This window comes from Nocardia sp. NPDC056541 (assembly GCF_042794235.1).
In the GTDB taxonomy this organism is placed as follows: domain Bacteria; phylum Actinomycetota; class Actinomycetes; order Mycobacteriales; family Mycobacteriaceae; genus Nocardia.
In genome coordinates, this window is the sequence record NZ_JBHTUD010000005.1 from 1 (window position 1) to 115,343 (window position 115,343).

At 67.3% G+C, this 115,343-nt stretch carries 101 protein-coding genes (1 of these 101 running past the window's edge); 44 read left to right on the forward strand and 57 right to left on the reverse strand.

The window, feature by feature from the left end; genetic code table 11:
- The 7 genes from ACFQ9R_RS09935 to ACFQ9R_RS09965 all read right to left on the reverse strand — a co-directional run.
- A partial coding sequence (locus tag ACFQ9R_RS09935) for an MFS transporter (RefSeq protein ID WP_378990028.1) occupies window positions 1-984 on the reverse strand: 984 nt, incomplete at its 3' end.
- 94 nt (window positions 985-1,078) lie between these two features.
- Entirely contained in the window at window positions 1,079-1,366 is a 288-nt protein-coding gene (locus tag ACFQ9R_RS09940; protein WP_378990031.1) for a hypothetical protein, read from the reverse strand.
- Between the two features lie 24 nt (window positions 1,367-1,390).
- Window positions 1,391-1,693, reverse strand: a complete 303-nt coding sequence (locus ACFQ9R_RS09945) for a hypothetical protein (protein ID WP_378990032.1) — start codon at window positions 1,691-1,693, stop codon at window positions 1,391-1,393.
- Between the two features lie 52 nt (window positions 1,694-1,745).
- Entirely contained in the window at window positions 1,746-2,306 is a 561-nt protein-coding gene (locus tag ACFQ9R_RS09950; RefSeq protein ID WP_378990033.1) for a DUF4334 domain-containing protein, read from the reverse strand.
- Between the two features lie 15 nt (window positions 2,307-2,321).
- Window positions 2,322-3,986 (reverse strand): GMC oxidoreductase, encoded by a 1,665-nt coding sequence (locus tag ACFQ9R_RS09955; RefSeq protein ID WP_378990034.1) that lies wholly within the window; start codon window positions 3,984-3,986, stop codon window positions 2,322-2,324.
- Window positions 3,983-5,431 carry a flavin-containing monooxygenase gene (locus ACFQ9R_RS09960; RefSeq protein WP_378990035.1) on the reverse strand — a complete coding sequence of 483 codons (1,449 nt, stop codon included), beginning with the start codon at window positions 5,429-5,431 and terminating at the stop codon, window positions 3,983-3,985. The genes ACFQ9R_RS09955 and ACFQ9R_RS09960 overlap by 4 nt, the downstream gene beginning before the upstream one ends.
- Window positions 5,428-6,222 (reverse strand): alpha/beta fold hydrolase, encoded by a 795-nt coding sequence (locus tag ACFQ9R_RS09965; RefSeq protein ID WP_378990036.1) that lies wholly within the window; start codon window positions 6,220-6,222, stop codon window positions 5,428-5,430. The genes ACFQ9R_RS09960 and ACFQ9R_RS09965 overlap by 4 nt, the downstream gene beginning before the upstream one ends.
- 138 nt (window positions 6,223-6,360) lie before the next feature.
- Between ACFQ9R_RS09965 and ACFQ9R_RS09970 the strand changes: the two genes are divergently transcribed.
- Window positions 6,361-7,020: a TetR/AcrR family transcriptional regulator gene (locus tag ACFQ9R_RS09970; protein ID WP_378990037.1), complete on the forward strand. Its 660-nt coding sequence runs from the start codon at window positions 6,361-6,363 to the stop codon at window positions 7,018-7,020.
- Between the two features lie 40 nt (window positions 7,021-7,060).
- Here the strand turns inward: ACFQ9R_RS09970 and ACFQ9R_RS09975 are convergent, their stop codons facing one another.
- Genes ACFQ9R_RS09975 through ACFQ9R_RS09985 form a run of 3 tightly spaced genes read right to left on the reverse strand, consistent with a single transcriptional unit; the run spans window position 7,061 to window position 9,271 of the window.
- Complete coding sequence (locus ACFQ9R_RS09975; protein ID WP_378990039.1) at window positions 7,061-7,687, reverse strand: TetR/AcrR family transcriptional regulator; 627 nt, start codon at window positions 7,685-7,687, stop codon at window positions 7,061-7,063.
- A 25-nt stretch (window positions 7,688-7,712) separates the two neighbouring features.
- A complete protein-coding gene (locus ACFQ9R_RS09980; RefSeq protein WP_378990040.1) occupies window positions 7,713-8,801 on the reverse strand; it encodes an NAD(P)-dependent alcohol dehydrogenase in 1,089 nt (362 codons plus the stop codon).
- Window positions 8,801-9,271 (reverse strand): DUF4334 domain-containing protein, encoded by a 471-nt coding sequence (locus tag ACFQ9R_RS09985; RefSeq protein ID WP_378990041.1) that lies wholly within the window; start codon window positions 9,269-9,271, stop codon window positions 8,801-8,803. The genes ACFQ9R_RS09980 and ACFQ9R_RS09985 overlap by 1 nt, the downstream gene beginning before the upstream one ends.
- 92 nt (window positions 9,272-9,363) lie before the next feature.
- Here ACFQ9R_RS09985 and ACFQ9R_RS09990 point away from each other — a divergent pair, with 92 nt between their 5' ends.
- Both ACFQ9R_RS09990 and ACFQ9R_RS09995 read left to right on the forward strand, forming a co-directional pair.
- A complete protein-coding gene (locus ACFQ9R_RS09990; RefSeq protein ID WP_378990043.1) occupies window positions 9,364-9,921 on the forward strand; it encodes a TetR family transcriptional regulator in 558 nt (185 codons plus the stop codon).
- Between the two features lie 306 nt (window positions 9,922-10,227).
- Window positions 10,228-10,902 carry a GDSL-type esterase/lipase family protein gene (locus tag ACFQ9R_RS09995; RefSeq protein ID WP_378990044.1) on the forward strand — a complete coding sequence of 225 codons (675 nt, stop codon included), beginning with the start codon at window positions 10,228-10,230 and terminating at the stop codon, window positions 10,900-10,902.
- On the opposite strand, the gene car is transcribed toward ACFQ9R_RS09995, so the two are convergent.
- Together car and ACFQ9R_RS10005 are read right to left on the reverse strand one after the other, a co-directional pair.
- Window positions 10,840-14,295, reverse strand: coding sequence for a carboxylic acid reductase (gene car, locus ACFQ9R_RS10000; protein WP_378990045.1), 3,456 nt, complete (start codon window positions 14,293-14,295; stop codon window positions 10,840-10,842). The genes ACFQ9R_RS09995 and car overlap by 63 nt on opposite strands.
- Window positions 14,292-15,791: a carboxylesterase/lipase family protein gene (locus ACFQ9R_RS10005; RefSeq protein WP_378990046.1), complete on the reverse strand. Its 1,500-nt coding sequence runs from the start codon at window positions 15,789-15,791 to the stop codon at window positions 14,292-14,294. The genes car and ACFQ9R_RS10005 overlap by 4 nt, the downstream gene beginning before the upstream one ends.
- A gap of 95 nt (window positions 15,792-15,886) precedes the next feature.
- Here ACFQ9R_RS10005 and ACFQ9R_RS10010 point away from each other — a divergent pair, with 95 nt between their 5' ends.
- From ACFQ9R_RS10010 to cydB, 3 genes are all read left to right on the forward strand, one after another.
- Complete coding sequence (locus ACFQ9R_RS10010; RefSeq protein ID WP_378990047.1) at window positions 15,887-16,630, forward strand: uracil-DNA glycosylase; 744 nt, start codon at window positions 15,887-15,889, stop codon at window positions 16,628-16,630.
- Window positions 16,631-16,801: 171 nt separating this feature from the next.
- Window positions 16,802-18,295: a cytochrome ubiquinol oxidase subunit I gene (locus ACFQ9R_RS10015; protein WP_378990420.1), complete on the forward strand. Its 1,494-nt coding sequence runs from the start codon at window positions 16,802-16,804 to the stop codon at window positions 18,293-18,295.
- A gap of 9 nt (window positions 18,296-18,304) precedes the next feature.
- Complete coding sequence (cydB, locus tag ACFQ9R_RS10020; RefSeq protein ID WP_378990048.1) at window positions 18,305-19,327, forward strand: cytochrome d ubiquinol oxidase subunit II; 1,023 nt, start codon at window positions 18,305-18,307, stop codon at window positions 19,325-19,327.
- A 122-nt stretch (window positions 19,328-19,449) separates the two neighbouring features.
- Here the strand turns inward: cydB and ACFQ9R_RS10025 are convergent, their stop codons facing one another.
- From ACFQ9R_RS10025 to ACFQ9R_RS10060, 8 genes are all read right to left on the reverse strand, one after another.
- Window positions 19,450-20,175, reverse strand: a complete 726-nt coding sequence (locus ACFQ9R_RS10025; protein ID WP_378990049.1) for a GNAT family N-acetyltransferase — start codon at window positions 20,173-20,175, stop codon at window positions 19,450-19,452.
- A 69-nt stretch (window positions 20,176-20,244) separates the two neighbouring features.
- Entirely contained in the window at window positions 20,245-21,216 is a 972-nt protein-coding gene (locus ACFQ9R_RS10030; protein ID WP_378990050.1) for a glycine betaine ABC transporter substrate-binding protein, read from the reverse strand.
- Window positions 21,213-21,950 (reverse strand): ABC transporter permease, encoded by a 738-nt coding sequence (locus ACFQ9R_RS10035; protein ID WP_378990051.1) that lies wholly within the window; start codon window positions 21,948-21,950, stop codon window positions 21,213-21,215. The genes ACFQ9R_RS10030 and ACFQ9R_RS10035 overlap by 4 nt, the downstream gene beginning before the upstream one ends.
- Complete coding sequence (locus tag ACFQ9R_RS10040; protein WP_378990053.1) at window positions 21,947-23,227, reverse strand: ATP-binding cassette domain-containing protein; 1,281 nt, start codon at window positions 23,225-23,227, stop codon at window positions 21,947-21,949. Before ACFQ9R_RS10040 ends, ACFQ9R_RS10035 begins: the two co-directional genes overlap by 4 nt.
- Window positions 23,227-23,868: an ABC transporter permease gene (locus ACFQ9R_RS10045; protein ID WP_378628901.1), complete on the reverse strand. Its 642-nt coding sequence runs from the start codon at window positions 23,866-23,868 to the stop codon at window positions 23,227-23,229. The genes ACFQ9R_RS10040 and ACFQ9R_RS10045 overlap by 1 nt, the downstream gene beginning before the upstream one ends.
- 133 nt (window positions 23,869-24,001) lie before the next feature.
- On the reverse strand, window positions 24,002-24,934 hold the full coding sequence (locus ACFQ9R_RS10050; RefSeq protein WP_378990054.1) for a TauD/TfdA dioxygenase family protein: 933 nt from the start codon (window positions 24,932-24,934) through the stop codon (window positions 24,002-24,004).
- A 109-nt stretch (window positions 24,935-25,043) separates the two neighbouring features.
- Window positions 25,044-25,589, reverse strand: coding sequence for a hypothetical protein (locus tag ACFQ9R_RS10055; RefSeq protein WP_378990055.1), 546 nt, complete (start codon window positions 25,587-25,589; stop codon window positions 25,044-25,046).
- Between the two features lie 152 nt (window positions 25,590-25,741).
- Window positions 25,742-26,500 carry a spermidine synthase gene (locus ACFQ9R_RS10060; protein ID WP_378990056.1) on the reverse strand — a complete coding sequence of 253 codons (759 nt, stop codon included), beginning with the start codon at window positions 26,498-26,500 and terminating at the stop codon, window positions 25,742-25,744.
- A 97-nt stretch (window positions 26,501-26,597) separates the two neighbouring features.
- Between ACFQ9R_RS10060 and ACFQ9R_RS10065 the strand changes: the two genes are divergently transcribed.
- Window positions 26,598-27,203, forward strand: a complete 606-nt coding sequence (locus ACFQ9R_RS10065; protein ID WP_378990057.1) for a TerD family protein — start codon at window positions 26,598-26,600, stop codon at window positions 27,201-27,203.
- A gap of 21 nt (window positions 27,204-27,224) precedes the next feature.
- On the opposite strand, the gene ACFQ9R_RS10070 is transcribed toward ACFQ9R_RS10065, so the two are convergent.
- A complete protein-coding gene (locus tag ACFQ9R_RS10070; protein WP_378990059.1) occupies window positions 27,225-28,730 on the reverse strand; it encodes a hypothetical protein in 1,506 nt (501 codons plus the stop codon).
- A gap of 242 nt (window positions 28,731-28,972) precedes the next feature.
- Between ACFQ9R_RS10070 and ACFQ9R_RS10075 the strand changes: the two genes are divergently transcribed.
- The 6 genes from ACFQ9R_RS10075 (at window position 28,973) to ACFQ9R_RS10100 (ending at window position 35,243) form a co-directional block, all read left to right on the forward strand.
- Window positions 28,973-29,242: a hypothetical protein gene (locus tag ACFQ9R_RS10075; protein WP_378990060.1), complete on the forward strand. Its 270-nt coding sequence runs from the start codon at window positions 28,973-28,975 to the stop codon at window positions 29,240-29,242.
- A 15-nt stretch (window positions 29,243-29,257) separates the two neighbouring features.
- Window positions 29,258-31,090 (forward strand): glutamine--fructose-6-phosphate transaminase (isomerizing), encoded by a 1,833-nt coding sequence (gene glmS, locus ACFQ9R_RS10080; RefSeq protein WP_378990062.1) that lies wholly within the window; start codon window positions 29,258-29,260, stop codon window positions 31,088-31,090.
- Window positions 31,091-31,142: 52 nt separating this feature from the next.
- Complete coding sequence (pepN, locus tag ACFQ9R_RS10085; RefSeq protein ID WP_378990063.1) at window positions 31,143-33,611, forward strand: aminopeptidase N; 2,469 nt, start codon at window positions 31,143-31,145, stop codon at window positions 33,609-33,611.
- A gap of 110 nt (window positions 33,612-33,721) precedes the next feature.
- Window positions 33,722-33,922, forward strand: coding sequence for a hypothetical protein (locus tag ACFQ9R_RS10090; protein WP_378628880.1), 201 nt, complete (start codon window positions 33,722-33,724; stop codon window positions 33,920-33,922).
- 50 nt (window positions 33,923-33,972) lie between these two features.
- The gene (locus tag ACFQ9R_RS10095) at window positions 33,973-34,767 is read left to right on the forward strand and encodes a SigB/SigF/SigG family RNA polymerase sigma factor (protein WP_378990064.1); all 795 of its coding nucleotides are present in this window, start codon (window positions 33,973-33,975) and stop codon (window positions 34,765-34,767) included.
- A gap of 236 nt (window positions 34,768-35,003) precedes the next feature.
- The gene (locus ACFQ9R_RS10100) at window positions 35,004-35,243 is read left to right on the forward strand and encodes a hypothetical protein (RefSeq protein ID WP_378990065.1); all 240 of its coding nucleotides are present in this window, start codon (window positions 35,004-35,006) and stop codon (window positions 35,241-35,243) included.
- 36 nt (window positions 35,244-35,279) lie between these two features.
- Here ACFQ9R_RS10100 and ACFQ9R_RS10105 read toward each other — a convergent pair whose 3' ends face one another.
- The 3 genes from ACFQ9R_RS10105 to ACFQ9R_RS10115 all read right to left on the reverse strand — a co-directional run bounded on the left by ACFQ9R_RS10105 (window position 35,280) and on the right by ACFQ9R_RS10115 (window position 40,860).
- Window positions 35,280-37,862 carry a LuxR C-terminal-related transcriptional regulator gene (locus ACFQ9R_RS10105; RefSeq protein ID WP_378990067.1) on the reverse strand — a complete coding sequence of 861 codons (2,583 nt, stop codon included), beginning with the start codon at window positions 37,860-37,862 and terminating at the stop codon, window positions 35,280-35,282.
- 119 nt (window positions 37,863-37,981) lie between these two features.
- Entirely contained in the window at window positions 37,982-39,076 is a 1,095-nt protein-coding gene (locus tag ACFQ9R_RS10110; RefSeq protein ID WP_378990068.1) for a catalase family protein, read from the reverse strand.
- Window positions 39,073-40,860 (reverse strand): peroxidase family protein, encoded by a 1,788-nt coding sequence (locus ACFQ9R_RS10115; RefSeq protein WP_378990069.1) that lies wholly within the window; start codon window positions 40,858-40,860, stop codon window positions 39,073-39,075. Before ACFQ9R_RS10115 ends, ACFQ9R_RS10110 begins: the two co-directional genes overlap by 4 nt.
- A gap of 293 nt (window positions 40,861-41,153) precedes the next feature.
- Here ACFQ9R_RS10115 and ACFQ9R_RS10120 point away from each other — a divergent pair, with 293 nt between their 5' ends.
- Window positions 41,154-41,906, forward strand: a complete 753-nt coding sequence (locus ACFQ9R_RS10120) for a hypothetical protein (RefSeq protein ID WP_378990070.1) — start codon at window positions 41,154-41,156, stop codon at window positions 41,904-41,906.
- 153 nt (window positions 41,907-42,059) lie between these two features.
- Here the strand turns inward: ACFQ9R_RS10120 and ACFQ9R_RS10125 are convergent, their stop codons facing one another.
- The 3 genes from ACFQ9R_RS10125 to legP form a co-directional block, all read right to left on the reverse strand.
- The gene (locus ACFQ9R_RS10125) at window positions 42,060-42,458 is read right to left on the reverse strand and encodes a hypothetical protein (protein ID WP_378990071.1); all 399 of its coding nucleotides are present in this window, start codon (window positions 42,456-42,458) and stop codon (window positions 42,060-42,062) included.
- A gap of 336 nt (window positions 42,459-42,794) precedes the next feature.
- Entirely contained in the window at window positions 42,795-44,771 is a 1,977-nt protein-coding gene (locus tag ACFQ9R_RS10130) for a trypsin-like serine peptidase (RefSeq protein ID WP_378990072.1), read from the reverse strand.
- A gap of 111 nt (window positions 44,772-44,882) precedes the next feature.
- Window positions 44,883-45,668: a Dot/Icm T4SS effector Zinc-dependent metalloprotease LegP gene (legP, locus tag ACFQ9R_RS10135; protein ID WP_378990073.1), complete on the reverse strand. Its 786-nt coding sequence runs from the start codon at window positions 45,666-45,668 to the stop codon at window positions 44,883-44,885.
- Window positions 45,669-45,996: 328 nt separating this feature from the next.
- Here legP and ACFQ9R_RS10140 point away from each other — a divergent pair, with 328 nt between their 5' ends.
- Window positions 45,997-46,470, forward strand: a complete 474-nt coding sequence (locus tag ACFQ9R_RS10140) for a hypothetical protein (RefSeq protein ID WP_378990074.1) — start codon at window positions 45,997-45,999, stop codon at window positions 46,468-46,470.
- 193 nt (window positions 46,471-46,663) lie between these two features.
- On the opposite strand, the gene ACFQ9R_RS10145 is transcribed toward ACFQ9R_RS10140, so the two are convergent.
- From ACFQ9R_RS10145 to ACFQ9R_RS10160, 4 genes are all read right to left on the reverse strand, one after another.
- The gene (locus tag ACFQ9R_RS10145; protein ID WP_378990075.1) at window positions 46,664-47,869 is read right to left on the reverse strand and encodes a glycoside hydrolase family 76 protein; all 1,206 of its coding nucleotides are present in this window, start codon (window positions 47,867-47,869) and stop codon (window positions 46,664-46,666) included.
- A gap of 114 nt (window positions 47,870-47,983) precedes the next feature.
- Window positions 47,984-48,652 carry a TetR family transcriptional regulator gene (locus ACFQ9R_RS10150; RefSeq protein ID WP_378990076.1) on the reverse strand — a complete coding sequence of 223 codons (669 nt, stop codon included), beginning with the start codon at window positions 48,650-48,652 and terminating at the stop codon, window positions 47,984-47,986.
- 49 nt (window positions 48,653-48,701) lie between these two features.
- Window positions 48,702-50,297, reverse strand: coding sequence for a GMC oxidoreductase (locus tag ACFQ9R_RS10155; protein WP_378990077.1), 1,596 nt, complete (start codon window positions 50,295-50,297; stop codon window positions 48,702-48,704).
- Window positions 50,298-50,311: 14 nt separating this feature from the next.
- Window positions 50,312-51,637 (reverse strand): lipase family protein, encoded by a 1,326-nt coding sequence (locus tag ACFQ9R_RS10160; protein WP_378990079.1) that lies wholly within the window; start codon window positions 51,635-51,637, stop codon window positions 50,312-50,314.
- 261 nt (window positions 51,638-51,898) lie between these two features.
- Between ACFQ9R_RS10160 and ACFQ9R_RS10165 the strand changes: the two genes are divergently transcribed.
- Together ACFQ9R_RS10165 and ACFQ9R_RS10170 are read left to right on the forward strand one after the other, a co-directional pair.
- Entirely contained in the window at window positions 51,899-52,930 is a 1,032-nt protein-coding gene (locus ACFQ9R_RS10165) for a peroxiredoxin family protein (protein WP_378990081.1), read from the forward strand.
- Between the two features lie 174 nt (window positions 52,931-53,104).
- Window positions 53,105-53,455 (forward strand): calmodulin, encoded by a 351-nt coding sequence (locus ACFQ9R_RS10170; protein ID WP_378990083.1) that lies wholly within the window; start codon window positions 53,105-53,107, stop codon window positions 53,453-53,455.
- Between the two features lie 62 nt (window positions 53,456-53,517).
- On the opposite strand, the gene ACFQ9R_RS10175 is transcribed toward ACFQ9R_RS10170, so the two are convergent.
- Window positions 53,518-54,993: an MFS transporter gene (locus tag ACFQ9R_RS10175; RefSeq protein WP_378990084.1), complete on the reverse strand. Its 1,476-nt coding sequence runs from the start codon at window positions 54,991-54,993 to the stop codon at window positions 53,518-53,520.
- A gap of 344 nt (window positions 54,994-55,337) precedes the next feature.
- On the opposite strand from ACFQ9R_RS10175, the gene ACFQ9R_RS10180 reads away from it, so the two are divergent.
- The gene (locus ACFQ9R_RS10180) at window positions 55,338-56,117 is read left to right on the forward strand and encodes an oxidoreductase (RefSeq protein ID WP_378990085.1); all 780 of its coding nucleotides are present in this window, start codon (window positions 55,338-55,340) and stop codon (window positions 56,115-56,117) included.
- Window positions 56,118-56,123: 6 nt separating this feature from the next.
- Here ACFQ9R_RS10180 and ACFQ9R_RS10185 read toward each other — a convergent pair whose 3' ends face one another.
- A complete protein-coding gene (locus ACFQ9R_RS10185; protein ID WP_378990086.1) occupies window positions 56,124-57,020 on the reverse strand; it encodes a LysR family transcriptional regulator in 897 nt (298 codons plus the stop codon).
- Window positions 57,021-57,161: 141 nt separating this feature from the next.
- Between ACFQ9R_RS10185 and ACFQ9R_RS10190 the strand changes: the two genes are divergently transcribed.
- A complete protein-coding gene (locus ACFQ9R_RS10190) occupies window positions 57,162-58,172 on the forward strand; it encodes a glutathione S-transferase family protein (RefSeq protein ID WP_378990087.1) in 1,011 nt (336 codons plus the stop codon).
- A gap of 99 nt (window positions 58,173-58,271) precedes the next feature.
- Window positions 58,272-59,543: a hypothetical protein gene (locus tag ACFQ9R_RS10195; protein ID WP_378990088.1), complete on the forward strand. Its 1,272-nt coding sequence runs from the start codon at window positions 58,272-58,274 to the stop codon at window positions 59,541-59,543.
- 120 nt (window positions 59,544-59,663) lie between these two features.
- Here ACFQ9R_RS10195 and ACFQ9R_RS10200 read toward each other — a convergent pair whose 3' ends face one another.
- The 3 genes from ACFQ9R_RS10200 to fdxA form a co-directional block, all read right to left on the reverse strand.
- Window positions 59,664-60,245 carry a hypothetical protein gene (locus ACFQ9R_RS10200; RefSeq protein ID WP_378990089.1) on the reverse strand — a complete coding sequence of 194 codons (582 nt, stop codon included), beginning with the start codon at window positions 60,243-60,245 and terminating at the stop codon, window positions 59,664-59,666.
- Window positions 60,246-60,357: 112 nt separating this feature from the next.
- Window positions 60,358-61,278: a D-alanyl-D-alanine carboxypeptidase family protein gene (locus ACFQ9R_RS10205; protein ID WP_378652961.1), complete on the reverse strand. Its 921-nt coding sequence runs from the start codon at window positions 61,276-61,278 to the stop codon at window positions 60,358-60,360.
- A gap of 93 nt (window positions 61,279-61,371) precedes the next feature.
- Window positions 61,372-61,707, reverse strand: a complete 336-nt coding sequence (fdxA, locus tag ACFQ9R_RS10210; protein WP_378990091.1) for a ferredoxin — start codon at window positions 61,705-61,707, stop codon at window positions 61,372-61,374.
- A 108-nt stretch (window positions 61,708-61,815) separates the two neighbouring features.
- On the opposite strand from fdxA, the gene ACFQ9R_RS10215 reads away from it, so the two are divergent.
- Window positions 61,816-62,760, forward strand: a complete 945-nt coding sequence (locus ACFQ9R_RS10215) for a LysR family transcriptional regulator (protein ID WP_378990092.1) — start codon at window positions 61,816-61,818, stop codon at window positions 62,758-62,760.
- A gap of 55 nt (window positions 62,761-62,815) precedes the next feature.
- Here ACFQ9R_RS10215 and rph read toward each other — a convergent pair whose 3' ends face one another.
- Window positions 62,816-65,422 (reverse strand): rifamycin-inactivating phosphotransferase, encoded by a 2,607-nt coding sequence (gene rph / locus ACFQ9R_RS10220; RefSeq protein ID WP_378990093.1) that lies wholly within the window; start codon window positions 65,420-65,422, stop codon window positions 62,816-62,818.
- 398 nt (window positions 65,423-65,820) lie between these two features.
- Here rph and ACFQ9R_RS10225 point away from each other — a divergent pair, with 398 nt between their 5' ends.
- From ACFQ9R_RS10225 to ACFQ9R_RS10235, 3 genes are all read left to right on the forward strand, one after another.
- Window positions 65,821-66,102: a hypothetical protein gene (locus ACFQ9R_RS10225; RefSeq protein WP_378990094.1), complete on the forward strand. Its 282-nt coding sequence runs from the start codon at window positions 65,821-65,823 to the stop codon at window positions 66,100-66,102.
- A gap of 147 nt (window positions 66,103-66,249) precedes the next feature.
- Window positions 66,250-67,182, forward strand: a complete 933-nt coding sequence (locus ACFQ9R_RS10230; RefSeq protein ID WP_378990095.1) for a fatty acid desaturase family protein — start codon at window positions 66,250-66,252, stop codon at window positions 67,180-67,182.
- A gap of 42 nt (window positions 67,183-67,224) precedes the next feature.
- A complete protein-coding gene (locus ACFQ9R_RS10235; RefSeq protein WP_378990096.1) occupies window positions 67,225-67,995 on the forward strand; it encodes a hypothetical protein in 771 nt (256 codons plus the stop codon).
- On the opposite strand, the gene ACFQ9R_RS10240 is transcribed toward ACFQ9R_RS10235, so the two are convergent.
- Window positions 67,973-69,235 (reverse strand): hypothetical protein, encoded by a 1,263-nt coding sequence (locus ACFQ9R_RS10240; RefSeq protein ID WP_378990097.1) that lies wholly within the window; start codon window positions 69,233-69,235, stop codon window positions 67,973-67,975. The two genes, ACFQ9R_RS10235 and ACFQ9R_RS10240, sit on opposite strands and share 23 nt — an antisense overlap.
- A gap of 164 nt (window positions 69,236-69,399) precedes the next feature.
- Here ACFQ9R_RS10240 and ACFQ9R_RS10245 point away from each other — a divergent pair, with 164 nt between their 5' ends.
- Both ACFQ9R_RS10245 and ilvD read left to right on the forward strand, forming a co-directional pair.
- Window positions 69,400-70,248 carry an acyl-CoA thioesterase domain-containing protein gene (locus ACFQ9R_RS10245; protein ID WP_378990099.1) on the forward strand — a complete coding sequence of 283 codons (849 nt, stop codon included), beginning with the start codon at window positions 69,400-69,402 and terminating at the stop codon, window positions 70,246-70,248.
- Between the two features lie 63 nt (window positions 70,249-70,311).
- A complete protein-coding gene (gene ilvD / locus ACFQ9R_RS10250) occupies window positions 70,312-72,003 on the forward strand; it encodes a dihydroxy-acid dehydratase (protein ID WP_378990100.1) in 1,692 nt (563 codons plus the stop codon).
- Window positions 72,004-72,027: 24 nt separating this feature from the next.
- Here the strand turns inward: ilvD and ACFQ9R_RS10255 are convergent, their stop codons facing one another.
- Window positions 72,028-73,155: an NADH:flavin oxidoreductase gene (locus ACFQ9R_RS10255; RefSeq protein ID WP_378990101.1), complete on the reverse strand. Its 1,128-nt coding sequence runs from the start codon at window positions 73,153-73,155 to the stop codon at window positions 72,028-72,030.
- A gap of 114 nt (window positions 73,156-73,269) precedes the next feature.
- Here ACFQ9R_RS10255 and ACFQ9R_RS10260 point away from each other — a divergent pair, with 114 nt between their 5' ends.
- Complete coding sequence (locus tag ACFQ9R_RS10260; RefSeq protein WP_378990102.1) at window positions 73,270-73,701, forward strand: MarR family winged helix-turn-helix transcriptional regulator; 432 nt, start codon at window positions 73,270-73,272, stop codon at window positions 73,699-73,701.
- Window positions 73,702-73,722: 21 nt separating this feature from the next.
- On the opposite strand, the gene ACFQ9R_RS10265 is transcribed toward ACFQ9R_RS10260, so the two are convergent.
- Complete coding sequence (locus ACFQ9R_RS10265) at window positions 73,723-74,457, reverse strand: ATP-binding cassette domain-containing protein (protein ID WP_378990103.1); 735 nt, start codon at window positions 74,455-74,457, stop codon at window positions 73,723-73,725.
- Window positions 74,458-74,715: 258 nt separating this feature from the next.
- On the opposite strand from ACFQ9R_RS10265, the gene ACFQ9R_RS10270 reads away from it, so the two are divergent.
- Window positions 74,716-75,717 carry an AraC family transcriptional regulator ligand-binding domain-containing protein gene (locus tag ACFQ9R_RS10270; protein ID WP_378990104.1) on the forward strand — a complete coding sequence of 334 codons (1,002 nt, stop codon included), beginning with the start codon at window positions 74,716-74,718 and terminating at the stop codon, window positions 75,715-75,717.
- Here the strand turns inward: ACFQ9R_RS10270 and ACFQ9R_RS10275 are convergent.
- Window positions 75,707-75,892 (reverse strand): hypothetical protein, encoded by a 186-nt coding sequence (locus ACFQ9R_RS10275; RefSeq protein WP_378652994.1) that lies wholly within the window; start codon window positions 75,890-75,892, stop codon window positions 75,707-75,709. The genes ACFQ9R_RS10270 and ACFQ9R_RS10275 overlap by 11 nt on opposite strands.
- Window positions 75,893-76,110: 218 nt before the next feature.
- Here ACFQ9R_RS10275 and ACFQ9R_RS10280 point away from each other — a divergent pair, with 218 nt between their 5' ends.
- Window positions 76,111-77,946, forward strand: a complete 1,836-nt coding sequence (locus ACFQ9R_RS10280) for a glycoside hydrolase family 15 protein (protein WP_378990106.1) — start codon at window positions 76,111-76,113, stop codon at window positions 77,944-77,946.
- Window positions 77,947-78,023: 77 nt separating this feature from the next.
- Here the strand turns inward: ACFQ9R_RS10280 and ACFQ9R_RS10285 are convergent, their stop codons facing one another.
- Entirely contained in the window at window positions 78,024-78,392 is a 369-nt protein-coding gene (locus tag ACFQ9R_RS10285) for a VOC family protein (protein WP_378990107.1), read from the reverse strand.
- A 68-nt stretch (window positions 78,393-78,460) separates the two neighbouring features.
- Here ACFQ9R_RS10285 and ACFQ9R_RS10290 point away from each other — a divergent pair, with 68 nt between their 5' ends.
- Entirely contained in the window at window positions 78,461-79,681 is a 1,221-nt protein-coding gene (locus ACFQ9R_RS10290) for an AI-2E family transporter (RefSeq protein WP_378990110.1), read from the forward strand.
- A 17-nt stretch (window positions 79,682-79,698) separates the two neighbouring features.
- Here the strand turns inward: ACFQ9R_RS10290 and ACFQ9R_RS10295 are convergent, their stop codons facing one another.
- Window positions 79,699-80,958 (reverse strand): MFS transporter, encoded by a 1,260-nt coding sequence (locus ACFQ9R_RS10295; protein ID WP_378990111.1) that lies wholly within the window; start codon window positions 80,956-80,958, stop codon window positions 79,699-79,701.
- A 60-nt stretch (window positions 80,959-81,018) separates the two neighbouring features.
- Window positions 81,019-82,011: a helix-turn-helix transcriptional regulator gene (locus ACFQ9R_RS10300; protein WP_378990113.1), complete on the reverse strand. Its 993-nt coding sequence runs from the start codon at window positions 82,009-82,011 to the stop codon at window positions 81,019-81,021.
- Window positions 82,012-82,074: 63 nt separating this feature from the next.
- On the opposite strand from ACFQ9R_RS10300, the gene ACFQ9R_RS10305 reads away from it, so the two are divergent.
- Window positions 82,075-83,217 carry an epoxide hydrolase family protein gene (locus tag ACFQ9R_RS10305; protein ID WP_378990115.1) on the forward strand — a complete coding sequence of 381 codons (1,143 nt, stop codon included), beginning with the start codon at window positions 82,075-82,077 and terminating at the stop codon, window positions 83,215-83,217.
- Between the two features lie 41 nt (window positions 83,218-83,258).
- Complete coding sequence (locus ACFQ9R_RS10310) at window positions 83,259-83,666, forward strand: SRPBCC family protein (RefSeq protein ID WP_378990117.1); 408 nt, start codon at window positions 83,259-83,261, stop codon at window positions 83,664-83,666.
- 108 nt (window positions 83,667-83,774) lie between these two features.
- Here ACFQ9R_RS10310 and ACFQ9R_RS10315 read toward each other — a convergent pair whose 3' ends face one another.
- Both ACFQ9R_RS10315 and ACFQ9R_RS10320 read right to left on the reverse strand, forming a co-directional pair.
- The gene (locus ACFQ9R_RS10315) at window positions 83,775-84,662 is read right to left on the reverse strand and encodes a helix-turn-helix domain-containing protein (RefSeq protein ID WP_378990118.1); all 888 of its coding nucleotides are present in this window, start codon (window positions 84,660-84,662) and stop codon (window positions 83,775-83,777) included.
- A gap of 51 nt (window positions 84,663-84,713) precedes the next feature.
- Window positions 84,714-86,147, reverse strand: coding sequence for an MFS transporter (locus tag ACFQ9R_RS10320; protein WP_378990120.1), 1,434 nt, complete (start codon window positions 86,145-86,147; stop codon window positions 84,714-84,716).
- Between the two features lie 119 nt (window positions 86,148-86,266).
- Between ACFQ9R_RS10320 and ACFQ9R_RS10325 the strand changes: the two genes are divergently transcribed.
- Window positions 86,267-86,989, forward strand: coding sequence for a helix-turn-helix domain-containing protein (locus ACFQ9R_RS10325; RefSeq protein ID WP_378990122.1), 723 nt, complete (start codon window positions 86,267-86,269; stop codon window positions 86,987-86,989).
- A 58-nt stretch (window positions 86,990-87,047) separates the two neighbouring features.
- On the opposite strand, the gene ACFQ9R_RS10330 is transcribed toward ACFQ9R_RS10325, so the two are convergent.
- From ACFQ9R_RS10330 to ACFQ9R_RS10340, 3 genes are all read right to left on the reverse strand, one after another.
- A complete protein-coding gene (locus tag ACFQ9R_RS10330; RefSeq protein WP_378990123.1) occupies window positions 87,048-87,380 on the reverse strand; it encodes a hypothetical protein in 333 nt (110 codons plus the stop codon).
- A gap of 130 nt (window positions 87,381-87,510) precedes the next feature.
- A complete protein-coding gene (locus ACFQ9R_RS10335) occupies window positions 87,511-89,103 on the reverse strand; it encodes an MDR family MFS transporter (protein ID WP_378990125.1) in 1,593 nt (530 codons plus the stop codon).
- A complete protein-coding gene (locus tag ACFQ9R_RS10340; protein ID WP_378990126.1) occupies window positions 89,100-89,738 on the reverse strand; it encodes a helix-turn-helix domain-containing protein in 639 nt (212 codons plus the stop codon). The genes ACFQ9R_RS10335 and ACFQ9R_RS10340 overlap by 4 nt, the downstream gene beginning before the upstream one ends.
- A 133-nt stretch (window positions 89,739-89,871) precedes the next feature.
- Here ACFQ9R_RS10340 and ACFQ9R_RS10345 point away from each other — a divergent pair, with 133 nt between their 5' ends.
- Window positions 89,872-91,071 carry an AI-2E family transporter gene (locus ACFQ9R_RS10345; RefSeq protein WP_378990127.1) on the forward strand — a complete coding sequence of 400 codons (1,200 nt, stop codon included), beginning with the start codon at window positions 89,872-89,874 and terminating at the stop codon, window positions 91,069-91,071.
- Here ACFQ9R_RS10345 and ACFQ9R_RS10350 read toward each other — a convergent pair.
- On the reverse strand, window positions 91,068-91,706 hold the full coding sequence (locus ACFQ9R_RS10350; RefSeq protein ID WP_378990129.1) for a TetR/AcrR family transcriptional regulator: 639 nt from the start codon (window positions 91,704-91,706) through the stop codon (window positions 91,068-91,070). The two genes, ACFQ9R_RS10345 and ACFQ9R_RS10350, sit on opposite strands and share 4 nt — an antisense overlap.
- 204 nt (window positions 91,707-91,910) lie before the next feature.
- Between ACFQ9R_RS10350 and ACFQ9R_RS10355 the strand changes: the two genes are divergently transcribed.
- The 4 genes from ACFQ9R_RS10355 to ACFQ9R_RS10370 all read left to right on the forward strand — a co-directional run bounded on the left by ACFQ9R_RS10355 (window position 91,911) and on the right by ACFQ9R_RS10370 (window position 98,069).
- On the forward strand, window positions 91,911-93,332 hold the full coding sequence (locus ACFQ9R_RS10355) for an NAD(P)/FAD-dependent oxidoreductase (protein WP_378990130.1): 1,422 nt from the start codon (window positions 91,911-91,913) through the stop codon (window positions 93,330-93,332).
- Window positions 93,325-95,115: an FAD-dependent oxidoreductase gene (locus ACFQ9R_RS10360; RefSeq protein WP_378990131.1), complete on the forward strand. Its 1,791-nt coding sequence runs from the start codon at window positions 93,325-93,327 to the stop codon at window positions 95,113-95,115. Before ACFQ9R_RS10355 ends, ACFQ9R_RS10360 begins: the two co-directional genes overlap by 8 nt.
- Window positions 95,116-95,476: 361 nt before the next feature.
- Window positions 95,477-96,277, forward strand: a complete 801-nt coding sequence (locus ACFQ9R_RS10365; protein ID WP_378990132.1) for an oxygenase MpaB family protein — start codon at window positions 95,477-95,479, stop codon at window positions 96,275-96,277.
- A gap of 262 nt (window positions 96,278-96,539) precedes the next feature.
- Window positions 96,540-98,069: an aldehyde dehydrogenase family protein gene (locus ACFQ9R_RS10370; RefSeq protein WP_378990133.1), complete on the forward strand. Its 1,530-nt coding sequence runs from the start codon at window positions 96,540-96,542 to the stop codon at window positions 98,067-98,069.
- Window positions 98,070-98,153: 84 nt separating this feature from the next.
- Here ACFQ9R_RS10370 and ACFQ9R_RS10375 read toward each other — a convergent pair whose 3' ends face one another.
- The 5 genes from ACFQ9R_RS10375 to ACFQ9R_RS10395 all read right to left on the reverse strand — a co-directional run bounded on the left by ACFQ9R_RS10375 (window position 98,154) and on the right by ACFQ9R_RS10395 (window position 104,794).
- Window positions 98,154-98,828 (reverse strand): TetR/AcrR family transcriptional regulator, encoded by a 675-nt coding sequence (locus ACFQ9R_RS10375; RefSeq protein WP_378990134.1) that lies wholly within the window; start codon window positions 98,826-98,828, stop codon window positions 98,154-98,156.
- A gap of 71 nt (window positions 98,829-98,899) precedes the next feature.
- Window positions 98,900-99,766 (reverse strand): oxygenase MpaB family protein, encoded by an 867-nt coding sequence (locus ACFQ9R_RS10380; protein ID WP_378990135.1) that lies wholly within the window; start codon window positions 99,764-99,766, stop codon window positions 98,900-98,902.
- 180 nt (window positions 99,767-99,946) lie between these two features.
- On the reverse strand, window positions 99,947-101,617 hold the full coding sequence (locus tag ACFQ9R_RS10385; protein WP_378990138.1) for a GMC oxidoreductase: 1,671 nt from the start codon (window positions 101,615-101,617) through the stop codon (window positions 99,947-99,949).
- Between the two features lie 5 nt (window positions 101,618-101,622).
- Window positions 101,623-103,275, reverse strand: coding sequence for an acyl-CoA synthetase (locus ACFQ9R_RS10390; RefSeq protein ID WP_378990139.1), 1,653 nt, complete (start codon window positions 103,273-103,275; stop codon window positions 101,623-101,625).
- A gap of 34 nt (window positions 103,276-103,309) precedes the next feature.
- Complete coding sequence (locus ACFQ9R_RS10395; protein WP_378990141.1) at window positions 103,310-104,794, reverse strand: flavin-containing monooxygenase; 1,485 nt, start codon at window positions 104,792-104,794, stop codon at window positions 103,310-103,312.
- A 111-nt stretch (window positions 104,795-104,905) separates the two neighbouring features.
- On the opposite strand from ACFQ9R_RS10395, the gene ACFQ9R_RS10400 reads away from it, so the two are divergent.
- Complete coding sequence (locus ACFQ9R_RS10400; RefSeq protein ID WP_378990143.1) at window positions 104,906-105,964, forward strand: AraC family transcriptional regulator; 1,059 nt, start codon at window positions 104,906-104,908, stop codon at window positions 105,962-105,964.
- A gap of 104 nt (window positions 105,965-106,068) precedes the next feature.
- A complete protein-coding gene (locus ACFQ9R_RS10405; RefSeq protein WP_378990145.1) occupies window positions 106,069-107,217 on the forward strand; it encodes an acyl-CoA dehydrogenase family protein in 1,149 nt (382 codons plus the stop codon).
- 71 nt (window positions 107,218-107,288) lie between these two features.
- Here ACFQ9R_RS10405 and ACFQ9R_RS10410 read toward each other — a convergent pair whose 3' ends face one another.
- Together ACFQ9R_RS10410 and ACFQ9R_RS10415 are read right to left on the reverse strand one after the other, a co-directional pair.
- Window positions 107,289-109,454 (reverse strand): 3-hydroxyacyl-CoA dehydrogenase NAD-binding domain-containing protein, encoded by a 2,166-nt coding sequence (locus ACFQ9R_RS10410; RefSeq protein WP_378990146.1) that lies wholly within the window; start codon window positions 109,452-109,454, stop codon window positions 107,289-107,291.
- A 37-nt stretch (window positions 109,455-109,491) separates the two neighbouring features.
- A complete protein-coding gene (locus ACFQ9R_RS10415; protein ID WP_378990421.1) occupies window positions 109,492-110,706 on the reverse strand; it encodes an acetyl-CoA C-acetyltransferase in 1,215 nt (404 codons plus the stop codon).
- A gap of 78 nt (window positions 110,707-110,784) precedes the next feature.
- On the opposite strand from ACFQ9R_RS10415, the gene ACFQ9R_RS10420 reads away from it, so the two are divergent.
- From ACFQ9R_RS10420 to ACFQ9R_RS10435, 4 genes are all read left to right on the forward strand, one after another.
- Complete coding sequence (locus tag ACFQ9R_RS10420) at window positions 110,785-111,441, forward strand: TetR/AcrR family transcriptional regulator (RefSeq protein ID WP_378990433.1); 657 nt, start codon at window positions 110,785-110,787, stop codon at window positions 111,439-111,441.
- Between the two features lie 219 nt (window positions 111,442-111,660).
- Window positions 111,661-113,070 carry a hydroxysqualene dehydroxylase HpnE gene (gene hpnE / locus ACFQ9R_RS10425; protein WP_378990148.1) on the forward strand — a complete coding sequence of 470 codons (1,410 nt, stop codon included), beginning with the start codon at window positions 111,661-111,663 and terminating at the stop codon, window positions 113,068-113,070.
- Window positions 113,071-113,194: 124 nt separating this feature from the next.
- Window positions 113,195-114,424 (forward strand): acyl-CoA dehydrogenase family protein, encoded by a 1,230-nt coding sequence (locus ACFQ9R_RS10430; protein WP_378990149.1) that lies wholly within the window; start codon window positions 113,195-113,197, stop codon window positions 114,422-114,424.
- Window positions 114,424-115,343: the 5' portion of an acyl-CoA dehydrogenase family protein gene (locus tag ACFQ9R_RS10435; protein ID WP_378990150.1), read on the forward strand. 229 nt of this gene lie beyond the right edge of the window; only the first 920 of its 1,149 coding nucleotides appear in the window; its start codon is at window positions 114,424-114,426; its stop codon lies off the right edge, out of view. Before ACFQ9R_RS10430 ends, ACFQ9R_RS10435 begins: the two co-directional genes overlap by 1 nt.

Sequence of the window (115,343 nt, forward strand, 5' to 3'; positions counted from 1 at the left end):
TCCCTTTTTACCGCCCCCCCCGAGATGTCCGCGCGCCCCGGCCCGCGCCGCGACCCAACTGGGGGGTGGGAGCGCTGCCGCGGGGGGGGCCGCGCCCTGGGGGGCGGGGGCCGCCACGGCGACCAGCCCCGGCCCGAACCGATCCACGAGCATCCCCGACAGCAACGACGGCAGATACATCCCCGCGACGTGCACCGCGATCACGAATCCGGCCGCGCCCACCCCGTGCCCGTGATGCTGCATATGGACCGGCGTCATCGTCATGACCGCGGCCATCACCAACTGCGTCACCACCATCACCGTCGTCCCGGCCACGATCGGCGCCGACCACCGTGTCGGAGCTTGCGTCACGACCACCTCGCCGGGCGGTTCGGCAATCGCGCGGGCAAGCACAAGCGGGTCCGGCCGCAACATCACCCACAGCACAACGGCCGCCAGCACATACGCCACCCCGGACAGCACGAACGGGCCGGACAGCGCCGGAATGCCCCAGTTCACAGCCATATTCGACATCGGCGTCGTCAGATTCGGCCCCACCACCGCACCGACCGTCGTCGCCACCAGCACCGTACTGATCGCGCGCGCCCGATGCGCGGGCTGCGCCAGATCAGCACCGGCGTATCGCGCTTGCAGACTCGTCGCGGTCCCCGCCCCGTACACGATCAGCGACACGAACAGCAGCGCCAAGCTCCCGGTCACCGCGGCCGCCACCACCCCGATACTCCCCAGCGCACCGGTCAGATAGCCCAGGGTGAGGCCTGCCCGTCGACCCGCCCGCTGCGAAATCCGACCCACTCCGACCGCCGCCGCGGCCGACCCGACCGTGAACATCGCCGCGGGCAACCCCGCCAGTCCGGTCGATCCGAGCATGTCCTGCGCCAGCAACGCGCCGACGGTGATGCCGGCGGCAAGCCCCGCGCCACTGAAAATCTGCGCCGCGACCAACACGGCCAGCGTGCGCCGTTGCGCGGGATGCTCGCTCATGGCGTCATCATCGCGGCAGAGATGGACGCTGGTCCAGTCGTTCGGCGCAGAAAGGTCCAGTGACGACGAACCGGCCTCGTCGAGCAGCGTGAAGCTAGCGCAAGTACGGGCCCAGCTTGATATTCACCTCGGACCCGGCATCCTCGATCGAGGTGATCGGCCACACCCGACCGGGCTGCACCGTGCCCGCGGCCGTGGCATAACCGACCACGTCGAGTGCCGCGACCCCGTCATCGTCCTGCAGAATGCCGGCCTCGGTGCGCACCCCATCGGAGAACACCACATCGAACTCGTCGGCCATACGATCGGCGCGCACCACCACACCGGGGAACAGATGCGAATAGTCGACGATGATCCGTCCCGGCTCAGCGCGTTCGTTCATCGACGTCCTTTCCGAGTTCTGACCTCAGTGACCACACGGATCGGTGAGGTGCAACCCCTCGCTGACCTTGATCCGGCGATGCTCGGCGAGCACGATCCCGACCCCGAACAGCAGACACACACCGCTGAGGATTCCGGCGATCACCGCCCATCCGACGAACCCGGAACCGGCGGCCGTCAAGGTGGCCGCGAGCATCACGATGCCGACTCCGACGAGGAACAGCCCCGGCCAATTGAGCGAGTCCTGAATCGACTCACCCGCGTGTGAGCGCGTCGTGCGCTCGGTGTCGGGAAACTTGTGTTGATGGGGATCGATGTAGTCAGTCATGGCACGGCCTCCTTCCGACGAGAGCTCTCCGTTTTCGGCGCGTACCCCCGATTCAATCGGGCAAACGGGCAGAATCACTCGAGTTTTCCCGGACGAGCACGAAGAAGTACGGCTCGGGGAAATTGCGGTAGTCCATCAGGCCCAGCACGGTGTCGTCGTCGATCCGGCGGAACACATCGATGATCGGCAGATGGTCGTAGACCATCGCCGTGGTGACCACCCCGCGGTGCTCGACCGCCCGCAACCGAGCCCGATAACCACGGGCGCGCAACGCAGGTTTCAGCACCCCGAGCAGCCCCCGACCCCGGTCCACGACCTTGCTCGGCACCTTCCCGACCAGGCCCAATGGCACCCGTTGCGGATCGACGGCGAAAATATCGCCCGCCGGACCGCGAAACAGCAGCGGATGCACACTCTCGAGACCGTCGAACTGCTTGCCATACCACCCCGACGCGACGAGCAAGCCGTCCATCGGGTGCCCGGTGCCCAGCTCGCGACCACTCCATCGGCCGCTGAGCTGGGTCGCCGGCACCGGCGCGAGACTGTCGAACAGGTCCAGCGCGTCCTGTCGGGAACAGGCGGGTTCGAGCGCGGTAAGTCGGTCGATCGTCATGAAGATCCTCTCGCCTCAGGCGGGCAGTCGCAGCGCACCGGGCGCGGAAGCGGGCACAGCGGGCTGTTCGGGTGCTACCGGACTGATCCGCTGGTAGGCGGCCCCGAGATCCGGACGCGGATCCGGCTCGCCCTTGTTCGGCCAGAACGCCATCGCACGCTCGGCCTGGGCGGTGATGGTCAGCGACGGGTTGACCCCGAGATTGGCGGTGATCGCGCTGCCGTCGGCGATGTGCAGACCGGGATAGCCATAGACCCGCTGATACGGGTCGATCACGCCGGTCTCACGGGAGTCACCGATGGTGCAGCCACCGATATAGTGCGCGGTCGCGGGGATATTGAAGATATCGGTGGCGATATTGCCGGTGATGCCGTCGGACTCGGCGGCGTATCGGCGGGCGATGTCGTGCGCCATCGGAATCCACTCCGGGTTCGGCTCTCCGCTGCCCTGCTTGGTCACCAACCGCTTGCCCTTCAGGTAGGAGGTCAGCGAATTGTCCAGCGACTGCATCACCAGCAGGATCACCGACCGCTCCGAAGCACCGTGCGCATTCTGCGAACGCAGGAACTGCACCGGATGCAACACCATCGACAGCAACAACCGCAGGAACCGGAACGCACCACCGTCGATCATCGGCACGGTCTGCAAGAACAGCGCGTTCTGTCCCTTGCCGTAGGTGCACACCTCCACATGCGTCTGCGGTTCCGGGTGAATGGAGGACGTGATCGCCACGCCCTGGGCGAAATCACGCCGGGACTTACTGGTGACCCCGATGATCGCCTCGGAATTACTGCGGGTCAGCTCGCCGACCCGCGAGGACAACTCCGGCAACGTGCCGTCGCTGCGCAACGTGTGCAGCAACTTCTGGGTGCCCAGCGCCGCCGCCGCGAACACCACCTGCTGGGCGGTGAACGTGCGACGCTGCTTGCGCACCCAACCGTTGGACTGCACCGTCTCGACGCGATAACCACCCGCACCGTCGGGCGCCACCGACGTCACCGTGGTCAACGGATGCACCTGCGCGCCGTTGCTCTCGGCCAGGTGCAGGTAATTGAGCGTGGTGGTGTTCTTGGCATTGTGCTTGCAACCGGTGAAGCACTCAGAGCAGTGGATACAGCCCGCCCGGCGCGGACCCGCACCACCGAAGTACGGATCATCGACCTCGACACCTTCAGAACCCTCGTTGAAGAACACACCCACATGGGTGCGATGGAAGGTATCGGCGACCTTCAGATCCCGCGCGACCTGCAACAGCACGTCGTCCTTCGGCCCGACCCGCGGATTCTCGACCACGCCCAGCATCCGCGAGGCCTGGTCGTAGTACGGCGCGAGCTCGGACTTCCAGTCGGTGATGTGCGCCCACGCACGATCGCGATAGAACTCCGGCAGCGGTTCGTAGAGCGTATTGCCGTAGATCAGCGACCCGCCGCCCACGCCCGAACCGCTGAAGACCAAGCATTTGCCCAGCGCGCTGATCCGCTGCGGCCCCGTCAGGCCGAGGCGCGGCGCCCAGATGGCCTTGGGAATGTTCCAGTTCGTCTTCGGGAAGTCCTCGGCATCCCAGCGCCTGCCGGATTCCAGAACTCCCACCCGGTAACCCTTTTCGGTCAGCCGCAGCGCTGTGACGCTGCCACCGAAGCCGGAACCGACGACGATCACGTCGTAGTCGTAGTCACTCATCGCGACACCACCTCATAGTCGGCGGGATCGAACCGCGCCTGTTTCTTGTATTGGATTCCCAGTAGTGGCCAGTTGGTCGTGATCCGACCGTCGGCCTGGCGGTACCACGACGAGCAGCGACTCCACACGCTGCCGCCGAGCTGCGCCTGGATCCGCTCGTCATAAGCCTGCTCCACCTCCGGACGCACCGTCAGCGCGCGACCGGACGCCGCGAGATGGGCGACATAGTCGCCGAGGTACTTCGCCTGCGCCTCGAGGAAGTAGATGATCGAGCCGCCACCGGTATTGGTGTTGGGCCCGTACATGATGAACAGGTTCGGAAACCGCGGCACGGTCATGCCGTAGTAGGCGTGCGCGCCGCTGTCCCACTCCTGCGTCAGCTCCCGGCCCTGCGCGCCCGTGATCGTCATCGGCGCCAGGAACTCGGTGCTGGTGAAGCCCGTCCCCCAGATGATCACATCCACCTCGTGATCCCGCCCGTCCACGGTGCGCACACCCGAGGGTGTGATCTCGGCGATCCGCTCGGTGGTCACCTCCACATTCGGTTCGGTGAGCGCCGGAAGATAATTGTCGGAGAACAGAATTCGCTTACATCCGACCGGATAGTCCGGCCACACCTTCTCGAACAGGCCCGGCTCGGACTTGGTCTGCCTGCGCATGTGCCACTTCGACACAGCCTTGATCGCGGCGGACAACGCTTTGGAGTACACCCAGGCGACGCTGAGCCCTTCGACGACGCCGTACCAGGTGCCACGTTCGGCGAGCTCGGTCACCGGCAACTTCTCGAACACCCGGTGATGGCGAGTCGAGAACTCGCGATCGGGGCGCGGGATGATGTAGGGCGCGGTTCGCTGGAACAGCGTCAGCTTCTCGACCTGCCGCTGGACCTCGGGAACGAACTGGATCGCACTCGCCCCGGTACCGATCACGGCGACGCGCTTACCCGTCAGATCCACGTCGTGATCCCACTCGGCGGAATGGAAACTGGTGCCACCGAAGCTGTCACGGCCCTCGATGGCAGGTACCGAAGGCCGGGAGAGCTGGCCCACGGCCGACACCAGCACATCGACTACCACGGTCTCTCCGCCGCCGAGCCGGACCGTCCACTTCCCGGTCGCGTCGTCGAACGCCGCACCGAGCACTTCGGTGCCGAACCGGATATGGCGGCGCACATCGTATTTCTCGGCGACGTGCCGGATGTAGTCGAGGATCGCCGGTTGTCGCGAGAATCGGTGCGGCCACCGTGGATTCGGCTCGAAGGAGTACGAGTAGAACGGGGAGGGCACATCGCAGGCCGCACCGGGGTAGGTGTTCTCCCGCCAGACGCCGCCGACATCGTCGGCCTTCTCGAACACGACGATGTCGTCGAAGCCGCGCTTCTTCAGTGCGATGACAGCTGCCAGGCCACCGAACCCGCTACCGATCACTGCGATGGACGGGGTCATGAGGTCCCTTCGAGAACGAGGCGAGCACAGGTTTCGGGGTCGTCGCTGAACGGGAGGTGCCCGCAGCCGGGAAGGTCGACGTGCTGCGCGAACGGCAACACCACCCGCGCGCGGGCGCTCTGGGTGCGGTGTACGAGCACGATGTCGCGGGTGCCCCACGCGATCGTCACCGGGATCTCGCTCAGCGAGCCACGGTCGTCGCCGGGGTCGAGCACATAGTTGCCGAAGTCGTCGCGAGCAGCGGCGAAGGACGTGGCCCCCGCCAGCCCGGCCAAATCGGTGCGAGCGGCATCGGGATCGACGCGAACCGGGCGGCCGAACATGGACGAGAGCAGGACTACGCGGCCTGCGGGATGCTCGACCAGCCGGTCCAGTGCCGGTCCGGCGACCCGAGCGGCGCCACGCATGCTGGTGAGCAGGCCCTGCGTCCACCGCCGTCCCACCGGCCCGTAGAAGCCGACCGGGGAGAACGCGGTGACCCCGGACGCGACCCCGGCCCGGCCCAGTTCGAGGGCGATGCCACCGCCCATCGAACTTCCGACCACATGGGGGCGCCGAATGTCGTTGTCCGCCAACCACTGTGTGAGCCAGGTGGCGTAGCCACGCGGACCCGGTCGCACAGTGTCCAGCGCGGGTGAGTCACCGAAGCCCGGTAGATCGATCGCGATGACCTCGTGCTGCTCGGCGAGCAGATCGATGATCGGTGCGAAAACCTGCCAGCGGCTGCCGAGACCGTGCACCAGCACGATCGGCGTACCACTGCCCCGGCGGAGGTGAGAGATCTGCGTCATCGCAGCCCTTCGTCAATAAACAGTTACTGCGTACGGTTTCTTGATTGCACCAGCTCCATCGGCCGTCGTCAAGAGGTGACGGCCGACACTTTTCACTGAATCTACCGAATCTTGTCGGCAGCACGTACGATTTCTCAGGTGACCGTGCAACCTCCACGCCGCACCCAGGCCGAACGTCGGACATCCACCCGCGCCAGAATCCTGGCCTGCACCGCCGAATGCCTGCTCGAACGCGGCTACGCCGCAACCACCGTGAGCGCGGTCCAGGAACGCGCCGGACTCGCCCGCGGCACCGTCCAGCACCACTTCCCCACCAGAGCCGAACTGCTCATCGCCGCCACCACCCAGGTCGTCGACACCCGGCTCGAGAAATTCCGGCGCGAAGCCGAACTCCTCGCGCCCGGCCGCGACCGCCTGCAATCGGTCGTCGACCTCGCCTGGCGCGACCTCAACAGCCCCGCCTTCTTCACCGCACTCGACCTGTGGGTCGCCGCACGCACCGACACCGAACTCCGCGACCAGCTCGTCATCGAAGAACGTCGCGTATTCACCGAAATGCGCAGGCTCTACCTGGAAGTGCTCGGCGAACCGTACGCCTCGGATCCGCGAGCCGAAGTCCTCGTCGAATTCACCATCGACCTGCTCACCGGGCTCTCGATGACCGCCATGCTCACCGGCACACTCGGCGAACGCGAGGCGGTACTGCGCCGATGGAAGCGCGCGCTCGCCGTACTCATCGGACAGCTACCCAGCGAGGAACTGCTCGACGGAAGTCCACTGCCGGCCGCGTTGCACTGACCGCGCTCGACGTCGCTCCCCAACCAGGGCGCGACAGGCCCTAGTCCCCCGTCGTCTCGACCCCGGACAACCCGTTCCAGCACAGCGAGACAACGGTATCGACCGCATCGCCCTTCGGAATCGGACGACCCGTGTCCAGCCACTGCCGCGCCGCGAGATGGCTGGCACCGACCACGCCGAACGCACACGCGTAGGCACGGACATCGTCCATCCCCGCCGCGCGCAGCTCAGCGCTCACCAGCACTGCGCACTCGCCCATGGCGTTGCGCACCCGCCACCGCACACACGGCTCACTCGGCACCGGCGACTCGAAGACCAACGTGTGCCCGCCTGCGTCCTCGTCGACGAAGTCGAAATAGGCCAGCACCGCGCGACGCACCTTGTCCTCCTGACCGTTCGCGTCGGCCAGCGCATCGCGAATGCCGTCGACCATCCGGTCCAGATACCCCTGCAACACCGACAGATACAGATCGAGCTTGCTCGCGTAGTGCGTGTACAGCACCGGCTTGCTCATCCCGGCCCGAACGCCGATGTCGTCCATGCTCGCACCGTGATACCCGTGGGCCACGAAGACCGCACGCGCGGCGTTGAGCACCGTGAGCCGACGCTGGGTGCGGGCCGTTTCGGCGCTCTCGTCGGTCTGGATGTCATGGAAGAGAAGTGTCATGGCGCGTCCGGGGATTCGAGGGTGTTCACCATGTGAGCACCGGCTTGACCACAGTGCCCGCACGCTGATCGGCCAGCGCGGCGCCGACCTCGGCATGCGGATACCGGGCGATGAGTCGATCGGCCGGGAAACGACCGGCCGCGTACAGATCGAGCAGATGGGGAATGAAGGTGGCGGGCACGCTGTCGCCTTCGAGGCAGCCGCGAATCACCTTGCCGTGCAGCACGAGATCACCGACATCGATCGGCGGCGTACCGCGACCAAGACCCACCGCCACCACCGTCGCCCCCACCGCGAGCGCGGCGACGGCATCGGCGAGCACGGTGGCGATGCCGGTCGTGTCGAGCGCATGCGTCGCACCACCATCGGTGAGTTCCCGGATGCGCGCTGCCGTCGGCCCGTCGGCAGGATCCAGTGCGGCGTCAGCTCCCAGCTCGACGGCCAGTTCCCGCCGCGCAGCCGATGTTTCGACGACGACCACGCGCACGTCCGGAACTGTCCGGGCTGCGAGTAGACCCGCCATCCCGACCGCGCCCGCCCCGTACACGGCAACCCACGCACCCGGCTCCGGCCGCAAAGCGTTGAGCACCGCACCCGCACCGGTCTGGAAACCGCAGCCGAACGGCGCCGCCACCGTGAGGTCGATCGCGGGGTCGACCACGATCGTGTTGTCCTCGGTGCTCAGCGCGTAACCGGCGAAACTCGACTGACCGAAGAACCCGTCGAGAATCGGGGACCCGTCGACGAGTGCCCGGGGCGTGGCGTGCGCGCGTCGGCCGAACTGGTTGAGCGCGGTTGCCCGGTGGCAGTACGCAGGCCGGCCGGCCACACAGTTGCGGCAGGCACCGCAGTGCCGAAAGGTCAGCACGACATGATCGCCGGGCCGCACTGTGCGCACATCGGAGCCGACCGCCGCGACGACACCCGCGCCCTCGTGGCCCAGCAGGATCGGCCGATCCGCGGCGCCCGCGCGACGGCTCACCAGGTCGGTGTGGCAGATACCGGCCGCGACGATCCGCACCAGGATCTCGCCCGCGCGCGGCTCGTCGACCTCGATCGGTTCGATCGAGAACTCCGCGCCCGGATCGCGCGACAGCACCGCCGTCGTGCGCATCAAGAGACCCGTTCGAGCAGGAAGTAGAAGTATTCGCCGTGCGCGAGAACCAGTTCGGGTCGCCCGTTCATGATGCCCATCAGGGTGGTGTCGTCGAGCCACTTGAAGTGGTCGAACACCGCGCGACCGTCGTAGACCATGGTCGCGGTGACCTCACCGCGGAACTCGATGTTCCACAGCGTCGCTTCGCCCTGTCCCAGTTCGACATTGGAGAACAGGGTCCCGTCCTCGGCCCGGCAGATCAGCGGCTTCGCGTCGTCGAGAGCGTGGAAGTTCTTTCCATACCAGCGGCTCGCGGGCAGTGCGCGGCACAGGGGGTGACCGGTCTGAAAGGCGTCACCGCGCCACTCGCCGAGGATGTCCTCGGCCCGCGCCGGGCGTAGCCGGGTCCACAGCTGATCCAGCTCGGCGGTCGTCACACCGTCCGACTGCTCCTTGAGCTGCTGCCACCGTGGTTTGTCCGCGCTCATCAAGCCCTCGTCTCACAGAGTTCAGAACCATTCGGTTCACAGTGGACCATAGTTCCGAACCAGATGGTTCGGCAAGAGGTAGGATTCGGCGCATGCGTGCGGCAGGTCAGGCAACCAGGGAGCGAATACTCACCGCGGCGAAAGCGGAGTTCGCCGAATTCGGCATCGCCGGCGCTCGGATCAACCGCATCGCGGACGTCGCACACGCCAGCAAAGACCGGCTCTACGCCTACTTTCCCGGCAAAAACGAGCTCTACGCGGCCGTCACCGAACGCTGGACCACCGAAACCAGCAGCGAAGCGGCCATGTCCGCCGACGACCTACCCGCCTACGCCGGCCGACTGTTCGACCACTTCGTCGCCCACCCCGACAACGCCCGCCTACAAGCCTGGGCCGAACTCGAACCATCCGGCGACATGCCGCAAGCTCTGCGTCGCACCATCGACGCGAAGATCACCGAGCTCCGCCGCGGTCAGCACGAAGGCCTCGTCACCACCGATATCCCCGCCCCGATCATGCTTCGCATGCTCACCGATCTGACCCGCACCTCAGCCACCCATGCGAGAACGGGATCCACCGACGACGGTCGCCTGGCGGCGCAGCGCGCGGCGGTGGTGGCGGCCGTGGCGCGAATGGTCGCCCCGCCGTAGCAACCGGCACGCTCCCCCACTACGGCAGCCCCTGCCCCCTCCCCTCCTTGTGTTTTTGAAGGGTATTCAGGTGCATGGAGTCGACCATGATGGGTGACGAAATAACATGTTTAGATGCGCATATCGCAATATCGCGATTAATTATCTAGCCGGGAGACCCCTCGCAGAAGGTCGCCGGTAGCTCCACCTACGGCTGCCGTGATCGTCACCCGTTTCAAATACCCTCTGCCCCTTTGCTTGTGCGCTCCCCCGCTGCCGATCAGGCCATCCTCGAAGCCCACTCCCCCACCTCGTACAGTTGCCCGAATGAATGAGGATCTGCGCATCTGCTTCATCGGCGACTCCTTCGTCCAGGGAATCGGCGACCCGGAGTACCGCGGCTGGGTCGGCCGCGTACTCGCCGCGAGCGGGCCCGGTATCACCGCGTTCAACCTCGGCATCCGGCGCAATACCTCCGCTGATGTCCTGCGCCGCTGCTGGGGAGAGGTCGAGCCGCGCGTCCTGCCCGGGGCCGACAATCGTCTGGTGATCTCGTTCGGCAGCAACGACGCGGTCGTGGAGGACGGCAACGTCCGGGTGGGCAGGGCACAATGCCTCGACAACCTCGCGACCCTGCTGACCGAAAGCAGGGAGCGTGCGATCCATCCGCTGGTAATCGGCCCACCACCTGTCATCGACGGCGGCGCGGAGCACCTGCGGCGCACCGCAGAGCTCGCCGACGACATGGCGGAGCTGTGCGAATCACGCAAGGTGCCGTTCGTCGCCACCACACAACACTTGGCCGACGACCCCGTCTGGACTCGCGAAGCCAGGGCGGGCGACGGTGCCCACCCCGGCAGCGGCGGCTACCAGCGCCTGGCCGAGCTCGTCCTCGACAGCCGCTGGCAGTCCTGGATCGCCCGGCCCACCCCGTACGGTCTACTCCAGCAGGCCGAGACCGGTCAGGTCGCGGACATATTTGGCGATGAGATCCGCCGGTAGGTGCGGAATGTCGTTGTCGGAACCGAGCTGCGCGGCGCGGACGGCGGCGCGGAATCCCTCGGCGGGAAGAGCCGAGCCGGGCAGTGGACGACCGGGCCGGCGATAGGCGTCGAGCAGCGGGAGCAGGGTGTGTTTGCGCTGAGGTTCAGGGAGGGCCCGCAAGGCTGTTTCGAAGCGGGCGAACCACTCGTCGTAGCTGTCGATGCGATCGATGTGGCAGTCCGCGTCGATCAGCCAGTCGACGAAGACGTCGAGGGAGATGCCGTCGTCGTGCGGGTTCAGGACGTCGTAGGTGCGGTAACCGCTCGTAGCGGCGGCGCCGAGTTCGGTGACGGCCGTGGCGACGAAGTCGGCCGGTAGTCCGTCGTAGTGGGCGCGCTGTCGTTGCCCGGCAGAATCGAAGCGGTAGAACGACGTCGGCGCGAGACCGGTCACGAGCACGCTCAGCAAGAGCCGGGTGAAGACGTCGGGCACATTGAGCTGGCCACGGAAGTGACTGTGCGCCAGGATCATGTCCGAGCGGAACACCGCGACGGGCAGTCCGAACCGCTCAGCCGCCTCCCGCAGCAGCACCTCACCCGCCCACTTGCTGTTGCCGTAGCCGTTGGCATAGGAATCGTCCAGCCGGCGGACCGGGCTCATGGTTCGCACGTCACCGTCTTCGGCGAAGGACTCCCCCTGCGCCGCGACGGCCACCGTCGACAGGTAGCTCACCGGCTTGCGCGTCGTTGTCAGCGCCAGCCGGATGATCTCGGCGGTGCCCACCACGTTCGGGCCGAACAGCTGTGCATACGGGAGCATATGGTTCACCAGTGCCGCGGAGTGCACGATCAGATCGACCTCGGCGGCCAACCGGTCCCATGTCAGCTGTGGCAGACCGAGATTCGGTTCGCCGATGTCGCCGGGCAACACTTCCAGCGTGTCCTTCGCGAGGAGCTGGAAATGGGTGTCGAGCTCGCTGTCACTGGTGAACGCCGCGTCGAGGCGCTCGCGAGCGGCGATCACATCGCCGCCGCGGACCACGCAGATCACCTTGCCGCCCCGAGGGGCGAGCCGTTCCAGCCAGGTCAGGAGGAGGAACCGGCCGAGATAGCCGTTGGCGCCGGTGATCAGCACCGTCCGCGCGGGTGCCGCGGCAGGCACCTGTGCCGTCGCGGTGACATCCAAGAACTTCTCGAGTGTCAGATCCGCAGCGCGAATCTCGGCCGCATCGATACCGTGTACCGCATCGGAATCGGTTCTGTGCGTGCCTGGTTCGCGTTCACGGCGCACGTAGTCGGCGATGCGCGCCAGGTCGCTGTCCGGCCCGAGCAGCACATTCACCGGCACATCCACCGCTAGCAATTCCCGCAGCAGAGACGAATACGACAGTGCTGCCAGCGAATCGCCGCCGAGATCACCGAATCGCGCATCGGGTCGCAGATCTGCCGAATCGCCGCCGAGCACCGCGCCGGCGGCGCGAACGACGGTCTCGTACACCGGTAGGCCGGGCGCATCGCGACGCAACCGCTGCAGTTCGTCTTCCTGACCCCGTGCCAGGTCCGCGTAGAGCTTCTCGAGACGCTCGCCGTACCGCTGTTTCAGCTTCGGGCGCAACAGTTTCCCGACTCCGGACAAGGTCCCGTCGGTCGATGAGAACGGCTCGGTCTCGATGATGAAGTCGCGCGGAATCTCGTACGGCTCGAGCCCAGCCGACACGGCGGCGCGGTGCAGCGACGAACTCACCGCGGCGCGCAACCCGTCGGCAGGTCCCGCGAACGCGGCGTCGGTGGGCACCACGACCGCCAGCAGATAGGACCGTTCGCTGCTGCCGTACACATAGATCTGGCGCACCAGATCGGCGCCCGCGAACACCGCTTCCAGCCGCGATACCGTCACGAACTCGCCCTGGGACAGCTTGAGGACATTGTTGCGGCGGTCGACGTAGGCCAGCCGGTCCGGCGCCAGCTCCGCGACCACGTCGCCGGTGCGGCAGAAGCCGTCGGCGTCGAAGACCTCGGCGGTCACCTCCGGGCGGCGGTAGTACCCGGCGATCATCGTGGTGGTCTTGAGCAGCAATTCCCCACGCGGATACGGCTTGTCGGTAGCGAAATAGCCGAGTTCGGGCACGTCGACGAGTTTGTAGTCCAGCACCGGCGGGCGCATCACCTTCGTATCGAAGATCACCCCACCGCCGGTCTCGGTGGAGCCGTACCCGTCGTGCAGGCGCAATTGCAGCACCGATTCGACGAAGGTGCGCAGCTCGGGGGCGATCGGCGCGCTGCCGCACAGCGCCGACATCAACCTGCCACCCAGGAACTGTTCACGCAGTTCGGTTCTCACCGTCTCGGTCGCCGCCTCGCCGCGTTCGGCGACCTCATGGCGGAAGCGCTGCATGATCATGTCGCACACCCGCGGCACCAGGAAGATCTCGGTAGGCCGCACGAGCGTGATGTCGGTGAACAACGTGGACAGGTCCGGCGCCGCCGCGAAGAACGCGGTGCCGCCACGGGCGAGCACGCTGTTGAGGGTGAGGCGGGCCGCGATATGGCTCATCGGCAGGAAGTTGACATTGATCGCGGCCAACGGCCGCGCGGGCTGCCAGCCGACCGCGACCAAGCGCTGGGTGTACATCGCGCCCTTGGGCGTACCGGTGCTGCCCGAGGTGTAGATCAGCAGGGCGAGGGGGTCTTCGCCGTCGGCGGGCACGCTCAGCGCAGCCGCATCGGCGAGCCGACCCTGTGCGACGATGTCGGCGAGCGTGCTCGGCACCAGGGCCGATCCCCCCGCACGCAGACGGGCACGGGCCGCGTCGAGCGCATCGCGGTGATCGTCGTCGTCGGCGTGATGGTCGAACACGATCAGCGAACGTGGTGTTGCGCCGGCGAGTATCGCGTCGACGGCGATGGCCAGGTGGGCAGTGTCGACCGCGAACACCGTCGGCTCGGTCTCGTCGAGGATCGAATACAACTGTTCGAGGCCCGCGCCCGCCTGCAACGGCACCGCGACCCCGCCGACATGGATCGTGGCCAGATCGAGCACGGTGTAGTCGGCGCTGGTGAACCCGAGCACCGCGATGAAATCCCCCGCGACGACACCGTCACTGTGCCAGGCGGCGGCGAGCGCGCGGGTGCGCTCCCACACCTGCCCGTAGGTCAGTACATCGAACTCCGGCAACAGCTTTCGAGTCCGCCGTCCGCCCGACTCGACCAATTCGGTCCGGCGCGAGCCGAGCGCCGGGCGCTCGGCGTAGGCGGTCATGACGGTCTCGACGATGCGCGCCGTCGCGAGCCCGGGGGTCGTCACGATGGCGTGTACGTCCTCGGCGGGACGCGCCGCACGGATCTGCCCGTCTTCGGCGTAGAGCGCCTTGATGCGATCGGCCGGCTGCCCCGCGGCGAGCTCGACGGTCATGCTTCGCACTTCCGGATGCCTTGCCACGCTTCGCGTCGCGCGGACTCGGGGTCGACCAGCACGCGCGGTGGATGGTCGATGATGGAGGTCGTCCGGCGTTCGGCGGTGTAGGGGCTCCAGGGCGGCAGCGGCCGGCCGGTGCGGGCGAAGCTGAGCCAGTTGTCCTGGATATGGTCCTGGACCGCCAGGAACGCCCGCCTGCCGCCCGCCGCTGTCATCGCGCGGCCGACCGGTCCGTCGACCCAGCCGAAAACAGGGACGAGTTCGAGCGCGTGGGTGGCGCCGAAACCCGCCAGATGCAGTGCGCGCGGGGCGTAGTCGTACCGGTAGGCGTAGGTGGGGGCATAGCGGCTGTGGCCTTCGAGGACGGCCAGCGTCGGACGCAGGAACAGGTGGTCCCCGCCGACGCGCACCGCGGTCCGCGCGGCCGGGTAGCCGGGGTATCGGCTGGTCACCGCTTGTTCGGCGCCCGGTTCGTAGCGTCCGAAGATGGTCGTCAGCTGCTCGGGGGTGTGCGGCACCGCCTTGGCGAAGCGCTGGAACAGCGTCGCCTCGTCGCGGTTGGTGCCGATGATCAACGGCACCGGATGCGCCCGGCCCGCCGCGATCGCGTCCACGGGCATTTCCGGCAGGAAGTCGCCGTCCGCGACCGGGGCGTAGGGAAAGCTGCCCGGATTCTCGTGCAGCGCCCGGCCCAGCGCGCGGTCACCCGCCCGGCCCAGTTCCTTCGCTGACACGGTGCTCAGGACGGTCGCGGCGTCGGCCGGTGCGGCGCCGAGCCGGTCCAGGCAACGGCGGGCGAAGGCGCGCGCCTCGTCCGGAGTCGAGGTCCAGTCTGCCGGGGCGCTCTGCGCGATCGCCCGATGGAACAGGCCGCGGGCGGCGGGGGTCGCCAGCAGGCTGACCACCGCGTGTGCACCCGCCGATTCACCGAAGATGGTGACGTTGTCCGGGTCACCGCCGAACGCGGCGATATTGCGGCGCACCCATTCGAGTGCCGCGACCTGATCGCGCAATCCGAGGTTCGACTCGAAAGGTCTCTCCGATGTGGAGAATTCGCTGAAATCGACATACCCGAGCGCACCGAGCCGGTAGTTCACCGACACCACGATCACGTCTCCCCGCGCGGCCAACCGTGCGCCGGAGTACATGCTCGATGTGCCGATCAGGTAGCCGCCACCGTGGAAGAACACCATGACCGGGCGCGGTGTCGACGAGGGCGTCACCGGAGCGGTCACATTGAGCGTCAGGCAATCCTCCCCGGTGGGTTGCCAGGTTCGCGGCCCCACGCGGGCACCGTTGGGGTTCTGCACCGCGGCGAAGCCGAACTCGGTCGCCGATCGCACCCCCGTCCACGGTCGAACGGGCTGGGGAGCACGCAACCGCAACGCTCCGATGGGTGGGGCCGCGTAGGGCAGGGCACGCCAGCGGGCGATTCGACGACCCGCACGACCGCGCACGACTCCGTCGGCGCTCACGATCTCGGTGGACAACATCCCCCGAATGTACCTGGTACCGACGGTACCGCGCAGATGGTTCCGTCGGCGAACTGTCTCGAAACCGCATCGGGGCCGCCGACTAGACTGGGCCGATGACCGGCGTGGATCCGGAAGCAGCCCCGGCAGCGGCGGCCCACACCCCCGATATCGCCGCGCTCGACCGCCTGGTTTCCACCTGTCGCGCCTGTCCCAGGCTCGTCGCCTGGCGCGAGGAGGTCGCCGTCGTCAAACGCGCGGCCTTCCGCCACGAACAGTATTGGGGTCGACCGGTACCGGGCTTCGGGCCCGCCGACGCGCGAATTCTCGTAGTCGGCCTCGCTCCCGCCGCCCACGGCGGCAACCGGACCGGGCGCATGTTCACCGGCGACCCGAGCGGCAACGTCCTGTTCGGCGCACTGCACGCGGTCGGTCTGGCCACCGGCGCGCACCCGGTCAGCCGCGACGACGGGATCGAACTGCTCGATACCCGGCTCACCGCACCGGTGCACTGCGCCCCGCCGGAGAACAAACCGACACCCGCAGAGCGGCAGCGCTGCGCGCCTTTCCTCAGCCGGGAACTGGAGCTGCTGCGCGCGACGCTGCGGGTGATCGTCGTTCTCGGCGCCTTCGGCTGGCAGGCCCTCTTTACCGTCCTGCTGGCAGGGGGCTGGAACGTGCCACGCCCACGTCCCCGTTTCACCCACGGCGCACAAGTCGTCATCACCCATCCCGACGGCCGATCGGTCACCGTGCTCGGCAGTTACCACGTGAGTCAGCGCAATACCGCTACCGGTCGGGTGACTCCCGCGATGATCGAGGACGTCCTGCTGCACGCGAAGACGATCGCCGAGTCCTGACCGGAATTCGCGACCCGGTCACCTAGGATCGAACAGTGCTGACTGTGTACACGATCGGCCATTCCACGCGGACCCACGGACGAATTCATTGATATTCATCCATTTCCCCTCGACACCGTTCGGCACCAGTTCACTGCGATGGCAGGAGATCCGACGATGAGTTCGCTGGCAATGAGCACACTGGATGTCTCCAGATGGCAGTTCGGTATCACCACGGTCTACCATTTCATCTTCGTCCCGCTCACCATCGGACTCGCACCGCTCGTCGCGGGAATGCAGACGGCGTGGGTGATCACCGGAAAAGAACACTGGTACCGACTCACCAAGTTCTTCGGAAAACTGTTTCTGATCAACTTCGCCATCGGTGTCGCCACCGGCATCGTGCAGGAGTTCCAGTTCGGGATGAACTGGAGTGAGTACTCCCGGTTCGTCGGCGACGTCTTCGGAGCGCCACTGGCTTTCGAAGCGCTGGTCGCCTTCTTCCTGGAGTCGACTTTCCTCGGATTGTGGATCTTCGGCTGGACTCGCCTGCCCAAACTCGTTCACCTCGCCACGATCTGGATCGTCGCGATCGGTGTCAACGCGTCGGCCTACTTCATCGTCGCCGCCAACTCGTTCATGCAGCACCCGGTCGGCGCGAAATACAATCCCGAGACCGGACGCGCCGAGCTGGACAGCATCTGGGCGCTGCTCACCAACAACACCACCCTCGCGGCGTTTCCCCATGTGGTCGCCGGCGCGTTCTTGACCGCGGCGACCTTCGTGGTCGGCATCGCGGGCTGGTTCATGGTGCGCAACGTACGCAGTGGTGATGCCACGAAACTCGACGAAGCCAAGACCATGTGGCGCCCGGCGGCGCGTGCGGGCATGTGGGTGATCGCCGCGTCGATCGTCGTGGTGGGTCTGACCGGCGATATCCAGGGCAAGATCATGTTCGAACAGCAGCCGATGAAGATGGCGTCGGCGGAATCGCTGTGCCACACCGAGACCGATCCGAAGTTCTCGATCCTCACCGTCGGCACGCACAACAACTGCGACAGCGTCACGCATCTGCTGGAGGTTCCCTATGTCCTGCCGTTCCTGGCCGAGGGCAAGTTCACCGGCGTCACGTTGCAGGGTGTGGAGGATCTGCAGAAGTCCTACGTCGAGGACTACGGGCCCGGCAACTACCGGCCCAACCTCTTCGTCACCTACTGGGGCTTCCGCGGCATGATCGGCCTGCTGGCCGGACCGGCACTCTTGCTGCTGGCCGGACTCTGGATGACCCGCGGCGGCCGAGTTCCCGACACACGCTGGTTCTCCTGGCTGTGCCTGATCGCCATCCCGACCCCGTTCCTGGCCAACAGCGCGGGCTGGGTCTTCACCGAGATGGGACGTCAGCCGTGGGTGGTGGTGCCGAACCTGACCGGCGACAAGACCATTCGCATGACGGTGGCGCAAGGCGTCTCCGATCACGCACCGGCAACGGTCATCTTCTCCCTCGCTGTCTTCACGCTGCTCTACGGCGCGCTGGCGGTGGTCTGGTACTACCTGATGCATCGCTACACCGTGGTCGGGCCCGAACCAGGGCCGACGGCGTCCGATGACGAGTTCGGTCCCGATGACGACGGCGGTGGCGGCAGGCACCGCGCCGAACCCGTCGAGCCGCTGTCCTTCGCGTACTAGGAGACGACGATGAGTCTGCAGCAATTCTGGTTCGTGTTGGTCGCCGTGCTGTTCACCGGCTACTTCATCCTCGAGGGCTTCGACTTCGGCGTCGGCATGCTGATGCCGATCCTCGGTAAGGGTTCCGATGTGCGCAGGCGCGTCGTGCTCAACACCATCGGCCCGGTGTGGGACGGCAACGAAGTCTGGCTGATCACCGCGGGCGGTGCGATGTTCGCGGCGTTTCCCGAGTGGTACGCGAGCTTGTTCTCCGGGTTCTATCTGGCCCTGCTGTTGTTGCTGGTCGCGTTGATCCTGCGAATCTGCGCGATCGAGTGGCGATCGAAGATCAACTCGCCGAAGTGGCGGGCCTGGTGCGACATCGGTATCGGCATCGGCTCGTGGATTCCGGCACTGGCGTGGGGCTGGGTGTTCGCCAACCTCGTGCGCGGGGTACCGCTGAACGAGAAGCGACAGGTCGTCGGCTCGGTGTGGGATCTGCTCAGCCCCTACGCGCTGCTCGGCGCGGCGACCACGGCCATCCTGTTCGCCCTGCACGGCGCGATCTTCCTCGCGCTCAAAACCGGTGGTGAAGTCCGCGACGATGCCCGCGTATGCGTGCGGATCCTGTTCGTGCCCACGGTGGCGATCGTCGGCGGGTTCGGGCTCTGGACTCAGCTCGCCTACGGCTCCGGCTGGACCTGGGCCGCGCTCGGCGCGGCCGTGCTCGGCCTGGTCGTCGCCGGTGGGGCCACCGGCGCGGCCCGTGACGGCTGGGCGTTCATCGGCACCACCGTCACGATCGCCGCGGCCACCATCCTGCTGGTCGGCTCGCTCTACCCGAACGTGATGCCCTCGACGATCGACCCCGCGTTCGATTTGAACATCCACAACGCCTCCTCCAGCCACTACACCCTCCAGGTGATGAGCTGGGCAGCGGTCCTGTGCACCCCGGTGGTCCTGATCTACCAGGGCTGGACCTACTGGGTCTTCCGCAAACGACTCACCGTCGAACAGATTCCCGAACCGACCGGGCTGCCGCTCTCGAAATAGGCTGTCGGCAACTGCGCAGTGTGAGGGCCTGCCGAGTAGGCGGATCGCCGGCAGGACAGGCTACGCAAACGCGAAACCCTCGCGGCGCCTACGTGTATCAGCGCATCGGTAGCCGGCCGCGTTCAGCGTAGGGGTGCCGCGGACGAGTTCACGGAACGCCCGAGATCGCGAAGCCGGCCGGCAAGACGCGCTCTGACGTCCGGCCAGTCTTCCACCGTGATCGAGAACAGCACAGAGTCGCGAATGGTGCCGTCGGCCCGCCGGGAATAGCGGCGCAGTGTGCCTTCGTACCGGGCGCCGAGGCGCGCGATGGCCTGTTGCGAACGGTGATTGCGAACATCGGTTTTGAGCTCGACGCGACCGGCACCCAGCGTGTCGAACGCATAGCCCAGGAGCAGCCACTTGGCCTCCGGGTTCACCCCGCTCGCCCACACGCCCGGGGCGAAGAGGGTGGCGCCGATCTCCAACCGGGCGTCCCGCGCTCGGGTTTCGAGATAGGAGGTCATCCCGACGATCGCACCGACCGGGTGGCCGGCGATGGCCCGGCGCGTTCGGACAATCCACAGATGGTTCTCCGGCGTCGCGTGCCACGACCGCAGGAACACCTCGAGTTCCTGTCGATCGCGCGGACGAAACGGAATGTGGGCCCACACGACATCGTGCTCGAGCACCGCGAACAACTCGGCCGCGTCCGCTGCCGGATCGACCGGGCTCAACCGCACTGTCTCACCGACGAGTTCGGCATCCGGGGCAACCGGCCACTTCAGCTCCGGCCACACCTCATCGGTCGGCCGCGGGTCCGGCACCGGATCGAAACGCTGCACGTCGGCAAGACCATCCTGAGGCACAGCGCGATCATAGACCGGCGTCGATCACGTTCCCCGGCGCTGGATCGCCCGCGGCAGCGTGCCGCTGCGCTAGGCGATCAGTTTCGCGCTTTTCAGCCAGTCGTAGGCGACGTCGGCGGGGTCTTCTCCGTCGATGTCTACGCGGCCGTTGAGTTCTCGCATCAGGTCGTCGGTGAGCAGTTCGGAGATCGTGCCGAGAAGTTCGCGCAGTACGGGGTTGGCGTCGAGGACGGGGCCCCGGACGACCGCGGTGCCGCTGTAGGGCAGGAAGAACTTCTTGTCGTCGTCCAGGACCACCAGGTTCAGGTTCTTGACGCGGCCGTCGGTGGTGTAGACCATGCCGAAGTGGCAGGGAGAGTCTTTGGCGGTCGCGGTGTAGACGACGCCGGCGTCCATGCGGGTGACGTTGCCCGCGGGCACACCGTTGGGATCGTTGTAGGGGATGCCGTATTTCTGCAGCATCGGAATGAAACCATCCGAGCGACTGAAGAATTCGTCGTCGACACAGAACGTTCGTTCGGCAACCGGCAGCGCGGCCACGTCCGAGAGTGACTTCACGCCGAGTCGCTGCGCGGTCGGTGTCGACGCACCGAACGCGTAGGTGTCGTTGAAGTTGGACGGGGGCAGCCATTCCAGGTCGTAGTCACGCTTTTCGACATCGTGGACGCGCTGCCACAGCTCCTGCGGGTCCACGATCGTCTCGGTCTCGTTGTGGTAGTTGACCCAGCCGGTGCCGGTGTATTCCCACAGCACGTCGGCGTCGCCGTTGAGCTGGGCCTGCCGTGACGAGGCCGATCCCGGCGCGCCGGTCAGATCGGTGACCGAGGCCCCCGCCGCGGCCAGGTAGGTCGCGGTGATCTTGCCGAGCAACACCCCCTCGGTGAAGCTCTTCGAGGTGACGACCAATTTCGCGCCGTCGAGGGGACGTTCGCCGCCGGGCAGGCTCGCGTCGTGGAAGGTGCCCGACGAGCTCACCAGGCCACACCCGGCGAGCAACGACAGCGTCGCGACCAGCGCGGTAATCAACGGGACTCGCCTCATGAGACACCTCGTGGGGTCGCGGCCAGTTCGACGAGTCGGCCGAGCCAATCGATGATCAACGCCAGCAACCCGACGAGCACGGCGCCGGAGATGAGCAGCTTGGGCAGGAACAGGGTGACACCGGTCGTGATCAGCGTGCCCAGGCTGGTCGCACCGATGAAGGTACTCAGCGTCGCGGTGCCGACCAAGATGACCAGCGCGGTGCGCACGCCGTTGAGGATCACTGGCACGGCCAGCGGCAATTCGACCTGAACCAGCGTCCGCCCGGCCGAGAAGCCGATGCCGCGAGCGGCCTCGATGGTGCGGTGATCGACCTGCCGTAGCCCGACGATCGTGTTCTGCAGGATCGGCAGGATCGCGTAGACGACGAGACCGACGACCGCCGTGCGGAATCCGGTGCCGAGCCAGAAGGTGAACAGCACGAGCAGTCCGACGGCGGGCGCGGCCTGACCGATATTGGCGATGTTGACGGCGATCGGCTCGAACCGCTGCAACGCGGGCCTGGTCAAGGCGATGCCGAGCGGAATCGCGACCACCACCACGATCAGCGTGGCGACCACCGTGAGCCGGATGTGCTCGAGGATCGTGGTCTGCAGATTGGCCCAGCCGAGCGAGGCCTGTTCGGTCGCGGTGAACGTCGACGACTGATACCAGAGCACGTATCCGATGCCGATCACGACGATGATGAGCGGTTCGAACCACACATCGATCGGGACCCGGCGCAGTCGGTTCATGCCGGTCCGGCCGATCCGTGTTCGTCGTCGGCGGCGACGACCGGGGTGGGTGTGGGATCGGAACCGTCGACGTAGGTTTCGTAGGACAGGTCCTCGGCGGCGGCGTGCCCTTCGGCGAGCTTGGTCTGGATCACGTCGGTCACCGAGCCGATGTTCAGCGAGCCGACTACGGCGCCGCGACCGTCGGTGACCAGGGTCGCCCCCTGACTGGCGGCGAGCATGGCGTCGAGCGCGTCGTTGAGGGTCGAGGACTGCGCGACGACGGGCAGCCGGCGATCGAGGTAGTCCGAAACCTCCGGCTTGCTCGCCACTTCCGGCAGCGAGGGCCACGACCGCGGCCGCCCCGCGTCGTCGACGACCACCACCCAGGTGTGTCCCGCGGCTTTCGCCCGCCCGATCACGACCTGCGAGGATTCGCCGATCTTGGCGGTGGTCACCGGGTCGACCTCCACATCGCGGACCCGAGACACCGTGAGATAGGCCAGTTTCGCGCCCGATCCGACGAACTCCTCGACGAACGGCGTCGCCGGGTCGGTGAGGATCTCCTCCGGTGTCGCGTACTGCTCGACGTGTCCGCCCTCGGACAGGATGAGCACCTTGTCACCGAGTTTGGTGGCTTCCTCGAAGTCGTGGGTGACGATCACGATGGTCTTGCCGAGTTCGTGCTGGATCGCGATCAGACTGTCCTGCAGGCGAACCCGGGTGATCGGGTCCACCGCGCCGAACGGTTCGTCCATCAGCAGCACCGGCGGGTCGGCCGCGAGCGCGCGGGCGACGCCGACACGCTGCTGCTGGCCGCCGGACATGTCCTTGGGCAGACGGTCGGCGAAGGTCGCGGGGTCGAGACCGACCAGATCCAAAAGATATTCGGTGCGTTCGGCGATTCGCTTCTTGTCCCAGCCGAGTACCCGCGGGATCGCGCCGATGTTCTTGGCGACCGACCAGTGCGGGAACAGCCCACCGGACTGGATGACATAGCCGATCGACTGCCGCAGCTTGTCGGGATCTTCGCGGGTCACGTCACGTCCGCCGATGAATATCCGGCCCTCGGTCGGCTCGATCAGCCGGTTGATCATCTTGAGCGTGGTCGTCTTACCGCAGCCCGAAGGTCCGACGAACGCGACGATATTACCGGCCTCGATCTCGAGGTCCAGACGTTCGACGGCGGGGGTGTCCTGGCCCTTGTACCGCTTGACGACCCCGTCCAAGGTGATGGAATCGCCGGTCACGTTGCGCTGGGGCGCGGTCGGCGCGGGCTGGCTGGTCACATCGGTCATCACAGTCCCTTGGCAATCGTGAGGCGTCCGAGCAGGACGAGGAGCGCGTCGAAGACCAACGCGATGGCAACGATGAGAATGGTTCCGGTGAGCGCCATTTCGAGCGCGTTGGCCCCGCCGAGACGCGACAGGCCGTTGAAGATCAGCGAGCCGAGGCCGGGCCCGAGGACGTAGGCCACGATCGCGGCGACACCGACGATCATCTGGGTCGAGACCCTGATGCCAGTGAGGATCACCGGCCAGGCGATCGGCAGCTCGACGGTGAGCAGGATCCGCCAGCGCGAAAGTCCGATGCCGCGCGCGGATTCGACGACCGTGGCAGGCACCGATCGCAGCCCGACGATCGCGTTACCGATCACCGGCAGGGCCGCGAAGAACGCCAGCATGATGAACGACGGCACCACACCGAGGCCGAACGGGACCAACAGCAATGCCAGCAGTGCCAGCGAGGGGATCGTCAACGCGACCCGGCTCGAGGTGAGGGTCAACGCCGATGCCAGCGGCAACCGATACACCGCCACCGCGATGAGGATCGCGACGACGGTGCCGACCAGCACGGTCTGAAAGGCCAGCGACGCATGCTGGTAGGTGAGGAAGGTCAACACCTCGCCTCGGTCCTGGACATAGCTCCACAAATTCACGGCATTCCCATCGTCGGACTGGGCCAGTGGGTACCTGTTCGCGCGTGATCAACGGTCGAATGTGCCGTCGAAGGATAGTCGATACCGGGTGTTGGCCCGGGGACGCGCGCGAGCTGGTGGCGGTCGATGATGGTTATGCCGCACGCTCGAGCGGTGCGGTGTACGGCTCGGCGTCGCCGGCGATCACCGTGCTCGCGGTGCCGTCGATCCCGACGGGGACCGGACCGCCCAGCGTGATGCGGGTGAGCCTGCGGTGCTCGCTGCCGTCGTAGTCGTCGATGGCGTAGTGCTGAGTGGCCCGGTTGTCCCAGATCGCGACGTCGCCCAGCGACCAGTTCCAGCGGGCGGTGTGCTCGAGGCGGGTGATCCGGTCCTGGAACAGCCGGAACAGTGCCCGCGACTCGTTGCTCGACAGCCCGACGATCTCCTTGACGAAGCAGCCGAGCAGCAGGGCGCGCTCACCGGTCTCGGGGTGCACCTCCACCACGGGGTGCTCGGTCTCGAAATAGGTGGACTCGAACTCGCGACGGTAGTCGCGGTCGGTATCGGCGGGTCGGTCCTGGATCTCGGCGGCGTAGTCATAGCGGTTCGAATGCCGCGCGCGCAGGCTCTCGGCGAGTCGCTGGAGTGGCTCCGGCAGCGAGTTGTAGGCGGCCACGGTCGAAGCCCAGGTGGTCGAACCGCCGTAGCTGGGCAGGGCGACCGCACGCAGGATGGAGGCCTGCGGGACACGATCGACGAAGGTGACATCGGTGTGCCAGACGTTGGACCGCGTCTGGTGCGAGTCGATGGCCAGGCTCTTCGCACCGGCGGAGGTGACCGTCGGGTGCGGGGTGGTCGGGTTGCCGAGCAGCTGCGCGAACTCGTACTGCCCGTCCTCGGTCAGGTGGTGCTGGCCCCGGAAGAAGATCACCTTGTGCTCGCTGAGCGCGGCGCGGATGGTGGCCACCGTTCGCGCGTCCAGGTCACCACCGAGCCGAACCCCGTCGACCTGAGCGCCGATGTGGGCGCCGAGCTTGACCACCCGCACCGCGCTCCCGGATACAGCTGCGTCATGGACGGACATACGGAGGCCTCTCACTCGAACCTGGACGATCTCGTCACACGAAACCAGCAGGAACGCGCCGCGACCATCATTGAATTCAGGCTGAGCGGAATGGCCGAATCGGCGGGGATTACGGTATGCGCAATTCCGCCGCGCTGTGCCCCTGGGATGTCCAACTACTGAATCGCGATTCGGCCGCTTCCGCCGACGGCGCGCTGATCACCCGGGCGACCGCTTCCCACGACGCTCCCGACGCGCGCACGAAGCGGACGGCTTCGACGAGGCGCCGCTGTGCCGACGCCGTGTCCTCGAACGCCAGGCGCACCGGAATCAGCGCCTGCATCTCGAGCTGGTGATAGTCCCATTCGGCCAGGACCAGGCGGGCGAGGTCGGCGTCGAGCCGTCCGGTGGAGCAATGCAGCACCCGCGCGGAGGGGGCGTGGTCGGCGGACAGATCGGTGCGTAGCCAGGTTCGTCCGTGCCAGCCGTCGCAGGAGCACAGTGCGCGCCACCCGATCACCTCCTCCGGTCGGCGCGGGTGGCTGTCTGCGGGGGCCAGCGGCCGGGCATCGTTGGCGACCGTCGCGCGGGGGCTCGGGGCGTCACTGCGTCCGTACAACCCATCCGTGAAGATGTCGGCTACCCATCCGCGATGGTTTTCGAGCAAGCTGTTCATCCTGACTCCGATGTCGAATCCGAAAAGCTCGATCCCGAACCGGCCCGTCATGACGCGATCGCCGTAGGTTCGGTGTGTGGGACAACTACTCCCAGACACTTACGATCAACCTCAGCGACGCCGACGGCAATCACTTCGCCGCATTGTTGTTCCTAGTCACATAATGCCTGGTCGCGGTCTGTGCTCCGAGCGCGGTGGGACCTGGTCGCGAGGTAGATCGTCGCGCCGGATCGCCCGCGGGTCAGCGGGTTGTCGAACAGGATCGGCCGCGCCTCCACATCGACGAAGGCGGATTCCAGAACTTCGCGGAACTCGTCATCCGGTGCGTCGTCGGACCACATCGCAAAGGTGCCGCCGTCGACCAGGTGTCGCGCGACCGCGCGCAGGCCCTCGCGGGTGTAGAACTCGGCATTCGAACCGTGCAGGACATGGCGTGGTGAATGGTCGATGTCGAGCAGCAGCGCGTCGTACACGCGTCCCGGGCGTGCCGGATCGAAGCCCACCGGCCCCGCCGCCGCGGCGAAGAAGTCCGCGCAGACGAGCTCGACCCGGGAGTCGGCAGCCAACCCGGCGGTGTCGGGCAGCAGCTCACGGCGATGCCACTCGATGACGGCGTCGGAGTACTCGATCACCGTGAGCGCGTGAATTCGTGGGTCCAGCAACGCTTCTCGCGCGGTGTATCCCAAGCCGAGCCCACCGACGAGCACCTCCAGCCGGTCGCCGGGCGTGCGCCCCAATCCCAGCCGCGACAGCGCACGTTCGGCGACGGTGAACAAGCTCGACATCAGGTACTCGTCACCGAGCTTCACCTCGTAGACATCGGCCCGCACCGTCGGATCGAAGCGGCGACGCAGACTGATCTCGCCGATCGGGGTCTGCCGCCAGCCGAGTTCTTCGAAGCGTGCGCTCATCGCCGTCACGGTAGTCCCGTGGCGAGCACAACCCGGCCGGACGACGCGCACAGCACGCCGCCAGATTTGTGCTGGGCCTGATCTTTACGCCATGTTTATGGGTCGACGAGTCGGGAAGTCTGGTCGGCAACCCTGCTCGTGCTCGGTCGGGCGGGTTCCTATCGGCCAGGAGTACCGCATGACGCACGCAATCACCCACCTCAGCATGGGCCTGGGCTGGGACCCGGCCCACGCCAACGGAATGCATCCCCGCCGCAAGGACATCGATCTCAACGCGGCGGCGCTGTCGTTCGCCGGCGAGAACTTCGTCGATGTCGCCTTCCACGAGCAGCTCACCTCGCGCGACGGCGCGCTGCGCCATCTCGGGGACAGCGTCACCGGCGACGGGGACGGCGACAACGAAGTGATCGTGGTCGACCTGGCCCTCCTCGATCCCGCCGTCACGACGATCGTGTTCCTGGTGACCTGCTACACCGGCCAGCGGTTCGACCAGATCGCCAACGGCTTCTGCCGCGTCGTCGACAATGTCACCGGTATCGAATTGATCCGCATCGATCTCGACAGCGTCGGCGCCCACACCGGCATCGTCGTCGGCAAACTGCACCGCCCCCACCAGGATTGGGCCCTCACCCTGATCGGCCAACCGATCATCGCCCAGCACGTGGTCAACGCGGTCCCTCAGCTCACCGCCTATCTTCACTGAGAGTGACGACCCATCCCGTCGTCACTCCGCTAGACGGTCGCGGGCTCGCAGGCGCGTCTCGAGTGCGTCGAGTACGTGCGTCACGTCCGCGTCGAACTCCTCGGCGAGCATTTCGAGTAGCGCCGCGCCGATCAGCAACAGCGTGGAGAAGACCACAGGGGCGATGGGTTCGGTCGCCTCGAGCAGGGGGCGGGTGCGTGGCGCACCGCCATGATGCCAGGACTCGAGCAGGGCCAGTGCGCCCTGGAGATAGATCGGCGGTTCCGGGCGGGCGCTCAGCGCGGGGATCGCCCGATCGGCCGCGCGGCGCAGGATATCGGAGATGGACTCGACGCCCGGGGCCATGGCCTCCATCGCGCAACAGGCCAAACGCAGGGCACCGTCCAGATGACGCGGACTGTAGCGGGCCGACTCCGGGATCTGGTCCCAGGGCAGGCGCAGGACGCGAAGCAGATCGGCGGTGATCGCGGTCGCCGCCGGCGCCTGCGCCGGCGCCGGGGCCGAACCGGACGTGTGATCGACGCCGAGCATGATCTCGAGCCCGATCGCCGATGCCATGAGATCGCCTCGGCTGCTGCGGGTTTCACGTCGATGGCGGCGGTCCTCGACCAGCAGCCAGCCGACCGTCTGCGCGTCGGCGGTCCGCAGCAGTTTCGCGTCGGCCTGCCAGCCGTTCGCGGTATCGCAGCGCGACAGCGCGCAGACCAGATCGGCCATGACGTGGTTGGCGGTGACCAGCGTCGGCTGATGCCGTGGACGGCGTGACACCACCGGAAGATCACCCAGCCTGGCCGAGGATGACACGAACGACATCGCGGTGAGTGCCGCCGCGGCGGTACGCGCGGCGGCCACGGCGTCGGCGGCGTTGGTGCGCAGCAGCGCGCGATGGATCGAGTCCGCCAGCGGCGCGACGCCGAACTCCGCGTAGTGCAGCAACAACCAAGCCAGCGGCATGTCGCCGAGGACCGGCGCGAGCCGTTCGTTCAGCTCGTACAGCAACGCGGCCGACTGCTCCGGCTGACGTGATCGCGGCGCCTCCCCGGTGAGGTCACGCCATTCGAGCAGTGCCAGATAATTGGGTAGCAGCAAGCTATCGACCAGCTCACTCACCTGAGCGATGACGAATTCGAAATCCAGTTCCGTCATCACCCCCGGCCCGACCGAATTCACCACCGGGTTACCGTCGAACGGATCGAAACCCGATTCGTCCAGAGCCAGATCGAACAACAACTCCGCGTGCCCGAGCCTGCCGACGACTCTGCCGACAAAGGGCACCACCCCTCCGTCTTCCACCGCAGTTGCCGCACCGAGAAGGCAATTCACCATCGCGCCTTCGGCTTTCGCGTGCGCACAGAACCTGCGCAGCCGCTGGTGCACGATATCCTCGGTATCGAAACCCGTGCGCACGATCTCTTCCGCGATCGTCACGATTGCCGCGTCGACGACGTATTCTGGCCTGCCGCCTGCTTCATCCGATGCCGACGCGGGGCCCGCGAAATAGAGCCGGTCACTGAATGCGTCGCCCATTCGTCGCCTCACCACAACCTCCACTCGGATGCGCAGTATTCCGTGTACTCGACACCCTTCCAGCAAATTGTTCGCAAGTCGCGGCTCACACCTCACAAGGCGATAACGGCATGAACTCCGCGCGCATCGGCCGGACCGACTGCATGCATGACGCGTCCCATCGAGGCGCAGTCGCGACACAATCTGCCCGAATTCGGGCAGGGATGTTGGCGAACCCGGTCGGGGCAGGCATGATCGTGCGAGTGAATGACGGGGTACCCACCGAGTTGGTCCGCTATGTCGTGGCGTCCACCGGCCTACCCGAACGCGTGGCGGCCCGGGTCGTCGCCGACATCGTCGGCTACTTCGACGAGACGGCCGAGCAGTTCGTCCGGCGCAGGCATGCCGAGCTGCAAGCTCGGGAGATGCGCAATGCCGAGATCTGGCGACGCCTCGAGATCGAACTCGGCGAGCGCCCGGTCGCGGCACCGTCATTCACCGAACGGCAACTTCGTCGCATCGTCTACGGGTAAGGGGTTCATCACGCCATGTGTGGAATCGTCGGATACATCGGTCACCGGCAAGCTGTTCCCGTGCTGCTGGAGGGTCTGCATCGGCTCGAATATCGCGGCTACGATTCGGCCGGCTTGGCACTGCCGCATCGCGGCAAGGCGCGCGTGTGCAAAACCCGGGGCAGGGTGCAGGACCTGCGCGACAAGGCCGACACCACCGCTCTGCGCGGCACCGTCGGCATCGCGCACACCCGCTGGGCCACCCACGGCGAGCCCAGTGACGCCAACGCCCACCCGCATACCGATGTCAGCGGCCGTATCGCCGTGGTGCACAACGGTATCGTCGAGAACGCCGAACAACTGCGGGCCGAGCTGACCGCGCTCGGCATCGATCTCGTCTCCGACACCGACACCGAGGTGATCGCCCACCTGGTCGCGCGCGAACTCGAGGAATCCGAATCTCTCGAAGACGCCGTTCGCGCCGCGCTGCACCGGGTCCGCGGCACCTACGGTCTGCTGGTCCTCGACGCGCGCCGCCCGGCCGAGCTGGTGGTCGCCCGCAACGGCAGCCCCATCGTGCTCGGCGTCGGCGACGGCGAGATGTTCGTGGCCTCCGATGTCGCCGCCCTCGTCCACCACACCCAGCGGGTGGTGTTCCTCGACGACGGCGAGCTCGCGACCATCCGCGACAGCGAATTCCGCACCAGCACACTGGGAGTCGAGTCCGAACAGACCGACAAGACCCCGACCACCATCGACATGGTGGCCGAGGACTACGCGCTCGGCGGCTTCCCCGACTTCATGCGCAAGGAGATCGCCGAACAGAGCGAGGCGGTGCGCCGAGCGCTGCGTGGGCGCCTCGACGACCGCTTCGCCACCGCCCACCTCGGCGGGTTGAACATGGACGCCCGCGAACTGCGCAGTATCAGCAAGGTCGTCTTCCTCGGTTGCGGTTCGGCCTACTACGCGGGCCAGCTCGGTGCCCAGCTGATCGAGGAACTCGCCCGTATTCCGGCCACCGCGGAACCGGCCTCGGAGTTCCGCTACCGCAATCCGGTCGTCGATCCCGACGCGCTCTACGTCGCGATCAGTCAGTCCGGCGAAACCCTCGATACCCTCGCCGCGGTGCAGGAGCTACAGCGCAAGGGCGGCCGGGTCATCGGCGCCGTCAACGCGGTGGGCAGCGCGATCGCTCGCCAGTGCGGGGCAGGGGTGTTCCTGCACGCGGGCCCGGAGATCTCGGTTGCCTCGACCAAGGCATTGACCAATATGACCGTGTCGTTCACGATGCTGGCCCTGCTGCTGGGCCGGGTTCGCGACCTGTCGGCCGCCGACGGCCATCGCATCGTCGACGGCCTGCGCGCCCTGCCGGCCGCCATCGACCAGGTCCTCACCGACGAAGACGCGATCGCCGAGATCGCGCACCGCTACGCCAAGGCCCGCAGCATGTTCTTCATCGGCCGGGTGCGGGCGTGGCCGGTCGCCCGCGAAGGCGCGCAGAAGCTCAAGGAGGTCTCCTACGTGCACGCCGAGGCCTATCAGGCCTCCGAGCTCAAACACGGCCCGCTCGCGCTGATCGACCAGGAGATGCCGAGCGTGGTGATCGTGCCCGACGACGAACTGCTGGCCAAGAACCTCAGCACCATCGAACAGATCAAGGCACGCGGCGGACCCGTGATCGCCGTCACGAACGCGGACCTGCCGCCGGACGTGGCCGACGAAGTGATCCGGGTCCCGCGCGTCGCACCGGAATTGGACCCGATGCTGCTCACGATTCCGCTGCAGCTGCTCGCCTATCACACGGCCATCGCGCTCGGGCGCGATGTCGACAAGCCGCGCAACCTCGCGAAAAGCGTCACCGTGGAGTAGTTGTCGCGTGGAGTGCGACGCACGGCGCCGGGGCGGCTGGCAGGATCGAGGCGTGAACACCGCGAACCTGAGCCGCTCCGAGACCGCCGCGCGATCGGCCGCGATCACCGTCCGCGCCTACCGCGTCGAACTCGATCTGTCGGCGGCCCCGGATCAGTCCCAGGATGGTTTCGCGACGACGACCACCGTCGAGTTCGGTGCCTCCGTCGAACAGACGTGGCTCGACTTCATCGGTCCGTCGGTGGAATCGGTGACCGTCAACGGCACCGATGTCGCCGTCGAGTACGACGGAGCCCGGCTCGCGCTCGTCGGCTTGTCGGAGACGAACGTCGTTGTCGTGCGGGGCACCGGTGCCTACAGCCGCTCCGGTGAGGGGCTGCATCGGTTCGTCGATCCGGTCGACAACCAGACCTATCTCTACACCCAGTACGAGCCCGCGGATGCGCGACGGGTCTTCGCCTGCTTCGAACAGCCGGATATGAAGGCGCCGTTCACGTTCGCGGTGACCGCACCGGCCGGGTGGCAGGTGATCTCGAATCGGCCGTTCGCGGCAATCCAGGACAACGGCGTGCTCCAGAACGTCGAGTTCTCCCCCACCTTGCCGATCTCGACGTACATCACCGCGGTCGCAGCCGGCCCGTACCATCGCGTCGAATCGTCGTGGACGCGAGGGGAACTCACGATCCCGCTCGGGATCTATTGCCGCGCTTCGCTGGCCCGCTACCTGGACGCCGACACGATCTTCGAGGTGACGAAGCAGGGTCTGGGCTTCTTCGCCGAGAACTTCGACTACCCGTACCCGTGGGGCAAGTACGACCAGGTGTTCGTTCCCGAATACAACCTGGGTGCGATGGAGAACCCCGGACTGGTCACGTTCACCGAGGCCTACGTGTTCCGTGGCGCGGCCACCGCCGCCCAGTACGAGGGCAGGGCCAACACGATCCTGCACGAGATGGCCCACATGTGGTTCGGCGATCTGGTCACGATGGTGTGGTGGGACGACCTGTGGCTCAAGGAATCCTTCGCCGACTACATGGGCGCACTCGCGAGCTCGGAGGCCACCGAGTGGACCGACGCCTGGGTAGCGTTCGCGAACCGCCGCAAGGCCTGGGCATATCTGCAGGATCAGCTGCCGACCACGCACCCGATCGTCGCCGATATCACCGACCTCGAGGCCGCCAAACTCAATTTCGACGGCATCACCTATGCCAAGGGCGCGAGCGTACTCAAACAGTTGGTCGCCTATGTCGGCCGGGAGGAGTTCTTCTCGGGTGTACGCCGGTATTTCCGCACGCACGCATTCGGCAACACGACTCTCGACGACCTGCTGGCCGAATTGTCGGCGGATTCCGGCCGTGATCTGGCGGGCTGGGCGCGGGCCTGGTTGCAAACGACCGGGGTGTCCACGCTGACCCTCGACAGCGGTGCGATCGTGCAAACCGATCCGCGTCCGCACCGGCTCGCTGTCGGGCTCTACGACTTCGATGCCGAGGGTGACTTGGTGATTCGCGAGCGCGTGGAACTCGACATCGTCGACGCTCACACACCGGTGACTCTCGCACCCGCTGCGCTGCGGCTGCTCAACGACGGTGATCTCACCTACGCGAAGGTCCGTCTCGACGTGGATTCGCTCGCCACCGTGGAGAGTTCACTGAATCGGGTCACCGACCCCCTGGCGCGCGGACTGATCTGGTCGGCGCTGTGGAACGCCACCCGTGACGGCGAACTCCACGCCGAACGCTACCTGTCGATGGCTCGTGATTTTGCGCCCGTCGAAACGAACATGGCGCTGCTCACCGCGGTCCTGGCGAACGCGTCTTTCACCATCGGGCATTATCTGCCCGATCCGGCGCGGGATCGGTGGCGCGGTGAATGGCTCGAATCCTGCTGGGCCACACTGCATTCGTCGGCACCGGGTTCCGGCGCGCAGCTGGCGTGGGCGCGGGCGGTGGCGGCCGCCGCCACCGTCGACGGCCACCGTGCCACCGACATCCGGGCGATCCTGCTCGACCGGGCGCCGGAGGGTCTGGCCCTGGATCCCGATCTGCGCTGGGCGCTGTGGACGGCGCTGGCCGCCACCGGTGAGGCCAAGCTCGCCGACCTGGACGCCGAGGGGGAACGAGACGGCACCGCATCGGGGCGAACCGCTCACCTGCGCGCACTCGCGGCCCGCCCGCGAGCAGATGTCAAAGCCGCGGCATGGGATTCAGCGCTGGGCGACCCCACCCTGACCAACGACCACCTCGACGCCACCATCGACGGGTTCCGCGCAGGCCGCCACCGCGACCTGATCGCACGCTACGACGACGACTATTTCGCGGCACTGCGCACGGTATGGGATCAGCGGAGCATCGAGATCGCTCGACGCATCGTGGTCGGGCTCTTTCCCGCCGCCGATTCGCTCGACGGGGTCGATCGATGGCTCGCCGCGAATGCCGACGCACCGAGTTCGTTGCGTCGCTTGGTCGTCGAACAGCGTGACCACCTCGCCCGCGATCTGCGCGTGCGCGATGCAAACTGATCTTTCCCATTGCACGTCGGGTCAAACATCTAAATCCGAAAAGGCACCTCTGTCAACCCCAGTCGACCAATAACGGTTTAATAACCGACGCGTTGGTGAACCCTTGATCTATGACCAACTCACGTAATCGGACAACGAGTACGCCGAGCATGGATCTGACCAGCACCACCATCATGTTGGCCACCTGCGTGTTCTTCCTCTTCGGCCTGGCTGCGCTCACCGGATCGCTGCCCGCCGCGATCTTCGGCGCCGTCGGCCTCGGCGCGGGAATGATGATGACGTTCAGAATGCTGGACCTGCACGCACTGTAGGTTCACCTCCGCAGATCCGGAGAGCATTCGAAGGCCAGGAGCTGATCCGCATGTCCGAGACCACCGACCGCACCTACGAAAACGCCGAACCCCTGTTCGCACACTGGGCGCTGACCGATCCCCGCAGCCTTGAACACGACGCTCTGCGGGACCGGATCATCGAGGTCTGTCTACCGCTCGCCGAGCACATCGCTCGCAAGTACGCAGGCCGTGGCGAGATCTTCGACGACCTGCTCCAGACCGCGCGGCTCGGCATGGTCATGGCGGTCGACCGCTACGACGTGACCACCGGTTCACCGTTCCTCGGCTTCGCGGTGCCGACCATCATGGGTGAGGTGCGCAGGCATTTCCGCGATCACATCTGGCCACTGCACGTTCCCCGTCGCGAGAAAGAACTCCAGGGCAAGGTCAGGGAAGCGACCGAAGAGATGAGCCGTCGGCTCCAGCGCTCCCCCACCGCCCACGAACTCGCCGCCGAGCTCGACGTGCCGGTCACCGACATCGCCCGAACCCTCGTGGCGGCCAATGCTTTCCAGACCCGCAGCCTCGACACTCCCGCCCGCGACAACGACGGCGATCCCGGCATGACCGTCGCCGAGACGTTCGGCGACCTGGATCCGAGCTACCGTCTCACCGAAGACACGATCACCGTCGCGCCGCTGCTGGCGCAGCTGTCGCCGCAGGACCGGCAATTGCTCATCTGGCGGTTCTACGACACGCTCTCCCAAGGCGAAATCGCCGAACGCCTCGGCGTGTCCCAGATGAGTGTCTCCCGCAAGCTCACCAGGCTGCTGGGTGATCTGCGTGCCAAGGCCACCGACGACCAGACGGTACCCGTGGCCTGATCTTCGGCCCGCCCGCACCCTGTCGAGACGATGCGGTGCGGGCTTCGACCGATACCGTCCATTGACTCTGCGGCTACCGGGCTGCACAGTTGATAAAGCAGAATCTCGCGCGTGTCGTGGCGGCGTCCACCGGGTCGGCGCTGTTCACATGGTGTGTCAGTGTGGTGCTCGCCGGCGGGAAGGGTGCGATGACGATGCGCGGTCGACGGAATCGACGGGACCGAGAGATTCGCGAAGTGCGGGAGATCCGGGCCAGTCCGGCCCATCAAACCGCGAAATTCTTGCTGTCGGTGCTGATGCTGGTCTGGTTCGGGGCCGGGCTGGCGGCGGCGATGCAGCGGGACTACTTCACCAATACCCCGGCCAATTGCGGTGATCTGGGCACGATCGGACTCACGGTGCTCGCGGGCCCGCTCAACTACCTCGGCATGAACCCGAAGGTCTCCGAATGCCAGTTGCCGGAGCCGAGCCGATGAGCGCACGCGCGATCGGATACCGGTAGCCCGCGTACCTCAGATGAGTTCGGCGAGCTGGTCGCGGTCGGTGGCGTCGAGCTTGATGCAGGCCCGGTAGATGTGGCCTTCGACGGTGCGGACCGAGACACAGAGTCGTTCGGCGATCGCGCGGTTGGACAGGCCACGGCCGATCAGAGCGGCGATCTCGCGTTCGCGTTCGGTGATCGGCAGGGGGCGCGCCGCCGCGGTGACAGCGGGAGTGCCCGCGCCGTCGCAGCGGGCGGCCAGGGCCATCGCGCGGGCGGCCGCCTGGGCGCTGGGCCTGCGCTGTCCGGCGTGGTCGTAGATCGGCACTGTCTGCGCCGCGGCGTCGGCTGCCGACAGCAGGAGCCCCGCGGACTCGAACTCGCGGCTGACCGCGGCGAGCGCGCGGGGGTCGGCAGCGGCGAGGGCAGCGGCGTGGCGGGCGTAGATCGCCGCCACCGGGCCCTGGACACGACCGGCGACGGTCGTGAGCCGGGTGGCGAGGGTGCGATCGCCGAACCGGGTGGCATGGTGCAGAGCTTCGGCTTCCATGGCGTACTGACCGGCGCTGTGCGCCAGGTCGGCGGCCTTGCGTGCCAGGTCCACCGCCGAGTGCGCGCTGTGTTCGGCAGCGGCCAGCCAGGCGCGCGCGATGATGCGCTGCGGTTCGTGCAGGGCCATGTGTGGCCCGCTGTGCTCGTCGGCGTCACCGAGCACCCGCGCGGCCTGTTCGACCTCGCCCAGCGCCGCGTAGGCCCGGGCGAGCAGCAGCCGCGCCGGCAGCTTCCACGGCAGCGAATTCTCGGCGTTGAGCGCCGCCAGCGCCTGTTCGAAGGCGGTGATCGCTTCGCGGAACCGTCCCCGATAGGTGGCGACGACCCCGTCGGCGATGCGCGCGATCGCCCAGCCGACGAACTGCCCTGCCGAGGAGAACTCGCGGTATTCGGTCGCGCGCTGCTCGGCGAGGTCGAGGTCGCCGATGGTGGTCAGGGCGAGAACGTCGCCGTAGCGGACCATCACCCGGATGATCCCGTCGGTGGACTTCTGCTGCGCGCGGCCGCAGGCCGCGATCGGCGCGAAGTCGGCGCCGCGACCGGCCACCGGCATTGCCAGGCCCAGGGCGAACGCGGCGAAATCGACGGCCTGGCGGGGTGAGTTCGGATCGGCGATCACCCGCTCGGCAGCCTCGATTCCCTCGTCGAGGTGGTTTTCATGGACCGCCATCGCCGCCGCGGCGGCATCGACCGTCAGGCGAAGAGCGGGATACTCGACGCGGGTGCGCAGCATCTCGACCAGGTCGCGGGCGTGGTCGACATCGCCGAGCGACCAGAACTGCAAGCTGGCGCGCACCACACCCCACTGCACCAGTTGCAGCGGATCGAGGCGGTCGGGATCGAACCGGGCCAGGATCTCGTCGGCATGCTGGGGCCTGCCCTGCCAGAGCAGTGCGCGGGAGAGCAGTTCGGCCGCGCGCAGCCCACCGCCACGCTCGCACGCGGCGCGCGCGAGCCGTTCGCCCAGCGGCAGATTGGCCAGCGACACCGCGTCCTTGGCCGCGTCGATCAGCAAGACGATGTCGATCGGCCGATCGCTTTCCACGCACAGTCGCGCCAGCCGGATCCGGTGGGCCGGTGTGCTCAGGTCACGGTCCTGCAGCGTCTCGACGAGACGTCCGCGCCGGGTGCGCGCGGCGGCTGTGCCGAGACGGCAGCGCACCACCTCACCGAGCAGCGGATGACTGAACCGGACATCGACGACCCCGTTGTGGCTCGTGACCCGGATGAGGCCGGTGACCTCGGCAGTGTCCACGGCGTCGGCGCCGACGAGCTCGCTGAGGATGTCGACGTCGAGCGGCTCGTGCACAGCCAGCGTCTCCAGCACGTCGAGCACAGGCGCGCCCGCCCTGCTCAACCGCTCGCCGAGCAACTCGACCAGACCCGAGGGCACCGCGGTGGGCCCGCGCAACTGCCAGACGCCGTTGACGTCGGTCAGAGTGCTCGCCTCGACGCCCCCCTCGACCATGTTGCGCAGGAACAGTGGGTTGCCGCCCGAGGACTCCCACATCACATCGGCGCTCAGCCCCTCCAGCGTCCCGCCGAGCACGGTCTCGACGAGTTCGGTGCACTGGGTTTTGGTGAACGGCGCCAACTCGATTCGCTCGAGGTACCCGTCCTTCCACAGTGAGGTGACCGCGTCGGGCAGCGATTCCCCGGTGCGCACGGTGGCGATGATGCGGGCCCCACGGTCGACGGCGATCTGGTGCACCAGCGTGGCCGAGAGGATGTCGAGCAGGTGCGCGTCGTCGACGCCGATCACCGTATCGGGCTGGGCGAGCACGTTCTCCCGGGCCGAATGCAGCAGCGCGAGCGGATCGCGCGACACCGACGCGGCGATCCAGGGCGCGAACGCACCGAGTGGAATGGCTTGTGACGACGCGGTACAGGCCACCCAGCGCACCGGCTCGGACAGCACAGCGGTGACCATTCGGGCCAGGGTGGTCTTGCCGACGCCCGCGGCACCGACGAGGATCACGCCACCGGTGTCGCGGTTCGTCAAAGCCTTACGGACGGCGTCATATTCGGCGGGACGATCGAGCAGCTGCCAGAGTCCGCCCATACATGAAAAGTGTAGTTCCCGTCCGGCCCTGTCACAACGACTCGGCCCGGCGACACGGCCGACGCGCGGGTGGACCGGCGCGGCGGGCGCGCGCGGCGCATGGGCGGGTGCCGCGATGGTCACGGCGGGAGCTCGGTGGCGTCACGGGGCTCGAGCCGCGGCGCGTTGTTGACGTCGTGGCGGTAGTTGCTCGAGGCCTCGTACACGCGCTTCTTGAGCCGGTTGATCGAGCCGAGCGGCCGGTGCGCGTCCAGGCCACGCCAGGAGTTGAACGAGAGCACGTCGTCACCGTAGGCACGCCGCTGCGGGGTGTACGGATCCTGCACGTCGAAGCGGATGGTCGCCACGGTGCGGTGCGGTGAGTCGTCTTCGGGCCATGGCGCAGTCGCGTCCTCGATCGGCATGGTGGCGGTATCGGTGCACAGTTGCGCGCGCAGTTCGTAGGTGGCGCTGTGCGCGGCGAAGAAGTCGACGATCAGGTCCTGATGGGCATTGACTCCCGCGTCGGGGTCGACCGGTTGCCCTTGCAGTGCAACGACTTCCGGCGACACCGGCACGTAGAGCAGCTTGGCCACATAGTCGCCGTAGCGCAGCGGCGCCGAGGAGTAGAAGGTCTCGCCGAGGATGTGGGTGTTGGGTGCGACGAAGACACCGAGATTCGGTGGCACGCTGCGCCCGATCCGGCGCAGCACGTGTGTGTTCAGCGCGGCGACGAGGTCGCTGCCCGCGCGCAGGGCGGCGTCGGGCAGCCGGGCCAGCACCCACGCGGTCGGCATGCCCTTGGTGAGGTAGGCGTGCGCGTCGGCGAAGAGGAACTCACGATGGGTCACCATGATGAAGTCCTGCGTGCTCGCCTCGTCGTCGGGCAGCGCGCGCGGCCCGTGTACCCCGAGCACCTTGATCCCGAGTCCGCGGACGCCGCGTAGCTGGTCGCTGCGGATCACCCCGGAGGTACTCGACAACCGCGCGATCACCGGATAGGTGGCCGGGGTGGCGAACATGCCCTGGGCCAGTTCTGGCGGCAGGCCCGCGGGCACCGTCAGTTCGCCGCGCAGGATGCCGTGACTCTTGGCATGGGCGTCGCGCAAACCTCGCTTGTACTTGCGGTAGGCGCGTTCATTGTTGTCGCGCAGAACCGCGATGATCTTGTCGATGATCTGTTCTTCGTCGGGCCGCGGTTGTTCCAGGTCCTCGCGGTAGCTCACATAGCTCATCGCGGGCTCCTCCACGGGGCGAACGGATTCGCGACGCCCTCCAGCGCGGGCGCGAGGGTCGGGAAATGGCGCAGCAGCACGCTGCGCATCGTGTTGTCACGCACCCAGGCCAAGCCCGCCTCGGTGTAGATCTCGGGCCGGAAGTCGGTGGTGAAGAACCGGTCCGCCGACAGCCGCCGCGACGCCATCAGCACGAACACGCGAAAGGCGGTGTCGCTGAAGCCGAAACCGGGCGGCTTGGGCTCGGCGTAGAGGCCGATCATCAGGTCGACATCGTCCACGTCGCCGTAGACCTCTTCGAGTTCGCGCGCCCACCGCGGGTCATCGGTGAGTTCGTCGAACGAGGTGACCGGCGGTAGGCGCAGGTGCCGCCGGAACTCGTTGTAGCGCGGCACACCTCGCTCGCGAACCCGCAGGATGTCGACGGTCGCGAGGTCGAGCAGCGGTTGGCCCGGACGCTCCAGCTGTTGGAGGTGAACGGGGTAGTTGTGCAGCGTCAACGCGCCAGGGTTGGCTCGGCCGAAGGAGTAGAGCAGCGTGTCCATCGCCGTCTCGGCGAGCCGTTCGCGGATGTGGGCGACGCCGAGGTCGGGCAGCGGGTGCTCGGCCAGCACGGTGTCGTCGGCCAGGCTGCGGACGACGAGCGCGTCGGGGATCAGCGGATGCATGCGGTAGACCGAGACGAACTCCTCGGTGAGCGAGTACGGCACTCCGCTGTCGTCGCGCGCGGAACCCGGTATGCCGCACAGCACTTCGTTGCCGATGAAGTGGCCGAAGCGCCGCGAAACCCGCTCTCCCAGCACGCCGAACCAGTTCGCGCGCATGGCCGCCACGGTGGTGGGATGGGCGATCACGGCCGGTGTCCAGTCGACAGTGTGGATCTTCGCGATCAACGCGGAGTTGACCAGCCGGGCGGTGTCGTAGAGCTGCTGGTCGTTCATGTCGGGGTAGCGCCGGGTCAGGCGGGCACAGATCGCGTTGTGTTCGCGCAGGAACAGCGAGTGCAGCAGGGCCAGGCCCACCCAGGCGTTGGCCGCCGAGGGATCGAGTGCCACCAGCCGCTCGGCGTCCAGCGGCGGGAGTCCGAGTTCGTCGATCACGAGCTGGCCGTGCTTTCCCGAGCGCAGGGAAGCGGCGAATTCCGCTGTCTTGCCATAGATCTGAGAGGCATCCCACCAGTGGGTCTCGCCGGTGACGTAGGTCGGCGCGGCGCCCGGGTCAGGGGCGGGCACCGTCACCGTGCGCGGGATCGCCATCGGGGGGTGCGGCCACGGATCATCGTCGTCCAGGGTGACGACGAAGGGGTCCTGTTCGGCGGGGTCGTGCACGAACCAGTCGTGCACCTCGAACTGGATCCAGGCCGCAGCCAGCAGATTCAGGGTGGTGGCCGGCTGGAATCGGTCGCGCGTGAGCAGCTGCCTGCTGATCGTGCGCGGGTTGGGTTCCATGATCCGCGCGGGATCCTCGGGGTAGGTGCGATCGAGTGGGACGTTGCGGCCGAATCGGCAGCCGATCGAGCCCGCGCGCGGGTCGTCGGGGCTGTTGTAGGTGCCCTCGACGGTGCGTGCGTTGCGGTGTTCGCCGGCGTCGTCCGGGGGCAACGGTCCGGCCGGGTGCGGGCCGGTGTCGAAGAGGTTGCGCGCCCGCAGTCTGCTGCGCAGGCCGACCAGCACGGCCAACCCCAACGGGGTCGGTAGCCGGAACCAGCCGACACGCCGGTCGAGCGCCTCCGCGGCGGTGACCAATGCGCGAGTGACCAGTGTTTGCTGCTGTGCGTCGACCATCGAGAACCTCCACGGAATGGCGCGTGCTCGCCGCCTACCGGACCGATCGAATCCAGTCTCCGGCGCCTGGTCAGGCCTGTCACGAGTAGTCCACTACGCGCGGGCACGCGCACGCGGGCACCGGGGCGCCGATCCGGCGCAGCTGTCGTCGATGGTCCTCGCTCGACCCGGACGCACGACCTGATCGGGTAGCGCACTACGCGCGCGCCGCGGCCCGTCGATGGGCGAATCTGGCTTCCAGGGAGCCCGCGCACCGCGGGCAATACCCGTCACAGCGACAGAAAGGGGGCCCGGTGATCACGCCGATCGAGATCAAAGTGAACCTCGACGGGGATGTCGCGGGCGCACTGCGCCGGCTCCGATGTTCCGACACCGCCGCGGTCCACCGCGACATCTGGTTCGCCGAGCCGCTGCACCCGGGTACCGCGGGGGCGCCCACGCTGCTGTCGAGCCGCATCGTCATCCGGTTGCGCAGCGGCGCGGAGGAAGACGATCTCACCGTCAAACTGCGACCGTGCGTGCCCTCCCAGCTGGCGGGCCGCTGGGGGGCGCCCTTCACCGAGCCGGGTGTGCGGTACCGCATCGAAAGCGACTGGTCGGCCGATCGGCGGATGCTGTCGGCCTCGGCGATCAGCTCCCGGCCTGCCGGTTCGCTGCGCGCGGCCGTGGCCCGGGGTGTCGATGTCACCGGCGCGCTCCACTCGGCTCAGCGCCAGTTCCTGGTCAGCTGCACGCCGCCCGGCGTCGCGGTCGACCACCTGCGCGCGATGGGACCGGTCGCTTCGGCACGGTGGACGGGGGTGCCGGTGGGGACATTGCGCGCCGATGTCGAACGGTGGAGCACCACCGGACTCGATCTGGTCGAGCTGTCGCTGAAAGTCACACCGCAACAAGCCGATTCGCCCGTCGATCTGCACCTACGCGCGCTCGACGCCCGGCGCGAACTCGAAGCCGCCCTACGTACGCTCGGCCTGACGATCGCGTCGGGTGATACCAAAACCGAGCAGGTGCTCACCGCACTGGCGGCGGCGCACCGGCTCGGGTAACGCTCGGCAGGGGGTCGATGACCGGTCCTGATCGACATCGTCGGCGACGCGGACCTGCCCTGCGACTGCCACGGTGCCGGATGGCCTCGATCGACCACGCTGTCGATCGGAGCCCGGCGTCCGGCGGACCCGTGACACTGCCATCGCGGCGGCTCAATTGGCGATGATGAAGTTGAACAGCACCCTGATATTGCGGTTCCACCCCACGTGATATCGCACTGTCATCGTGCCGTCGGCGTGCGGAACCACATTCAGGACCTGGGTGGTGGCAGGTCCGAGGAACGGGATGTTGTTGGTGTCGATCTCGGTCAGACTCACCGAGACCTGACTATCTGCCCGCACGTCGGCGTTCGGGAATCCGAATACCCAGGCACCTGTTCCATGGGTGCGCAGGATCTTCTGTGCCCAGAAGATCGATGTGATGTTGGTCTGGTCGATCGCCCGAACGTCGGCTTCTTCGGCGCCGTAGCCGGTTTTCGCCGACTCGAACACCTCTTCTTCGGTATCCGCGCTCGCTGCCACGACCGCGTCTTCCGTATCCGTCTCCAACATTTCGGCGCCCTTTCTCGGCGGAAAAACTGTCTGGAGCTATCGTCGCGCGCGGGCGCGCGGGCGCGAATGCGTAATCCACTACCCGAATATGCGCGGATGTGGCGACGGTTGTGTCGCACATTCGAGTAGTCCGCCACGCAATCGAGTTCGACACGGCCGAAGGAGGATCGAGAAGGGTCAATTTCTCGGAGGAACGGCAGTGAGCGGATATTCCTTATCTGTTCGCGATCAACGCGGGCGCCGATCTTCTCGATCAGCGCCCGTTCACGCCGTAGCGCCGAGGGTGCGGGCCCGCCTACCTGTGTCGAGTGATTGTCGTGCGAATCGTGGTGTGGCTCAGGCGGACAGCGTGTGTCCGATCGTGGCCGCCACCGCGGCGTGGGCGAGGTATTCGGCGATGTCGTGCGCCCGCTCCTTGGGGTTCTCGACCGGGAGGTCGCGCAGATCCGGCCCCCAGGCCTGACGCAGTGGGCAGCCGATGGCGATCGGATCGCCGGCGTACCAGGTGTTGAGCCATTCACCGACCCGCTCGGGCCTGCTCGGCCCGCCCGTCAGCAGCTTGCGGTACACCCCGTCCATCCCGAGCGGGCTGCCCGCCGTCACCAGCAGGCGCACGTTCAGTTCGCGGGGCAGCTGGGTGAGCAGATCCATCGCGACCACCGTGCCGAGACTGTGGCTGACCAGGATCAGGTCGCCCTCGGTGGGTGCATCGATGAGCACCGTGTCCAGCACACTCTTGCGGACCCGCTCGTCGTCGAGATAGGCGGCGACGTCTTTGAAGATGGCGCCGATGAGCGCGGAATCGAGGCCGCTGCGGGCGGCGATCCAGCTGAGCTGGTCGTGCAACCGCCCCAGCACCACCGCACCGAACCCACCGAAGAGTTCGCGCGCTTGCGGGTCGGTGGGCAGGTCACCGGCGTCCGGCATCCCGGCCCGGCGCGCGGCCTCGGCGACCAGGCTCTCGTAGAGTGCCGGACCGGAGTCGACGGCCTCGCGGGTGTCCATGCTCTCCACGAGCTGGTCACCGTAGAAGGGGAAGTACACATCGGCGGGGTCGATGGGGCTCAGGCCGGCGAGGGTGAGTCCCTTGTTCAAACCCGCTGTCCAGTTGCGGCGCAATTCGACCGGGTCGCGGCCCTGTTGTCCGCGTCCGTGCAGGAACAGCACGCTGCGTCGACCACCGAACGCGCTCGACCGACCACGCAGGCCGCGCACCAGGCTTTCGGCGGCCGACCCCCGTGGCGGCACCGGCAGTCCGGCAGCCGCCTCGCTCGGTGCGACCGCCGCGAGCCCGAGTTCGTCGAGCAGGGCGCGCTGGGCCGGATCGAACTGCCGCGATCCGAGATCGTGCAACAGCACGCTCACCCGAACGCCCTCGTTGGCGATCCAGTCGATCGCGTCGTCGCCGTCCCCGGACTGCCACAGTTTGCCGTCCTTGCGCAGTACCCGGCCTTTGTCGTCCTTCTTCGGGACTCCGGCGTGATGCAGCGCCACGATCTCCCACTGATCGTTGAAGACCGGCGAGCCCGAATTCCCCGGTTCGGTGTCGGAGGCGTAGTGCAGGAAGTCGTCGAGTTGCAGGTCGAGGCGGTTGTGCCGGATCGAGATCTCCTTGAGCCGGCCCGAGGGGTGCCCGACGACGTTCATCGCCTCACCGATCACGATCTTGCCGGGCTTGGCGATCAGCGGATTCCAGCCGAATGTGGCGCCGGGCGCCACACCGTCGGGCCCCGGCGCCACACGCACCACGGTGTAGTCGAGGTGTTTGTCGGTCACGAAGAAGTCGTCGGGCGCCAGGCGATAGCGCACGGTGGGGTTCGGGACGTTGTCGATGTCGACCTCGGCCCGGAACTCGATCACCACCGACTCGGCCGCCCCCCGCGTCGGCAGCACATGATTGTTGGTGAGCAGCAGTTGCGGCGACACCATCGAACCGGTACCCATCGGCACCTCACGGCCGTTGTCGGCCAACGAGATACGCGCCACCGCCGCGGCGGCGCGAGCACCGCGGGTCAGGAAGTTCGCGGCCTGCAACTCGTTGGCGAAGCCGATGACCCGCTCGAGCGAGCGGATGCTGTCGACCGGGTCCTGCCTGCCGAGTTCGATCACCGCCTGCGCGGGGACTTCGCCGGTGACGAGCAGCCGGTCGGCGCGGGCGAGAATCTGTTCCTTGGTGTCGACGACATCGGACTCGGTCACCGCCCGCAGGCGCGTCACCTCATCGCGTTGCGCCTCGGTGTCGTCGAATCGCTGCGATGCGGCATCCATCTGTTCGTGCCACGCGGTGGTACGAGCTTCGCTCTCGGTATCCATGGGTCACCTCGCCCGGAGAATGTGTGCTGGGGTATTCAGCGTGGGCGCGTGCGCGGTGCCGATCACGAGTAGTGGACCACTCGACTTCACCGCGCGGGCACCTGCGCGATGTCACGGATAGATCGTGTGGGCGGCGTTCACATCGCCGGCCGACAACGCGGAGCGCTGGCCCATCGTCACGCCGGGCGGCACGGGCACACGCGCGAGGATCGTCGCCTGCCCAGTGGTGCTGAACGCCGTCGCGGGGTAGTGCATGATCGAGCCGAAGTCGTAGCCGCCGACGTCGTCGCCGTCGGTGATGTGCTGATCGAAGTTGTGCCGGTGCGCCGGGTCGACCCGGTCGAGCCGCACCGCGATGAAGTTGCCCCGGTCCTCCCTGCTCTGCTCGTGCCAGAGTCCGAGCGCGTGCCCCATCTCGTGGACCACGGTGCCCACGGGCGCGGAAGCGGCGAGTTCGATCGTCTGCCGTCCACCCCGCCGCCCGACCGGCGACCGGCTCGACGTGCTGGGCACGAACCGTACGAAGTCGCCGTGGGCGCCGGTGCGCGGGACGAACCGGATCCTGGTGCGTGCGTTCCAGTGTGCGACCGCGTCGAAGACCCGCTGCGGTGCGGGCAGGGCCGGGTCGACCTCGAAGGGGACCACGGCATTCGGCCAGCGGAACACCGCACCGGAGACCACCACGCCTTCCTGTCGACGGCGGGCATCGATCTCCTCGACGGTGCCGAGCACGATGTCGCCCTCGAAGATCGCGAGGTCGTCGACCGCGGCGTAGCGCAGTTCGCGCACCCCGTGCGCGACACTGCCGATCAGCGCGGAGCCCGCCTCCGGGCCGGAATGGAATTCGCCGGTGTCGTCGGTGTCGACGGCCGATCGAAGGGTGTCGTCGATGATCATGGCGGTCGTGCTTCCTGTGTCGGAGTCGACAACGGCGGGATCCGTCGCCTCTGCTGGAAAGCGTGGCCCGCCGGCCCGCCGGCGCGCGTGAGTAGCGCGCTACCCGATCACGCGCGGGCGCGATCGGGTCACCTCCCCGCAACCGATCAGCCAGGCAACGAGCTCATCGGCCTCGGGTCCCACACGGTCACGGGGTCGGACCCGGCCGGTGGAGTGGTCGAACCTGCTGACACGCGTGCGGCCCGCGGCCCGGCACTGACTACGCTGACAACAGCCCGCATACGCAGGTAGGCGAGGCACGTGTACCGACCCGCGAGGAGAACTACCCATGTGGCCGTCCGACTGGCCTTCGTCAGCCCGCGCGATCGCGACCGCCGTCGAGGCCGCCGTCAGCGCGGCGAGGGCAGCCGACGAACCCCGATTCAGCGCGACCACCGCGGATCTGTCCGAACTCCCCGCCGACCAGGTCACCTCGGTGCTGGCGGGGATCGTTCGCGACCTGCTCGAGATCGCGCATCCGGACGGTCTCACCGGCGACGATGTGCGCGCCGTGCTGGAATCGGTGGTCCGCCGATCGGCGACGTGGCTGCCCCGACTCGACGCCGCCGCGGTCTTCAGCGCGCTCGCCGGGGCGCTCGGGATCGACGAGTCGGCCGAAACCGACCGGGAGTGGACGAACCCCCAACCCGCGGCGGTACTCCTGATCGAGTACCTCGCCGATTTCGCCCGGACACCGCCGGATCACGCTGTTCAGCGCGCGATCAACGAGATCGCCAGGGCCGAAACCGTCGAAATGCCCTGAGCCGCTTAACACCTCGTCGAGCAGCCGCCGGATCTCGGCGCGCAGGGCGGCTGCCACACGATCGGCGGGCAGGGGCGGCAGACCTGCTTCGAGCAGAGCGTCCGTGGCATTGAGCCCGACGGCCGGCTCGGCGACGGCGGTGCGCGAATACTGTTCCAGCAGTTGCCCCTTCTCACCGGGTGAATGAGGCTGGTCAGTGGCCCGCCGCAGTGAGCCGGTAGTCCGCTTCGAGCAGCATCCACGCGCTCAGCTGCACCGAGAGGTCCCGGCTCAGGTTCGCCGACGATGCGGCGGACGCGTCCGCGAGCTGGAGAAAGGTCCCCGGATGCTCGGGCACCGCGACCGGGCGGGTCCAGTCCGCGCCGAACAGCGGCAACCCGTTCACCTCGGCACGGTTTTCCCAAGCCGCCCGGGCGGAGGCGTGCACGATATTCGCCGCGGTCGTGTTGTTCAGCGACAGTGCGGCTTCGGCGAGAAAGCGCGCGAGGATTCCCATGAAGAGCCCGGAATCGTTTCCGGCGGCGGCGACGATCACCCCCGTGGCGGTGAGCCGCTGCTCGACCGCGGCGATCACGGCGGCAGCACGTTGACGATGAACCGATTCGCCTGTGCGCAGCGCCAATTCGGCCTCCAGCCCGATGGTCACACCCTGGCAGTAGGTGTGGACGGTGCGGTCCACCTGCCCGCCGGGCTCGTGGACCCCATCGTGGATCAGGCCGCTGGCGGTGTCACGCAATCGCGTGTGCAGGAAATCGGCCAGTTGGCCGGCGCGGTCGAGTTCACCGAGGCGCGCCAGCGCGATGCCGGTCGGGCCGATCGCGGGCGTGTTGTAGAAGTCGTCGCCGTTGCGCCATGGCACCGCACCCACATCCGGGTTCCATCCTTCGAGCAGGGCGCCCCGCAGATTCCCGATCGCGTCGCCGAAACGGACGTCGAGCAGTCGCTCGGCGCGCTCGAGGGCGATTGCCAACCACCCCATGTCGTCGTAGTAGCGGTTGGTCCAACCGGTGATGTTGCGGGCGCGGATACCGCGTGCGAGGGCGACGACCCGATCAACGCGGTCGGGAGTGCTGGTTCGGTGCGCGGCGTCGATCGCGCAGTCGAGCAGGTGTGCTTGCCACCAGTAACACCATCGCCCGAGCAAGGACCTTTCGGTCAGGTCCGCAGGCCACGCGAGCACTCCCAGCCGATAGTCGGGCAAACCGAGCAGCGAGTGCACATGCCGCTGCACGATCGCCTGTTCGGCCAGGTCGGCGCGCTCTCCCGGACCGCTGTCGACCGAGCACTTCCGCGTGATCGTGCCCGCCTGTGTCGGCTGTGCCACCGCGGTCAGCGCGATCGCCGCCCCCGCAGCGCACAGCACGCTGCGCCGACTGAACTCGTGGTTCAGGCGATCCATTCGCTCGGACTCCTCCTACTGGGCATCGGCGTCGGTGCCGAACCCTCAGAGTCCCGTGTCGCGATTGCCAAAGCTTGAACTGCTCCGGTGCGGCGTGAAAACGTTTCACACCGGTTACGGCTCGTCGGCCTCGGTGCCCGGGGAGTAGGGCGAGCTGAAACCGGGCACCCACTCGAACGGAGTCGCCCCCGGACCGGCGGTCCGCTCGGCGGCCGCGGCGAACGGAGCGTTGTTCTGAGTCAGCCGGCCGATGGCGCGTTCGAGTGCGGGCAGGATCTCGGTGATCGCCAGATCACCGTGCGCGAAACGTCCCAGCAGCGCATAGACCATGTTGGTCAGCACGAGGGCGAGATCGGCCGCGTAGTCCTCGTCGAGGCTGGCGAACATCGTGCTCACCGCGGGCAACACCGCGGCGAAACCCTGCGCGTCGAGTCGCTGCCCACCCGGACCGGAGCGTGCGTGGTAGTAGGCGGCGAGCATCCGTGGGTGACGCTCCCACGGCTCGAACACGTAGCGGGTCACCCGCTTCAACACATCGGCGAGCGATTCGTCGGCTCGCGGCGGGTCGAGTTCGGTGTAGGTGTTCGTGGCCATCCACTGCGCGACCGCGGCGAGCACGAGTTCGTCGCGGGTGGGGTACAGCTTGTAGACCGTGGTCAGCGACACCTGGGCGACGCGGGCCACCCGGCGCAGCTGAACCGCGTCATACCCCTCCGATTCGAGCAACGACAAGGTGGTTTCGGTGATCTTGCGCGCGGGATCACCTTCGCCCTTTCTAGCCACCACGTCACAGTAGTCCATCGTCTCGTCGCGCCACCGAGGCGATTCGATCTCAGATGCGCGTTCCCACATCCGCGGCGACGAGGTTGTCCAAGGCCCGCTCCGCGACCGCCGCGATCGTCATCGACGGATTGCACGCGGCGGCGTTACCCGGCAACAGCGCACCGTCGAGCACGTAGAGCCCCGGCTGGTCATGGACGCGGCCGTCCAGGTCGCACACCGAGCCCATGCTCGCCCCGCCCAGCGGATGCCAGGTCGAGGGAAACAGCGAGTTGGTGTCCAGCAACATCCCGGTCGAACCCGCGATGCGGCGCACGGCGGGGTCGATGTGGTTGTTCTGGATGGTCCGGTCGCCGTCGTGGGGCCAGTGCAGAATCGCGTCGTCGCGGGCGGCGTCGTAGGTGAACGACCCGCGACTGTCACTGACGCCGTAGCCGACGAGCATCGTGCTGCCCGGATCCACCGACATCGGCGGGATGGAGGCCTGGATCACGGTGTGCGCAGCCTGCGGATCGTCCCAGTTCTTACTGCCGTAGACCACCGGACCACCTTGTGCCGCACCGAAGTTCGCGGCGGGTTCCGACCAGACATAGATGCGATCGGCGTTGGTGCCCCAGTTCTGGCCGAGCCCGTCGGGCAGGTCGGGAATCAGGCCCTTGGCACCGGCTCGCACGAGCAACCGGGTGGTGTTGAGACTGCCCGCCGCCAGGATCACCGATCCCGCGGTGAGTACCTTGTTCTCGACCACGACACCCGCGGTGTCGAGACGCTGCACGTGCACGGTCCAGCGACCGTCGCGGGCGCGTTCGAGATCGGTCACCTCGTGCAGGGTCTGCACCTGGCACCGGCCGGTCGCTTCGGCGGCGGCGATGTAGGTGACGTCGACAGAGTGCTTGCCGCCGTTGTTGACCCCCATCGCACCGTCACCGTTGGTGTAGGAGGGTTTCATCTCCCCGCGCAGCTCGGCCAGCGCGAAGTTCCAGTCGATGGGCATCGGGATCTTCGACAGCGGCATCCCGGCCCCGCGTACTCGATCCGCGAAGACCCTTGCGGCCCGGTAGTTGTCGGCGGCGATCAGCTCGTCGGGAGCTTCGGCCAGCCCGAGCATCCGTGCCACTCGCGGATAGTGCACCCGATCCATCGTCGCCCAGTCCAGCTCTTCGGGAAAGTGCGCGTTGAACACCGCCTCGGCGGGCTGCAGTGACATGCCCTGGTAGACCAGCGATCCGCCACCGACACCGGCGGCGCACAGCGCGGTCATGTTCACCCCGGGCACCGCCTCCACCAACCCGGCGTACGGGTCGAACACGAGCGGTCGCCCGAACAGGTTCGGGCTCGATCGGTACCACAGCAATCGCTTGTCCGGGGCGGACGCGCGCGGGAAGGTTTCGGCGTTCGGACCGCTGGGCCACCGCTGACCTCGCTCCAGAACCGTCACCGTGACACCGGCTTGCGCCAACCGCAGCGCGCTGACGCCGCCACCGAACCCCGACCCGATCACCACCACCCGATGGTCCTCGTAGGTCAGCGGAACATTGTTGGACCGCAACGCGATCGGAGTCGGCGTGCCCGTGGGGCGGGCACCGAGAAGTAGCCCACTCGCCGTTGCCGCGGCAACCAGCATCGAGCGGCGCGAAATGGCTTTCACACACAGATCCTTGTTCAGTCGATGCTGCAGCCGGAGACCGGCTTGTCCGCAAGACGATCGAGTAGATAGGTGAACGCGTTGTCGGGCCCGAAGCCGTCGATGATCTCCGGCCCGAAGTGATTCGGGATGGTGGTTCCGGGCAGGATCGGCGGGAGCTCGTTCGTGCGGAAGGTGACCGTGGCGCCCTTGCCGCACCAGTCTTCGGCGAGTCGGCGGGCCTGTCCGTACGGGACGGTGTCGTCGTTGCGGCCACTGGTGATCAGGACCGGTGTGGCCGGAGTGGAGTTACCGATGCGCAGCTCCGCCAATACCGGCGTGGCTTCGGGCAATTCGGCGAGATGGGCGGACAGCGGTCGGCCGTCGTTGGTCAGCGACTCGGTTTTGAGGAAGGGGTGGTACGTGATCACGTCGGCGATGCAGGAGTCGCTCAGCGTCTCGAGCATCGCGCGCCCGGCCGGGCTGGTGACCCGGTCCACCGCACGCTGCAGCTCGGGATAGCGCGCGAGCATGCCGTTGACGGCGAACCCGATCGCTCCGCCGATCAGCGCACCGTCGATCTTCTCCAGGATCGCGGTGAGGTCGGCGACCGGTCCCCCTGCCCAGGTGCCTTTGAGATTCAGTTCCGGTGCGTAGCTCGGCTGCATCTCCGCGGCGGCCGCGGTGGCGCCACCGCCCTGGGAATAGCCCCAGAGCACGACCGGCGTCTCCGGTCCGACACCGCCCAGATTGTTGGCCGCGCGCACACCGTCGAGAATCGCGTGCCCGCTCTCGAACCGGTTGGCGTAGGTGTGGATGCCGGGTGTGCCGAGGCCGACGTAGTCGGTCACCAGCACCCGCGCGCCCAGGCCGCTCCACACCACCGACGACGGTAGCTCCTGGTTCGCCGAGATCCCCAACGGCTGGGTGGACACCGCCATCCCAGTCGAGAACGCCACCGACATCGCGCAACGGTCCGCCTGACCCGACGTGCCGGGGCCGATGACCACCGTCGGACGCGGTCCCGGACCCTGCCACGGACCGGTCGGCTCGAGGTAGGTCCCGCTCACTGCTACCGGGGACCCGTCCTGCAATCGCGACGTGTACATCACGTGCTGCGCCTTGCCCGGCCATCCCTGCTCGGTGGGCGGGGTCACGAACAAGGTCATCGGCGCGGTCTTGATGATCGCGCCCGGTTCCTGCGGAATCCGGTCCGGCGGTGTGTAGAACGCGCTGACGGGCTCGGCCGAGACCCGCCCCGCCTGGGTCACCACACCCGTCGCCGCCATCGCGCCGGCCAAGACCATGACCGCGACGACGCGCCCGGCGTGCGGCCACATCCGTCGAAGATCCTGTCGCTTCATCGAGAACCTCTCAGTCGTCATCACCGGCCGGCGTCGTCGCCGCAGTGATCCAAGTCGCCGGAACAGCAGATCATGATGCCTGTCACACCAGCGCCGACAGAGAGTAACACGGTTACTGGTCGGTACGAACACCCGCCCCGACCCGGCACCCCGTCGCGGCGACAACCACGCGAATCGCCGTGGTAACCGAAGCACTCGCGTGGTGAAAGCTGTTCCCGCGAATCATCTTTCAGACCGCTTCGGCTGTGGGATGGTGCCGGAATGCTGATCGAATACGGAGTGTGGGGTTCGCGATTGGTACTGGCCGGGGTTTTCGGGCTGTCGACATGGGGGAAGTTGGCGGACGGGCCCGCGACACGGAAGGCGGTGGTCGATTTCGGGACAGACATCAGGTGGGCTCCCGCGGTGGCGATCGGGTTACCGGTAGCCGAGGGTTCGGTGGCCGCGGGATTGCTGCTGCCGTGGACGGCGGGGATCGCGGCCGCGGTGGCCGCACTGCTGCTCGCCGGGTTCACCGCGGCGATCGTGCGATTGCTGCTGCGCGGCGAGCACCCGAGCTGCTCCTGTTTCGGCGCGGCGAGTTCGGCGCCCATCGGGCCCGCGACGCTGGTGCGTAACGGGCTACTGCTGGCGCTGGCCGCACTGGTCACGGTCGGCGCGATCCGGTATCCGCAGGTCCCTGCCGGATTGCCCGTCGAGGCCTGCGTGGGGCTCGCGCTGATCGTAGTGCTGGCGGTCGTGCTGACCTGGACGCTCGGGGAGTTGCGCGCCCTTCGTCGCCGGGTCGACGAACAGACCCTGTCGACCCTCGGTGCCGAGGGTCTTCCGGTCGGCGCGGTAGCACCGGAGTTCGAGCTACTGACTGCCGAGGGCGGGCGGATCGATCTGGCGTCGTTGCTCGCGCCGGGAAAGGCAGTCCTGCTCGTGTTCGTCCATCCGGGGTGCGAAATGTGCGCGGCGCTGGCCCGCGAGTTGCCGCGCTGGCAGTCGCGCGTGCGGGATACGTTGACAGTCGTGCTGGTCGGCCACGGCGATCTTGCCGAACATGCCGCCTGGGGGCGCGCGCAGGAGGTGGGTGATATCCCGGTCCTGGTGCAACAGGGCAATGAGACCGCTCTCCGCTATCGGGTCCGGGGAACGCCGTCGGCGGTACTGATCGGCGCGGACGGGCGGGTCGCGGGTGCGGTCGCCCGGGGTGCCATCGCGGTGCGCGAGTTGATCACCACGGCGAAGACGGAGGCGGGGCGGCGATCACCCCGTCGAGACGAGCTCGCCTCAGGGACGCGCCGATAGGCGCTCCCCTATTTCCCCGTTTCACACACAGAAACCGACCGATTCCCTAAACCTGTTGTTTCCCAACAGTTTTCATTCGCAATGCGCTCATGTTGCCGCGACTCCGCCGATACACTCGACCTCGCAACACGCTCGACTCCCGCTAGCCGAACACATCGACCAAGGGGAAATGTCATGGCGCTCTTTGCATTCACCGACTACAGCGGAAAAGAATTCATTTTCCAGCTGAACAACGAACAACGGATCGCGGAGGCGCGCCGGATCCTGTCCGGCGACGAGACGATGTCCATCCATGTCATGGGCCGGATCCGCAAGACCGCGCAGAGCTACAACCCCGGGTGGAGTTTCCACCTCGATCCCGACACCATCACGTTCTTCACCATGGCCATCGAGGTGTGCGACTCCAGCATTGTCTACACCGAGGATCACCTCGACGAAGCGTGTGGGGCATTCCTGCCTGGCTGCTTCTGGTGTCCGTGGTCGTCGCGACTGACTCGTGAAGTGACCGCTTCGGTCAGCGCCTGACACCGATTCCGGCCGGCGCGGTGCGCGTCGGCCGGAATCCTTCGGACCCGAACCGCAATTCGCTAGGTGACATCCGCACGGTGCCGAGCCGCGTCGACCGCGGTGAATGCCGCCGCGGCGAGGATCATCACCGCCGAAACGAGCAGAGCCACGTCGAGTCCGTGATGGAATGCCGCCTTGCCGGCATTGAGCACCTCGGAAACCTTCGACAGGTATTTCAGATACGGGCCGATATCGACGCCCTCGGGAATCTTCCCGAGTTCCACGGCTTGAATGGCGTCGGGCTGTAGCGAGGTCGGCAGACCCAGCTCGTTCATGCGCGCCTTCAGGTCCGAGGACAGGAACCCGCTCACCAGCGCACCGAGCACGGCCACACCGAACGCCGAACCGACCTGGCGCATCGTATTGGTCACCGCGGCAGCCATTCCCGAGTGCTCGGCCGGAACTCCCGACATCACCGCGGACGTCAACGGCACCACCGCGATCCCGAAGCCGAAGCCCGCCACCGCCATCGCGGCCGACAGCGAAGGATCGTGGATCTCACCGGACAGCATATGGCGGGTCAGCAAGATCCCGCCCGCGCCGACCACACAGCCGAGAATCATCGGTGTGCGCGCACCTCGCCGCGCCACCCAGAACCCCGCGACCAGCGAGCCGATCACGATCATGGCGGCCATCGGCGCGAACACCGTGGCCGTACGCGCACCCGAGTACGACTGCATCACTTGCAGATACAGCGCGGTGAAGAAGAAGATCGAGAAGATGCCGAAGTAGACGGCGAAGGCGACGATCAGTGCACTACGCACTGCCGGAAAGCGCAGGTAGTGCAAGTTGAGCATCGGTGCGCGCGCCCGTGTTTCGACGGCGATGAACCCGGCGAACGCGAGCCCGCCGAGCACGAAGAACGCGAGCACCGACGGCGAGGTGTAGCCGCGATCCTGACCGGAGATCGCGGCATAGATCACCGATCCGAAAGCCGTCGCGCCGAGCAGAGCGCCTGCCCAGTCGATCGGCTCGGGGCTCGGGTCTGCGCTCTCCGGGACCGACCACAGTGCGACGACGAGCGCCACCGCCGCGATCACCAGGTTGAACCAGAAGATCGAGCGCCACCCGTACGCATGGACCAGCACGCCGCCCAACACCGGTCCCGCGGCCAACGCCAGCCCCGACACCGCCGCCCACACCCCGATCGCCTTCGCGCGCGTGCGGTCGTCCGGGAAGACGTGCCGAAGCACCGACAGTGTGCCCGGCTCCGACGCCGCCGCACCGAGTCCCATGATCGCGCGACCGGCGACGAGCACCGCGACACTGCTCGCGAGTGCCGATACCACCGACCCGGCGCAGAAGATCACCAGGCCGACGATCATCACCCGCTTGCGGCCCCAGCGGTCCCCGAGCGACCCACCGGCGAGCATCAGCCCGGCGAACACGACGGTGTAGGCGTTGACCACCCACTGCAGCGCGGTCACGTCCGCGCTCAGATCATGGCGAATATCCCCCAGCGCCACGCTGACGACGGTGGTGTCGAGAAAGGTCACAAATACCACTACAGCGACTGCGGTCAGAGCGACACGCGGTCGCGCCGTCCCGCCCGGCGCATTGCCCATCGGTCTCACGGGCACAGGGTACTGGCGGGTTCAGCCAGACGCCAGACGGCCACCGGCCGACGACATCCGCGGGACGCGCACCGGCGGAAGAGCCGGGCCGGCATAGGAATTCCCTATGCCACCTGCTGACATTTCGTCTTTGCCGCGCACTGTTTTCCGGGCATACCGTGAAACAGCTCGACGCGGAACGCACCGCGATTTCATCGAGGTTTCGCGCGCCGCACATGTCGATTCCCTGCCCGTCGGGCGAATACGCAATCGAAAGGACCGCTGGCATGACCACGATCGAGAATGTTTCGCACACGCGAGAACTCGCCGGAAAACGAGCTCTGGTCACGGGCGGTTCCCGCGGAATCGGGGCGGCCGTCGTGCGCCAGCTGCTGGACGCGGGCGCCGAGGTGCTCACCACCGCCAGATCGGCGGCGAACACCATCCCGGACGGGTCCACCTTCGTGACCGCCGACGTGCGCACGCAGGCTGGGGTACAGGCGCTCGCCGCCGCCGCGCACGACGTGCTCGGCGGGGTGGACATCCTCGTACACAACGCCGGTGGCGCGCGCCCGCACGCGAGCGCTTCGGCGATCCCCGACGCGGAATGGCAGGACGCGCTCGACTTGAACTTGCTCGCCTCGGTGCGGCTGGACTCGCTGCTGGTGCCAGGGATGCGGGAACGGCGGTCTGGCGCGATCGTGCACGTCTCCTCGGCCGCGGTTCCCACCGCGGCACCGCAGTTCCTGCACTACGTGGCCGCGAAGGCCGCACTGCAGACCTACAGCCGGGGACTCGCCTTGGACCTGGCCTCCTCCGGAATCCGGGTCAACACAGTGTCGCCGGGCAAAACCGCCACCCCCGGCGGTGAGGAGACCCGGGAGTTGTGGGCACGGATGGACGCGACACTGGGCGACACGGTCACCGCGACCAGCACGACGCCGCTGGGGCGCGACGGTCGCCCCGGCGACATCGCCGACGCGGTGCTGTTCCTCGTCTCCGACCGGGCGAGCTGGCTCACCGGAACCAATCTGTTCGTCGACGGAGGCGAATTCCCCCGGGGCTGAAGCCGGTCAGCGCACCGGCGGGAGTGACGCGGCCTCGGTCCAGGTCTGGCGGCGAAGGAGTTCGAGCAGCGCTGACTCCGCCGGGCCCGGATCGGTCCGGACGACAGCGATGACGGGCTGGGAAACGACCGGATTCACCGGACGAACAAGGTGCTCGTGACCGTACGGCACGGCCGAGGCCGGGACGAGCGTCACCCCCAGCCCTTGGGCCGCCCACCGCACCGCCGTCGACGTCTGGGACACGCGGGCGGCCGTGGTCGGGGTCAGCTCGTTGCTGCCCAGCACGTCCAGGAGCACCGCGTCGAGCGCGCTGTCCCGGTCGAACCGGACCCACGGCTCCCCCGCCAGCGCACGCAGTTCGACCCGCTCCGTGGCGAGTTGGGGGTGCCCGGCGCCGAGCACGACGACGAACTCCTCGTCGCCGAGGTGGTGCGCGTCGTCGGGAGACTGCTCGCACGCCGCCATCAGGGCCAGGTCGAGGACGCCCTGGCGCCCCAGGCGTTCCAGTTCGGCGGAACTCGGCTCCTCGAAGACGGTGACCTCCACCCGGGGAAACCGGCGGCGCAGCGCACCCAGCGCACGCGGCAGTTGACGAGTGCCGAAGCCCATCTGCGCCGCGACTACCAGCTCACCCACCAGCTCGTCGGCGCCCGCCCGCGCCGTCGCCCGTGCCCGTCGCGCCGCGCTCACCGCGACCTCCGCTTCGCGCAGGAAGGCGCGACCGACCACGGTGGGTACCAGGCCCGTCGGCGTGCGAGCGAACAGCTTCACGCCGAGTTCCCGCTCGAGGCCGCGAATCTGTTGCGACACCGACGGTTGAGCAACGTGCAACACCTCTGCCGCCGCCGTCACCGACCCCTCTTCGGCCACCGCCAAGGCGTACTCGAACTGACGAAGGCTCATCGGCGGGTTCCTCCCTGAGGGTGTCGAGCTGCCCCCGCGATGCTAGGCCGGTAGCTCCGGGCCGGCCACGATCGGTGCGTCGGCGACCAGCGGTGCACGGCGTCGAGCTGTCCGGCGCGCGGGGTGTGCGAGACTGGGGCGGTGAGCGATGCCGATGCGGGCACCTACGTCGAGGCGGGCGAGTTCCGCCGCGATACCAACTACATCACCACGCGGATCACCGCCGACGGACGTGAGGGCTATCCCGTCGAACCGGGGCGGTACCGGCTCGTCGCGGCCAGGGCGTGTCCGTGGGCCAATCGCACGCTGATCGTGCGCAGGCTGCTCGGGCTCGAACCGGTGCTGTCGCTCGGGCTGTGCGGGCCCACCCACGACAAGCTCAGCTGGACTTTCGATCTGGATCCGGGCGAGGTCGATCCGGTACTCGGTATCCACCGTCTGCGCGATGCCTATCTGGCCCGGTTTCCGGACTATCCGCGCGGCATCACCGTGCCCGCGATGGTCGACATCGTCACGGGGCAGGTCGTCACCAACGACTACGCGCAGATGACCCTCGACTTCTCGACCGAATGGGCGGCCTACCACCGGCCCGGCGCACCGCAGCTGTACCCCGAACCGCTGCGCGAGCAGATCGACGAGGTCAACCGAGACGTGTTCCGCGACATCAACAACGGCGTCTACCGTTGCGGGTTCGCCGGCGATCAGGACGCCTACGACGCCGCCTACGTCCGGCTCTTCGCCGCCCTCGACCGGATCACCGAGCGGCTGAGCACTCAGCGCTACCTGGTCGGTGACACCATCACCGAGGCCGACGTGCGGCTGTTCACCACGCTTGCCCGTTTCGACCCCGTCTATCACGGCCATTTCAAGTGCAACCGCACCAAACTCAGTGAGATGCCGGTGCTGTGGGCCTACGCCCGCGACCTGTTCCAGACTCCCGGCTTCGGCGACACCATCGACTTCGGGCAGATCAAGGAGCACTACTACGTCGTGCACCGCGATATCAATCCCACCGGGATCGTCCCCGCGGGGCCGGACCTGTCGAACTGGCTGACCCCGCACCACCGTGCGGAACTGGGTGGGCGCCCCTTCGGCGACGGCACCCCGCCGTCCGCGCCGATCCCCGCCGAGCAGGTCCCCGCGATCGGCTGAGGCTCGCTTATGGTCGGTCCCGATAGCCAAGCGGGGCAACGGTTTCGGTGATTCGTCGAAACGGCTTCGTGTCGGTGCTCAGCGCTAGCGTGCTCGGGTATGGACACCGTGCCCGATGCCTGGTTCGCCGACTTGCTGACACAGCTGCGCGCGAGCGACTTCCGCACCTTCAGCCGGCTCGACGTCGAGCAGGTGTGCGGTACCGCGGGGTGGCTACTCCAGGGTGACGGCGTGGTGGTCATCCCGGGAACACCGTCCGGTGGCCGCATCGTCGACGACCGCTGTGCCGACGGCGAGCAGCGCACACACCTGTCCCTCACCGTCACGACCATCGAGCCCGAACAGTTCCGTCACTACCTGGACCTGACGGTGACGACGTGGGGTGCACCGACCTGGTTTTGCGGCCTGTCGGCTCTCGGCGTCGGCTGGGTCGACGGCGACGCCCTGCGCACCCTCGAGCTCTCCGATCACGGCACGGTGTCCTTGCGAATCGAAGCCCTCGATGCGGATGCCCAGCGCAGGTGGCGGAATTGGAAAACCCAGTACCACTACCCGCATCTCATCGACGAAGCCGACCGGGTCCCCAACGATGAGCACGATGTCTCGGACACGAGCGCCGACGATTACGAGGTCAGCTTCACCTGGTCGGCCGGTTCGGCCGGGCGCGGCAACGAGATCTGGAGCGTCTACACCCTCGGTCACCTGCGTGGCCTGCTGACCGACCTGCTGGGCAGCGTGCACCTCGCCATGCGAGCGCTCGGCCCCGGCCCCGAGCCGCTCGTCCTGCACTTCTTCGACCGCGACAAGACACCGGATCGCTACGCCCAACTCGAACTGTCGCCGACCGAGATCCGCCTGCGCGCCTTCACCACCGAGGCCACCCGCCCACACCTGGACCGGCTCGGCTTCGTCGACTGCGGCGACGGCAGCGCCACCCGGATGTGGCCGACCGACCAGGCACGAGCCGCCGCCACCGTCACCGTGGTCTTCCTGCACCGAGTCGGGCTCGGTTCGGAGAATCTGACGATGACCGAGTCGGGGAATCCCCTACCGATCGACCACTTCTCGGTGGATCTCCAGGTCGACCTGGAAGCTGACGGCGGCCTTCCGGCGTCAGCTGTCTTGCCACCGTTCGACCTGCCCATCGGATCGCTCGGCCCGCTGTCCGATACGGCCGATCAGGGCGGCGAGGACGAACAGGGCGATCAGGATCAGCAGATGGGTGACGAAGAGCGCCAGCACGGGGAGGGCGAAGCCCTCGTCGGTGAGAATCCCGCGGTCGCTGACGCAATACAGGGTGAAATTGGTCGACGTTCCTTCGGAGTCGTGGAAGGTGTCCGAGACGACGACCGGCTCGGTGGCCGGCGGTGAGCAGAACAGGGGTGCGGTGAGTTTCGCTTCGCCCGGCCAGATGGCAACAGCGAGGAGAATGGTGAGAAAGGCGGCGGCGCAGGCAAGCGACACCGCGGAAATCAGGACTCGTCGCATTCGCTATACCTGCCGCACTCGAAGGAAGGTGCCGGTCCGGTCGAATTCGGCGACCATCTCCGAGCGCGGCGACAAGACATTGGCGACGATGCGGATCTCGCGGCCGAAACGGCTCACCACGATGACGGTCACCTGCCCGTCGGGCAACGCGCTTCGGGCGAGGGCGGTGTCGACGATGTCTTCGATACGCGACAGACCGGGTACCTCGCTGACGGCGAAATCCTCGCCGTCGAGGTCGTCGGCGGCGGAGACCCGAACCGGACGTGGCGCGCTGAGGGCGCCGAGAGCGAAGGAGTAGTCGTCGAGCTGCCGGGATCGATCAGGTGGCCGAACACGCAGGCGCACGGTGGGTTCCCGAGCGGCCAGTACCTCGTCGCCGGCCAGATACCGGGTTATCTGGGCGGGTTGGTCGTTCAAGGTGAGGCGGAACCGGGTCGAGTTCGGCGGGGTTAGGATGATGACGTTCGCTTCGAGGTCGGTGGCACCGGTTCGCCGGCTCAGCGCCGTGACGGCCTCCTGCGGCAACGAACTCACCAACCCGCCGCCGCGCGCTCGCAGCTGATCCTCGAAATCCGCCCGGTCCACCGCGCCAACGCACCCGCTGGTGCCCAGTACGACCAGGCAAACGAGGACCCGAAACCATCTGCCACCGCGCACATCCCGAATGCTAAGCGTTGTGCCGGGATCGCGCCGGTCGTCAGCCCCCGACTGGTTGCAGAACGCGCAGAATCGGGTCGTAGGCCCAGTTCAGCATGCGCTCGGCGTCCTGCCGCGCGGCGGCGCTGCTGTGGTCGGAGCTGTGCAGGACGACACCGATCAGCGGGATGCCTGCGCGCACCGTCTCGAACATCAGGCAGTGTCCGGCGGCGTCGGTGTTGCCGGTCTTGATGCCGATGGTGCCGGGATATTCGTCGAGCATGCGGTTCGTCGTTTCCCAGTGGTGCTCGCGGTTGGCGGGTCCCGCGGGAACGTGGAAGTCCCGCGCACCGACGATCTCGCGGAACAGCGGCAGGTTCATCGCCCGCACACCCAGTGCCACGAGGTCCGCCGGCGTGGAATAGGTGGAGTGATCGGTGGGATACGGCATACCGGCCGGGTCACTGAAATGTGTTCCGGCCAAACCCATCACCCGCGCGGTGTCGTTCATCCTGGCCAGGAAACCGCCCTGACCGGGACCGAACGACTCGGCGACGGTGTAGGCGGCGTCGCAGCCCGACGGCAGCAGTAGCGCGTAGAGCAGCTGGCGCGCGGTGAGCACCTCGCCGGGAACCAGTCCCGCGGTGCTGCCGTTCTCCCTGGCACAGTAGGCGCCCGCTTCCTGCGGCACCGTCACCGGCCGTTCGAGGTCACCGCTGACGATCACGACCACCGCCGTCATCACCTTCGCGATACTGGCGATCGGGACCGGGGTGTTCGCCTCCCGCGACCACACCACCGTCCCGGTGAGCCCCTCCGCCAACGCCGCGCCCGAGGCCTGGACACCGTCGGGCCCGGCAGCCGGCCACGGCAGCAGACCGTCAGCACTCCCGGAGGGTGCGGCAGCCGCAACGCCGTGACCTGCGGCGACGATCAGAACCCCGACAGTGACGGCGTGCAACACCTTGGCGAATGTCCGCATGGCGACATTCTGGCGTACAACTACGCCGACCTGCGGGATTTACCCCCTCGATTCACCGAACTCGTTGCCCTTCCGGTCGACGATCCGCCGGAACTATGCCGGGAACTCCCGCACATAGACCGTGTCGACGCCGAGTACACCGACCGAGGTCGCGCCGCCCGGCTGACCGAGTGGCTCCGCCCGTCCGGGTAGCGGTTCGTGGAAGAAGCGGACGTTCTCGGTGACGAACTGTTCTTGACCGGGTGGCAGGTCGTCTTCGTAATAGATCGCCTCGACCGGGCAGGCCGGTTCGCACGCGCCGCAGTCGATGCACTCGTCGGGCTGGATGTAGGCCATCCGATCGCCGATGAAGATGCAGTCGATCGGGCACTCCTCGATGCAGGCCCGATCCAGGATGTCCACGCAGGCGGCGCCGACCACGAACGTCATGTTGTACTCCTCAGCTGTACTGGCCCGCACATTGCGGTAGTGCTGATCCTGGTGCGCGCGCCTGCGGGCGGGTAGCCCCCGATATCCACCACCTCGTAAGGTTTCCTTATGAGCTTGCTGCCCGGAACGCCTGATCTGGAGGTGCTCGATCTCCTGGTATCGGTGGCTGAGCTGGGCAGCCTCGGTGCCGCGGCGCGCAGACACGGCATCAGCCAGCCCGCGGTCGGCATGCGCATCAGCGCGTTGGAACGGCGACTACGGCTGCGGCTGATCGATCGCGGACCCACCGGTTCGGCCTTGACCGATGCCGGTGCGGCCGTGGTCGAGCTGGGTCGGCCGGTACTGGCCGCGGGGCTGGCTCTGATGGACGGTGTCGCTGACCTGCACCGCGAACTGTCACCACAACTGCATGTCATCGCCTCGAAAACCATTGCCGACCACCGTATTCCGCAGTGGCTGGCGGCGTTGCGCAAGCTCCGGCCCGAGCTCGCCGTCGAACTCGACGTCGCGAACTCACAGCAGGTGACCACGGCGGTGCGCGATCGCGAGGTGGTGCTCGGATTCGTCGAGGGGCCGCAGGCACCCGCGGGGCTGGGAAGCCGGGTGCTCGTGGCCGACGAGCTGGTCGTGGTCGTGGCACCGACCCATCCGTGGGCCACCCGCGCACGCCCGGTGCGCCCGCGCGAACTCGCCGATACGCCGCTGGTGTGGCGCGAGAAGGGATCCGGGACACGGGACACCGTCTGGGCGGCGCTACAGATCCACGGCACCCCCGCGCGGCCCGCGGCCGAACTCGGTTCCGCCGCAGCCATTCTCGCGACCACCCGGAGCGGACTCGCCCCCGCGGTGGTCAGCCGCCTGATCGTCGCCCACGAACTCCGTGCGGGCACCTTGCACGAGGTCGACCTGGCCGATTCGCTGGTGCTGACCCGAAAGTTTCGCGCCATCTGGCACCGCAGCACCCCACCATCCGGCCCCGCGGGCGACCTGGTCGACGTCGCCGCCCGCATCGAAGCGGCCCGACCGACAGTACGACGACCGCCGCGAGACTGATCCGTCGACACCGACCAGCGACACCGCGACGGCGCGGGCATCGCGGCCGTCCTGGTTACGGCTCCGAGAGGATCTCGAGATATCCGTCGGTGCCGTTCACGCGGACGCGCTGCCCGTCACGGATCAGCTCGGTGGCGTGTTCCACGCCGACGACGGCGGGGAGGCCGTATTCGCGGGCGATCACCGCGCCGTGGGTCATCAGGCCGCCCACTTCGGTCACCAGTCCCGCGATCCCGACGAACAACGGGGTCCAGCTCGGATCGGTGTAGGCGGTGACCAGGATGTCACCGGATTCCAGGTCGGCCTGCGCGATGTCGGCGATGACGCGGGCGCGACCTTCGATCGTCCCGCCCGAGACCGCCAAGCCGGGCAGTGCCCCGGCGGGCAGGTCCTCACGCCGATACGCCCCGGCGAGCGCCTCACCGTCGGAGGTGAGCACTCGCGGCGCGGTGAGCGACCGATACGAACGGAACGCGTCCTGTCGTTCACCGACGAGGGCCCGGTCGGCCCGATGGGTGCGAACGACCTCCTGCAGCTCGTCGAATCTCAGGAAGAAGATGTCGCCGGACTCGTCCAGTACACCGGCCTGCACCAGCCGTTCGGCTTCGCGCAGCAGCGCCTGCTTGTAGACGAAGTAGTGGCTCACCATGCCGTATTTCGGGTACTCCCGATATCCGGAGAAGGTGCGCACACGCTCGATCATTCGCGCGGTCTCGGCGGCCTTGTGCTCCCCTTCGGGGAGAGCGCGCAGGCGTCGCAGAATCTGTCGTTCCGATTGTTCGGCCTCGCGCAGGCCGTCCTCGAAGCGACGTCTGCCCTCACCCGGCCCGAAGTTCTTGATATTGCCGAGGATCGTCGGCACCAGCGTGGCGGGACTCTCGCTCCAGCGCGGCCGGGTGATGTCGATTTCGCCGGTGCAGCGCATGCCGTACTTGCCGAGGAACCCCTCGATCGCGGCTCGTGCGTCATCACCGCCCAGGTGATCGGCCAGACCGTCCAGGAAATCGTCGCCCTCGATCCGCTCCAGGTATGCCACCACCTCCGGATGCGGGCGGATCGCATCGGCGATGTCCAGCAACGCCAGGCCCATCTCCGATGTCACGTTGCCGGGGACCGACTGGGTGAGTGCGTCGGCGGCGTTCTTGTCGCCCAGCCATTCCCGCAACCGATCGTTGAGCCACTCCGTGGCCTCCATCGCGGCCATGATCACCTGCAAACCCTGGGGAGCGAACAGGACCCGCCGCAGCTCCTGCTGGATATCGGTCAGGATGAACTCGAGCAGCGGCGGTCCGGACAGGTCCTCGATGTCGCGCTTCATGGCCGCCAGCGATGCCTCGCTCTGCGTGATGAGCTCGGTGACGATGTCGGGATCGGTGTCGATCGGCGCGGGGGCGGTACCGAACGGCGTCGCTGGTGCGCCGGAATCCTCTTCTGGCACTTCACGAACGAAGTCACCGCGCTCGAGCACCGTGCGCAGCGCGTCCCCCATCAGCGGGTCGGACTTGCCGAGTCCCGCCGCCAAGGCGGCGCCTTTCGCGGGCACGGACACCATCGCGGTGACGTCGACGAACAACCGGCCGCCCGCGTCGCGCATCGGCGCGTTGCTCGTGAGCTGCCACACCGAGAGCCCCAACGGCTTCATCGCGTCGGTCATCATCTGCTGATGGCCCACCGACACATAGACGTGGTTCTCCCCGTCGTCGGCGTCGGGGATCGGGAACAGGCTGGTGATCGGCCTACTCTGCACGATGCGGAAAACATCTCCGTCCGAACACCATTCGATGTCCTGAGGGCTGCCGAAATGCGCTTCGATGCGGCGGCCGAGCCGCGCGAGCCGCAGCACCTGCTCATCGGAGAGGACCGGCTCGTTTCGGTGTTCGCCCGCGAGCTCGCGCACCTGGGTGCCGCCGGTCGGGACCGGCTCCACCCGAATCTTCTTGGTGGCGATCGCCTTGTCGGTGACGTGGTCGTCGCGAACCCGGTAGACGTCGGCATCGACCAGACCCGACACGAGCGCTTCGCCGAGACCGAAACCGGCGTCGATGGACACGACGGTCCGGTCGGACGTGAGGGGGTCGGCCGTCATCAGGATGCCGGCGGCGCGCGCGAACACCATCCGCTGCACGACCACGCCCATCTGGACCTTCTTCTGGTCGAAGCCGTTTCGCAGTCGATAGGTGACCGCTCGCTCGGTGAACAGCGAACCCCAGCACCGGCGGACATGCTCGACGATCGCCGCCGCTCCCACGACATTCAGGAAGGTGTCCTGCTGGCCGGCGAACGAGGCGCCCGGCAGATCCTCGGCCGTCGCACTGGATCGCACGGCACAGGCGTCCTCTGCTCCGAGCCGAGCATGCGCGGCGAGGATCGCCTCCACGACCGCGTCCGGCACGACCAGCTCCTCGATCATGCGCCGCAACTGCGCGCTCAGCCGGGAGATCGCGGCCCGATCACCTGGCTCGAGGCGCGACACCTCGTCGAGCCGAGCATCGAGCGTCGGCTCCCCCGCCACCGTCCGAGCGAAAGCATCGGTCGTCACGCAGAACCCGTCCGGCACCTCGACACCGTCGATCCGCGACAATTCGCCGAGGTTGGCACCCTTACCGCCGACGATCGCGACCATTGTTCGATCGATCTCGTCGAACCCGAGCACATAGGCCATTCCGCTACTCCTCACCTGGTGGTTTCGGTCTGACGCGAGCGATTATGGACCAGGATTCAGCGCCTCATGAGAGCCCGGAATCGTGTATACAGTAGAAGGGGGAAGCAACGGGAAGCGCTCGTGCGCCCGACACCGGCGGCAAATCCGTGACCACACCGGATTCCAGTCCACGACAGCCCCGATCTGCAGTGATTCGATTCGGGTTGCCACACCGCGGGGCAACCTGCCCCCGAGAGTCGACCGCTGCCGCGTGACAGGCGCTTGCGCCATGTTGCCCATCGATTGCGGATGCCGAGATTTTCACCTCGCGCGCCGATCCGGGCAGCCTGCGACCCCGAATATGTGACAGATCAGCTAGCACGCAGCGTCCAGCCCCCGGCTTTGCCTGTGAGGACACCATGGCCACCGAAAACCCCGTCGACTTCCCGCCCACAACCGATGCGGCCGCCGAACCGGCCGCGCCGTCCTGGGCCGCGCCTGCTCTGCTCCTGTCGCTACTGATGCTCGGCCTCGACCTGGTAGCCCTGATTCCCCTCGGTGCGTGGATGCGCGACTACGGCATCGGCCTGGTCTGCACGATCTACCTGCTCCACGTCCTGGCGTCGACCGCGGTGGCCGCATGGACCGTGAGCCAGTTCCCCCTCCAGTTCGATATCGAACCGGAGCAGCAGAACACCTAGCCGTTCCGCCTCGGCCGTGCGGGTGCATCTCTGCTGAATTGTCGGCGAACACCCGGTTCGCGGTACCGTCGGGCCTGCCACGCCTGGGTGCACGGGTGGCAGGATAGGGGCGGAGTTTGCCTGATCTATCCGGAGCACCGCTGCACCATGACTCGAACTCGCACCCCGCGCCCCTCCGATGTGCCGCGCACTGCCGGCGGCGACCTGGTGAATGTGCGACTCATCGTGCTCGCGTTGACAATCGGCGGCACCCAGCTGTTCGTGATCCCGCTGGTGCTGCTCCCCGTGGATGCCGCGTGGGGTTGGGCCCTGGTGCCGCTGACGCTGACCATCACGCCGTTCTGGTCACTGATCCACGAGGCCGTACACGGGTCGCTGCTACGGAATCGGACCCGCAACGACCGGATGGGACGCATGCTGGCGGTGGTGTACGGATCGCCCTTCGCGATGCTGAAAGTGGGCCACCTGCTCCACCATCGATACAGCCGGGTTCGCGAGCGCAGCGAGATCTACGACCCGGCGACGACCACTCGGCGGTCCGCCGCTCCCCCGTTCTATCTGAAACTGTTCGGCGGTTTGTACCTGCTCGAAGTGCTCGCGCTCCTGCTCGCGCCGATGCCCGAGCGAACCATTCGCGCACTGGGACGTCGAGTGGACGCACCCGATTCGGTCGGTGGTCTCGTACTCGAACGAGTCGCCCAGCCGGTGGTTCTGGGAAAGTTCCGCACCGACGCCGCCGCGATCGTCGTCATCCACACCGTCGCGTTCCTCTGCTACGGCGCGCACGGCTGGATGCTGCTCGCCGCGCTCGGCGGCCGCGCCCTCATCATCTCCCTCTCCGACAACGCCTACCACTACGGCACAGACCTCGAATCACCGAGAGCGGCAATGAATCTGCGCCTGCCCCGCACCCTCGAGCGCTTCGCCCTCAGCTTCAATCTGCACGACGTACACCACCGCCACCCCGGCCTGCGCTGGTACGAGCTACGTTCCCGATTCGACTCCGAAGGCGCTCACTACCACCTCGGCTGGTTCCGCGCGGTTGCCCGTCAACTCCGCGGCCCGATCGAACTGACCTGATTTCGCTCGATTTCGCGGCGCCGGGTGAGGCATCGTAGATCCATGCCGCTGACGATTTCGGTTCTCGCGGACCGCCCCGACCTGTACGACGCCTTCACCGCAATGGCCGACTCCTGGCCCGAATTCATGCGCCACGACCCCGTCGGCAGCCTGTACTACTCGATGCTGGATCGGTTCGCCGACTACATCCTGGTCTGCCAGGACGAGGCGGGCGAGGTGGTGGGTCGAGCCTATTCCGTCCCGTTCCGGCTCGGTGCGGCCGACCTCCCCGACGACGGCTGGGACGGTGCGATTCGCCGCGGCATCCATATCTCGGCGACGGGCGCACAGCCCGACACGGTGTCCGCGATCGAGATCGTCGTCGAACCGAGCAGGCTGGGCACCGGGCTGAGCGCGGAAATCCTTGCCGCTCTGCGGGACAACGCCGCTCGGCTCGGATTCGCCGAGCTCGTGGCACCGGTGCGCCCCACCGGAAAAACCGACATCGAACAACCGATGAGTGTCTACGCCGGGCTGACGAGGGCGGATGGGCTGCCGGTCGACCCATGGCTGCGTGTACACGTCCGAGCCGGCGGCACGATCGACAAGATCGCACCGCGATCCATGGTTATTCCTGGGACGCTGGCGGAATGGCGTACGTGGACCGGCCTGCCGTTCGACACCAGCGGGCAGGTGCTCGTACCCACAGCACTGGCCCCGGTGTCCTGTTCGGTCGAGCACGGTGTCGCGGTCTATGTGGAGCCCAATGTGTGGATCCGGCATCCGACAGCAGCGACGGGTTCGCAGCGGGTCAATGCAGGTCGAGGTTGGTGACGGTCTCGGGGCCGAGTGCGATGCGGGCGTGCCAGGTCGGTGGCTCCCACGGATCGGGAGCCACGCCCTGGTAGCGGGCCGACAGGTCCAGGTAGCGGAAGCCGCCCGCCTCGGCTGCCACGAATTCGTAGTCGTACCAGGTGAGATCCGAGCCGGTCGGCACGTGGAGTTCGGTGCTGTCGCTGGTGCCGTCCGTGTCCTCGATCGCTTCTCTGGCCTCGAGCTCGCGGACCAGAATCGGCACCGCCGCATAGAGTTCCAGGCTGGTCGCGGTGGTGAACCGGTCGGCCGGATAGCGGCCCTGCCAGCCCGACGGATCGGCGAGTACCACGTCCTGGAGCGGCTCGACGACAACACGATTCGACGACGCCGGGTCCGACGCCACTGCGCTGCACCCGGATCGACCGCGCAGGAGCGCGTTCGCCGTCACCAGGACCGAGGTGGGTTGCCCGGACCCCGGTGCCGCCCCGGTGGTCCAATGCGGTGGGGTGTCCTCGTCGTGTCCGGCCATGAGCTCGACGATCGTGGCAGCCTCGGCACCGTCGACAGTGGCGCACAGCGCTCTGCCGTAGCCGCCGACGCCCAAGGGGCGCTGCGTGAGCGGGAGGGCGAACGGCCATCTGGTCGGCTCGGGCAACGGCTCGTCGTCCGGTGAGACCGCGGGCTGGAACGCGATATCGAGGGCGGTCGGCGTGTACGGCGCACGACGCTGCACCGTGAGCTGCTCGTCATCGGGCAGTGCTCGCAAACGATCGATCACATTCCCCAACCTGCGCATCTCGCGATTGCCGGAATGCGTGCGGGAGTCGGTGTCCAGGCCGTAGACCGAGACACCCACCGGCCCATCGAAGTTCGCGTACACCACCGTCGTCGGCTGGTCCGTCGGCGGCGAGAACTCGCGGTAGTGGGCATCGTTGAAGGAGAGTTCGTCGAACCACGCGCGAACCTGCTCGATGCCGTCCTCGGTGAGCCGGGCCCAGTACACGCCGAACACACTCTCCTCGGCCCCGTCGTCCACGTAGGTGAAAACCGTACCGTCGCGCCGCAATTCGAAGAAGGGAACACGTCGGCTCCCGACACGGCCGGTCTCCAGGAACCCCGCCGACTCAGCGATCGACACCAGCACATCCGCGTCACGCACGGCGGGCGGATCACTTTCGCCGCGGCCGAACACAGTGCACGCGCAGAGCAACGACACCGCGGTCAGCATCGCACCGAGAACAACCGATCGGTGAGCCATATCCGAGCCTAACGCACGCTGTGATCTTCCACGCCTGAGTAGCCGCCCCCTCCCGATGGCCGCATCATGGACAAATCGCCGACTCTCAGATCCGGGCATCTGTCAGTCGCGCGCCACCGGTGCCGCGCGTTCGGCGAGACTGCCCATGCCTGAGGAGTCCGCCGGTGAGCCATGCATTCTTTCGCGCACAATCCGATCCGATCGGTGGCGCCGAGGTACTCCATCCCGAACCCGAGGCGAGCAGCGGATGGATCGGTGGACAGCTACGCGGGATGGCTGTCGGCGCGGTCCTGGCGCGTGCGGTGGAGCGCGAGCTCATCGTTCGCGAACGGAGCGACTTGCGGCCGGTGCGGTGGACGCTCGACCTGTTCCGCCCGGTGTTCATGCGGCCCTGCACAACTCGTGTCGAAGTGATCCGCGACGGCCGCCGATTGTCGTTGTTCGATGCGACGCTGATCCAAGACGGCCGAGCCGTGGCTCGGGCCGGCGCGCTGTATCTGCGCCCCGGCCCGACACCGCACGGCATCTGCTGGTCGCCGGAGACGGCCGCGGATCCGCCGCCTGCCGACCGCGAACCCTCGCCCGATCAGGATCGCGTGTACTTCAGCGAGGAACAAGGATGGAGTCCCGATGTCCGCACCCACCACAACGCGGCCCGCACGGGGATCTGGCACCGCCCGATCGCGGTCGTGGTCGGTGAGCAACCGACGCCGTTCCAGTTCGTCGCGGGACTCGCCGATGTGACGAATGTGGTCACCAACCTCGGCAGCCACGGCCTGGAATACATCAACGCCGATGCCACGCTGACGTTGACCAGGCTTCCGGAAGGGGACGAAGCCGGGCTGGTCGGCTTGGACCGGCTGGCACAGGACGGCATCGCGCTGGGCACCGCGGCGATCTATGACCGCAAAGGCGTATTCGGTACCGCGACAGTCAGTTCCCTCGCCAACGCCCGGGGCCCAGCGGACCTGAGCGCTATCGGGGCTTCGTCATCGGCCATGGCCGCGGAGTAGTTCGCACCGCCCATAGCTGCGCCGTCGTGGCGATTTCATTGCCCGGCCTCGTAGGCTTGCGCTATGGCACACGACACCGATCAGCCCGTCGACATCAAGCCACGCTCCCGCGATGTCACCGATGGACTCGAGAAGACCGCCGCTCGTGGCATGCTCCGCGCGGTCGGCATGGGTGACGAAGACTGGGTCAAACCGCAGATCGGTGTGGCCTCGAGCTGGAACGAGATCACACCGTGCAATCTGTCGCTCGACCGGCTGGCCAAGGCGGTCAAACGCGGTGTTCACGCCGGGGGCGGTTTCCCGCTCGAGTTCGGCACGATATCGGTCTCCGACGGCATCTCGATGGGCCACGAGGGGATGCATTTCTCACTCGTCAGCCGCGAGATCATCGCCGATTCCGTCGAAACCGTGATGATGGCCGAGCGCCTCGACGGTTCGGTGCTGCTCGCCGGCTGCGACAAGAGCTTGCCGGGCATGCTGATGGCCGCCGCGCGACTGGACCTGGCGAGCGTATTCCTCTACGCGGGTTCGACCCTGCCCGGCAATATCGACGGCAAGGACGTCACGATCATCGACGCGTTCGAAGCTGTCGGCGCCTGCATCAAAGGTCTGATCACCCCCGCCGAGGTCGACCGCATCGAGCGGGCGATCTGTCCTGGCGAAGGCGCGTGTGGCGGCATGTACACGGCCAACACCATGGCCTCGGCGGCCGAGGCACTCGGAATGAGCCTGCCCGGATCGGCCGCACCGCCTGCCCCGGACCGTCGCCGTGACGACTTCGCCGAGAAGTCCGGCGAGGCCGTCGTCGGATTGCTGCGCAAGGGGATCACGGCCCGCGACATCATGACGATGGAGGCGTTCGAGAACGCCATCACCGTCGTCATGGCGCTCGGCGGGTCGACCAACGCCGTGCTGCACCTGCTGGCCATCGCCCGCGAGGCCGGTGTCGGCCTCACCCTCGCCGACTTCAACCGGGTCGGTGACAAGGTGCCCCACCTGGGCGATCTCAAGCCGTTCGGCCGCTATGTCATGAACGACGTCGACAGGGTCGGCGGCATCCCCGTCGTGATGAAGGCCCTGTTGGATGCCGGTCTCATGCACGGCGACGTCATGACCGTCACGGGCGCGACCATGGCCGAGAATCTCGCCCACATCGAGCTCGGCCTCGACGGCGACGTGATCCGCCGCCTCGACCGGCCGATCCACCGCACCGGCGGGCTCACCATCCTGCACGGCTCGCTCGCACCCGAGGGCGCCGTCGTGAAGAGCGCCGGTTTCGACTCCGATGTCTTCCGCGGCACGGCCCGGGTGTTCGACGGAGAACGCGGCGCGATGAACGCACTCGAGGACGGCACGATCGTGGCCGGTGATGTCGTCGTCATCCGCAACGAGGGGCCCAAGGGTGGACCCGGCATGCGCGAGATGCTCGCCATCACCGGCGCGATCAAGGGCGCCGGCCTCGGCAAGGACGTTCTGCTGCTCACCGACGGCCGGTTCTCCGGCGGCACCACCGGATTGTGCGTGGGGCATGTCGCCCCCGAAGCGGTGGACGGCGGCCCGATCGCCTTCGTCCGCGACGGCGACCCGATCGTGCTCGATGTCGCCAACCGCATCCTCGACGTCGAGATCGACGAGAACGAACTCGCCGCCCGTAAGGTCGGCTGGGAACCGCTGCCGCCCAGATACACCTCGGGGGTGCTGTCGAAGTACCGCAAGCTCGTCAGCTCGGCCGCACACGGCGCCGTCACCGGCTGACGGCGCCGCCTCGGCGAGAATCGCTCAGCTCAGCGTCTTCAGCGCTGTCCCGTCGTAGGGCTTCACCTCGTCGATCCGCCCCGCCAGGACCTTGGCGGCCCATTCCGGGTCCTGGAGAAGGGCTCGACCGACGGCGACCATGTCGAATTCGTCGCGCTCCATGCGATCGAGGAGGTTGTCGAGACTGCCGAGCTCGGCACCCTGGCCCGAGAACGCACGGAGAAAATCACCGTCGAGGCCGACCGATCCGACGGTGATGGTGGGCTTGCCGGTGAGCTTCTTGGTCCAACCCGCCAGGTTCAGCTCCGAGTCGTCGAACTCCGGGAGCCAGTAGCGGCGGGTGGAGGCGTGGAAAGCGTCTACACCGGCCGCGGCGAGCGGAGCCAGGATCGCCTCCAGCTCCTGCGGCGTCTCGGCCAGGCGGGCGTCGTAGGCCTCCTGCTTCCACTGTGAGTAACGGAAGATCACCGGGAACTCGGGCGAGACGACCGCGCGGACGGCGGCCACCAGCTCGGCCGCGAACCGCGTGCGGGCCACCGCGTCACCGCCGTACACATCGTCGCGGCGGTTCGTGCGCTCCCAGAGGAACTGATCGAGCAGATAGCCGTGCGCACCGTGCAGTTCGACGCCGTCGAAACCGATGCGCTCGGCCGCCGCGGCGGCCTCGGCGAAGGCGCCGATGACGTCGTCCAGGTCACGCTGGGTCATCGCCTTGCCGGTGCCCTCGGTGCCGTCGACGCGAATGCCGGAGGGACCGACGGCGGGCGCGTCGACATAGGGCTGCTCGCCCTGATTGCGCACCATGCCGATATGCCACAGCTGCGGAACGATCGTGCCGCCCGCCGCGTGGACGTCCTCGGCGACCTTCGCCCACCCCGCCAACTGCTCCTCACCGTGGAACCGCGGCACACTGTCGCTCTGCCCGGCCGACTGATGGCCGACGTAGGTTCCCTCGGTGACGATCAGACCGACACCCGCGGCGGCGCGGCGGGCGTAATAGGACCGAACATCGTCACCGGGAACGCCGCCGGGCGAGAACATCCGCGTCATCGGCGCCATCACGATGCGGTTCGGGACAGTCAGGCCGTTCAGTGTGACGGGCCGCGACAGGATCTCCGCCGTGCGGGAGGCCTCGGACTGGGTGACGATCACTGGATACTCCTCAGAGGTACTTGACAAAGTCGAAGGTTGAGAACTTCAAGCAATGCCCCCACGCTAGAGGCAGATATTTGAGATAGTCAAGTTTCTGCGGATAAGCTGACCCTCATGGAAGAAGCTGCGCGCGTCGATACGGCCCAGCTCATGGAGCTGCTCTCGGTGGCGCTCGGCGTCTATTACGGGGACTTCACCGCGGCGGCGGCGAGCGAGAACCTCACGGCGAGTCAGGGCAAAACGCTGACGGTGCTGCGCCGAGGGCCTGTTGCGATGCGCGCCCTGGCCGAGACCCTGTCCTGCGACGCGTCCAATGTCACCGGGATCATCAACCGGCTGGAGAAGCGCGACCTCGTGCGCCGCGAGGCCAGCGCGTCCGACCGGCGCGTCACCCACCTCGTCATCACGCCCGAGGGCGAGCGCGTCACCGATACGATCCGTGCGAAGATGCAGTCGACGCAAGACGGCCTGAAGAAGCTCAGTGACCGAGATCGAGATTGCCTGTTCGCCCTGCTGGAGCGTGTTTTCGTGACCGGCGCCGACTGAGCTGCCGATCGCGGCGCCGCGTCAGAAGGACGACCCGAGCAGGGTCCGCACGAAAGTGTCGGTCGACTTTCCGAGCTCTGCGGTCGTTCCCGCGGCGAGGACCCGGCCCGCGTGCAGGATCACCATTCGGTCGGCGACGCGGCCGTGAGTCAGCATCTGCACCTCGTTGCTGACCACGAGTACCGCCGCACCGGAGTCGGCGTAATCGCGCAATGATCGCCACACCCCGTACGCCGTCGCCCGGTCGAGAGAATTGGTCGGTCCGTCTGCGATGAGGACGCGCGGAGCCGGCAGCAACGCGGCGGCGAGCGCGGCGCGCTGGATCTGACCTCCCGAATGCTGATGTGGGAGAAGGTCCGAGGCCTCGGCCGGATACTGTGCGGCGGCGCACGCTCGCTCGACACTCCACGCTCGATGGCGCCGCTCCAACGCCCGCAATTGGGCGCCTACCGTCTTGCCCGAGTCGAATGCCGTCACACCTTCTTGCGGCACATAGCCCACGACGCCCTCACGCAAGGCCGCCCATTGCTGACCGTCGACAGCCACACCGTCGACCAAGACCTGGCCCAAAGACTGCGCGGCGGCGGGCAATCGTCCCGCGAGAGCCGAAGCGGCCATGGACTTTCCGGCGCCGGGCCCACCGAGCACAGCGGTGATCTGACCGGCAGGCACCACCAGATCGACCTCCGTGAGCACGGTTTCGCTCCACCGCGCGGTGTCGACACGGACGGTCAGGCAGCACAGTTCCACGGTCACAACTCACCATGGCACGCTCGAGTACCGAGCATCCACCGTTCGCCGGATGCCATCGGAGCCCATCGCATCACCGCTGCCATGATTGCCGACCAGAATCGCGATTGCTTTCGCGACCTGCGCGGAACTGGTAGAACCGGATCAAACACGAGGTGCCGATCGCGAAGCGCCGAGACGTTCGCCGACAGACTCTCCCTATCGGTCGACGCCCGCGGCTGACGTAAACGTTCGCAGATCGGCGCGCTGCCACGAGGAGACGTCATGGCTACCGACCAGAGCTTGCTGCACCGTTTCGTCATTTCCCAGCTCGGCGCAGCCGGGCTCGATCGTGCGCAGCTGATCCGGGACACCGGGGTCCCGGATTGGACGATGACCGGCCACGACGTGCATCTACCCAGTGCGACGTTCTCCCGGCTGTGGGAGGTCGGCGAACATCGTCTCGGCCCGGACGTCGCGCTGCAGGTGGCCCAGCGCTACGAGCTGTCCAGCCTCGGGCTGTACGACTATCTGTTCGCGTCCGCGCCGACGCTGGGAGCCGGGCTGGCCACCTGCGGTCCCTACATCACCGCGGTCACCACCAATCACCGCTTCGACCTGGTCACCGAGACCGAGGACGAGTCCACCCTGTACCTCGAGATGCTCGACGGCGAAGGCCGTGGCAGGGACCACACCCAGCTGTGGGGCCTGTCGGCCGTCCTGAGCCGCGCGCGCCGGGTCGTCGACGATCCGCTGAACCCGGTGCGTGTCTCACTGCGTCAGGCCGCTCCCGCGCACGTGGACCGCTTTCGTGCCGTCTTCGGCTCCGCCACACTGGAATTCGACGCACCGGCCGACTCGATGACTTTCCGCTCCGCGGACCTGAATCTTCCCCTGACCACCGCTGATCCCGTCCTGGCAGCGGTTCTGGAACCGCTGGCCGCCGCCCTGGCGCCACCGCCGACCCTTGCCTCGGCCTGGCCCGCACGAGTGGCCGACGCGGTGGACGAGGCCATCGACGGCGGGGCGGTCTCGCTCGACAGTGTCGCCCAGATCCTCAACATCAGCCCTCGCACGTTGCAGCGGCGGCTGGCCGAATCCGGCACCACCTGGCGGGTCGAACTGGACCGGGCCCGCAGCGCGAGGTTGTCGCGAGCGGCGTCCGGAGGCTCGCTCAGCGGCACCAAGCAGGCGGAACTGCTCGGCTACTCCGACGCGGGCTCGCTGCGCCGGGCTGCCCGGCGCTGGGAAACGGGTTCGCCTCCGGTTCGCAACGTCACGTCCTGAGGTAGGTCGAGGCGATCTGCCAGAACGTTTCCCGCTCCAGCAAGCGGAAGTCCCACCCGTCGATGAGATCGCGGAACGTGGCGACGATACCGGCTACGTCGAAGTCGTCGCGGGTCGCGGTTCCTTTCGACTCCAGCGCGGAAATCACGTAGACAGTGGCACTCTCCCTTGTCACCGCACACTCCCATCGTTCACTCACCGACCATCCGAACGTAAGTGTCGAATTACCTCGCGGCCACGACAAGAACAGAACGCGCCAATCTCGTGCCGAACACGCCAACCTCAGCTCCGAGGCGCGGGATTCACCCGTTCCGGATGAGGCCGACGCCGCCGTTCGCTGGTTGGCTGAAGCTCGCCGACCGCGCGAACGGCGGTCCGAGGCGAGGAGTGTTCGTGAACTCGTACCCGCCGATCGACGAGCACGGCATCGTCGGTGATCTGCAGACAGCGGCGCTGGTATCGGCCGCCGGAACGATCGACTGGTGGTGCGCGCCACGGTTCGATTCACCGAGTGTGTTCGCGTCGCTGCTCGACAGCGAGAAGGGCGGACATTGCTCGCTCGCCGTCGACACCACCAACCCGGTGACCGTCCGGCAGCTGTACCTGCCCGACACCGCCATTCTGTTGACGCGGTTCTCCGGACCCGACGGCGTGGGCGAGGTCGCCGACTTCATGGAGCCGATTCGCGGCACCGAACCCGCCGACCGGCACAGATTGGTGCGATTCGCGCGGGTGGTGCGGGGAAGCTTCACGTTCACTCTCGCCTGCCGCCCCCGGTTCGACTATGCCCGCGCCACCCACACCCTCGACCGAGTCGATGAACGAACCGCCGTCTTCCGTTCCGGCATCGCCGATCTGCACCTGCAATCCACCGACCCGATCGCGTTGCACCCCGACGGCGCCGACATCACCGCGCGATTCACCTTGTCCGCCGGTGAGCGAGCCGCGGTCGTGCTGACCACCGCTCCCGCGGGCGCGGACTTCTCGTCGGCACCGATGTGGGCAACGATCGCCCACGAGTTCGACCAGTGCCGTCGCTTCTGGCAGACCTGGTTGCGCTCGTCCACCTACCGCGGGCGCTGGCGGGACATGGTCAATCGGTCCGCGATCACCCTCAAACTGCTCACCTACGCCCCGACCGGCGCGCCGATCGCCGCGGCCACCATGGGATTGCCCGAACAAATCGGCGGCGAACGCAATTGGGACTACCGCTACACCTGGATCCGCGACGCCTCGCTGTCGGTGCGGGCGCTGAGCGACCTCGGCTTCACCGAGGAGCCCTATGCGTTCCGTCGCTGGCTGCGCGACCGGGTCGACGCGGGCGGCACCGCCTCCGGCGAACCCTTGCAGATCATGTACCGCGTCGACGGCGACCCACGCCTGGACGAAATAACGCTGCCCCACCTGGAGGGATACCAGGGTTCGGCGCCGGTCCGGGTCGGCAACGGCGCAGCTGACCAGATCCAGCTCGACATCTACGGCGAGGCAGCGGACGCGCTGGCGCAGGGGACCGATATGGCCGCCATCGCCGGTTGGCGGACATTCAGCCGCCTTGTCGACTGGCTCGCGAACAACTGGGATCGCCCCGACGAGGGCATCTGGGAAACCCGCGGCGGCCGCCAGGAATTCACCTACAGCCGCCTGATGACCTGGGTGGCCTTCGACCGCAGCATCCGCATGGCGAACGCGCAAGCCAGGCCCGCCGACGTGGTCCGCTGGACCGCCGAACGCGACGCGGTCTTCCGGCAGATCATCGACCGCGGCTGGAGCGAGAAACGCCAAGCGTTCGTCCAGCACTTCGCCACCGACGTCCTGGACGCCTCGCTGCTGCTCATGCCCCGGATGAGATTCCTGTCCCCCACCGACCCGATGTGGCTGAGCACCCTCGACGCCATGGACAAGGAACTCGTCAGCGACAGCCTGGTCTACCGATACGACCCCGAGGCGTCACCGGATGGCCTGCTCGGCACCGAAGGCACCTTCAACCTGTGCAGCTTTCTCTATGTCGAGGCCCTCGCCCGAACCGGCCGCTTGCAACAGGCCCGCTACGCGTTCGAGAAGATGCTCACCTACGCCAACCACGTCGGGTTGTTCGCCGAGGAGATCGGTCCCTCGGGTGAGCAGCTGGGCAACTTCCCGCAGGCCTTCACCCACCTGGCCCTGATCGCCGCTGCCATCGCGCTCGACGAAGAACTCGATCGCGCCGAGGCCGAGCCCGCGCCGGACTGATCAGCTCACCCACGATGCGAACACGTCAGACAGCGCAGGATGCACTTCATGCCATTGTGCACAGCATGCCACTTCGCTCAGCTCTCGGCGGCGACGACGCAGAACTCGTTGCCGTGCGGGTCCTGCAGCACGGTCCAGGCGAAACCGGGCAGCGAGTGTTCGCCGTGGACCGTGGCTCCCAGCGCCGTCAGCCGGGCGACCTCGGCCGCGCGAGCCGTGGTCTGGAAATCGATGTGCACCCGGTTCTTGGTCACCTTGGTTTCAGGAACCAGCTGGAACGCGAGATAACGCCCCTCCCCGAAACCGACGCCGGGCGGGGTGATCATGATGTAGTCCCCGGAGTCGACGAGGACCGTGTAACCGAGGGCGGAGCTCCAGAACTCGGCCAGTTCGGCGGGATCGTTGCTGTCGATGGTGATGCCGCCGACAGTGATGGTTTCCGACATGGACGAAACGCTAGGCCGTGGCACCGACAAGTTCCGATGGACGCGGCGCGCGTGCCAGACTGGGCGACGTGAGCGGGCCGGTGAAGAAAACCAGTGGGGCGCAACCGAACGACAAGCCTTCGCGTGAACGCGGGGACGTGATCGGTGGCGGGATCCTGTGGCTGGCCAAATGGGCGCTGTGCATCGTGGCGATCGCGGCGGGCGCATGGGTACTCGGCACGATCACCGCCCGGCTCTGGGTGGTGATCCTGCCCGTGGCGCTGGCGGTCGTGGTGACCACGATCCTGTGGCCCCTGACCCGCTGGCTGATCCGGCGCAAACTGCCACCCGCGCTCGCCGCGTCGATCACGCTACTCGGGTTCGTCGCCCTGCTGGCCGGGGTCGTCGCCTCGATCGTGCCCTCGGTGGCCGATCAAGCACCGCAGCTCGCCGACAAGGCCACCGACGGGGTCAACCAGGTACGCGGCTGGATCCAGGGACCACCGCTGCGCATCCGCGACGAGCAACTCGATTCCGCGGTCGAGGCGATCATCGGACGACTCCAGTCCAGCGGCGCACAGATCGCCAACGGTGTGTTCACCGGCGTGTCCACCGCGACATCGCTACTGATCACCCTGTTCCTGGTCCTGGTGCTGGTGTTCTTCTTCCTGAAGGACGGGCCGCGTTTTCTGCCCTGGATGCATCAGGTGTTCGGCAACCGCAGCGGCCGCCACGTCGAAGCCGTTTTGGAGCGGGTGTGGGCGACTCTGGGTGGCTTCATCCGGACCCAGGCGATCGTCAGCATGGTCGACGCCGTCCTCATCGGCGCGTCGCTGTTCATCCTCGATGTGCCACTGGCGTTGGTGCTGTCGGTGATCACCTTCATCGGCGGATTCATCCCGATGGTCGGCGCGTTCGTCGCCGGTGCGCTCGCCGTCCTCGTCGCGCTGGTCGGCAACGGGCTCACCACGGCATTGATCGTGCTCGGCATCGTCATCGCGGTGCAGCAGCTGGAAGGCAATGTGCTGCAACCGGTCCTGCAAAGCCGCAGCATGGAACTCCACGCCGTCATCGTGCTGCTCGCGGTCACCGCGGGCGGCTCGCTCTACGGCATCACCGGGGCCTTCCTCGCCGTGCCCGTCGTGGCGATGATCGCGGTGATCATCCGCTACATCGGCGAGCAGATCGACATAGCCACCGGAGCACAACCAGCAGTCGACGAGCCCGATGCCGACGAAGCCGAGACCGGCGAGGCCGCGGTGGCCTCGCCGACTTCCGGCTCCGGAGCAGCGCCCGACCCCAGCACCTAGCCCCGCGCGCATCCGGCTCAGCGTCCGCCCGAAATCTCCGCACGATCGCGGCCGTCCTCGCCTGCTGTGACACCGAACGAATCCGCGCTGATGCGCGACCGATCGGCCAGGGCGACCACGCCCGCCGCTGCCGTGGCGGTCGCGGCGGCAGCGACCGAACCAACCCAGCCGAACCAGCCGATCGCCGCCGCGCCGAACGCCGTGCCCAGGCTTCCTCCCACGAAGTAGACGGACATGTAGGCGCTGTTGAAGCGAGCCGGCGCGGAGGAATCGATGGCCAGCACCGCACTCTGATTGGCGACTTGCGCGGCGAACAGTCCGGCATCGAAAAGGCCGAGACAGATCAGCGTCACCACAGTGTTCGACAGCGCGACGGACAAGACCACGACCGAGCTCAGCGCGAGCGCGAGACCGACCAGGATCACCTTCCGGTGGCCGACACGATCGGTCCAGCTGCCGGCGATCCTGGTGGCGAAGACGCCCGCCAGCCCCGCGCAGGCATACAGGCCGATCCGTTCGGGGGTATACGAGTACGGCGGCTGCGACAGCGCCACCGCGAGCCCAGCCCACACCGCACAGAACGCGAAGAACCACAGCGCGCCTCGCGTTGCCGCCCAGCGCAACGCGGCGAAGCGGGCGAACAGGCCGGGCATCCCCCGCACCGTATCCAGATATCCGGTAGCTGCCCGCCCACGCACCGCGGGCAGCACCACATACGACACTGCCGCCACCACGACACAGGGCACCACGAACACCAGCAGCATTGCGCGCCAACCGATCATCTCGGTGAGCCAGCCACCGACGATGCGCCCGGCGAGGATTCCGGCCGAAATGCCCGCGGTGACGATCCCCAGAACCGTGGCCTGCCGTTGGGGGGCCGCGAACCGCCCTGCCACCGAACTCAACTGAGCTCCGACCGCCGACCCCGCGCCGACCACACCGATGACGATCCCCAAGGTCAACGGCGAACGGGCCGCCGCCCCGGCGACCGAAGCCAGCGCCAGCGCCGCGAACTGCGCCGCCACCACGGTGCGGGGCGCGAACCGGTCCACCAGCGGCACCAGCAACACCAACCCCGCCAGATAGCCGATCGGGCCGCAGGCCAACGCGGTGCCGATCGCCGCCGCGGAGGTGTCCAGCGATCCGGCGACCTCGGCGACGGCCGGTTGCAGCAGGTACACACTCGCGGTCGCCAGCGCGGCGGCCAGCGCCATGAACCACACCACCGGCGCGCGCAACGCAATGGTCGAAATCTCCGGAATCCGTTCGCTGTCCATGGCACCGACGATAGGAATCGCGCCGCTTCGGATCCGGCGGAAAACGGACGGCACCGTCGGTCAGCGCGATGCGCTGTGCCCCGAACCCCGCGGGTCGTCGCATGGTGTGATGGCCGCGGTGACTCGGTCAGCCAGCGCGCGCAGGTGCTGGATCAGTTCGGGCGGTTCGTGTACGTGGAATCCGAAGCCGAAAAGCCCGGTGTAGACCGCTATTTCGTCGAGCGAGTTCGAGCCGGTGCGCAGCAGGCAGTGCCCTTCGTCGATCGCTTCGATGACTCCGACAGTCGGCGGGATGCGATCCGCCGCCACGGCCGCCGACACCTCCAGCGTGATGCGGGCCTGATAGCGGTAGGCGGAGGTGCTGACACCGCGCGATACCCACCCGCCCAGGTCGACTTCGGGCGCCTCGCGTGGGGTGAAGCGTGGCCCGGTGGGGATTCGCGGGCGGAGTCGGTCGACACGGTAGGTGCGCCAGTCCTGCTTCTCGACGTCCCAGCCGACCAGGTACCAGCGCCGCCCGGTGTGCACGAGTCGATGGGGCTCGGCTGTTCGCCGGACCTCGGCGCCGTCGTGGGTGCGGTAGTCGAACCGGAGCCGTTCGTGGTCTCGGATCGCGGCGGCGATCGCGGTCAGTACCTCGGGGTCGACCGTTGCGGTTCCGGCGGGCACGGTGACGGTCGCGGCGTGCAACGCCGAGACCCGGTGTCGCAGCCGTGACGGCAGGATCTGCTCCAGTTTCGCCAGCGCTCGTAGCGAACTCTCCTCGATGCCGGTGACCGATCCGCCCGCGGCCGTGCGCAGTCCGAGGACAACGGCGACCGCCTCGTCGTCGTTCAGCAGCAGCGGTGGCAGCTTGGTGCCCGCGCCCAACCGGTATCCGGCGGTGCCGGCCACCGCGTGCACCGGGTAGCCGAGGGTGCGCAGCTTGTCGATGTCGCGACGGACCGTGCGAGCGTCGACCTCGAGGCGTTCGGCCAGGTCGGCGCCGGTCCACACCCTTGGCGTTTGCAGCAACGACAGGAGTTCGAGGAGGCGAGCCGAAGTTTCCAACACAGTTCGCATTCTCCCCCACTGCTAGGGCAGAAACTGTCCTAACTGTCTCGTAGCGTGGTTTTCATGAGCGAAGCAATCACTCCCTTCCGCATCGACGTCGCGCAGTCCCAGCTCGACGATCTCCATCGACGTCTGGACGACACCCGCTGGCCCGACGGTGTGACCGGGGTCGGCTGGGCGCAGGGTATTCCGCTCGACTACACCCAGGAACTGGTGCGGTACTGGCGAACCACCTACGACTGGCGAGCGCAGGAGGCGCGCCTCAACGCGTTCCCGCAGTTCCGCACCGAGATCGACGGTCACGCTGTGCATTTCCTCCATGTCCGGTCGGCCGAACCCGGTGCGATGCCGTTGATCCTCACCCATGGATGGCCCGGATCGATCGTGGAGTTCCTCGACGTGATCGGGCCGCTGACCGATCCGGTCGCGCACGGCGGCCGGGCCGAGGACGCGTTCGACGTGGTAGTGCCGACGATTCCCGGCTTCGGGTTGTCCGGTCCCGCGATCGGCTGGTCGACCAGCCGGGCCGCGCGAGCCTGGGCCGAGCTGATGCGCCGACTCGGCTACGAGCGCTACGCCGCCCACGGCGAGGACACCGGTGCTGCCATCTCGCGCGAACTGGCGGTGCTCGATCCCGACCACCTCGTGGCGTTGCACGTGACCATGATCGCCTCGGCCACCGTCACTTCCGAGACGGCCGATCTCGACAACCCGGCCGAGAAGCGGGCCCTCCAGCTGGCTCAGCGCGCCCAGTACGAACTCGGCGCGTACGCGATGCTGCAGGCCACCCGCCCGCAGACACTGTCCTACGCGCTCACCGATTCCCCCGTGGGGCAACTGGCTTGGATCGTCGAGCGCTTCAAGGACTGGACCGATTCGACCGATGTCCCCGAGGACGCCGTCGACCGTGACACGATGCTCACCAACGTCATGATCTATTGGCTCAACGGCACCGCTGGTTCCTCGGCGCGCTATTACTACGAGGGCGCCGCGACGTGGGGCCGGCCCGAGCCCGCGACCGAGGTGCCGGTCGCGGTGGCCGTGTTGCCGAACGACCTCGGTGTCCCCGTCCGTCGCATCGCCGAACGCAACCACACCATCGTGCGCTGGACCGAATTCGATCGCGGCGGCCACTTCGCGGCCATGGAGGAACCCGACCTGATCATCGACGACCTGCGCGCCACCTTCCGCGACTTCCGGCGATAACGCCTCCTCACAGACACCCACGACAGAAAGCGACACAGAGCATGGCTTCCGTGCACAAAGAGATCCTCATCGACGCCGACCCCGCACAGGTGTGGGCGGTCATCAGCGACTTCACCGACGGCCCTGTCCGGATGGCCCCGGGATTCGTCACCGACAGCCGACTCGTCGAGCCCGGGGTCAGGACCGCCACTTTCGCCGACGGAACAGTCGTCCGCGAGCGCCTCATCGCCTTCGACGAGCAATCACGCCGAATCGCCTATTCCGTCATCGGCGACACCATGCGGCCCACCCACGACAACGCGTCGATGCAGGTCTTCCCCCACGGTGACGGCCACAGCCGATTCGTCTGGATCCACGACGTCCAACCCGACGACCTCGCCGTCCCGATGGGCGCGGCAATGGACCACGGCCTGACCATCTTCAAGCAGACGATGGAGACCAGCCGCTAACACCCCGCGCCATGCACCGAGAGGCTCCAGTCGGGTCGGGGTGGCGCTGCGTGGACCGAACGCGCTACCCGTGCGGTGGCGTCGATGATCACAAGCTCTCGGTGGCGGTCAACGCAGGCCGGGAATCACTTTCGCTGCCGCGATCACCGCGGCCAGGTAACGGTCGCGTTCGGCCCTGGTCACCGCGGCCCGCATCGGGCCGACGATCAGCTCCGCCAGCACATCCCCGCCGGAGCCGAAGACGGGCGCCGACACGTAACTGATCGGCAGTGCCACATCGGTGTCGAGTTCGGCAGGACGATAAGCCGTGCCGCTGATCTCCCCGAGCAGCGCGAGCACCCGTTCGCGCAGCGTTCGGCTGACCGGATCGTGGGCGAGATGGTCGACGACGTCGGCGAGGACATCGAGGGTGGCGACGCTGCGGGAGTCGACCCCCCAGACCGCGGCGCCGACGACGCGGATGTCGCCCAGAAGCCGCTCGAATTTCACGCGATCTTGCGGCTCGGCCGCCGCCAGCCACGGTTGCCGGATCAGGTCGGCGGAATGGGCCACGATCGTCGCCGCGGCGGGCGGGATGAGCGGCAATCTGGTGCCGACCGAGATTCCGGCGGGAATTCGTCCACGGTTCTCGACGACGGCGCTGAACAGGATCTCGGCGCCGTCGACAACAACCAGTGCGACACCACAATCCACGTCCTGCGCCAGGCCCTGCAGGGCGGCGTGCAACGACGAGTCCTCGGCGAGCTTGCTTCGTTCTCGCTCGGCGGTCCGCAGGAACGCGGGACCCAACTCGTAGGTCAGATCACCGCGGCGAGTGACCCACCCGCGCGCCCGCAGCGCGGAGAGCACGTTGCCGACCGTCGACCGGCTCAGCGCGAGGCAATCGGCGATCTGCGCCGAGGTCTGCGGTTCAGCCGCGTCGGCGAGAAGTTCCAGCACGGACACGACGCGCTGTGTGGGCGGTGATGCATCGACAGGCTCCACATTGTCGCCCACCGCGCCTCCTCCCCTCCGCCCTGGAGTACCTATTCGCACACCACGATACAACTATTCGGTTTCTCGAGTGTGATTGCGCAGCATCGTCGCGATCAGCACCGCAGCGAGCCCGACCAGCGCGGCGGCGATCGTCAGGGCATAGGAGAACGCTTGGGTCGCGGCCTGCCGAGCGTCGATCGAGCCGGCCGAGGAGTCACCGCGACGCGTGGCGAGCGTCACCAGGATCGCCAAACCCAGTGCGCCGCCGAGTTGCTGGACCGAGCTGAGGACGGCGGAGCCGATTCCGGCGTTGTCCTCGGTGGTGCCGGTGAGTGCGGTGACCGCCAACGCGGGCAGGCTCATCCCGCAGCCGATGCTGGTGACGAGCAGGGCGGGCAGCACCCCCGAGGCGTAGCTGTCATGGCCGTCGATGCCCGACATCAGCACCAGGCCCACCGCGCTGACAAGGAGTCCGGTCACCAGCCCAGCACGCTCACCGAGCCGGTTCACCGCCCGCGACGACACCCACATCCCGGCCAGAATCCCCGCCCCGAAAGGCAGATACGCCAGACCCGCGATGAAAGGTCCGTAGCCGAGAACGGTCTGGAGGTGCAGCATCAGCAGGAAGGCCATCGCGTAGAAGGCGGCGGAGAACAGCAGGGTCGCCCCATTGGCCACCGCTCGTGGCCGAAAAGCCAGGAACGACAACGGAACCAGCGGTTCTTCGGTGCGCCGCTCCACGATCACGAACACCACCGCCAGCAAGACCGCAGCGATCATCGCCATCGTGGAACCGAGTTCGCCCCAACCGGTTTCGGACGCGCGCAGCAAGCCGTAGACCAGTAGCACCGGTGCGCCGGTGATGAGGGCCGCTCCCACGACATCGACCCGCGTACGTGGTCCACTCCGGCTCTCCGCAACCCACCGTGGCAGCAGCACCGAAGCCACGACAACAACCGGGACGTTGATCAGGAAAACCCACCGCCACGAAGCGAACCCCGTCAGAGCCCCGGAGATCACCAGCCCGGATGTGGCGCCCACCGCGGCCGTCGCGCCCCAGATGCCGATCGCCTTGGCACGTTCGCCCGCACCCGGATAAAGCAGAGTGAGCAGCGCGAGCGCGGCCGGGCTCGCCATCGCCGCACCTGTGCCCTGAACGAATCGCCCCGCCACCAACTGCCACGGTTCCTGCGCGAGCCCGCACAACACGCTCGCCACGCCGAAAACGGCTACGCCGCTGAGGAACACCCGGCGCCGACCCAGGAGATCGGCCACCCGGCCGAACAACAACAGGAACCCGCCGAAGGCGAGGATGTAGCCGTTCACCACCCACGCGAGACCCGCGGTGGTGAATCCGAGGTCGTCGCGCACGGTGGGCAGCGCGACACTGACCACGTTGTCGTCCAGATTCAACATGAACTGGACCAGGCAGAGCACGATCAGCACCGCGCGGCGCCGAGCCACATCTGCGCCCGAGCCGGATTCCGCCGTGGAGATCGAAGTCATGCATCGACGGTAGGCAGCGAAGACAGATGGCTGCTAGACGTCACCAGGCCAACTGATAGCGCATTGAGGACATAGACTCAGAATGTGCCCGAACCCGCCTTCGAACCCGCTCCCCGGGCGTGGGCGCGATCGTGGTCGGCAGCTTCCCGCTCGCGGCCGGACAGTGGACCCACGAGCACTACCACCCCCAGCACCAGCTGGCCTGGACACGCAGCGGCGTGCTCGGAGTCGCTGTGGGACAAGCGCATTGGATCGTGCCGCCGACCCGCGCGTTATGGCTGCCCGCAGGAGTCGCGCACAAGACCGGCGCGAGCCGCGACGCCGTGCTGTGCAGCCTCTATTTCGAACCGGACCGCTGCGCGCTGGACTGGTCCGAACCCACCGCGGTCCGCGTCGACGGCCTGCTGGCCCACTTGATCGTGCACCTCGCCCAGAGCACACTGGCCGATGATCAGCGGCTCCGCGCCGAGGCGGTCGTCCTCGACCTGTTGCAGCCGCTGCCCGCGACGCCGATCGACGTGCCCCACCCCGTCGACGAACGAGTACGCACAGTCGCCGACGCGCTACTGGACAACCCGGCCGACCCGCGCAGCCTGGAAGCCCACGCCCGGGCCGTCGGCGTGAGCCGTCGCACGCTCACCCGATTGTTCGTGCAGGACACCGGGATGAGTTTCGACCGCTGGCGCACCCACGCGAGAATCCAGGCCGCGCTGCCACTGCTGGCCGACGGCCGGCCCGTCTTCCTCGTCGCGCACACCGTCGGATACGCCACCGCCAGTGCGTTTCTCGCGGCCTTTCGCCGAACGGTCGGCACATCGCCGCGGCGATACCTCGACGGCTGAACCGAACAGCCCCGAAGCCCACTACCATCAGGTGATCGGCAGCCCCTGCCGCACTCCGTCAGCGGCCTCCGGTGGACCCGTCCACCGGACGTCTGACGCTGAGCTGCGACATCCAGGCGACGCTGTCGATCGTCGCGACCCGCACCTCGGTCGCGATCGCTTTCATGTGCCCCTCGTCGAAGAGCGCGAGCGAGGCGCTACTGATCGTCCCCGCCTCGTCTACGCCGGCTCTCCAGCTGTCCGCCAGCCGTTTGTTCATCTCCGCCACCGCGTACCGGCGCACCCGATCCCAGCTCAGGTCGGGATGCACCTCGTTCACGGTCCCGGTGCACAGCCAGTCGTCGAGCGTCATTCCGAACAGTTCCGACCACTGCTCGGTATAGGTAGTCACTGACTCGCTCCTCTGATCGGCGCTGCGACGTCGCACGGTGTCCGACCTGAATGATAAGGCCGCCCTACCGAAATCGATAGCGGGCCTTATACATTCGCCGCAGCATCGGCCGGATCGGCAGGCGGCCCGCTCAGCTCTCCTTGACCAGGTCCGGCTCGGTCTCGGCCATCACCGCTTCACCACGCGCGACCATTCCCGCTTCGTCGGACAGTGTCAGATGCGGGATGAACAACGCGAGCGCGAACGCGAGCACCGCACCCGGGATCAGGTACCAGAACCCGGGGACCAGCGCGTCGACGTAGGCGCTGACGATCGCGTCGTGCAGGTTGTCCGGCAGGTTCTTGACCACCGAGGGAATCAGTGCGCTCGGATCGATTTTCGCCGCCGCCGCTTCCTGCCAGTTCGCCTGGAACGCGCCGGTGAGGTTCTCGGTCAGCCTGCCGGTGAAGATGGAACCGAAGATCGCGATGCCCAGCGCGCCACCCATTTCACGGAAGTAGTTGTTGGCGCTGGTCGCCGTGCCGATCTGGTCGGGGGCCACCGCGTTCTGCACCACGAGCACGATGATCTGCATGATCAGGCCGAGGCCGGCGCCCATCACGAACAGCATGGCCGAGACCAGCCACATCGAGGTGTTGGCGTCCAGGCGGGTCAGCCACAGCATGTCGATCCCGATCAGCGCGGCGCCGATCGGCGGGTACACCCGGTAGCGACCGGTTTTGGTGATCGCGTTCATCGAGGTGATCAGCGTGAGCATCATGCCGATCATCATCGGGATCAGGAGCAGACCCGACACCGACGCGGAGGTACCGCTGGCCATCTGCAGGTAGGTCGGGATGAAGCCGATGGCCGCGAACATCACCAGGCCGACGAGGAATCCGATCAGCGAGGTGAGCACGAAGGTGCGATTGCGGAACAGCCACAGCGGCAGCATCGGCTCCTCGGCCCTCGACTCGACGAACACGAAGGCCGCGACCACGATGACGAGAGCGGCGATCATCGACACCATCACCGTCGAGCCCCAGGCGTACTGCTTGCCGCCCCAGTCGGTGATCAGGATCAGCAAGGTGGTCGCGGTCGACATGAGCACGATGCCGAGGTAGTCGGGCCGGAACTTGGGCCGATGGCTGGGGATGTTCAGGTAGCGGAAGGCGATGAACAGCGCGGCGATGCCGATCGGCACATTGATCCAGAAGCACCACCGCCAGTCGAGATGGTCGGCGAACAGTCCGCCGAGCAGCGGTCCGGCGACCGAGGTGATGCCGAAGACAGCACCCATCGGAGCCATGTACTTGCCGCGGTCCTTGGCGGGCACCACATCGGCGATGATGGCCTGCGCCAGGATCATCAGACCGCCGCCACCCACACCTTGCAGACCGCGGAACGCGATGAACTCCCAGAAGCTGGTCGACGCGGCGGCGCCGATCGACGCGGCGGTGAAGACGGTGATCGCGAACAGGAACAGCCATCGCCTGCCGAACATATCGCCGAGTTTTCCGTAGATCGGCATCACAATGGTGGTGGCGAGCAGGTAGGAGGTGGCGGTCCAGGCCATGTGCGAGACACCGCCCAGTTCGCCGACGATGGTCGGCATCGCGGTGCCGACGATCATCTGATCGAGGCTGGCCAGGAACATGCCCGCGATCAGAGCGGAGAAGATCAGCCAGATCCGCTTCTGCGTCAGGACGATCGGGGTGGGCGGCGAGTCGGCCGTCGTGGTCATCGGAGCGTCTCCCTTGTGCTGTCGTCCGGCCGGAACAGCCGGGAGGCCATGGCGCAGTGCTCGTGCAGCGCTGCCGCCAGCGACCCGTTCGGGTCCGCGGCCAGCGACATCGCCGCCCGCGTGGTGATGGTTGTCATGATTCCCGCGGTGAGCGAGGCGAATCCGGGGTCGACGTCGGCCCCGCACCTGGCCGCGAGGAGTTCGGCGATGGCGGCCTCCATCCGGGCGCCGGAGGCGATGAAGGCGGCGAGCACTCTCGGCTCGGCCATCACCAGTTTCGTGACCAGCGAGATACCCTCGCGCACTTCGCTTTCCGGCTGGAAGCCCGCGGCGTGCAGCCAGGTGAGGTCTTCGATGAGCACACCGGTCGGACCGCCTGCGACGAATTCGCTTCTGGCTTCGGGCGTACCGATCTCACCGATCGGGCCGACCACCGCGTCCAGCTTGGTCTCGTAATAGTTGAAGAACGTGCGCGGCGAGACGCCCACGGCCTTGGCGATGTCGTCGACGTTCGTCGCGTCCAGCCCGTGCTCGACCGCCAATCGCCGCGCGGCGAGGCAGAGATCGAGCAGGGTCCGTTGCTTCTTCTGTTCACGCAGACCGACCGCGGCCTGTTTGACCGGCTCCTGAGTCACGCCCATAAATTAGCACAAACTGCAATATTTCAGGAACTGCAACTATTTGCCCGAGAAGCGGGCCGCCTCTTCGGGCAGGTCGACGCCGCGTTGATGCCGGGAAAAGGACCGCCCCGGGGCGACACTGGAAGTCGTGGACATCGACCCCGGGGACAGCGCTGCGCAGGCGCCCGCGCGAACCAGAATGCCGACGTGGCTACCTCGGGCCATGGTGCTGGCACTGGTGTTCTTCGGATTGTTCCTGCTCGCGGACTGGGCGTTCCACCGGCTGACCGGCATCCTGATCATCTTGTTCGTCGCGTTCTTCATCTCGCTGGCGATGGAGCCGCCCGTCGCGCTGCTGGTGCGGCGGGGGGTACCGCGTGGTCTCGCCACCGGCCTGGTATTCATCGCCACCTTCCTCTGCGTGCTGGCCTTTCTCGCCGCACTGGTGACCCTGCTCGTGGAGACGGCGACCAACCTGGTCCATGAGACGCCACGACTGCTCGACGAGGGCGTGGACTGGGTCAATCACACCTTCGGACAGCACTTCACAACGCACGACCTGAGCCAACGGCTGCTGCGCGAATCAGACCTGCTCGAGAGCTACGCGCACACCGCCGCCGACAATGCCTGGGGCGTGTCGACCACGGTCCTGGGCGGCTTGGCCCAGGTCCTGACCATCGCGCTGTTCAGCGTCTACCTCACCGCGGGCGGCCCGAAGGTGCGGCGCACGGTGTGCTCGCTCCTGCCGCCGGCCCGCCAGCAGACCTTCCTGCACGCCTGGGACCTCGCCATCGACAAGACCGGCGGCTACCTGTTCTCGCGGTTGCTGCTGGCGATCGTCTCCGCGATCGTGCACGGGGTATTCCTGTCGATCCTGCACCTGCCCAACCCCATCGCGCTCGGGGTCTGGTTCGGCGTGATCTCCGCGTTCATCCCGACCATCGGCACCTACATCGCCGCAATCGTTCCGGTCTTCGTGGCGCTGACCGTCGACCCGATGGACGCGGTATGGATCATCGTGTTCGCGGTTGTCTACCAGTGGTTCCAGGACTATCTGCTACAGCCTCGGATCACCGCGCGCACCGTCGACGTCAATGCCGCGATCGCCCTGCTGTCGGTACTCGCCGGTGGCGCGCTGCTCGGCGCGGTCGGCGCACTGTTGGCCATTCCGGCCACCGCGACAGTGCAGGCGTTCCTGTCCGAGTACGTCAAACACTATGCGGTGACCGAGGATCCGCGCATCGATCAGACGACACCGCGCCGCAAACGTTCCGCCCACACAACCACAGACGCAGCCGCAGCCGCTGCCGCTGCCGAGGACGCTGTCTCGCAGAAGGACAGCGACTAGGGCGCGTCCCCGTAGATGACGAGCCAGATCGCGCGACCGAGTGATTCGGCCAATTCCTCCTCGCCGACACCGGTTTCGGCGGCGAAGGCGACCGAGATCGTGCGTTCGACCATCGAGGTGAGAATCAGGGCGGTGGCTCGGGGATCGAGCTGCGGCCCGACGCGGCCCGACGCCTGTTCGGCCGCCAGCCGGGCACGCACCAGTTCGGCGAAGGTCGCCACTCGGGAACGCCAGTAGGCACCGACCTCCCGGTCGTAGGAGCCCACTTCGGTCAGGGCGAGCAGCAGATAGCGATGGTCGCGGAAACCGCCGATCATCGCGCGCATGGCCAGCACGACTCCGGCCTGCTGATCGGTGTGCTCGGCACTCCACCACATCTCGGCCGCGGCGAACAGATCGGCGGTGGCCAACTCGGCCATTCGGATCAGCAGTCTGCTCTTGTCCGGAAAGTAGCGATAGAAGGTAGATCTCGCCGACCCGGACGCGGCGGCGATCCTCTGCACGGCGATCTCGGTGAACGGCGTGCCGTCGGCCAGCAGGTCTTCGACCGCGGTCAGGACCCGTCGTTCGAATTCCGCCCGCCGGTCGTCAGCGGGTTTGCGCGCCGATCGCGGGACACGGGTCAGTGAGGGCATCGGCTATCCGTCGCCGATGCCGCACCGGGTGCGCTGGCATTGCCCATGCGTCCCATTGTGCCCGTAGACCCGCGGGCCGCCGTGGTGGCGGGGGTAGGGGCCGCGGCAATCCCCCTGTCCCGGTTGGCTATTGACACCTGAATACGGCCCGCCTCATCATCAATCGGACACACTGTCCGAGACTCAGTGACCGAGGTGGTCTTCATGGTCGATTCCCCCGTCACCGCAGTCGAAAGGACCGACGTCGTCGTGGTCGGCGCGCGCTGCGCGGGGTCGGCTACCGCGGCGACACTCGCGAGGGCGGGTCGCGCTGTGGTCGTGCTCGACGCCGCCATCTTGCCGTCGGACACCCTGTCCACCCACCTGCTCTGGCCGGCCGGGCTGGCCGAGCTCCAGCGCCTCGATGCATTGGCCGCCGTCGAAGCACTCGGTGCGCCACGGTTGACCAGGGCCTACGCACAGGCCGCGGGCCACGGTGTCGGTTCTGGCTTTCCCTCGGTCGACGGCATCGACTACGCGATGTGTGTGCGCCGCACCGGACTCGACGCCGTGCTGGTGCGCACCGCGGTGAACGCGGGCGCGCAGGTGCGGCCGCGCTGCCGGGTCACCTCGGTGGTCTGGGACGGGAACCGGTGCGCCGGTGTGCGATACCTCGACGCCGCGGGCCAGACCAGGGAGATCCGCGCCGCGCTCGTTGTCGGCGCGGACGGGCGGCGCAGCACCATCGCCCGCGCGGTGGGCGCCGAACGACCTTTTCTGAGCGTGCCGAGCGGGCGCGACTGCTATTTCGCCTACTGGCGCGATGCCGCCGACGCTCCCCGCCACATCGCCGCCCAGTGGCGTGTCGGTGCCGACCTCGGCACCGCCTTCCCGTGCGACGACGGCCTGGTGCTCAGCCTGGTGCAGCCGCCCACGGTCAGCGACCTCGGACGCGGTCCCGGTGTGGCGGAACGCCGCTACGCCGAGGCCCTTGCCCGGATTCCGGATTTGACCAGCCGACTGCGCGGGTGTGAGCGCGTGGGCCGGATCCGTTCCGCCACCGGCATTTCCTCGTACTTCCGCCGTTCCGCGGGCCCGGGCTGGGCATTGCCCGGCGACTCCGGACACTTCAAAGATCCCGTCACCGCGCAGGGCATCCGCGACGCCCTGCACTATGGACGCACGCTCGCCGAGTCGGTCGACGAGGTTCTCCACGACCCGCGGGCTCTCGACACTGCCCTGTCGGAGTGGGAGCGCCGCCGCGTCGTCGAGTGCCGCGAGATCTTCCACTGGACGAATCGGCTGGCACGTGGTGAAACGTTGCGGCCCTTGGAGATCGAGCTCTACCGCACCGCCGCCGACGACCCGGAACTGGCGGAGATCACCGCGGGCATCTTCTCCCGCACCCACCGGCCCGCCGAGCTGTATACCCCGTCCCGCGCACTGGGCCTCGCGGTCCGCGCCTCGGTCCACCAGTGGGCACATCTGCCCGCCGTTCTCTTCGACGTGGCACGCGAGATCCGTGACTCGACCAGCGAATGGCGAACCACGCGGACAACCCTGCGCGGCAACGCAACCGATGACTGCCCACCACCGAACCCGCCTTTCACCCTCACCACCGCAGGTCCAGGAGAACACCATGCCTGATCAGCCGACACCGTTGTCAGCACCGATCACCCGCCGCACTGCGCTGCGCGCCGGGCTCGTCGCCGGAGCCGCACTAGCCGTGACTCCCCCGGCCTTCGCCGCAGCGACGACTGCCCGGCGTTCGCCACTATTGCGCTCCGGCGGCAAGTCGGTGGCGATATTCGGTGGCGGCATGGCCGGGCTCAGTGCCGCGCACGAGCTGGCCGAGCGAGGCTACGACATCACCGTCTACGAGCCCGCGTTCCTCGGCGGAAAAGCCCGCAGCATGGGCGTGCCGGGAACCGCGTCGCCCGGTCGTCAGCATCTGCCGGGTGAACACGGGTTCCGCTTCTTCCCCGGCTGCTATCAGCATGTCCCCGACACGATGAGCCGAATCCCGTTCCCCGGCAACCCGAACGGTGTGCTCGACAACCTGGTGCGGGTCGAGGGCACGGTCGCCGGATTCCAGGACCTGCCGCCGATCTTCGCCCCGGTCGAGCTCGGTGGACTGAGTCAGTTGACGCCGGAACTGGTGCAGAACAGCATCATCGGCGCGCTCGGCTTCATCCCCGACCTACCACCACACGAGCTGGCGTTCTTCGCCAAGCAGATGCTCGTGTGGTTCACCTCCAGCACCGAACGACGCTTCGGCCAGTGGGAATACGTGACCTGGGAACAGATCATGCAGGCCGAGGGCAAGTCGCCCGCGTACCGGAAGTACCTGGTGAACGCGCTCACCCGGATCACCGTCGCCGCGAAGCCGCAGACCAGCTCCGCACGAACCATCGGCACGATCGGCGAGGCGCTGGTCCTGGCCGCGTCCGGCACGGTTGCGCAGTTCTCCGGTGGCGTCGACCGAATCCTCAACCGCCCGACCAACGTCGCCTGGATCGATCCGTGGGTCGACTACCTGCGCACGCTCGGCGTCCGCTTCGTCATGGGGCAGGGCCTGGCCGCATTGCGGATGGCCGGCGGTCGCATCGCCGCCGCGACGATCAGCGGAACAGGTGGGACCACGACAGTGACAGCCGACCACTATCTGTGCGCCATGCCGGTCGACCGCGCGGTCGACCTCCTCGACGACACGATCATCGAGGCCGATCCGCGCCTGGGCGGGATGCGAAACCTGGTCACCGACTGGATGGTCGGCATCCAGTACTACCTGCGCCGCCCCACCGACATCCCCGAGGGACACATCGCCGCGTTGGGCTCCCCCTGGGCCCTCACCGCGCTGCGCCAAGCCCCCATGTGGGTGGGCGACTTCCCTGCCACCTACGGCGACGGCTCGGTGCTGGAATGCCTGTCGGTCGACATCTCCGACTGGGACACACCCGGAATCCACTTCGGCCGCACCGCCAAGGAATGCACCGCCGCCGAAATCGCCATCGAGACCTGGGCGCAGCTCAAAGCCTGGCTCAACACCGGCACCGACTGGCTACGCGACGAAGACATCCACTCCTGGCATCTGGACCCCGGCATCACCTGGTCGGGAACCACCATCCACAACGAAACCCCGCTGCTGGTCAACACAGTCGGCTCCTACGACAATCGTCCCGACGCACACTGCGCGATTCCCAACCTCTATTTCGGCGGTGATCATGTCCGCCACCACATCGACCTGGCCACCATGGAGGGCGCCAACGAATCCGGTCGCGCGGCGGCCAACGCCATCCTCGACGCCGCCGACGATCCGAGTCCGCGCGCCCAGATCTTCCCGCTGGTCTCCCTCCCCGCTTTCGCTGCCGCCAAAGCCATCGACGCGGACCGCTTTCGCGCCGGCTTACCTCACCTGCTCGACGGCTGACCCTTGACCATCCGCAGTTTCTGGTGCACGCTGACACCACATCATTGTGGTGTCAGCGTGCACCATAATTATTCGAGGCGGCCCGCCCAGAATCGGATGAGGTAACGATGCCCTGCTGTCTGCCGGCGAGCTACCTCGTCGCGGGATTCCAGCGGCTGCGCCGTCGCCCGGCCACGGAGACCGACACCGCGAGTTTCGCTCCCCGTTCGCGATGCGCTACGCCACCCTCTGGCAGCACGATCATCACGCCCACGCGAGGCAGGCGAGCCATATGCCGGTCCCGCCGCTCAGCTGCGCATTCATGGCGATCTCCACCCCTCGACAGCCTCTGACAGCTGCCAGCCTTCGAACGGAGCCGACCATGACCACACCGTCTCCCGTGCCCACCGCACCACACAAAGGGACCTCGCTGCTTCGCCGATACGTCGGCGATCGACGATTTCTGCTCGCCCTGCCGCGCGCGGTGGGGCTACAGATTCTGCACCCGGCCATCGCGACAGCTCTCGACGAACACATGGCGATGCGGCTGTGGTACCACAAAGCGCGAACCGTGTCGCAGACGGTTCACATGGCCTATCACGATCGGGACCAGCAGCACCGCATGGTCAACATTCATGGGCACATCGGCGGAACCGACGACCGTGGCGCGCGCTTCCACGCACTGAATCCGGACCTGTTCCACTTTCAGCACGCGACCTATGTGGAGACGCTGGTGGTCGCGATCAACACCTTCATCGCGCCGATGTCGGATCGCGACCATGAACGGCTGTACGAGGAATGCTGCGAGTGGTATCTGCGATTCGGCGTGTCGGCGCGGGCCATGCCGCAGGACTGGGCGGGTTTCGGCGACTATTTCGAACGGGTGTGCGCACAGCAGTTACGCCTCACCCCAGCCGGTCGCACGCTCGCACCCGAGATCGTGCGTCCGACCAGCTGGGTCCCGCGACTCCTGCCATCCGCCGCCGTCCGCGAGTTGCTCCACCCTCGCACCAAGGAACTGCTCGACGTCCGGTCCAGACCGGGAGATCGGGCCGCGTTCCGCTCCTACGCCACCGGCCTGCGGATGGCGGCGACGGTAGCACCGCGCAGGATTCGCTACGTTCCTTCCGCGCGCGCCGACAGGCGCGCAGGTCTCGTCCATCGTGCGGGCCGGGAGCTGTAGTCGGATCCGATCCAGCTTTCCTGATCACCATTTTGATTCCCTTTCCTCTTCACCAGTGAGAGAATCCTCGGTAACATATAGCGGTCAAACACGGCTTCCACCTGTTCTGATATTTGCAAGCAGGGGCAAATAGCGGATGAACATGGCGGATCCGTTTCGACCCGAAGATCTGAGCCGGTCATCGAAATGACAGAGTGATATACAAAACATCTCACTCTGTCTAAGGTGGTTGGTAGTCCGATACGGCTATCCAGGAGAAAATGTGTCTGATTCCGCCACACCCACCGTCGACGCCGCTGAACTGGCTGTTCGCAACCCAGCGTCCGGAGAACTGGTCGGCACCGTCGCCGTGTCGACCCCGGAGGAGGTCGCCGCAGCCGCGGCCGCGCTGCGCACAGCACAGCCGCGGTGGGCTTCGATCAGCGCGGCCGGGCGCAAGCAGTGGCTGCTCAAGCTGCAGGATTGGGTGCTCGACCACAGCGACGAGCTGGCGGACTCGATTCAAGACGAGTCAGGAAAGCCTCGGGTGGAGGCCGAGGTCGAGGTCGCGTTCACCGTCGACCTGCTGGGCTACTACGCGCGAAACGCCGCGAAGTTTCTCGCCGATACCGCCGTGAGCCCCCACACCCCGTTGATGCGGGTCAAGAAGCTGACCACCACGTACACGCCGTATCCGGTGGTCGGCATCATCACGCCGTGGAACTTCCCTCTCGCCATGCCTGCCTCCGACCTCGTCCCGGCGCTCGCCGCGGGCGCCGCGGTGCTGCTCAAGCCCTCGGAGGTGACCCCGCTGACGCCGCTCGCCCTCGCGCGCGGCTGGGCCGAGATCGGTGCGCCGCCGGTGTTCACGGTGGTCTCCGGATCCGGCGCCACCGGCGCCGCGGTGGTCGGCAACGCTGATTTCATCCAGTTCACCGGCTCCGGCAACACCGGTCGCCGCATCGCGGTCGCCTGCGCGGAACGCACGCTGCCCTACAGCCTCGAGATGGGCGGCAAGGACCCGGCGATCGTGCTGGCCGACGCCGACCTCGACCGCGCGGCCAACGGCATCGCCTTCGGCGCACTGACCAACGCCGGACAGCTGTGCGTGTCGGTGGAGCGGGTGTACGTCGAGGCCGCGGTGTACGACGAGTTCGTGAACAAACTGGTGGCCCACGTCAAGACGCTGCGGCTCGGCCGCGACGACCGCAGCGGAAACATCGACGTCGGTCCCCTCGCCAACCAGGCCCAGCTCGACATCGTCACCCGCCACGTCGATGACGCGCTGGCCCAAGGCGCGCGAGCGCTCACCGGCGGCAAGGCGACAGGCGAGGGAAACTTCTTCGAACCGACGGTGCTGGTCGACGTCGATCACTCGATGTCGTGCATCACCGAGGAAACGTTCGGCCCGACGATCCCGGTCATCAAGGTCGCCGATGCGAACGAGGCGATCCGGCTCGCCAACGACTCCGAGTACGGACTGTCGGCCTCGGTGTGGACGGGCAACAAGTCCCGCGGGCAGGCAATCGCGCGGCGACTGGCCGTCGGTGCGGTGAACATCAACGACGCCACCATCAATCTGTTCAATTTCGCGCTCCCCCACGGTGGTTGGGGCCAGTCCGGCACCGGGTACCGATTCGGCGGTGCCGACGGCGTGCGCAAGTACTGCCGCAAGCAGGCGATCACGGCTCCGGCGCTGCCGACCCAGAAGTCCGAACTCGTCTGGTACCCGTACAGCCTCAAGAACTTCGGCTTCATGCGGAACGCGATGCGCGCGACCGGCGCTCGCGGTCGGCGCCGCTTCGGCAGGTAGGGGTCGGGCCGCGGACGGATGTCTCACCGAGCCGGTGACTCATCTGTCCGCGGCACGCGGTGGTCGCTGCCCCACGCCAGGGAATCAGCGAGGCGCGGCGCCGGTCTCCTGGGTCACCGTGCGCACGTCCAGCGGACGGAACCCGGGTGCGATGTGATCGCGGGCGAATCGGCGCGCCGCCGCTTCGTCGTCGAGCGGGATGACCGTCGGCCTGGTCAGCACCAGCGAGAGCGCGGTACGCGCCACCAACTCGGCAACGGGGAGCGGGTCGTAGGCGGGGAGCTTGCCCGCCTCCTGCAAGCGGGTGATGAACTCGGCCAGGAAGTCACGACCGAGCTCGATCACCGGCGCTCCACCGGTGGTGAGGTAGGGCAGGACGGTGGCGGCGTCGGTGGCGAGGAGGCGGTCGAGCAACGGGTTGTTCCGCAAGCCGAGGGCGAAGGCAACGAACAGTTCGACGATCTGGTCTTCGGCGCTGGCGCCCTCGTCGGCCTGCCGGCGCATCGAGGCGTCGGCCTGCTCCAGCAGGTGGCGCACCTGCCAGAGCCCCACCGCCTGGACCACGTCGGTCTTCCCACCGAACCGGCGATACAGCGTCGCCAGGGACAGACCGCCACGGCGGGCTACTTCAGCCATGCTGGTGCGCTTGATCCCGAAGTCCAGAAACGCGGCCAAGGCGCCGTTCAGGACGTCGGCGTTATCGCGCTCGACACCGCCGTGTCCGCGAATACGTGCCAGCAACCTGATCGACTCGGCCATATCCCATTCCCCTCAGCTGACAAGAGCCCGAACATAATGTGGTCTGCCGGTAGCCCGCAACCTCGACTCTGTCAGACCAGGGGGCGGCCGAGCCGCTGACGCCGCCGCATGTCCCGCAGCATCGTCGAGTACGGCACGATCCGCGCACGGACGGGTAGCCGTCCGTAGACGGCCCCGATGGCACGGAACATCAGCCGATGCCGCCGCTCCTGTTCGTCGGTCCACGGAAGGTAGAGCTGTGCGCGCATGGTTTCGGGCAGCAGTCCGGTGACGGCGAAACGATGAAAGTCGGCAAGCCGACGCGGCCTCGGAACATTGCGCAATCCGACCAGCTTGCGCAGATATTCGGCGACCAGGTCGTCGATCTGCATGTTCGCCAGCCCCGATTCGAAGTAGCTGTCGAAAGCCGCCAGGTCTGCAAACCACATGTCGGGCCTCATCTGCAACCCGGTGCCGAATCTGGCCCCGTACTGCACGAAGACCTCTTTGGTGGCCCTGTCCAGTGGCCCGTAGAGGCGTTCGTGGGTATCCATGACTCCCCAGCACAGGCAGACCGCGACCCACTTCTGCAGTTCGGGGTCGAACGCGTTGTACTTCACCTCGGCGCCGGGCGCGGAACGAACGCGTCGATGGACGCTACCCACGGCCTGTCGATACTCGTCCCGGTCCTGCTCGGTACCGAGCATCGCCACCGCGATGTAGGTCAGCGTGGTGCGCAACCGCTTCCACGGATGGACGTCGGCGCGGCCGGAGTCGACGGTGCTCTCGACGACGCCGTAGCCCACCGGCCGGTTCGCGAGCTGCACGATCACATTCGCGCCCGCCCCGGCGAAGGCGCCGATCCCGTCGAGGAATCGCTCGATGTCGAAGTCCTCGACGGTGCCGTATCGACACCGCAGGACTCCGTCGACATCGCTCGCCGTCACAGGATCGGTCACCGTTGACACTTGACGCATAGTCCTGCGCCTCCTTCTTCTGAGAGCCACTAAGGCAATGATACAGTGAGATGATATTCGACTAATCGACTCAGTGGGGGCTTTCGGTCAGTGCCGCTACGCACCGACGCCCCGCAGCGCCGAAGCGCTGCGGGGCGTCGTGGTGGTTCGACGATGGTGCGGTCAACCCTGAACCGAGTAGCGCAGTGCCGCGGGCGCGGTGGCGGGAACAGCGGGCCGCTTGGGCAGGATCGGTGCGAGGCGGACGTAGGCAGAACCCAGCACGGGACGGGGGTCGGCATCACCCTTGTTGGGCCAGAACGCCATCGCGCGCTCTGCTTGCGCGGTGATGGTCAACGACGGGTTCACCCCGAGATTGGCCGTGACCGCACTGCCGTCGGCGATGTGCAGGCCTGGATATCCGTAGACCCGCTGCCAGGGGTCGACCACGCCGGTGTCGGCGGAGTCACCGATGGTCGCGCCGCCGATGTAGTGCGCGGTGGCCGGAATACCCAGCAGGTCGGTGACCAGATTTCCCGCGTCACCATCGATTTCGGCGGCGTACTCCCGAGCGATCTCGTGCGCGATCGGGATCCACTCGGGATTCGGCTCCCCCGACCCCTGTCTGGTGACCAGACGCCGGCCTTTCAAGAAGGAGGTCAGCGAGTTGTCGAGCGATTGCATCACGAGCAGCACGACCGAGCGCTCGGCAGCACGGTGGACATTCTTCAACCGGATGAACTCGAGCGGATGCGCCGCCACCATGAGCAGTAGCCGCAGCATCCGGAACGCGCCGCCGTCGACCATCGGCAGGCCCTGGGTGAACAGCGCGTTCTGTCCTTTGCCGTACGAGCACACCTCGATATGGGTGTGCGGCTCGGGATGAATCGAGGAGGTGATCGCCACACCCTGGGACAGGTCGTACCGGCTACGACTGCATACCGCGACCACCGCCTCGGAATTGCTTCTGGTCAGCTCCCCGAGCCGAGGCGACAACCCGGGCAGCACACCATCGTTTCGCATGCGGTGCAGCAACTTCTGGGTACCCAACGCAGCCGCGGCGAAGACGACCTGGCGCGCCGTGAACCGGCGCCGGTTCCGGCGGACGATACCGCCCGACCGCATGGTCTCCACGAGGTAGCCGCCGTTGCCGTCCGGCCGCACCGAGGTGACCGTGGTGAGCGGGTGCACTTCGGCACCGTTGCGTTCGGCCAGGTACAGATAGTTCACCGTGGTGGTGTTCTTGGCATTGTGTGTGCAGCCGGTCAGGCATTCGGAGCAATGAATGCAGCCCGCGCGCGTCGGCCCGGCACCACCGAAGTACGGATCGGGCACCTCCGCGCCCTCCGCACCCTCGTTGAAGAAGACCCCGACATTCGTGCGATGGAACGTGTCGGCAACCCCGCGGCCCTCGGCAATCTTCAGCAGCACTTCATCTTTGGGCCCGACGCGCGGATTGGTTTGCACGCCGAGCATCCGCTTGGCCTGGTCGTAATACGGCGCCAGCTCCGATTTCCAGTCCGTGATGTGCGACCACGCACGGTCTTCGTAGAACGCGGGCAGCGGCTCGTACAGGGTGTTGCCGTAGATCACCGACCCACCACCGACACCCGACCCGCTGAACACCGCGCACTTGCCGAGAACGCTGATCCGCTGCGGCCCGGTCAAGCCGAGTCGGGGCATCCACAGCGACTTGCGGATATTCCAGTTGGACTTCGGGAAATCCTCGGGATTCCATCGCCGCCCGGATTCGAGAACACCGACGCGGTAGCCCTTCTCGGTCAGCCGCAGCGCGGTGACGCTGCCGCCGAAGCCGGAACCGATCACAATCACGTCGTAGTCGTATTCGGTCATGACGCTCACCGCCCCCCGTGTCCGTCGACGACGTACTCGGTCAGCGCCCTGCGCACGATCTTGCCGGTGGGATTGCGGGGCATCTCGTCGAGGAACACCACGTCACGGGGCACCTTGTACCTGGCGAGGTTGTCCTTGACATAGTTCTTGATCTCCTGCGCGTCGGGCTTGTCGTCCGTGGCGGCGACGACGAAGGCGCGCAGCCGCTGTCCGAAGTCCGCGTCGTCGACACCGATCACCGCGACATCGGCGATATCGGCGCGACCCGCCAGCAGATTCTCCACCTCCAGCGGATAGACGTTCTCGCCACCGCAGACGACCATGTCGTCGTCGCGGCCGTCGATGAACAGCAGCCCATCAGCGTCGAAGTGGCCCATGTCCCCGGTCGACATGTACCCGTCGATGATCTGTTTGGTCTTCCCGTCGGTGTACCCCTCGAACGGGGCGACGGTGCGGGCGAAGATTCGCCCCGAGACGTTCGCCGCGGTGATTCGGCGATCGTCGCTGTCGTAGAGCGCGATGCGCGCGGTGACCGGTGCCCGCCCGACGGTGCCCGGCGCACGACGCAATTCGTGCGGCTGGGCGACAGCGGTGATCGCGACCTCGGTGGAGCCGTACCCGTTGTAGAGCACGTCACCGAACGCATCCTGCCATCGGATCGCCAGGTCGGGGGGCAGCGGTGCGCCGCCGACGAAAACCGTGCGCAGCGTCGAGGTGTCGTACTCGGCGATGACGTCGGGACCGAGCGCGAGGATGCGGTTCAACTGGGTCGGCACCGCGACCAGCATCTCGACCGAATGCCGCTCGATCGCGGCCAAGGTTGCCTGCGCGTCGAAGCGGCGCCGCAGCACGATCTCGGCACCGAGCGCGCTGGCTATCGTCCAGGTCCCCATCCCGGTGGTGTGGAAAACCGGAGTCGCGATCATGACGACCCCACCGCGAGGGAACGGCACCCGGTCGACGACCAGGGCGGTGGCGAACGGAGAGACCTTGGTGCGCGGCGCACCCTTGGGCAGACCGGTGGTGCCGCTGGTGAGGATGATGAAGCCCGCGGGCCGGTCCGGCGGGGGCAGCGGGGCACTACTGTTCGCCGACACCAGCATGTCGATGGTCACCGTGCTCGGCAGCGGCGTGTGTTCCGCGTCGACCCAGGTGAGGATCCGGGGCATCGTCTCGGGCAGGGCATCGATGAGCCCGGCGAATTCACTGTCGAACAGAATCGCGCGAACCTGTTCCCGCACAGCGACTTCGGTGAGTTGCGGCTTGGCGAAACTGGTGTTCAGCATGGCCAGCCGCAACCCTGCCTTGCCTGCCGCCACCATCGCCAGCACCAGGCCACGATGGTCGCGGGCCAGCACGCCGACCACCTCGCCGCCGCGCAGGCCCTGCCCGAGCAGACCGTGGGCCAAGGCGTTGGACTGTTCGTCGAGCTCGCGGTAGGTCAGCACGCCGCGCTCGTCGGCCAGCGCGGGTTCGTCGGGCCGATCGGCCGCACCGGCGCTGATCATCGCCGCTTGTGGGCCGTAGGAGTTGTTGAGCGCGATCATGCGCTTGATCCGGCGCGGTCGCCACAGGTCGATCAGGCCGGTCTGGTGCAACCGGCGCACCGCCCGCACCTTCTCGCATACCTCGGCCGCGGTGCCGTTGGTCAGCTTCATCGATGAGCCTCTTTCGAATTCCGGTCCGCGAATATCACTGGCCCGCAGGCGTTGTCGTGTTGGTGGTCAGGTGATAGTGCTCGGGGCGCAGGGCTCGGGTCTGTAGTCGATAACTCAGGACCGCGCCCGGCCAGTTGTTGGTGATCCGGCCCGCGGCGTTGCGATACCAGCTCGAGCACAGACCCCACGGCGTACGGGCGAGCCGGGCTTGCAGCTTCACGTCGTATTCCTCGGCCACCGCACGCCGGACATCGAGGGTGTGCGCCGGGTGGCGGGACAGTTCCTCGAGCGCCTGGCGGATGTAGCGAGCCTGCGATTCGATCATGTAGACGATCGAGCCGACGCCCAGGTTCGTGTTGGGCCCGTACACCATGAACATGTTCGGGAAGCCGGGCACCGTGATGCCGTGGTAGGCGCGGGCACCGCCCTGCCACTCGTCCTCGAGCTTGCGCCCGTTCGCGCCGCGAATCGCCACCGGCCACAGGAATTCGGTGCCCTTGAACCCGGTTCCGTAGATGATCACGTCGACTTCGTGCAGCACGCCGTCGGCGGTTTTCACCCCGGTCGGCACGACTTCGGCGATCTCGGTCGTCTCCACCCGCACGTTCGGCTGGGTGAGTGCCGGATAGTAGTTGTTGGAGAACAGCCCACGTTTGCAGCCGGCCGGGTAGTCGGGCGTCAGTTTCGCGCGCAGTTGCGGGTCGCTGACCTGCGTGCGCAGATGGTTCACGGCGATCCTGGTGACCAGGCCCCTGATCGCGGTGACATCAGCGATGCCCAGTGACAGAAACTCGCACAGGGCCCAGACCGCGAATCGCTCGGCGAGGCGAACCGGCGGCACCGTCGCGAACATCCGGTGATGCCACGCCTTGTACTCGACATCGGGCTTGGGCAGCACCCACGCCGCCGAGCGCTGGAACAGTGTCAGGGCCCCCACCTGCGGCTGGATCGCGGGCACGAACTGGATCGCGCTGGCACCGGTGCCGACAACGGCGACCCGCTTGTCCGTCAGGTCGACGCTGTGGTCCCACTCCGCGGAGTGGAAGGCGGGTCCGGCGAACGAACTGATCCCGGCGATGGTGGGCAGCGCGGGCCGCGAGAGCTGACCGACCGCGGAAATCAGCACGTCGGTGGTTGCCTCGTAGCCGTCGGCGGTGCGCACCGTCCATTTCCCGCTCGCATCGTCGAATTCGGCTTCGGTCACCTCGGACCCGAACCGGATCCGCTCGCGCAGGCCGTTGTCGCGCGCCACATCCCGCAGATACGCGTGGATATCGGGCTGTCCCGAGAACCGCTTGGGCCAATCGGATTTCGGCGCATACGAGTACGAGTAGAGCGGGGAGGGAATATCGCACCCGGCGCCCGGGTAGGTGTTCTCCCGCCACACCCCACCCACATCCGACGCCCGCTCCAGGATGACGAGGTCGTCGAAGCCGTGGCGCAGCAGTTCCATCGCCATGCCGAGGCCGCCGAACCCGGTGCCGATGATGACAGCGGACGGCATTGTCCGAGTGCGCATAGCCCAGCTCCTCGTGTCAGTGATCTCTGCGGTCAACGGTAGGTCGCCGCGGACGCGAGAACGAGGATGCCCGCGGACAGAAAATTGACATTTCAGGCCATAATGGAAGGCATGCGCGCGCGACAGGAACCAGCAGTGGACACGTGGGACTTCCCCCGGGGTGTTGCCAGCGTCGCCGTGATGCACCGGTTCGCCGTCGAACACGGAGCCGACGCCACGTCGATCCTCGCCGGTACGGGTCTGTCCGTCGCCGACCTCGACTCCGCCGACCGCCAGATCGATGCCCGCACGGAATTGCTGGTGGTTCGCAATCTGCTGCGCGAACTCGGAACCCGGCCAGCGCTCGGCATCGAGGTGGGGCGCAGTTACCGCATCAGCGCCTTCGGTATCTACGGCTACGCCTGGATCACCAGCCCCACCCTCGGCGAGGCGATCTCCTTGGCGCTGAGCTACTTCCAGTTGAGCTTCGCGTTCTGCACACCGGTCGTGGAGCTCCACGACCAGCAGATGGTTGCCCGGATCCGACACGATCGGATCCCGGATGACGTCCAGCAGTTCCTCGTCGAACGCGACACCTTCGCGATGCATCGGGTGCTCGACGACCTGCTCGGCCGACCGGTGGATATCCACCAGGCGCGGTTCGCGTTCCCGGAACCCGGCTATGGCGACGACATCGCCGCGATCCTGGGCGTGGACCCCCGATACGGGCAGGCCGAAACCAGTATCACGATCACCGCCGAAACCCTGAATCAGCCACTGCCGCAGGCGAATCAGGCAACGCTGGCGCTGTGCCTGGCGCAATGCCGTGAACTGATCGACCGCCGGACCACCCGCACCGGGATAGCAGCCGAGGTTCGCGACCATCTGCTGGCAGGCACCGGTACCGCGGGAATCGCGATTCCGCCGTCGCTGGACGCGGTCGCCCACGACCTCGGCACCACCGGCCGCACGCTACGACGGCATCTCGCCACCGACGGCACCAGCTACCGCGTCCTGCTCGACGAGGCGCGGCGCGGTCTGGCCGAGGACATGCTGACCGCCACCGCACTCTCGGTCGAGGAGATCGCCGTGCGGCTCGGCTACACCGAGGCGGCCCCCTTCATCCGCGCCTTCAAGCGCTGGACGGCCACCACTCCGGCCGCCTACCGGCGCACCCGGGGTCGCCGCTGATCACGGCGACCACCGACCGCCGAGCATTCCCTATTGACGCCGTGCCAATATATCTGACAATCTGTTTCCGCAGATTGAGGCAGATTGCGTCCTGGGAGGCACGGATGACCGCACAAGCGGGCTGGGTAGACGATGAGATCGAAGCCGTTCGCGAACTCGCGACGAAGTTCTTCGAGAAAGAGGTGCTTCCTGGCGCCGAGCGGTACAAACAGCAGGGTCACCCCGACCGTGACCTCTACCTCAAAGCAGGCAAGCTCGGGTTGCTGGCCCCGTCTGTTCCCGAAGAGTACGGCGGCGGAGGCGGCACCTTCGCCCACGAGGCGGCGATCATCGAGGCCCAGTCGAAGGCAGGCGACACCTCCATGGGCCTCGCGATCCACTCCGGGATCATCGCGCCCTACCTCGTCGAGTTCGCCTCCGAAGAGCTCAAGGCGCGCCTGCTGCCCAAGGTGGTCAGCGGCGAGTGCCTGCTCTCGATCGCGATGACCGAACCGGGAACGGGATCGGACCTGCAGAACATTCAGACCAGGGCGGTGCGCGACGGCGACGAGTACGTCATCACCGGTTCGAAGATGTTCATCAGCAACGGCGCGCTCTGCGACGCGGTCATCATCGCCGCCAAGACCGACCCCGACAAGGGCGCCGCCGGGGTGTCGCTCATCGTCGCGGAGGTCGGTGACGACACCCCCGGCTTCACCCGCGGGCGGACCCTGTCCAAGATCGGCGGCACCGGCCAGGACACCGCCGAGCTGTTCTTCGACGGCCTGCGGGTGCCGGTCGGCAACCTGCTCGGCGAGGCCGAGGGCCAGGGCTTCTATCAGATGATGCAGCTGCTCCAGCAGGAGCGACTCGTCTGCGCGGTGATGGCCGTGGCGTCGATGGAGGCCGCGGTCGCGATGACCATCGCCTACACCAAGGATCGGCAAGCGTTCGGAAAATCGCTGCTCGGCTTCCAGAACACCAAGTTCGAGCTCGCCGAGTGCGCCACCATCGCCAGAATCGGTCGCGTCTTCCTCGATGACTGCCTCACCGACCACCTGGCAGGCGAGCTCGACGTGGCAACGGCGTCAATGGCCAAATACTGGCTCACCGATCAGTTGAGCGTGGTCGCCGACCGCTGCCTGCAGCTGTTCGGCGGATACGGGTTCATGACCGAGTACCCGATCTCGGAGATCTTCACCAGTGCGCGGGTGCTTCGTATTCTCGCGGGAACGAACGAGATCATGAAGGAACTGATCGCCCGTTCGCTGTAGCCCGTTCCAGCACAGAACCCCCGCCGCCCGGTATTCCCGGGCGGCGGGGGTTCTGTTCGTCGTCGTGACCGTCAGCCGAGAGTTTCCCCGGCGGCGGCCTTGACTCGCAACGACTCCGGGACCTCGAACCGGTCGCCGTAGGCGGCCCGCAGCTCATCGGCACGCGCGACGAAGCCGGCCAGACCGCCCGCGTACTGGTTGATGTACTGGATGACGCCGCCGGTCCAGGCCGGGAACCCGATGCCGAAGATGGAACCGATGTTCGCGTCCGGCACGGTGCGCAGCACACCCTCGTCGAAACACCGCACGGTATCGAGGGATTCGGCGAACAGCATCCGTTCCTGCATGTCGATGAACGCGATGCCGTGATCGTCGCGGGTGTACTTCTCGACCAGTCCCGGCCACAGGCCCAGCTTCTTGCCGTCGGCGTCGTATTCGTAGAAGCCGCGACCCTCGAGCCGGCCCGGGCGCTCGAAGTCGTCGACCATCGCGTCGACGAGCGGGTACGCCTTCGAGTCGACCCAGTTCTTGCCCTCGGCGAGCAGATTCTCCTTCAGGCTGCGCCGGATCTTCTGCGCCAGCTTCATATTGATCTCATCGGCCAGCGCCAGCGCACCGACCGGGTACCCGGCCTGGGTGGCGGCCTGTTCGACCGAGGCCGGATGCACGCCCTCGGCGACCAGCGAGATCGCCTCGTCCATGAACTGGCCGATCACCCGGCTGGTGAAGAAGCCGCGACTGTCGTTGACCACGATCGGGGTCTTCTTGATGGCGAGGGTGTAATCGACGGCACGGGCGATCGCCTCGTCGCTGGTCTGCTCGCCGACGACGATCTCGACCAGCGGCATCTTGTCCACCGGGGAGAAGAAGTGCAGTCCGATGAAGTCCTTCGGCCGCTGCACGCCCGTGGACAGATCGGTGATCGGCAGGGTCGAGGTGTTGGATCCGAGCAGCGCGTCCGCGTTCACCAGGTGTTCGATCTCGCCGAACACCTTCTTCTTCAGACCCGGATCCTCGAACACCGCCTCGACGACGAAGTCGCAACCCGCGGCGTCGGCCGGGTCCGCGGACGGGTGGATGCGACCGAGGATCTCGTCGTACTTGTCCTGGATGATCGCGCCCTTGCGCAGGGCCTTGTCGAGCAGCTTGGCCGAGTAGGCCTTTCCGCGCTCGGCCGCCTCGATCGTGACATCCTTGAGCACGACCTGCATGCCGGCGCGGGCCTGCACATAGGCGATGCCCGCGCCCATCATGCCCGCGCCGAGCACGAGGACCTTCTCCGGCGTGCGCACGGGGAAGCCTTCGGGGCGGCTGCCGCCCTTGTTGATCGTGCCCAGATCGAAGAACAGTGACTTGATCATGTTCGTCGAGACCTGGCCACAGATCAGGTGGGTGCAGTAGCGGGTCTCGATCGCGAAGGCGGTGTCGATATCGACCTGCGCGCCCTCCACCGCGGTCGCGAGCACCGCGATCGGTGCGGGCATCGGCGAACCCTTGAGCTGCTTGCGCACATTCGCCGGGAACGCGGGCAGGTTGGCCGCCACCGCCGGGCTCGACGGGGTGCCGCCGGGGACTTTGTAGCCCTTCACGTCCCACGGCTGCGCGGCCTCGGGGTTGGCCGCGATCCAGGCGCGAGCCTTGTCGAACATCTCCTCGCGGGTGGCGGCGACTTCGTGAACGATGCCGACCTGCAACGCCTTCGCGGGCTTCATCCGCTGGCCCTGGCCCACGACGTTGAGCACCGCGCTGGTGATACCGAGCAGCCGAACTGTCCGGGTGACACCACCGGCACCGGGCAGCAGACCGAAGGTGACCTCGGGCAGGCCGAGCAGGCTGCCCTTGGCGTCGAGCGCGATCCGGTGATGGGTGGCCAGCGCGACCTCGAAACCGCCGCCGAGCGCGGTGCCGTTGATCGCGGCAACCACCGGCTTACCCAGCGTCTCGAGCCGACGGAACGCCGCCTTGTAGGTGTCGAGGCCGAGTGCGATCTGCGGTGCAGTCTCCGGTGTCGCGTTCATCAGCAGGTTCAGGTCCCCGCCGGCGAAGAACGTGTCCTTGCCAGAAGTGAGGATGACCCCGTCGAAGCTGTCGCGCTCGGCCTCGAGCCGGTCGACGGTCGCGGTGAGGTCGCGCGCGAACGCCTCGGTCATCGTATTGGTCGACTGGTTCGGGTCGTCCATCGTGAGCACGAGCACCCGATCGGCGCCGAGTTCCCAGGCAATCATGTTGTCAGTCATTGCTTTTCGTTGTTCCTTCGGTATCGGAGTCCGACGCTCAGACGCGCTCGATGATGGTGGCGATGCCCATGCCACCGCCGATGCACAGCGTGATCAGCGCGCGGCGCGCTCCTCGTCGCTCGAGCTCGTCGACCATGGTTCCGGTGATCATGGCCCCGGTCGCGCCGAGCGGGTGGCCCATGGCGATGGCGCCGCCGTTGACGTTGAGCTTCTCGTCGGGGATGTTCAGCTTCTTCTGGAAGTTGAGCACCACCGAGGCGAAGGCCTCGTTGAGTTCGAACAGGTCGATGTCGTCGACCGTGAGCCCGGCCAGCGCCAGCACCTTCTCGGTCGCCGGGACCGGGCCGGTCAGCATGATCGTGGAATCGGCGCCGCTCACCGCGGAGGCGACGACTCGGGCGCGCGGCGTGAGACCCGCGGCGACACCGGCGGATTCACTGCCGATGAGTACCAGCGCCGAACCGTCGACGATGCCGGAGGAGTTGCCGGCGTGGTGGACGTGGGTGATCTTCTCGACGTGGTGGTAGCGCTGCATCGCGACGGCGTCGAAGCCGCCCATCTCCCCCATCGCCGCGAACGACGGGGTGAGCCCGGCCAGGCTTTCCACTGTGGTGTCGGGGCGCATGAACTCGTCGTGGTCGAGCAGCACCGCGCCGTTGATATCACGCACCGGGACAATGGATTTGGCGAAGTAGCCACCCGACCAGGCGGCGGCGGCCTTGCGCTGCGAGCGCACCGCGAAGGCGTCGACGTCCTCACGGGTGAAACCCTCGATCGTGGCGATCAGGTCCGCGCCGACACCCTGCGGCACGAAGTAGGTGTCGTAGTTGGTGACCGGATCCATCGCCCACGCGCCGCCGTCGGAGCCCAGCGGAACCCGCGACATCGACTCCACGCCACCGGCGATGACGAGCTGCTCCCAGCCCGACCGCACCTTCTGGGCGGCGGTGTTGACGGCCTCGAGACCCGAGCCGCAGAACCGGTTGAGCTGCACACCGGCGACGGTGTCGGGCAGCCCGGCCGCCAAGGCGGCGGTCTTGGCGATATCGGCGCCCTGATCGCCGACCGGCGACACGACGCCGAGCACGATGTCATCGATCGCCGCCGGATCGAGTACCGGATGGCGGGTCTTCAGTTCGTCGATGAGCCCGACCACCAGGTCGAGCGGCTTGACGCCGTGCAGGGCGCCGGTCTTCTTGCCACGCCCACGCGGCGTGCGGATCGCCTCGTAGATGAATGCCTCGGTCATGATTCTCTCTCCTCGCTCGAATCTGACAACAGGATGCAGCAGATTTGGAAATCTGACAAGGCTTTGTGGCAGACTCGGCGCATGGTCAAGGATCGTGCGTACGCGGGTGTGCCTGCCGAACAGCGGCGCGCGCAGCGCCGGGTCACGTTCCTGGAGGCCGCCAGGGAGATCGTCGGCACCCAGGGCTCGGCCCGGCTCACCGTCGGCGGCCTCTGCCGCCAGGCCGGACTGACCGAGCGATACTTCTACGAGAGCTTCACCAACCTGGACGCCGTCGTCACCGAGGTCTACGACCAGGTCATCGGTGAGCTGACCGAGCTCATCGCCGTCCGTGTGCGCGCCGCGCCCGACCCCCTGCGCGACAAGGTGCACGCGGCCATCGCCGCGGGCCTGCAGGCGGTCGCCGACGACCCGCGACTGATCCGCATCGCCTTCACCGAAGCCCAGCTCAACCCCGCCCTCAACGCACGCCGCACGGCGACGATCCGCGGCTTCGCCGCGCTGGTGCTGGCGACGGTGAACAAGCAACTCAGCCCCGAAAGCACCGGCGCCGCGGGCGCATACGGCGAGCTCGCCGCTATGCACCTCGTCGGCGGGCTGTACGAGACCGTGTACGGCTGGCTCAACGGAGCACTCGATCTGACCAGAGACGAGCTCGTCGACGAATCGACCGAGATCTTCCTCGCCGTCGTCGAGCAGATCCTGGGACCCGAAAGCCTCCTGAGGCGCCGGAGCTAGCCCGACGCCCCGATCAAGCGCGCGGCGCACTCCTACCGCCGCGCACGTGCTGACCCCTTTCGGACGCGAGCGCTTCGCGCCTCAGCCGCGATCGGCCGGGCAGCGAGTTCCGTTCCGCACGAGCGGTTTCCATTCTGTACGAACACATCGACGTTGTGCGAGTATGACTGACAAATTCTCTCATTCATTCTCACATTCATCGATTGCCCGGAGGTACCGATGGGGCAGCAAGAATCCCCGCACGTCCTGGTCGCGGGGGCGGGCCTGGCCGGATTGGCCACGGCGGTCTGGCTCGCGGAGACAGGCCACCGCGTCACCCTCGTCGAGAAGCGAGGACGCCTCGGCGGTCGCACGATCTCGTTCGAGGTGCCCGGTATCGAAGGCAGGGTCGACAACGGTCAGCACCTGTTCGCCGGTTGCTATGACGCGCTGCTGCGCTACGTCGATACCATCGGCACGCGCGAGCAACTCTTCTGGGACGCCCCGCCGTTCGCGATCAGGACCGGGCCCGACCGGCTGCTGACCCTGCGCGCGCCCGCCTGGCTGCCGGGCACGCTGCGCCGCGCCGTCGGGCTGTCCTGGATGGTGTGGCCACCGATCCCGCTGCGCGAACGGCCCGCTGCCCTGCGCACCTGGGCGCGGATCGCCCGCGCCGCGCTGCGCCCGGCACCGGAGCTCGACGACCTGACCGTCGATCGCTGGTTCAGGCAGATCGGTGCGCCGCAATCGTTGCGCGCGTTGGTGCTCGATCAGTTCGTCATCGGTCTGCTCAACGAGAAGACCGAGCGGGTGTCGGCCTCCCTGTTCGTCCAGACCCTGCACTGGATCGGCAAGCGCGCGCTGTCAGGGAACAGCAGGGCCGGTGACGCGGTCTGGCCGCGGGTGAGTCTGCACGAGTTGTTCGTCGCACCCGCCGAGCGCTATCTGAGGGCACACGGCGCGGAGATCGTCGTCGGTGCCGGAGTCACCGATCTCGAGATCGTCGACGACGGGCTCGCCGGTGTGCAGCTCTCCGACGGGCGGGTCATCGAGGTGGACGCGGCGGTTCTCACCTTGCCGCCGTGGTCGCTGACAACACTGCTCGATCGCGGCCGGCTCGGGCAGTACGACCACTTCACTCCCGTGCGCAAGATCGAGCCCGCCCCGATCTCGAGCGTGTATGTGTGGCTGGATCGTCCGCTCAGGATGCGCAGGCTCGCGGAGAATCTGCGCGACACCACCATCGAGTGGGTTTTCGACACCACGGGGATGCACGGCGTCGAGACCGAGGCAGGGCACTGTTACTCACTGGCCGTGAGCGCCTCGTGGGATGTCGTCCATCTACCCAATGCCGAATTCACCGCGGCGGCACTGCGATCGCTGGCCGAGCACTACCCCGAGTTCGCCGAGGCGCAGGTGCTGCGCACCCACGTCATCCATCAGCCGCAGGCGACCTTCTCGGCGCAGCCCGGTTTCGACGCGCTGCGCCTGCCACAGCGCACGCCGATCGAGGGCCTGTTCCTCGCGGGCGACTGGACCGAGACCGGCATGCCCTCGACGATGGAGGCCGCTGCCGAGAGCGCGGTCCGCGCCGTCGGCGCAGTCCACGAATATCTCGTCCCCCATACCGGCGACAGCAGAATTAAGTGACTCTCCATTCTAGGCACTGACGACTCAACATCCCTTGATTCCGGACTGAGACAGAAGTACATTGTGTCTCACGCGACCGCAGGTCTGCATGGGCGCAATGGAGCACATCCCTCCGGGAGGGTTGATGGATTACGACTGGTCAGCAGCTGATCTCTCCTTTCAAGACGAGGTTCGCACCTTTCTCGACGAGAAGCTGACACCCGATCTACGCCGTGCCGGACACTTGGCGACCAGCGTCTATCCGGATCACGAAGCCAGCATGAAGTGGCAGCACATTCTTCACGATCGCGGCTGGGCGGCACCGGCATGGCCGGTCGAATACGGCGGCTGCGACTGGAGCCTCACCCAGCACTACATCTTCGGCCGGGAACTGATGCAGGCCGGTGCGCCCGCGCTGTCGCCGATGGGCATCAGAATGGTCGCGCCCGCGATCGTCGCCTTCGGCACGACCGAGCAGAAGGCGTACTACCTGCCACGGATTCTCACCGGTGAGGTGTTCTTCTGTCAGGGGTATTCGGAGCCGGAATCCGGTTCCGATCTGGCATCGCTGACGATGGCCGCCGTAGACGACGGCGAGGACTTCGTGTGCACCGGAAGCAAGATCTGGACCACCCACGCGACCGAGGCGAATTGGATCTTCTGCCTCGTGCGCACATCGCGCGAGGGGAAGAAGCAGGAGGGCATCACCTTCGTGCTCATCGATATGACCTCGCCGGGTATCGAGATCCGCCCGCTGGTGATGACCTCCGGTGAGCAGGTGCAGAACCAGGTCTTCTTCGACGGCGTCCGAGTGCCGAAAAGCAATGTGCTCGGCCAGATCGACGACGGCTGGACCGTGGCGAAGTATCTGCTCGTACACGAACGTGGTGGGGCACTGTCGCCGATGTTGCAGGTGATGGCCCAGGAAGTCGCGACCGCGGCAGCCGGGCAGACCGGCCCGGACGGCAATCCGCTGATCGATGACGCCACCTTCGCGGCGAAGCTGGCCGAGGCACGGATTCGCACCGAGGTACTCGAGATCCTCGAGTACCGAACGCTGTCGGTACTGGCGCAGGGCAAGAACCCCGGCCCCGCCTCGTCGATGCTCAAGATCCTGGCCACCGAACTGAGCCAGAAGATCACCGAATTGGCACTCGAGGCAGCGGGACCGCGCGGGCGGGTGTACCAACCGCATGCGACGAAACCCGGCGGCCCGATCGCCGGATTCCAGCCACCGGCCGACGGCTACCGCAGCGGCGACGAGTGGCAGGCCGTCGCACCGCTGCGCTACTTCAACGACCGGGCAGGCTCGATCTACGCGGGCAGCAACGAAATTCAGCGAAATATTCTCGCCAAGGCAGCATTGGGGCTCTGATGGACTTCACCTTCACCAAAGAGCAAGAACTCCTGCGTGATTCGGTGGCCGGATTCCTCGGTGCCCGGTACGACCTGGAGCAGAGTCGGAGCGCGGTCAAGTCCGGCGCGGGGTGGCAGCCCGCGGTGTGGCGCGGTTTCGCCGAAGAGTTGGGCATCCTCGGTGCGACCCTGCCCGAGAATGTCGACGGTATGGGCGGTGGGCCGGTCGAAATGATGGTCATCGCCGAGGAACTCGGGCGTGCGCTCGTCGTCGAACCTTATGTCGACACGGTCATCATCGGGGCGGGTCTGCTGCAACGCTGCGGTGGGACGGCTGCCGATGCACTGGTGCGGCAGATCGTGGCCGGTACGGCGCGCACCGCGTTCGCCGCACTCGAGCCGACGTCGGGTCATGCGATGCACGATCTTTCGACGACCGCGCGCCGCGACGGCGATTCGTGGGTGATCGACGGCAGCAAGACCGTCGTGACCAGTGCGCCGATGGCGACCCATCTGATCATCAGTGCGCGCACCTCGGGTGCCCGGCGCGACGAATCCGGCATCTCGTTGTTCCTCAGCGAGTTCGATGCGGCGAATCCGCCGGCCGGGGTCGAAATCCACTCCTACCGGACGATCGACGACCGGGTCGGTTCCGATATCACCTTCACCGAATTCCGATTGCCCGCCGCCGCACTGATCGGAGCGGAAGGCCAGGCATGGTCGTCGATCGAGGCCACAGCCGACGAGGCGATCGCGGCGATCGCCTCGGAAGCGGTCGGATGCATGCGCAAGGTGGTGGCGGATACCGTCGAATACGCCAAGCAACGCCGGCAATTCGGTCAGCCGATCGGCAGCTTCCAGGTTCTGCAGCACCGCATGGTCGATATGTACATGGAGCTCGAGCAGGCGATCGCCGCAGCGTATCTGGCGATCCACGC

Coding starts and splice junctions, on each gene's coding strand:
- ACFQ9R_RS10110 (WP_378990068.1), bottom strand. CDS start 39,076: ATGAGCTATGTGAGCTACCGCGAGGACCTGGAACAACCGCGGCCCGAC.
- ACFQ9R_RS10055 (WP_378990055.1), bottom strand. CDS start 25,589: ATGAACAGCTTGCTCGAAAACCATCGCGGATGGGTAGCCGACATCTTC.
- ACFQ9R_RS10395 (WP_378990141.1), bottom strand. CDS start 104,794: ATGCGCACTCGGACAATGCCGTCCGCTGTCATCATCGGCACCGGGTTC.
- ACFQ9R_RS10305 (WP_378990115.1), top strand. CDS start 82,075: ATGAGCGAAGCAATCACTCCCTTCCGCATCGACGTCGCGCAGTCCCAG.
- ACFQ9R_RS10165 (WP_378990081.1), top strand. CDS start 51,899: ATGCTGATCGAATACGGAGTGTGGGGTTCGCGATTGGTACTGGCCGGG.
- ACFQ9R_RS09985 (WP_378990041.1), bottom strand. CDS start 9,271: ATGAGCGCGGACAAACCACGGTGGCAGCAGCTCAAGGAGCAGTCGGAC.
- ACFQ9R_RS10240 (WP_378990097.1), bottom strand. CDS start 69,235: ATGGCTCACCGATCGGTTGTTCTCGGTGCGATGCTGACCGCGGTGTCG.
- ACFQ9R_RS10145 (WP_378990075.1), bottom strand. CDS start 47,869: ATGGATCGCCTGAACCACGAGTTCAGTCGGCGCAGCGTGCTGTGCGCT.
- ACFQ9R_RS10205 (WP_378652961.1), bottom strand. CDS start 61,278: ATGCGGACATTCGCCAAGGTGTTGCACGCCGTCACTGTCGGGGTTCTG.
- ACFQ9R_RS09955 (WP_378990034.1), bottom strand. CDS start 3,986: ATGAGTGACTACGACTACGACGTGATCGTCGTCGGTTCCGGCTTCGGT.
- legP (WP_378990073.1), bottom strand. CDS start 45,668: ATGATCATCGACGACACCCTTCGATCGGCCGTCGACACCGACGACACC.
- ACFQ9R_RS09965 (WP_378990036.1), bottom strand. CDS start 6,222: ATGACGCAGATCTCTCACCTCCGCCGGGGCAGTGGTACGCCGATCGTG.
- ACFQ9R_RS09990 (WP_378990043.1), top strand. CDS start 9,364: ATGCGTGCGGCAGGTCAGGCAACCAGGGAGCGAATACTCACCGCGGCG.
- ACFQ9R_RS10170 (WP_378990083.1), top strand. CDS start 53,105: ATGGCGCTCTTTGCATTCACCGACTACAGCGGAAAAGAATTCATTTTC.
- cydB (WP_378990048.1), top strand. CDS start 18,305: ATGAGTCTGCAGCAATTCTGGTTCGTGTTGGTCGCCGTGCTGTTCACC.
- ACFQ9R_RS10390 (WP_378990139.1), bottom strand. CDS start 103,275: ATGAAGCTGACCAACGGCACCGCGGCCGAGGTATGCGAGAAGGTGCGG.
- ACFQ9R_RS09950 (WP_378990033.1), bottom strand. CDS start 2,306: ATGACGATCGACCGACTTACCGCGCTCGAACCCGCCTGTTCCCGACAG.
- car (WP_378990045.1), bottom strand. CDS start 14,295: ATGACCGTCGAGCTCGCCGCGGGGCAGCCGGCCGATCGCATCAAGGCG.
- ACFQ9R_RS10420 (WP_378990433.1), top strand. CDS start 110,785: ATGGTCAAGGATCGTGCGTACGCGGGTGTGCCTGCCGAACAGCGGCGC.
- ACFQ9R_RS10230 (WP_378990095.1), top strand. CDS start 66,250: ATGACTCGAACTCGCACCCCGCGCCCCTCCGATGTGCCGCGCACTGCC.
- ACFQ9R_RS10125 (WP_378990071.1), bottom strand. CDS start 42,458: ATGTTGGAGACGGATACGGAAGACGCGGTCGTGGCAGCGAGCGCGGAT.
- ACFQ9R_RS10350 (WP_378990129.1), bottom strand. CDS start 91,706: ATGCCCTCACTGACCCGTGTCCCGCGATCGGCGCGCAAACCCGCTGAC.
- ACFQ9R_RS10005 (WP_378990046.1), bottom strand. CDS start 15,791: ATGTTGTCCACCGAGATCGTGAGCGCCGACGGAGTCGTGCGCGGTCGT.
- ACFQ9R_RS09945 (WP_378990032.1), bottom strand. CDS start 1,693: ATGACTGACTACATCGATCCCCATCAACACAAGTTTCCCGACACCGAG.
- ACFQ9R_RS09940 (WP_378990031.1), bottom strand. CDS start 1,366: ATGAACGAACGCGCTGAGCCGGGACGGATCATCGTCGACTATTCGCAT.
- ACFQ9R_RS10095 (WP_378990064.1), top strand. CDS start 33,973: ATGTCCGAGACCACCGACCGCACCTACGAAAACGCCGAACCCCTGTTC.
- glmS (WP_378990062.1), top strand. CDS start 29,258: ATGTGTGGAATCGTCGGATACATCGGTCACCGGCAAGCTGTTCCCGTG.
- ACFQ9R_RS10065 (WP_378990057.1), top strand. CDS start 26,598: ATGGGTCGACGAGTCGGGAAGTCTGGTCGGCAACCCTGCTCGTGCTCG.
- ACFQ9R_RS10015 (WP_378990420.1), top strand. CDS start 16,802: ATGAGCACACTGGATGTCTCCAGATGGCAGTTCGGTATCACCACGGTC.
- ACFQ9R_RS10130 (WP_378990072.1), bottom strand. CDS start 44,771: ATGGATACCGAGAGCGAAGCTCGTACCACCGCGTGGCACGAACAGATG.
- ACFQ9R_RS10035 (WP_378990051.1), bottom strand. CDS start 21,950: ATGAACCGACTGCGCCGGGTCCCGATCGATGTGTGGTTCGAACCGCTC.
- ACFQ9R_RS10375 (WP_378990134.1), bottom strand. CDS start 98,828: ATGGCCGAGTCGATCAGGTTGCTGGCACGTATTCGCGGACACGGCGGT.
- ACFQ9R_RS10215 (WP_378990092.1), top strand. CDS start 61,816: ATGAGCTTGCTGCCCGGAACGCCTGATCTGGAGGTGCTCGATCTCCTG.
- ACFQ9R_RS10060 (WP_378990056.1), bottom strand. CDS start 26,500: ATGAGCGCACGCTTCGAAGAACTCGGCTGGCGGCAGACCCCGATCGGC.
- ACFQ9R_RS10050 (WP_378990054.1), bottom strand. CDS start 24,934: ATGTCCGTCCATGACGCAGCTGTATCCGGGAGCGCGGTGCGGGTGGTC.
- ACFQ9R_RS09975 (WP_378990039.1), bottom strand. CDS start 7,687: ATGACACTTCTCTTCCATGACATCCAGACCGACGAGAGCGCCGAAACG.
- ACFQ9R_RS10310 (WP_378990117.1), top strand. CDS start 83,259: ATGGCTTCCGTGCACAAAGAGATCCTCATCGACGCCGACCCCGCACAG.
- ACFQ9R_RS10235 (WP_378990096.1), top strand. CDS start 67,225: ATGCCGCTGACGATTTCGGTTCTCGCGGACCGCCCCGACCTGTACGAC.
- ACFQ9R_RS09960 (WP_378990035.1), bottom strand. CDS start 5,431: ATGACCCCGTCCATCGCAGTGATCGGTAGCGGGTTCGGTGGCCTGGCA.
- ACFQ9R_RS10010 (WP_378990047.1), top strand. CDS start 15,887: ATGACCGGCGTGGATCCGGAAGCAGCCCCGGCAGCGGCGGCCCACACC.
- ACFQ9R_RS10260 (WP_378990102.1), top strand. CDS start 73,270: ATGGAAGAAGCTGCGCGCGTCGATACGGCCCAGCTCATGGAGCTGCTC.
- ACFQ9R_RS10090 (WP_378628880.1), top strand. CDS start 33,722: ATGACCAACTCACGTAATCGGACAACGAGTACGCCGAGCATGGATCTG.
- ACFQ9R_RS10270 (WP_378990104.1), top strand. CDS start 74,716: ATGGCTACCGACCAGAGCTTGCTGCACCGTTTCGTCATTTCCCAGCTC.
- ACFQ9R_RS09995 (WP_378990044.1), top strand. CDS start 10,228: ATGAATGAGGATCTGCGCATCTGCTTCATCGGCGACTCCTTCGTCCAG.
- ilvD (WP_378990100.1), top strand. CDS start 70,312: ATGGCACACGACACCGATCAGCCCGTCGACATCAAGCCACGCTCCCGC.
- hpnE (WP_378990148.1), top strand. CDS start 111,661: ATGGGGCAGCAAGAATCCCCGCACGTCCTGGTCGCGGGGGCGGGCCTG.
- ACFQ9R_RS10400 (WP_378990143.1), top strand. CDS start 104,906: ATGCGCGCGCGACAGGAACCAGCAGTGGACACGTGGGACTTCCCCCGG.
- ACFQ9R_RS10385 (WP_378990138.1), bottom strand. CDS start 101,617: ATGACCGAATACGACTACGACGTGATTGTGATCGGTTCCGGCTTCGGC.
- ACFQ9R_RS10040 (WP_378990053.1), bottom strand. CDS start 23,227: ATGACCGATGTGACCAGCCAGCCCGCGCCGACCGCGCCCCAGCGCAAC.
- ACFQ9R_RS10180 (WP_378990085.1), top strand. CDS start 55,338: ATGACCACGATCGAGAATGTTTCGCACACGCGAGAACTCGCCGGAAAA.
- ACFQ9R_RS10320 (WP_378990120.1), bottom strand. CDS start 86,147: ATGACTTCGATCTCCACGGCGGAATCCGGCTCGGGCGCAGATGTGGCT.
- ACFQ9R_RS10225 (WP_378990094.1), top strand. CDS start 65,821: ATGGCCACCGAAAACCCCGTCGACTTCCCGCCCACAACCGATGCGGCC.
- ACFQ9R_RS10410 (WP_378990146.1), bottom strand. CDS start 109,454: ATGACTGACAACATGATTGCCTGGGAACTCGGCGCCGATCGGGTGCTC.
- ACFQ9R_RS10295 (WP_378990111.1), bottom strand. CDS start 80,958: ATGGACAGCGAACGGATTCCGGAGATTTCGACCATTGCGTTGCGCGCG.
- ACFQ9R_RS10070 (WP_378990059.1), bottom strand. CDS start 28,730: ATGGGCGACGCATTCAGTGACCGGCTCTATTTCGCGGGCCCCGCGTCG.
- rph (WP_378990093.1), bottom strand. CDS start 65,422: ATGGCCTATGTGCTCGGGTTCGACGAGATCGATCGAACAATGGTCGCG.
- ACFQ9R_RS10405 (WP_378990145.1), top strand. CDS start 106,069: ATGACCGCACAAGCGGGCTGGGTAGACGATGAGATCGAAGCCGTTCGC.
- ACFQ9R_RS10105 (WP_378990067.1), bottom strand. CDS start 37,862: ATGGGCGGACTCTGGCAGCTGCTCGATCGTCCCGCCGAATATGACGCC.
- fdxA (WP_378990091.1), bottom strand. CDS start 61,707: ATGACGTTCGTGGTCGGCGCCGCCTGCGTGGACATCCTGGATCGGGCC.
- ACFQ9R_RS10185 (WP_378990086.1), bottom strand. CDS start 57,020: ATGAGCCTTCGTCAGTTCGAGTACGCCTTGGCGGTGGCCGAAGAGGGG.
- ACFQ9R_RS09980 (WP_378990040.1), bottom strand. CDS start 8,801: ATGCGCACGACGGCGGTGCTGTCGCGCGATCCGGGCGCGGAGTTCTCG.
- ACFQ9R_RS10335 (WP_378990125.1), bottom strand. CDS start 89,103: ATGACCACGACGGCCGACTCGCCGCCCACCCCGATCGTCCTGACGCAG.
- ACFQ9R_RS10365 (WP_378990132.1), top strand. CDS start 95,477: ATGACCACACCGTCTCCCGTGCCCACCGCACCACACAAAGGGACCTCG.
- ACFQ9R_RS10195 (WP_378990088.1), top strand. CDS start 58,272: ATGGACACCGTGCCCGATGCCTGGTTCGCCGACTTGCTGACACAGCTG.
- ACFQ9R_RS10160 (WP_378990079.1), bottom strand. CDS start 51,637: ATGAAGCGACAGGATCTTCGACGGATGTGGCCGCACGCCGGGCGCGTC.
- ACFQ9R_RS10430 (WP_378990149.1), top strand. CDS start 113,195: ATGGATTACGACTGGTCAGCAGCTGATCTCTCCTTTCAAGACGAGGTT.
- ACFQ9R_RS10355 (WP_378990130.1), top strand. CDS start 91,911: ATGGTCGATTCCCCCGTCACCGCAGTCGAAAGGACCGACGTCGTCGTG.
- ACFQ9R_RS10140 (WP_378990074.1), top strand. CDS start 45,997: ATGTGGCCGTCCGACTGGCCTTCGTCAGCCCGCGCGATCGCGACCGCC.
- ACFQ9R_RS10285 (WP_378990107.1), bottom strand. CDS start 78,392: ATGTCGGAAACCATCACTGTCGGCGGCATCACCATCGACAGCAACGAT.
- ACFQ9R_RS10360 (WP_378990131.1), top strand. CDS start 93,325: ATGCCTGATCAGCCGACACCGTTGTCAGCACCGATCACCCGCCGCACT.
- ACFQ9R_RS10030 (WP_378990050.1), bottom strand. CDS start 21,216: ATGAGGCGAGTCCCGTTGATTACCGCGCTGGTCGCGACGCTGTCGTTG.
- ACFQ9R_RS10115 (WP_378990069.1), bottom strand. CDS start 40,860: ATGGTCGACGCACAGCAGCAAACACTGGTCACTCGCGCATTGGTCACC.